102 protein-coding genes are annotated in these 110,870 nt (G+C 67.2%); 45 read left to right on the forward strand and 57 right to left on the reverse strand.

Annotated features, from left to right (window positions below; genetic code table 11):
- From GM1_RS11925 to GM1_RS11935, 3 genes are all read left to right on the forward strand, one after another.
- Nucleotides 1-2,017 (forward strand): DUF1156 domain-containing protein (locus tag GM1_RS11925; RefSeq protein ID WP_008379158.1); only part of this gene is annotated, 2,017 nt, incomplete at its 5' end.
- Between the two features lie 365 nt (nucleotides 2,018-2,382).
- Nucleotides 2,383-5,760: a DUF499 family protein gene (locus tag GM1_RS11930; RefSeq protein ID WP_008379160.1), complete on the forward strand. Its 3,378-nt coding sequence runs from the start codon at nucleotides 2,383-2,385 to the stop codon at nucleotides 5,758-5,760.
- A 39-nt stretch (nucleotides 5,761-5,799) separates the two neighbouring features.
- On the forward strand, nucleotides 5,800-6,378 hold the full coding sequence (locus GM1_RS11935) for a GNAT family N-acetyltransferase (protein ID WP_008379162.1): 579 nt from the start codon (nucleotides 5,800-5,802) through the stop codon (nucleotides 6,376-6,378).
- A 108-nt stretch (nucleotides 6,379-6,486) separates the two neighbouring features.
- Here GM1_RS11935 and zapE (GM1_RS11940) read toward each other — a convergent pair whose 3' ends face one another.
- The gene (gene zapE / locus GM1_RS11940) at nucleotides 6,487-7,506 is read right to left on the reverse strand and encodes a cell division protein ZapE (protein ID WP_008379163.1); all 1,020 of its coding nucleotides are present in this window, start codon (nucleotides 7,504-7,506) and stop codon (nucleotides 6,487-6,489) included.
- Nucleotides 7,507-7,541: 35 nt separating this feature from the next.
- On the opposite strand from zapE (GM1_RS11940), the gene GM1_RS11945 reads away from it, so the two are divergent.
- The 4 genes from GM1_RS11945 to msrB are packed head-to-tail and all read left to right on the forward strand — an operon-like array spanning nucleotide 7,542 to nucleotide 11,567.
- The gene (locus tag GM1_RS11945; RefSeq protein ID WP_008379165.1) at nucleotides 7,542-8,279 is read left to right on the forward strand and encodes a dihydrofolate reductase family protein; all 738 of its coding nucleotides are present in this window, start codon (nucleotides 7,542-7,544) and stop codon (nucleotides 8,277-8,279) included.
- A 10-nt stretch (nucleotides 8,280-8,289) separates the two neighbouring features.
- Nucleotides 8,290-9,861: an alpha/beta fold hydrolase gene (locus tag GM1_RS11950; RefSeq protein ID WP_008379167.1), complete on the forward strand. Its 1,572-nt coding sequence runs from the start codon at nucleotides 8,290-8,292 to the stop codon at nucleotides 9,859-9,861.
- Between the two features lie 26 nt (nucleotides 9,862-9,887).
- Complete coding sequence (locus GM1_RS11955; RefSeq protein ID WP_008379168.1) at nucleotides 9,888-11,114, forward strand: glycosyltransferase family 87 protein; 1,227 nt, start codon at nucleotides 9,888-9,890, stop codon at nucleotides 11,112-11,114.
- 36 nt (nucleotides 11,115-11,150) lie between these two features.
- A complete protein-coding gene (msrB, locus tag GM1_RS11960; protein ID WP_040520010.1) occupies nucleotides 11,151-11,567 on the forward strand; it encodes a peptide-methionine (R)-S-oxide reductase MsrB in 417 nt (138 codons plus the stop codon).
- Between the two features lie 104 nt (nucleotides 11,568-11,671).
- Here msrB and hemQ read toward each other — a convergent pair whose 3' ends face one another.
- From hemQ to hemE, 3 genes are read right to left on the reverse strand one after another with little or no spacing between them, the layout of a single operon-like run.
- Nucleotides 11,672-12,367, reverse strand: a complete 696-nt coding sequence (gene hemQ, locus GM1_RS11965) for a hydrogen peroxide-dependent heme synthase (protein ID WP_008379172.1) — start codon at nucleotides 12,365-12,367, stop codon at nucleotides 11,672-11,674.
- Nucleotides 12,368-12,390: 23 nt separating this feature from the next.
- Nucleotides 12,391-13,767, reverse strand: coding sequence for a protoporphyrinogen oxidase (gene hemG / locus GM1_RS11970; RefSeq protein WP_008379174.1), 1,377 nt, complete (start codon nucleotides 13,765-13,767; stop codon nucleotides 12,391-12,393).
- 5 nt (nucleotides 13,768-13,772) lie between these two features.
- Nucleotides 13,773-14,798, reverse strand: coding sequence for a uroporphyrinogen decarboxylase (gene hemE / locus GM1_RS11975; protein ID WP_008379176.1), 1,026 nt, complete (start codon nucleotides 14,796-14,798; stop codon nucleotides 13,773-13,775).
- Between the two features lie 136 nt (nucleotides 14,799-14,934).
- Between hemE and GM1_RS11980 the strand changes: the two genes are divergently transcribed.
- Together GM1_RS11980 and GM1_RS11985 are read left to right on the forward strand one after the other, a co-directional pair.
- Nucleotides 14,935-15,567, forward strand: a complete 633-nt coding sequence (locus GM1_RS11980; RefSeq protein WP_008379177.1) for a DUF3000 domain-containing protein — start codon at nucleotides 14,935-14,937, stop codon at nucleotides 15,565-15,567.
- Nucleotides 15,567-16,781, forward strand: a complete 1,215-nt coding sequence (locus GM1_RS11985; protein WP_008379179.1) for an HRDC domain-containing protein — start codon at nucleotides 15,567-15,569, stop codon at nucleotides 16,779-16,781. Before GM1_RS11980 ends, GM1_RS11985 begins: the two co-directional genes overlap by 1 nt.
- Nucleotides 16,782-17,536: 755 nt before the next feature.
- Here the strand turns inward: GM1_RS11985 and dxs are convergent.
- From dxs to GM1_RS12005, 3 genes are all read right to left on the reverse strand, one after another.
- Nucleotides 17,537-19,420 carry a 1-deoxy-D-xylulose-5-phosphate synthase gene (dxs, locus tag GM1_RS11995; RefSeq protein ID WP_008379182.1) on the reverse strand — a complete coding sequence of 628 codons (1,884 nt, stop codon included), beginning with the start codon at nucleotides 19,418-19,420 and terminating at the stop codon, nucleotides 17,537-17,539.
- Nucleotides 19,421-19,495: 75 nt separating this feature from the next.
- The gene (locus tag GM1_RS12000; RefSeq protein ID WP_008379184.1) at nucleotides 19,496-20,761 is read right to left on the reverse strand and encodes a class I SAM-dependent RNA methyltransferase; all 1,266 of its coding nucleotides are present in this window, start codon (nucleotides 20,759-20,761) and stop codon (nucleotides 19,496-19,498) included.
- Nucleotides 20,758-22,779 (reverse strand): APC family permease, encoded by a 2,022-nt coding sequence (locus GM1_RS12005; protein WP_008379186.1) that lies wholly within the window; start codon nucleotides 22,777-22,779, stop codon nucleotides 20,758-20,760. Before GM1_RS12005 ends, GM1_RS12000 begins: the two co-directional genes overlap by 4 nt.
- 77 nt (nucleotides 22,780-22,856) lie before the next feature.
- Here GM1_RS12005 and GM1_RS12010 point away from each other — a divergent pair, with 77 nt between their 5' ends.
- The 4 genes from GM1_RS12010 (at nucleotide 22,857) to GM1_RS12025 (ending at nucleotide 25,973) form a co-directional block, all read left to right on the forward strand.
- On the forward strand, nucleotides 22,857-23,516 hold the full coding sequence (locus GM1_RS12010) for a potassium channel family protein (RefSeq protein ID WP_008379187.1): 660 nt from the start codon (nucleotides 22,857-22,859) through the stop codon (nucleotides 23,514-23,516).
- Nucleotides 23,517-23,521: 5 nt separating this feature from the next.
- The gene (locus tag GM1_RS12015; RefSeq protein ID WP_008379189.1) at nucleotides 23,522-24,184 is read left to right on the forward strand and encodes a potassium channel family protein; all 663 of its coding nucleotides are present in this window, start codon (nucleotides 23,522-23,524) and stop codon (nucleotides 24,182-24,184) included.
- A gap of 194 nt (nucleotides 24,185-24,378) precedes the next feature.
- Nucleotides 24,379-25,539: a globin domain-containing protein gene (locus GM1_RS12020; protein WP_008379191.1), complete on the forward strand. Its 1,161-nt coding sequence runs from the start codon at nucleotides 24,379-24,381 to the stop codon at nucleotides 25,537-25,539.
- Complete coding sequence (locus GM1_RS12025; protein ID WP_008379194.1) at nucleotides 25,536-25,973, forward strand: hypothetical protein; 438 nt, start codon at nucleotides 25,536-25,538, stop codon at nucleotides 25,971-25,973. Before GM1_RS12020 ends, GM1_RS12025 begins: the two co-directional genes overlap by 4 nt.
- A 45-nt stretch (nucleotides 25,974-26,018) precedes the next feature.
- Here the strand turns inward: GM1_RS12025 and GM1_RS12030 are convergent, their stop codons facing one another.
- The gene (locus GM1_RS12030) at nucleotides 26,019-26,411 is read right to left on the reverse strand and encodes an OB-fold nucleic acid binding domain-containing protein (protein WP_008379196.1); all 393 of its coding nucleotides are present in this window, start codon (nucleotides 26,409-26,411) and stop codon (nucleotides 26,019-26,021) included.
- 70 nt (nucleotides 26,412-26,481) lie between these two features.
- Between GM1_RS12030 and GM1_RS12035 the strand changes: the two genes are divergently transcribed.
- Complete coding sequence (locus GM1_RS12035; protein WP_008379198.1) at nucleotides 26,482-27,192, forward strand: alpha/beta fold hydrolase; 711 nt, start codon at nucleotides 26,482-26,484, stop codon at nucleotides 27,190-27,192.
- A gap of 4 nt (nucleotides 27,193-27,196) precedes the next feature.
- Here GM1_RS12035 and GM1_RS12040 read toward each other — a convergent pair whose 3' ends face one another.
- Both GM1_RS12040 and dut read right to left on the reverse strand, forming a co-directional pair.
- On the reverse strand, nucleotides 27,197-28,039 hold the full coding sequence (locus GM1_RS12040; RefSeq protein ID WP_008379200.1) for a DUF3710 domain-containing protein: 843 nt from the start codon (nucleotides 28,037-28,039) through the stop codon (nucleotides 27,197-27,199).
- Entirely contained in the window at nucleotides 28,036-28,560 is a 525-nt protein-coding gene (gene dut / locus GM1_RS12045) for a dUTP diphosphatase (protein ID WP_008379202.1), read from the reverse strand. The genes GM1_RS12040 and dut overlap by 4 nt, the downstream gene beginning before the upstream one ends.
- A 42-nt stretch (nucleotides 28,561-28,602) precedes the next feature.
- Between dut and GM1_RS12050 the strand changes: the two genes are divergently transcribed.
- Nucleotides 28,603-29,097, forward strand: a complete 495-nt coding sequence (locus tag GM1_RS12050; RefSeq protein WP_008379203.1) for a DUF3093 domain-containing protein — start codon at nucleotides 28,603-28,605, stop codon at nucleotides 29,095-29,097.
- Between the two features lie 37 nt (nucleotides 29,098-29,134).
- On the opposite strand, the gene GM1_RS12055 is transcribed toward GM1_RS12050, so the two are convergent.
- Entirely contained in the window at nucleotides 29,135-29,434 is a 300-nt protein-coding gene (locus GM1_RS12055; protein WP_008379205.1) for a DUF4193 domain-containing protein, read from the reverse strand.
- Between the two features lie 320 nt (nucleotides 29,435-29,754).
- Between GM1_RS12055 and cei the strand changes: the two genes are divergently transcribed.
- Entirely contained in the window at nucleotides 29,755-30,402 is a 648-nt protein-coding gene (gene cei, locus GM1_RS12060) for an envelope integrity protein Cei (RefSeq protein ID WP_040520023.1), read from the forward strand.
- A gap of 48 nt (nucleotides 30,403-30,450) precedes the next feature.
- Here cei and GM1_RS12065 read toward each other — a convergent pair whose 3' ends face one another.
- On the reverse strand, nucleotides 30,451-31,347 hold the full coding sequence (locus tag GM1_RS12065; RefSeq protein WP_052005399.1) for an inositol monophosphatase family protein: 897 nt from the start codon (nucleotides 31,345-31,347) through the stop codon (nucleotides 30,451-30,453).
- 56 nt (nucleotides 31,348-31,403) lie between these two features.
- On the opposite strand from GM1_RS12065, the gene ppgK reads away from it, so the two are divergent.
- Together ppgK and GM1_RS12075 are read left to right on the forward strand one after the other, a co-directional pair.
- Nucleotides 31,404-32,240, forward strand: coding sequence for a polyphosphate--glucose phosphotransferase (ppgK, locus tag GM1_RS12070; protein WP_008379211.1), 837 nt, complete (start codon nucleotides 31,404-31,406; stop codon nucleotides 32,238-32,240).
- Between the two features lie 132 nt (nucleotides 32,241-32,372).
- Nucleotides 32,373-33,773, forward strand: a complete 1,401-nt coding sequence (locus tag GM1_RS12075; RefSeq protein WP_008379213.1) for an RNA polymerase sigma factor — start codon at nucleotides 32,373-32,375, stop codon at nucleotides 33,771-33,773.
- Here the strand turns inward: GM1_RS12075 and GM1_RS12080 are convergent.
- The 10 genes from GM1_RS12080 to GM1_RS12125 form a co-directional block, all read right to left on the reverse strand.
- The gene (locus tag GM1_RS12080; protein WP_008379215.1) at nucleotides 33,761-36,961 is read right to left on the reverse strand and encodes an acetyl-CoA carboxylase family protein; all 3,201 of its coding nucleotides are present in this window, start codon (nucleotides 36,959-36,961) and stop codon (nucleotides 33,761-33,763) included. The genes GM1_RS12075 and GM1_RS12080 overlap by 13 nt on opposite strands.
- On the reverse strand, nucleotides 36,958-38,625 hold the full coding sequence (locus GM1_RS12085) for an AMP-binding protein (RefSeq protein ID WP_008379217.1): 1,668 nt from the start codon (nucleotides 38,623-38,625) through the stop codon (nucleotides 36,958-36,960). The genes GM1_RS12080 and GM1_RS12085 overlap by 4 nt, the downstream gene beginning before the upstream one ends.
- Nucleotides 38,626-38,658: 33 nt before the next feature.
- Nucleotides 38,659-39,276 carry a TetR/AcrR family transcriptional regulator gene (locus GM1_RS12090; RefSeq protein ID WP_223291343.1) on the reverse strand — a complete coding sequence of 206 codons (618 nt, stop codon included), beginning with the start codon at nucleotides 39,274-39,276 and terminating at the stop codon, nucleotides 38,659-38,661.
- A gap of 58 nt (nucleotides 39,277-39,334) precedes the next feature.
- A complete protein-coding gene (locus GM1_RS12095) occupies nucleotides 39,335-40,723 on the reverse strand; it encodes an MFS transporter (RefSeq protein WP_008379220.1) in 1,389 nt (462 codons plus the stop codon).
- Nucleotides 40,724-40,860: 137 nt separating this feature from the next.
- Nucleotides 40,861-42,378, reverse strand: a complete 1,518-nt coding sequence (locus tag GM1_RS12100) for a long-chain-fatty-acid--CoA ligase (protein ID WP_008379222.1) — start codon at nucleotides 42,376-42,378, stop codon at nucleotides 40,861-40,863.
- Nucleotides 42,379-42,402: 24 nt separating this feature from the next.
- Nucleotides 42,403-43,518 carry an acyl-CoA dehydrogenase family protein gene (locus tag GM1_RS12105; protein WP_008379224.1) on the reverse strand — a complete coding sequence of 372 codons (1,116 nt, stop codon included), beginning with the start codon at nucleotides 43,516-43,518 and terminating at the stop codon, nucleotides 42,403-42,405.
- The gene (locus GM1_RS12110) at nucleotides 43,515-44,690 is read right to left on the reverse strand and encodes an acyl-CoA dehydrogenase family protein (RefSeq protein WP_008379226.1); all 1,176 of its coding nucleotides are present in this window, start codon (nucleotides 44,688-44,690) and stop codon (nucleotides 43,515-43,517) included. Before GM1_RS12110 ends, GM1_RS12105 begins: the two co-directional genes overlap by 4 nt.
- Entirely contained in the window at nucleotides 44,690-45,679 is a 990-nt protein-coding gene (locus tag GM1_RS12115) for an NADPH:quinone oxidoreductase family protein (RefSeq protein ID WP_008379228.1), read from the reverse strand. The genes GM1_RS12110 and GM1_RS12115 overlap by 1 nt, the downstream gene beginning before the upstream one ends.
- On the reverse strand, nucleotides 45,676-46,491 hold the full coding sequence (locus GM1_RS12120) for an SDR family NAD(P)-dependent oxidoreductase (RefSeq protein ID WP_008379229.1): 816 nt from the start codon (nucleotides 46,489-46,491) through the stop codon (nucleotides 45,676-45,678). The genes GM1_RS12115 and GM1_RS12120 overlap by 4 nt, the downstream gene beginning before the upstream one ends.
- A complete protein-coding gene (locus tag GM1_RS12125; protein ID WP_008379231.1) occupies nucleotides 46,491-47,258 on the reverse strand; it encodes an SDR family oxidoreductase in 768 nt (255 codons plus the stop codon). The genes GM1_RS12120 and GM1_RS12125 overlap by 1 nt, the downstream gene beginning before the upstream one ends.
- Before the next feature lie 146 nt (nucleotides 47,259-47,404).
- Here GM1_RS12125 and GM1_RS12130 point away from each other — a divergent pair, with 146 nt between their 5' ends.
- A complete protein-coding gene (locus GM1_RS12130) occupies nucleotides 47,405-48,022 on the forward strand; it encodes a TetR/AcrR family transcriptional regulator (protein ID WP_008379232.1) in 618 nt (205 codons plus the stop codon).
- A 109-nt stretch (nucleotides 48,023-48,131) separates the two neighbouring features.
- Nucleotides 48,132-48,329, forward strand: a complete 198-nt coding sequence (locus tag GM1_RS12135; protein WP_008379233.1) for a DUF7455 domain-containing protein — start codon at nucleotides 48,132-48,134, stop codon at nucleotides 48,327-48,329.
- Nucleotides 48,330-48,407: 78 nt separating this feature from the next.
- Here GM1_RS12135 and GM1_RS12140 read toward each other — a convergent pair whose 3' ends face one another.
- A complete protein-coding gene (locus GM1_RS12140) occupies nucleotides 48,408-50,144 on the reverse strand; it encodes a DEAD/DEAH box helicase (protein ID WP_052005392.1) in 1,737 nt (578 codons plus the stop codon).
- Nucleotides 50,145-50,288: 144 nt separating this feature from the next.
- On the opposite strand from GM1_RS12140, the gene GM1_RS12145 reads away from it, so the two are divergent.
- Complete coding sequence (locus GM1_RS12145; RefSeq protein ID WP_157435988.1) at nucleotides 50,289-51,317, forward strand: YihY/virulence factor BrkB family protein; 1,029 nt, start codon at nucleotides 50,289-50,291, stop codon at nucleotides 51,315-51,317.
- A 23-nt stretch (nucleotides 51,318-51,340) separates the two neighbouring features.
- On the opposite strand, the gene GM1_RS12150 is transcribed toward GM1_RS12145, so the two are convergent.
- Nucleotides 51,341-51,571 (reverse strand): DUF3039 domain-containing protein, encoded by a 231-nt coding sequence (locus GM1_RS12150; RefSeq protein ID WP_008379238.1) that lies wholly within the window; start codon nucleotides 51,569-51,571, stop codon nucleotides 51,341-51,343.
- Between the two features lie 35 nt (nucleotides 51,572-51,606).
- Between GM1_RS12150 and GM1_RS12155 the strand changes: the two genes are divergently transcribed.
- The gene (locus GM1_RS12155) at nucleotides 51,607-52,047 is read left to right on the forward strand and encodes a DUF3099 domain-containing protein (RefSeq protein WP_008379240.1); all 441 of its coding nucleotides are present in this window, start codon (nucleotides 51,607-51,609) and stop codon (nucleotides 52,045-52,047) included.
- Entirely contained in the window at nucleotides 52,044-52,820 is a 777-nt protein-coding gene (map, locus tag GM1_RS12160) for a type I methionyl aminopeptidase (protein ID WP_008379241.1), read from the forward strand. Before GM1_RS12155 ends, map begins: the two co-directional genes overlap by 4 nt.
- On the opposite strand, the gene zapE (GM1_RS12165) is transcribed toward map, so the two are convergent.
- Nucleotides 52,804-53,811 (reverse strand): AFG1/ZapE family ATPase, encoded by a 1,008-nt coding sequence (gene zapE / locus GM1_RS12165; protein WP_223291342.1) that lies wholly within the window; start codon nucleotides 53,809-53,811, stop codon nucleotides 52,804-52,806. The two genes, map and zapE (GM1_RS12165), sit on opposite strands and share 17 nt — an antisense overlap.
- Nucleotides 53,812-53,844: 33 nt before the next feature.
- On the opposite strand from zapE (GM1_RS12165), the gene GM1_RS12170 reads away from it, so the two are divergent.
- Both GM1_RS12170 and GM1_RS12175 read left to right on the forward strand, forming a co-directional pair.
- Nucleotides 53,845-54,384, forward strand: a complete 540-nt coding sequence (locus GM1_RS12170) for a TetR/AcrR family transcriptional regulator (RefSeq protein ID WP_008379243.1) — start codon at nucleotides 53,845-53,847, stop codon at nucleotides 54,382-54,384.
- A 98-nt stretch (nucleotides 54,385-54,482) separates the two neighbouring features.
- Nucleotides 54,483-55,481 (forward strand): sigma-70 family RNA polymerase sigma factor, encoded by a 999-nt coding sequence (locus GM1_RS12175; protein ID WP_008379244.1) that lies wholly within the window; start codon nucleotides 54,483-54,485, stop codon nucleotides 55,479-55,481.
- A gap of 15 nt (nucleotides 55,482-55,496) precedes the next feature.
- On the opposite strand, the gene GM1_RS12180 is transcribed toward GM1_RS12175, so the two are convergent.
- A complete protein-coding gene (locus tag GM1_RS12180; protein ID WP_008379245.1) occupies nucleotides 55,497-58,259 on the reverse strand; it encodes a bifunctional acetate--CoA ligase family protein/GNAT family N-acetyltransferase in 2,763 nt (920 codons plus the stop codon).
- Nucleotides 58,252-59,496: an acetoin utilization protein AcuC gene (locus GM1_RS12185; protein ID WP_008379246.1), complete on the reverse strand. Its 1,245-nt coding sequence runs from the start codon at nucleotides 59,494-59,496 to the stop codon at nucleotides 58,252-58,254. Before GM1_RS12185 ends, GM1_RS12180 begins: the two co-directional genes overlap by 8 nt.
- A gap of 131 nt (nucleotides 59,497-59,627) precedes the next feature.
- On the opposite strand from GM1_RS12185, the gene GM1_RS12190 reads away from it, so the two are divergent.
- Complete coding sequence (locus GM1_RS12190; protein WP_040520028.1) at nucleotides 59,628-60,311, forward strand: iron-dependent transcriptional repressor DtxR; 684 nt, start codon at nucleotides 59,628-59,630, stop codon at nucleotides 60,309-60,311.
- A 21-nt stretch (nucleotides 60,312-60,332) separates the two neighbouring features.
- On the opposite strand, the gene GM1_RS12195 is transcribed toward GM1_RS12190, so the two are convergent.
- Nucleotides 60,333-61,439, reverse strand: a complete 1,107-nt coding sequence (locus tag GM1_RS12195) for a DUF4192 domain-containing protein (protein ID WP_008379248.1) — start codon at nucleotides 61,437-61,439, stop codon at nucleotides 60,333-60,335.
- 123 nt (nucleotides 61,440-61,562) lie between these two features.
- Nucleotides 61,563-62,186, reverse strand: a complete 624-nt coding sequence (locus GM1_RS12200) for a hypothetical protein (RefSeq protein WP_223291341.1) — start codon at nucleotides 62,184-62,186, stop codon at nucleotides 61,563-61,565.
- A 151-nt stretch (nucleotides 62,187-62,337) separates the two neighbouring features.
- Here GM1_RS12200 and GM1_RS12205 point away from each other — a divergent pair, with 151 nt between their 5' ends.
- Both GM1_RS12205 and GM1_RS12210 read left to right on the forward strand, forming a co-directional pair.
- Nucleotides 62,338-63,285, forward strand: coding sequence for a proteasome assembly chaperone family protein (locus tag GM1_RS12205; RefSeq protein ID WP_373278343.1), 948 nt, complete (start codon nucleotides 62,338-62,340; stop codon nucleotides 63,283-63,285).
- Between the two features lie 101 nt (nucleotides 63,286-63,386).
- Nucleotides 63,387-65,393 carry a DEAD/DEAH box helicase gene (locus tag GM1_RS12210; RefSeq protein ID WP_008379251.1) on the forward strand — a complete coding sequence of 669 codons (2,007 nt, stop codon included), beginning with the start codon at nucleotides 63,387-63,389 and terminating at the stop codon, nucleotides 65,391-65,393.
- On the opposite strand, the gene GM1_RS12215 is transcribed toward GM1_RS12210, so the two are convergent.
- Nucleotides 65,374-66,324, reverse strand: coding sequence for a hydrogen peroxide-inducible genes activator (locus GM1_RS12215; protein ID WP_008379252.1), 951 nt, complete (start codon nucleotides 66,322-66,324; stop codon nucleotides 65,374-65,376). The genes GM1_RS12210 and GM1_RS12215 overlap by 20 nt on opposite strands.
- A 147-nt stretch (nucleotides 66,325-66,471) precedes the next feature.
- Between GM1_RS12215 and GM1_RS12220 the strand changes: the two genes are divergently transcribed.
- Both GM1_RS12220 and ahpD read left to right on the forward strand, forming a co-directional pair.
- A complete protein-coding gene (locus GM1_RS12220) occupies nucleotides 66,472-67,053 on the forward strand; it encodes a peroxiredoxin (RefSeq protein WP_008379253.1) in 582 nt (193 codons plus the stop codon).
- On the forward strand, nucleotides 67,053-67,580 hold the full coding sequence (ahpD, locus tag GM1_RS12225; protein WP_008379254.1) for an alkylhydroperoxidase, AhpD family: 528 nt from the start codon (nucleotides 67,053-67,055) through the stop codon (nucleotides 67,578-67,580). Before GM1_RS12220 ends, ahpD begins: the two co-directional genes overlap by 1 nt.
- A 61-nt stretch (nucleotides 67,581-67,641) precedes the next feature.
- Here the strand turns inward: ahpD and GM1_RS12230 are convergent, their stop codons facing one another.
- Both GM1_RS12230 and GM1_RS12235 read right to left on the reverse strand, forming a co-directional pair.
- A complete protein-coding gene (locus GM1_RS12230; RefSeq protein WP_008379255.1) occupies nucleotides 67,642-68,343 on the reverse strand; it encodes a DUF899 family protein in 702 nt (233 codons plus the stop codon).
- Between the two features lie 251 nt (nucleotides 68,344-68,594).
- A complete protein-coding gene (locus GM1_RS12235) occupies nucleotides 68,595-69,827 on the reverse strand; it encodes an aminotransferase family protein (RefSeq protein WP_008379256.1) in 1,233 nt (410 codons plus the stop codon).
- A gap of 54 nt (nucleotides 69,828-69,881) precedes the next feature.
- On the opposite strand from GM1_RS12235, the gene GM1_RS12240 reads away from it, so the two are divergent.
- A complete protein-coding gene (locus GM1_RS12240; RefSeq protein WP_008379257.1) occupies nucleotides 69,882-70,493 on the forward strand; it encodes an AAA family ATPase in 612 nt (203 codons plus the stop codon).
- A gap of 9 nt (nucleotides 70,494-70,502) precedes the next feature.
- Here GM1_RS12240 and GM1_RS12245 read toward each other — a convergent pair whose 3' ends face one another.
- Nucleotides 70,503-70,964: an SRPBCC family protein gene (locus GM1_RS12245; protein WP_008379258.1), complete on the reverse strand. Its 462-nt coding sequence runs from the start codon at nucleotides 70,962-70,964 to the stop codon at nucleotides 70,503-70,505.
- A gap of 72 nt (nucleotides 70,965-71,036) precedes the next feature.
- On the opposite strand from GM1_RS12245, the gene hrpA reads away from it, so the two are divergent.
- A complete protein-coding gene (gene hrpA / locus GM1_RS12250; RefSeq protein WP_008379259.1) occupies nucleotides 71,037-74,720 on the forward strand; it encodes an ATP-dependent RNA helicase HrpA in 3,684 nt (1,227 codons plus the stop codon).
- 4 nt (nucleotides 74,721-74,724) lie between these two features.
- On the opposite strand, the gene nrdR is transcribed toward hrpA, so the two are convergent.
- Both nrdR and GM1_RS22925 read right to left on the reverse strand, forming a co-directional pair.
- On the reverse strand, nucleotides 74,725-75,171 hold the full coding sequence (nrdR, locus tag GM1_RS12255) for a transcriptional regulator NrdR (protein ID WP_008379260.1): 447 nt from the start codon (nucleotides 75,169-75,171) through the stop codon (nucleotides 74,725-74,727).
- Between the two features lie 30 nt (nucleotides 75,172-75,201).
- Nucleotides 75,202-75,801 carry a LysM peptidoglycan-binding domain-containing protein gene (locus tag GM1_RS22925; protein WP_008379261.1) on the reverse strand — a complete coding sequence of 200 codons (600 nt, stop codon included), beginning with the start codon at nucleotides 75,799-75,801 and terminating at the stop codon, nucleotides 75,202-75,204.
- Nucleotides 75,802-75,966: 165 nt separating this feature from the next.
- Between GM1_RS22925 and lexA the strand changes: the two genes are divergently transcribed.
- Nucleotides 75,967-76,638, forward strand: coding sequence for a transcriptional repressor LexA (lexA, locus tag GM1_RS12265; RefSeq protein WP_008379262.1), 672 nt, complete (start codon nucleotides 75,967-75,969; stop codon nucleotides 76,636-76,638).
- 30 nt (nucleotides 76,639-76,668) lie between these two features.
- Here the strand turns inward: lexA and GM1_RS12270 are convergent, their stop codons facing one another.
- A complete protein-coding gene (locus GM1_RS12270) occupies nucleotides 76,669-78,381 on the reverse strand; it encodes a phosphoenolpyruvate--protein phosphotransferase (protein ID WP_008379263.1) in 1,713 nt (570 codons plus the stop codon).
- A gap of 119 nt (nucleotides 78,382-78,500) precedes the next feature.
- Between GM1_RS12270 and GM1_RS12275 the strand changes: the two genes are divergently transcribed.
- The 4 genes from GM1_RS12275 to GM1_RS12290 are packed head-to-tail and all read left to right on the forward strand — an operon-like array spanning nucleotide 78,501 to nucleotide 82,581.
- Nucleotides 78,501-79,271 (forward strand): DeoR/GlpR family DNA-binding transcription regulator, encoded by a 771-nt coding sequence (locus GM1_RS12275; RefSeq protein ID WP_008379264.1) that lies wholly within the window; start codon nucleotides 78,501-78,503, stop codon nucleotides 79,269-79,271.
- Entirely contained in the window at nucleotides 79,268-80,212 is a 945-nt protein-coding gene (locus GM1_RS12280; protein ID WP_008379265.1) for a 1-phosphofructokinase family hexose kinase, read from the forward strand. The genes GM1_RS12275 and GM1_RS12280 overlap by 4 nt, the downstream gene beginning before the upstream one ends.
- Before the next feature lie 34 nt (nucleotides 80,213-80,246).
- Nucleotides 80,247-82,271, forward strand: coding sequence for a PTS fructose transporter subunit IIABC (locus GM1_RS12285; protein ID WP_008379266.1), 2,025 nt, complete (start codon nucleotides 80,247-80,249; stop codon nucleotides 82,269-82,271).
- A 49-nt stretch (nucleotides 82,272-82,320) separates the two neighbouring features.
- Nucleotides 82,321-82,581: an HPr family phosphocarrier protein gene (locus tag GM1_RS12290; RefSeq protein ID WP_008379267.1), complete on the forward strand. Its 261-nt coding sequence runs from the start codon at nucleotides 82,321-82,323 to the stop codon at nucleotides 82,579-82,581.
- Between the two features lie 61 nt (nucleotides 82,582-82,642).
- On the opposite strand, the gene hflX is transcribed toward GM1_RS12290, so the two are convergent.
- The 4 genes from hflX to GM1_RS12310 all read right to left on the reverse strand — a co-directional run bounded on the left by hflX (nucleotide 82,643) and on the right by GM1_RS12310 (nucleotide 86,613).
- Complete coding sequence (gene hflX, locus GM1_RS12295) at nucleotides 82,643-84,052, reverse strand: GTPase HflX (protein WP_008379268.1); 1,410 nt, start codon at nucleotides 84,050-84,052, stop codon at nucleotides 82,643-82,645.
- Between the two features lie 62 nt (nucleotides 84,053-84,114).
- On the reverse strand, nucleotides 84,115-85,014 hold the full coding sequence (gene dapF, locus GM1_RS12300) for a diaminopimelate epimerase (protein ID WP_008379269.1): 900 nt from the start codon (nucleotides 85,012-85,014) through the stop codon (nucleotides 84,115-84,117).
- Between the two features lie 10 nt (nucleotides 85,015-85,024).
- Nucleotides 85,025-85,939 (reverse strand): tRNA (adenosine(37)-N6)-dimethylallyltransferase MiaA, encoded by a 915-nt coding sequence (gene miaA, locus GM1_RS12305; protein WP_008379270.1) that lies wholly within the window; start codon nucleotides 85,937-85,939, stop codon nucleotides 85,025-85,027.
- Nucleotides 85,924-86,613, reverse strand: coding sequence for a class III extradiol ring-cleavage dioxygenase family protein (locus GM1_RS12310; protein WP_008379271.1), 690 nt, complete (start codon nucleotides 86,611-86,613; stop codon nucleotides 85,924-85,926). The genes miaA and GM1_RS12310 overlap by 16 nt, the downstream gene beginning before the upstream one ends.
- A gap of 139 nt (nucleotides 86,614-86,752) precedes the next feature.
- Between GM1_RS12310 and GM1_RS12315 the strand changes: the two genes are divergently transcribed.
- Nucleotides 86,753-88,084: a DUF349 domain-containing protein gene (locus GM1_RS12315; protein WP_008379272.1), complete on the forward strand. Its 1,332-nt coding sequence runs from the start codon at nucleotides 86,753-86,755 to the stop codon at nucleotides 88,082-88,084.
- Nucleotides 88,085-88,108: 24 nt separating this feature from the next.
- On the opposite strand, the gene GM1_RS12320 is transcribed toward GM1_RS12315, so the two are convergent.
- A complete protein-coding gene (locus tag GM1_RS12320) occupies nucleotides 88,109-88,702 on the reverse strand; it encodes an Rv2732c family membrane protein (RefSeq protein WP_008379273.1) in 594 nt (197 codons plus the stop codon).
- Entirely contained in the window at nucleotides 88,699-90,198 is a 1,500-nt protein-coding gene (gene miaB, locus GM1_RS12325; RefSeq protein ID WP_008379274.1) for a tRNA (N6-isopentenyl adenosine(37)-C2)-methylthiotransferase MiaB, read from the reverse strand. The genes GM1_RS12320 and miaB overlap by 4 nt, the downstream gene beginning before the upstream one ends.
- A 155-nt stretch (nucleotides 90,199-90,353) precedes the next feature.
- On the opposite strand from miaB, the gene GM1_RS12330 reads away from it, so the two are divergent.
- From GM1_RS12330 to GM1_RS12345, 4 genes are read left to right on the forward strand one after another with little or no spacing between them, the layout of a single operon-like run.
- Nucleotides 90,354-91,082, forward strand: coding sequence for an amino acid ABC transporter ATP-binding protein (locus GM1_RS12330; protein ID WP_157435990.1), 729 nt, complete (start codon nucleotides 90,354-90,356; stop codon nucleotides 91,080-91,082).
- Nucleotide 91,083: 1 nt separating this feature from the next.
- The gene (locus GM1_RS12335) at nucleotides 91,084-92,082 is read left to right on the forward strand and encodes a glutamate ABC transporter substrate-binding protein (RefSeq protein ID WP_040520019.1); all 999 of its coding nucleotides are present in this window, start codon (nucleotides 91,084-91,086) and stop codon (nucleotides 92,080-92,082) included.
- Nucleotides 92,082-92,765 carry an amino acid ABC transporter permease gene (locus GM1_RS12340; protein WP_008379277.1) on the forward strand — a complete coding sequence of 228 codons (684 nt, stop codon included), beginning with the start codon at nucleotides 92,082-92,084 and terminating at the stop codon, nucleotides 92,763-92,765. The genes GM1_RS12335 and GM1_RS12340 overlap by 1 nt, the downstream gene beginning before the upstream one ends.
- On the forward strand, nucleotides 92,762-93,640 hold the full coding sequence (locus GM1_RS12345; RefSeq protein ID WP_040520033.1) for an amino acid ABC transporter permease: 879 nt from the start codon (nucleotides 92,762-92,764) through the stop codon (nucleotides 93,638-93,640). Before GM1_RS12340 ends, GM1_RS12345 begins: the two co-directional genes overlap by 4 nt.
- Nucleotides 93,641-93,644: 4 nt before the next feature.
- Here the strand turns inward: GM1_RS12345 and GM1_RS12350 are convergent, their stop codons facing one another.
- The 7 genes from GM1_RS12350 to pgsA all read right to left on the reverse strand — a co-directional run bounded on the left by GM1_RS12350 (nucleotide 93,645) and on the right by pgsA (nucleotide 98,722).
- Nucleotides 93,645-94,157 (reverse strand): regulatory protein RecX, encoded by a 513-nt coding sequence (locus GM1_RS12350; RefSeq protein WP_008379279.1) that lies wholly within the window; start codon nucleotides 94,155-94,157, stop codon nucleotides 93,645-93,647.
- A gap of 8 nt (nucleotides 94,158-94,165) precedes the next feature.
- Nucleotides 94,166-95,212, reverse strand: a complete 1,047-nt coding sequence (recA, locus tag GM1_RS12355; RefSeq protein WP_008379280.1) for a recombinase RecA — start codon at nucleotides 95,210-95,212, stop codon at nucleotides 94,166-94,168.
- Nucleotides 95,213-95,452: 240 nt separating this feature from the next.
- Nucleotides 95,453-95,647 (reverse strand): DUF3046 domain-containing protein, encoded by a 195-nt coding sequence (locus GM1_RS12360; RefSeq protein WP_008379281.1) that lies wholly within the window; start codon nucleotides 95,645-95,647, stop codon nucleotides 95,453-95,455.
- The gene (locus GM1_RS12365) at nucleotides 95,638-96,807 is read right to left on the reverse strand and encodes a glycosyltransferase (RefSeq protein WP_157435984.1); all 1,170 of its coding nucleotides are present in this window, start codon (nucleotides 96,805-96,807) and stop codon (nucleotides 95,638-95,640) included. Before GM1_RS12365 ends, GM1_RS12360 begins: the two co-directional genes overlap by 10 nt.
- Nucleotides 96,808-96,821: 14 nt before the next feature.
- Nucleotides 96,822-97,628 carry a PspA/IM30 family protein gene (locus GM1_RS12370; protein ID WP_008379283.1) on the reverse strand — a complete coding sequence of 269 codons (807 nt, stop codon included), beginning with the start codon at nucleotides 97,626-97,628 and terminating at the stop codon, nucleotides 96,822-96,824.
- 55 nt (nucleotides 97,629-97,683) lie between these two features.
- Entirely contained in the window at nucleotides 97,684-97,995 is a 312-nt protein-coding gene (locus GM1_RS12375) for a helix-turn-helix domain-containing protein (RefSeq protein WP_008379285.1), read from the reverse strand.
- A gap of 121 nt (nucleotides 97,996-98,116) precedes the next feature.
- Complete coding sequence (gene pgsA, locus GM1_RS12380) at nucleotides 98,117-98,722, reverse strand: CDP-diacylglycerol--glycerol-3-phosphate 3-phosphatidyltransferase (protein WP_040520022.1); 606 nt, start codon at nucleotides 98,720-98,722, stop codon at nucleotides 98,117-98,119.
- 75 nt (nucleotides 98,723-98,797) lie between these two features.
- Between pgsA and GM1_RS12385 the strand changes: the two genes are divergently transcribed.
- On the forward strand, nucleotides 98,798-99,331 hold the full coding sequence (locus GM1_RS12385; protein ID WP_052005401.1) for an amino-acid N-acetyltransferase: 534 nt from the start codon (nucleotides 98,798-98,800) through the stop codon (nucleotides 99,329-99,331).
- Nucleotides 99,332-99,347: 16 nt separating this feature from the next.
- Nucleotides 99,348-99,626, forward strand: a complete 279-nt coding sequence (locus tag GM1_RS12390) for a YciI family protein (protein WP_008379289.1) — start codon at nucleotides 99,348-99,350, stop codon at nucleotides 99,624-99,626.
- A 4-nt stretch (nucleotides 99,627-99,630) separates the two neighbouring features.
- Here GM1_RS12390 and GM1_RS12395 read toward each other — a convergent pair whose 3' ends face one another.
- The 8 genes from GM1_RS12395 to GM1_RS12430 all read right to left on the reverse strand — a co-directional run bounded on the left by GM1_RS12395 (nucleotide 99,631) and on the right by GM1_RS12430 (nucleotide 109,955).
- Complete coding sequence (locus tag GM1_RS12395) at nucleotides 99,631-100,332, reverse strand: hypothetical protein (protein ID WP_008379290.1); 702 nt, start codon at nucleotides 100,330-100,332, stop codon at nucleotides 99,631-99,633.
- 83 nt (nucleotides 100,333-100,415) lie between these two features.
- Nucleotides 100,416-101,399 (reverse strand): TerC family protein, encoded by a 984-nt coding sequence (locus GM1_RS12400; protein ID WP_008379291.1) that lies wholly within the window; start codon nucleotides 101,397-101,399, stop codon nucleotides 100,416-100,418.
- 174 nt (nucleotides 101,400-101,573) lie between these two features.
- The gene (locus GM1_RS12405; protein WP_008379292.1) at nucleotides 101,574-104,393 is read right to left on the reverse strand and encodes an FtsK/SpoIIIE family DNA translocase; all 2,820 of its coding nucleotides are present in this window, start codon (nucleotides 104,391-104,393) and stop codon (nucleotides 101,574-101,576) included.
- Between the two features lie 97 nt (nucleotides 104,394-104,490).
- Nucleotides 104,491-105,123 (reverse strand): TIGR03085 family metal-binding protein, encoded by a 633-nt coding sequence (locus GM1_RS12410; RefSeq protein WP_008379293.1) that lies wholly within the window; start codon nucleotides 105,121-105,123, stop codon nucleotides 104,491-104,493.
- Nucleotides 105,124-105,125: 2 nt separating this feature from the next.
- Nucleotides 105,126-106,940, reverse strand: a complete 1,815-nt coding sequence (locus GM1_RS12415; protein WP_008379294.1) for a ribonuclease J — start codon at nucleotides 106,938-106,940, stop codon at nucleotides 105,126-105,128.
- Nucleotide 106,941: 1 nt separating this feature from the next.
- A complete protein-coding gene (gene dapA, locus GM1_RS12420; protein ID WP_008379297.1) occupies nucleotides 106,942-107,844 on the reverse strand; it encodes a 4-hydroxy-tetrahydrodipicolinate synthase in 903 nt (300 codons plus the stop codon).
- A 38-nt stretch (nucleotides 107,845-107,882) separates the two neighbouring features.
- On the reverse strand, nucleotides 107,883-108,635 hold the full coding sequence (thyX, locus tag GM1_RS12425) for an FAD-dependent thymidylate synthase (protein ID WP_008379299.1): 753 nt from the start codon (nucleotides 108,633-108,635) through the stop codon (nucleotides 107,883-107,885).
- 84 nt (nucleotides 108,636-108,719) lie between these two features.
- On the reverse strand, nucleotides 108,720-109,955 hold the full coding sequence (locus tag GM1_RS12430; protein ID WP_008379300.1) for an esterase/lipase family protein: 1,236 nt from the start codon (nucleotides 109,953-109,955) through the stop codon (nucleotides 108,720-108,722).
- 78 nt (nucleotides 109,956-110,033) lie between these two features.
- Here GM1_RS12430 and GM1_RS12435 point away from each other — a divergent pair, with 78 nt between their 5' ends.
- Nucleotides 110,034-110,861 (forward strand): tyrosine-protein phosphatase, encoded by an 828-nt coding sequence (locus GM1_RS12435; RefSeq protein WP_008379301.1) that lies wholly within the window; start codon nucleotides 110,034-110,036, stop codon nucleotides 110,859-110,861.
- The last annotated feature ends 9 nt before the right edge of the window (nucleotides 110,862-110,870 follow it).

The following is a 110,870-nucleotide window of genomic DNA, read 5'->3' on the forward strand; positions in this document are numbered from 1 at the left end:
CCGGTGGCTCGGTAAGAAGAAGGGCAAGGAGGCGTACGTCGTTCCCGTTGTGGAAGGCAGGACGGTCCGCTACGAGATCGGGCACGACCTGGCATCGGCACCCACGAAGGAGTCCGACGGCACAGTCGATCGTAACGGCGCCACATGCATTCGATGCGGAACTGCAGTGGATCTGAAGTACGTGAGAGCCGAAGCAAAGGCAGCACGGATGGGCTGCCGACTCCTGGCGACTGTCGCCGAGGGCCAACGACAGCGGATCTACGTCGGACCGGACGACCAACAACGCCAGGCATCCCACGTTCCGCGACCCAACACGGCACCTCGAGGGACAATCCCCGACAAGGCACCGAGCTTTCGGGTACAGGCGTACGGCTTCCGCGAGTACTCTGATCTGTTCACGGCGCGGCAGCTCACGGCGTTGACGACGTTCAGCGACCTCGTCGGCGAAGCACGCGAAATCATCGCGCGCGACGCCCTCGCGGCCGGACTCTCGAGCGACGCCACCCGTCTCGACGACGGCGGCCTCGGTGCCGAGGCGTACGCCGATGCTGTTGCGACATACTTGGGAATCACGGTCAGCAAGGCGACCAATCTCTCGTCCTCGATTACGACATGGATGAGCGACCGCGGCGCCTTCCGGGAGGTGTTTGCTCGGCAAGCAATCCCGATGGCTTGGGATTTCGCCGAAGCGAACCTCCTCCAGCCTGGAGGTGGCGGCATCCCGACCGTTCTCGACAAGGTGTGCCAGGCCCTCGAACACGCTCCAACCGGCAACGGCGTCGCTCTACAGTCGGACGCTGCGGCTTCACTTTCTCGGCCGGCGCTATTGTCGACCGACCCGCCGTACTACGACAATATCGGATACTCCGACCTGTCGGACTTCTTCTACGTGTGGTTACGTAGATCGCTAAGTGCCATCCATCCCTCGACCCTTTCGACAATGCTTGTCCCGAAGTCCGAGGAACTCGTCGCAAATCCATATCGCCACGGCGGAAAGGAAGGCGCTCACCAATACTTCGAAGACGGATTCCGTGAGGTGTTCAGCCGGGCTCGAGAAAACGCATACGTTGACATGCCGATCACTGTCTACTACGCGTTCAAACAGCAGGACGCCGAAAAGTCGGGGCAGGCTTCGACCGGCTGGGAGACGCTTCTCGAGGGAATGCTCCGATCCGGCTGGCGCATCACAGCGACATGGCCGATGCGGACTGAAGGTAGCGGGCGACTCCTGGCGCGAGGGACCAACGCTCTCGCATCATCGATCGTCCTTGCGCTGCGCCCGCGACCGGAAACCGCTCCGCGCATCGATCGGCGCGGGTTCTTGGCTCGACTGCGCAGCGAACTCCCGGACAAGCTCCGCGAGCTGCAGCAGGGTTCGATCGCGCCGGTCGACCTGCCTCAGGCGGCTATCGGTCCGGGTATGGCGATCTTCTCCGAATACAGTGCCGTCCTTGAGGACACTGGCTCGAAGATGACGGTCCGCACTGCACTGGAGCGGATCAACGTAATCCTCGACGAGGTTCTCGGCGAGTTGGAGAACGACTTCGACGCTCCCACCCGTTTCGCTCTCACCTGGTTCCGCCAGAACGGATTCGACACCGGCAAGTTCGGCGACGCCGAAACTCTTGCCACGGCGCGCGGGATCTCGCTCGACAGCCTCGAGCGATCCGGCATCCTCACGAAGGGCGGAGGCAAGCTCGCATTGATCGCGCCATCGGCCATGCCCGCCGATTACGATCCGGCGACGGACGCGTCGATCAGCGAATGGGAGGTCGTGATGCACCTGGTCCGCGTGATGGAGGCCGACGGCATCCCCGGCGCCGCTCAGCTCCTCGCACGCATTCCGGAGTCGATCGACGCCGACCTGTGTCGCGAACTCGCGTCGCTCCTGTTCAAGCTCGCCGAGGACCGCAAGTCGACGGCGCTGGCGAACAGCTTCAACGGCCTGGGCGCCGCGTGGCACGACATCGCGCGGCAGGCGCGCTCAGTCGGTGGCGAGCAAGGAACGCTCATGTGAGTCCCAGGCGTCGATTCGAAGGGGTCACAGCTCAATCGAATCGAGAGCGACTGCCGTAGACACCGTGCCGCGAGTGACTCGCTACCCACCGCTCGCGGCACGGTGTTCGTCGCGTCCAGAGGTCGGCGTCACCGGTATGCCCGAACGATTCTCAGGGCCGTGAACCGTTCCCACAGCTCGCCCGGCTTCGATTCTGGCCCTCAGCTGGCGTCTCGCCGTACCTGAACCATCAAGGAGGACACCTCTGTCCGTCGTTCGCGCGACTCACCACCACCGGCCCATCCCCCTCGACCCCGATTGTCGTACGCCTTCGCTAGTCTTCCCATAGTTCGCACACCGTGTTGTGCATTAGCGAGGAGTGATCGTTGGCTGTCAGTAATCGTGACCGGATCCACGCTGCATTCGAGTTGCTCGGGCCGGCGATGAACAGGTTCCTCGAGTCGACGGTCGGCGTCGAACTCGCGGCGACAGGATTCGAGGGCGGATGGATCGAAATCCTCCGCGCCGTCAAGTCGCAGAACGCCCACTCCGAGAAGAAGTACAGCGCCGACGATCCATACGACAGCCTGCGGATGGTCACCGACGGCGTCCCGTACAAGTTCAAGCGCGGGTGGGATCCGATCGGCAAGCGACTGTCCCGGTCCGACGTCGGCCGCGCGACGCAGTTGCTCGAAGTCCGCAACAAGCTGGCCCACCACGAGGGATTCTCCAACGACGACGCGAGCTACGACCTCGACACCATCTCGCGTTTCCTCCTCGCCATCGACGCGCCGAAGGAGGCAGAAGAAGTCGCTCGGATGCGCGACGACGTCAGGGCCATCGGCGCACGCCAGGCAGACGATCGTGCCGCGCGCAAGCAGCCGAGCTTGCAGGCTGGCTCGGACAATCTGCCTCCATGGCGCGAAGTGATCTCCCCGCACAAGGACATCCAGAGCGACCAGTTCAACGCCGCGGAGTTCGCCGCCGACCTGTACACGGTCGCGAACAAGAGCGGCACACACAAGAGCGAATACACCGACCCGGTCGAGTTCTTCGGTCGCACGTACCTCACCGAGGGACTCCGTGACCTCATCAACCGGAACGTCGCGCGCCTCACCAACGACCCCAATGCCTCACCGGTCGTCAACCTTCAAACCAACTTCGGCGGCGGCAAGACGCACTCGATGCTGGCGCTCTGGCACCTGGCATCGGGGGCGAAGAGCCACGAGTTCGGCGACGAGATCGCACCCCTGGCGAAGCCGCTCGACGAACTGCCGCACGGCGTCCGCCGCGTCGCACTCGTCGGCAACCAGATGGTGCCCGGCCGCGAGAACGACGAAGGCGGCCGCCCGAACATCCGCACCATGTGGGGCGAGCTCGCCTGGCAGTTGGGCGGGCAGGAGGCGTACGAGATCGTCGAGGCATCCGATCGGTCGTCGACCAACCCCGGCTCATCGCTACGAGAACTCTTTGAGGCGTACTCCCCCGCCGTCATCCTCATCGACGAATGGGTCGCATACGCCCGGCAGCTGGTGAACGCCACTGACCTCCCTGCTGGTGACTTCGACACCCAGTTCACCTTCGCCCAGACACTGACCGAGGCAGCACGTGCCACGCCCGGCATCCAGGTGGTCATCTCTATTCCCGCATCGGCGAACGCCACCGACGGTGCCGACGACGTGAACGACGAGGAAGTCGGCGGCGAGTACGGCCGGGAAGCACTTATGCGTCTCAAGAACGTGGTCGGACGCACCGCCGATCAGTGGCAGCCCGCCAATGCCCACGAGAGTTTCGAGATCGTCAGACGGCGCATCTTCACCGCGCCGGATGCCGAGGCGACGGCCAAGATCAGCAACATCGCGAAGACGACCGTCGACTTCTACCGCAAGCACCACAGCGACTTCCCGTCCGAGGTCCGCGACAGCGCGTACATCGACCGGATCAAGCAGTGCTACCCGATCCACCCCGAACTGTTCGACCGCCTGTACCAGGACTGGTCGACGCTCGACCGCTTCCAGCGCACCCGCGGCGTCCTGCAGTTGATGAACAAGGTTGTCGGAACACTTTGGCGCGCACAAGATCCCAACGCGCTGATCCTGCCCGGAACGGTGCCCCTCGGCGATGCGGACGTGGTCTCCGAGATCACCAAGTACCTGACCGACGATTTCAAGACGATCATCACCACAGACGTCGCCGGAACCGAATCGGTCCCCTATCGCACCGACACGACCAACGAACTGTTCGGCAAGCGCGGAGTGTCGCAGCGGCTGGCGCGCGCCGTGTTCATGGCCGCCACACCCGGCCTGCACTCGGCCCACCGAGGAGCTGAGAAGCCACGTGTCTTCATCGGCACGGCACTGCCCGGCGACGTCCCAGGCAACTTCCATTCGGCGCTCGACACCCTCAGCAACTCGTCGACGTACCTCTACATGGAGTCGAACCGCTACTGGTACGACACCCAGGCCAACATCACCCGCGCGGCACTCGACTACGCCGCAGGACTGAACGACGCAGACGTCTGGGCCGAGGTCGAGCGAAGGCTGACCGCGTCTCGGAAGAACTCAAGCCACGTTTTCACTGGCATTCATGTATTTCCCGAAACCGCCGACGTCCCCGATGAGACCGACACCCGGCTTGTCGTCGTGCCTATGCAGTTCACTCATACGGCTCGCAGCGGCGAACTGACCGCCAAGCCCTGGGCGGAGAAGCTGCTCAACAGCCGAGGGTCGGCGATCCGCACGTTCAAGAACTCGATCGTGTTCCTCGCCGCCGATGAGAAGCGTGCCCGCGATCTCGACAGCGCGGTCCGCCAGCACCTCGCGTGGCGGCATGTCGCCGAGAGTGCCGACGACCTCGGACTCGGCGGCCAACAGACTCGACAGGCCGTCGAACGTCGGAGCGCCAGCGACGAGATCGTCGACTCCCGAATCCTCGAGACGTTCACGTGGGCGCTGTACCCGGAGCAGTCGTACGGGGCCGAGCCCACGTTCCGGATGGAAGCCGCCCAGGTCACCGGAAGTGCGTCGGACATCTACGCCCGGACAAGCGCCAAACTCGGCACCGACATCGTGACGGTGGCCCGAGCATCCGGACTGATCTCCATGGACCTCACCGGCATGCTCGCTTCGACGTGGGAATCGGGACACATCAGCGTCGACCAGCTGCTCCGCCTGTACGCGACATACCCGTACCTGCCGCGTCTCCAGAACAAGGACGTTCTCCTCAACGGCCTGTACTCGGTGGTCGACGATCCGATCCTCTGGCGACAGAACGGGTTCGCCTTCGCCGACGCGTACGACGCGGAGACTGAGAAGTACATCGGACTTCACCTGCCGACCGACCAGGCGACTCTCCACATCTCCGACAGCACCCTGATCGTCAAGCCCGACATCGCCGAAGCGCAGCGTCAGGCCGAGATCGACGAAGCCGGCCGCCAGGACGGCCGGGGGTCTGACTCGGACGACCGCGAAGGGTCCGACGACCGCTCGGATGGCGACAACGGCGGCGCTGGAAAGACGGTCCGGACCGACGAAGCCAAACGACGGTTCTTCGGATCGATCCAGCTCGACTCGACGTTCCCGGCCAAGCACTTCAACGAGTTGCTCACCGAGGTGCTCGGACACCTGTCAGCCGACGGCACGTTGGACATCCGGCTTGAGGTGACCGCGGAGAATCCCTCCGGATTCACCGACCGGACTCGTCGCACGGTCTCGGAGAACGCGAAGACTCTCAAGTTCGATCAAGCGGAGTTCGAGACGAACTGACGCTTCGACGGGACAGGGCGACGGTGGAAGAATGGGACGGTGAACATCGAGACCGTCACCGATCCGACGGAGGCCGCGGAGGTGGCCGCGGTTGCCGCCGTCACCTTCCCGCTTGCGTGCCCTCCGCATTCGAAGCCGGAGAACATCACCGCCCACATCGCGGCGCACCTCAGCGAGGCGAAGTTCGCGGACTACATCGCAGATGACACCCATGAAGTCCTCGTCGCACGCGATGACGAAGGCGGCGTCGTAGGCTACGCACTGCTCGTCCACGCTAATCCGGCGGATCCCGACGTGATCAAGGCGATCGTGGCCGCCGAGTGTGGGCGCGACGCTCTGAAGTCGGAGAACGTCACCGAGGTGTCCAAGATGTACGTGCTCCCCGACCATCACGCATCACGCGGGCAAGCACGTCCCTCGCACGCCCTCATGGAGGCGTCGTTGGACGCTGCTCGAACACGCGGCGCTCACTACGTCTGGCTAGGCGTCAACAGCGAGAACGAACGCGCACAGAAGTACTACCGCAAGATGGGCTTCGCCCAGATCGGGACGAAGACTTTCAACATGAACGGCGTCGTCGAGCACGACCACGTCATGGGTCGCCTCATCCGGCAGTAACTGCTCACTTCGACGACAGGCGCTCACCTCCGGAGGTGAGCGCCTGTCGATGATGTGAGCAGATTGTCGTCCAGGTGAGCGGACTGTCGTCGAAGTGAGCGACCGCCGTCAGGCGTCTGCCTCCGCGAAGCGGGAGAGAGCGAGGAGGCGTGACGTCGCGCGGAGGTACTTCTTGCGATACCCGCCTGCGACCATTTCCGGGGTGAAGACCTCGTCGAGCTTGACACCGGAGACGCTGACCGGGATCTCGGCGTCGTACAGGCGGTCGGCGAAGGCGACGATTCGCAGTGCGACTGCCTGATCGGCGGCCGGACGGAGCCCCTCGATGCAGACGAGATTCACACCGTCGACCAGGGACTTGTACTTCGAAGGGTGCAGCTTCGCCAGATGGGCGACGAGGTCGTCGAATGTGTCGAGCGTCGAGCCCTCGACGGACGCGGCGTGCTCTTCGAGCTCGGCGTCCGTGGCGGGTTCCGGGGCCGGCGGCAGATCGCGGTGACGGTAGTCGGGGCCGTCGACGCGGATCGTCTCGAAGATCGCCGACAGCTTCTGGATCTCGCGCAGGAAGTCCTGCGCGGCGAACCGGCCTTCGCCGAGCTGGCCCGGCAGCGTGTTCGACGTCGCGACGATCGAGACGCCGCGCGCCACGAGCTCGGTCAGCAGGCGGGAGACGACCATCGTGTCGCCCGGATCGTCGAGTTCGAACTCGTCGATGCACAGCACGCTGTGGTCGGCGAGCCGCTCCAGAGCATCGATGTAGCCGAGTGCACCGACCACGTTGGTGACCTCACCGAACGTCGCGAACGCCTTCGGGCCGGGCATCGAGTGGTACACCGACGCGAGAAGGTGCGTCTTGCCGACGCCGAACCCGCCGTCGAGGTACAGGCCGATGCCCTGCGGCGTCGAGGCCTTGCGGAACAGGCCCTTCTTCTTCGCCCCTGCCCGGACCTTCGACGCACGCGCCACGAAATCGCGGGCGGCCGCCACCGCGGCAGCCTGGCTCGGTTCGTTCGGATCTGGGATGTACGAGTCGAAACTGACGTCGTCGAACATCCGCGGCGGAACCATTTCGCCGACGAGTTGATCGGGAGCCAAGACCGGGTTCCGGTCACTCAGTCGTGCCAACATTCGGTAAGGGTATCCAGGCAGGCCATGATGGACTCATGTTCCTCATGCAGAAAGCGACTGATCTCACAGCGTCGGAGCTCGCGGAGCTGCTTGCCTACCCCACCTCCGCGGGGCCCGTAGTGCGCGCCACCTTCGTCTCGACGATCGATGGAGCGGCGACCGTCGACGGCCGGTCCGGCGTTCTCGGCGGCGACGGCGACCGCCACGTCTTCCTGCTCATGCGGACGCTGTCGGACGCGGTGGTCGTCGGCGCACGGACAGCGCTGATCGAGAACTACAAGGCCCCGGCGAACGACCACGCCCCCATTATGGTCCTGGCGTCACGCTCGCTCGACATCCCCGTCGACTACCTCCCGGTGACGCATCCCCGCGTACTGATCGCCACGTGCACGTCGGCACCCGCCGACCGCCGCCGCAGGCTGATCGACGCCGGCGCGACGCTCATCGACTGCGGCGACGTCGACCTCGATCCCCGTCGCCTTCTCGATGAACTCGGCACGCGTGGACTCCGCCGGATCGACCTCGAGGGCGGCCCTCGACTCTTCGCCTCGTTCGTCGCCGCCGGCGCCGTCGACGAGCTGATCCTCACGACGAGCCCCACGCTCGGGCTCGGCGACGCTCCCCGCATCGCCCACGGCGCGACCCTGCCGCTCCCCGACCAGGACCTGCCGCTGCCGGACCGGCTCCCCTACCCGATGAGTCTGGTCCGCCAGTTCGGCGATGACGACGGGTACCTCTACTCCTTGTGGTCGCGACACTCACGCGCCGACTAGGCTCGCGACTATGCCGTCGACCCTCCGCGCACGACTGACCGCCGCCCTCGTCACGGCCACCGCACTCGCCACGGTCGGCGCGCTCACGGCGGGCTGTTCCGTGGGCCCGGACACCGGGCCGAACATCGTGCGCGGCGACCAGCCCGACGACGCTCAGAACGCGAAGCCTGTTCAGCCTGAACTGTCAGCGCCCAAGAATGATCTGAACTGGCGGTCATGCGACTCGTCGATCTCGAAGGCGTACGACCTCACAGTTCCGGACGGCGTGATCGTTCAGTGCGCAAAGTACGAAGTGCCGGTGAATCCGGACGACTCATCGGGCGACACGGTCTCCATCGGTGCCATGAAGGCGACGACCAAGGCCACACCGCGCGACGCACCGCCACTGGTCCTCACCAGCGGAACAGACCTGCCCAGCTCACGGACGCTGTTGGCGCTGGCTGACGGCGAAGGGAAGGTCGTGCTCGACCGCCAGCCGGTGGTCGCCGTCGACTTCCGCGGCACCGGGCTCGGCGCCACCGTCGACTGCCTGACGTCGGCGCAGCGCGACGTCCTGTCGACGTCGGCGGCAGGCCCCGGACGTGACGTCGCGGCCCGAGCCACCGCCGTCGGCACCGCAGCACGGGCGGCGGCGGACCTCTGCTCGGACACGTTGAGCCCCGACCAGCTGAACTACTCGATCACCGCGGCAGCGTCGGACATCGAAGCGCTGCGCAGCCGATGGGACGTCGACCGCATCGCTCTCGTCGGCGTCGGAGCCGGATCGTCGGTGGCGCTGAGCTACGCCGCAGCCCACCACGACCAGGTCGGCCGACTGGTCCTCGACTCGCCCACCGGGTACGCCACCCCGGCACGAGAGGCGACCGCCGCCCGTGCGCGGGGCGTGCAGAAGTCCCTGACCACATTCGCGCAGCGCTGCGCGGGCGCCGGGTGTGCACTCGGCGCCGACGGTGCCGCGATGCTGAACCGTGTCGTCGACGCGGGCGCGGCGGGTGACCTGGGCGGCGTCTCCGACTCCGAGGTGATCGACGCGGTCAGCACGGCGATCGCGATCGGCGACATGTCGCAGGCCGGACTCCGCAAGCTCGGTTCGGCGATCGCCGACGCCGACCGCGGCGACGTCGCCGCCCTGAAGGCATATGTGAAGGCGGCCGCCGCGGTACGCGGCACCGACGGGCGACTCGTCGGGGTGTGCAACGACCTGCGCGGCAGACCCGGACTGCAAGAACTGCCCGGACTGGCCAAAGACTGGTCCGCCGATGCGCCGATGACAGCGCCGACCGCAGCGCTGAGCCTCGCCTCGTGCGACGGCTGGGGCAGCACCGACGCGCCGAGCGCACCGGACCGACTTCCTGTCGATCCCCTTATCCTCGTCGGCGCCAACGACCCGTTCAACGGCTCGACCGTCGTCGACACACTGGCCCAGACCCTCGGTCCGACGAAGACCAACCCGACGGCCGTCGGATGGGACGGCCTCGGCTTCTCAGTACTGGCGCACAGCACGTGCGCCGCCGACGTCGTCCGCGACTACATGGGCGACGCCCCGCTCACCGGGCCGACAGAACGCTCCTGCCCGGCGTGACAACGGTCATCTAGTACGCTTCGCGGGTGACTGTTGTAGACCGTTACCTGTATCCGCGCGTCGATCCGTCGCGCATCGGGAACCTGATCCTGTGGCCGATCAGTCTGCTCATGGTGATCCACCGTTCGCTGATCCTCGGCGTCAACGGGCACCGCACCGACGACTTCACGCCGGTGTACAACGCCGCCCTCGCGTTCCTGAACCAGCGGCCGGTCTACAACGAGAACTACGCGACAGTCGACCCGCACTACCTGTACCCGCCGTCGGGCACCCTGTTGATGTCGCCGCTGGCGATCCTCGACCCGGACACCGCACGGTGGACGTTCATCGGTGTCAGCGCGGTCGTCCTCATCGGTTGCGCGTACCTGCTGTGCAGGCTGTTCGGCCTGGACCATCGCTCGTGGGTCTTCCCCGCCGTCGTGTTCTTCTTCTACAGCACCGAGACCGTCGCCCACACGCTGATCTTCACCAACTTCAACGGGTTCGTGCTGCTCGGCATGGTGGCGTTCCTGATTCTCATGCTCAAACGGCAGGATCTCTGGGCAGGCGTGTTCATCGGACTCACACTGTCGGTGAAGCCGATCCTGGGCGTCCTGCTGCTGCTCGTCCTGATGAATCGACAGTGGAAGATCCTCATCACGGCCGTCGGCATCCCGCTCCTGTTGAACGCCGCTGCGTGGCCGCTCTCGAATGATCCGATGGACTTCGTCAAGCGGACAGTCCCCTATCTCGGGGAATCCCGCGACTACTACAACAGTTCGATCACCGGCATGGGCCAGTACTTCGGAATGGGCGACTGGCTGACCCTCCTGCTGCGCATCGCATTCGTTGCGATGGCCGTCTTCGGCCTCTGGTTCCTGTACCGCTATTACCGTCGGAGCGACGAACTCCTCTGGCTGACGACGTCGTCGGGCATCCTGCTCGGCACGTTCTTCCTCGTCAGCTCGCTCGGCCAGGGCTACTACTCGATGCTGCTGTTCCCGATGCTCATGACCGTGCTTCGTCCGGGGTCGGCAGTGCGGAACTGGCCCGCGTGGCTCGGCGTGTACGGCTGCATGACCTTCGACGTCTGGGTGTCGAAGGAATGGGAGCCGTTCGGGCGCTACCTCGAGTACGGCAAGGTCACGTGGGGCTGGTCGCTCCTGATGATCGCGGTGTTCTGCTCACTGCTGTTCCGGTACCTGGACATGCGTCGCGCCGACGTCCTCGGCATCGACAGCGTCTCACCGTCGAAGCCGCCCGTCACCGCCTGACGACGCGCAGGGCCGGACGCCGCTACCCTGGTGGCCATGACCGACGACGCCCAGACCGACTTCACCAAGCTCACCGACGCCGACTGGCGGGAGCGGCTCAACGCCGCCGAGTTCCGGGTGCTCCGCCAAGCAGGCACCGAGGCGCCGTTCGTCGGTGAGTACACCGACACCAAAGACGTCGGCGTGTACTCGTGCCGTGCGTGCGGTGCCGAGCTGTTCCGCAGCGAGACGAAGTTCGACTCGCACTGCGGCTGGCCGTCGTTCTTCTCCCCGCTCGCGGGCGAGGCGATCATCGAACGTCACGACGACTCCCTCGGAATGCGACGGACCGAGGTGCTGTGCGCCAACTGCCACAGTCACCTCGGCCACGTCTTCGCAGGTGAGGGGTACGACACACCCACTGACCTCCGCTACTGCATCAATTCGATCAGTCTGACACTCTCCACCGACTGACAGCCGCACAGGCGTCGCCCGATCGTCGAGCGCAGTCGAGACGCTGCACAGTCCGGCCTCTCGACTGCGCTCGAGGAACCGAGAAGGCGCGCCGGGTCGCCGCGCTACGGGAGGGCGTTGACGAGCTTGGCGGGCTCCACGCGCGGGCCGGTGAAGAACGGGATCTCGACGCGGACGTGCATGCGGGCCTCGGTGGCACGCAGATCGCGCATCAGGTCGACGATGCGGTCGAGTTCGGGCGCCTCGAACGCGAGGATCCACTCGTAGTCGCCGAGAGCGAAGGCGGGGACGGTGTTGGCTCGGACGTCCTTGTAATCGCGGGCAGCCTTGCCGTGATCGGCAAGCATCGTGCGACGCTCCTGATCGGGCAGCAGGTACCACTCGAACGACCGGACGAACGGGTACACGCACACGTAGTTTCCGGGGTCCTCCCCCGCCATGAAGGCGGGGATGTGACTCTTGTTGAACTCGGCCGGTCGGTGCAGTGCGGCACCGCTCCAGAACGGGTCGCTCGCACGCCCGAGGATCGTCGTGCGACGGAACGTCGAGTAGGCGGCCTGCAACTGCTCGATGGTCTCGGCATGCCACCAGAACATGAAGTCGGAGTCGCCGCGCATTCCGGCGACGTCGTACACGCCGCGGACCACAACACCCGTCTCGGCGACCTCGGAAAGGAATCGTTCGAAGTCAGCGGCCGCTTCCGTGCGATCGGTGGGGAGTTCCCCGGCGCGGACGGTGAACACCGAGAACATCAGGTATCGGATGGTGGAGTTGATCTCTGCATAATCCAAGCGACTCATGCACCCATCGTGCCACCGCGACGTCAGCGGTCGGCGCGCAGGTGATCGACCACACGGGCCGCCGCGGCACGACCAGTGCCGATGCAGGCGGGCACTCCGACTCCTCGGTACCCAGACCCGGCAACCGCCACACCACCCGGCAGTGACGCGACGGCGTCCGCCATCGCCGAGAGGTGACCCGGGCCGTAATGGGGCAGACCCCCCGGCCAGCGCTGCACAGTTGCGTCCACCACGGTGGGCGCAGGCAGCCCGGCCGCACCGAACACCGTCTGCAGGTCTGCCGTCGCCCGTTCGACGAGGTCGGAGTCGCTTCCGGTCACCGGTTCGCCGAGCCGTCCGAACGACGCCCTCAGCACGGAGACGCCGCCCGGCTGCGGGGCCAGGTGAGGCCATTTGCGGCTGCTCAACGTGATGGCCTTGATCGACAGATCCGCATCGGACGCCACGAGCACACCGGAGTTCTCGGGCAACGGCGACCCGGCGTCGACGGCGAAGCCGACCACCGCCGAACCGGCCGCTCGGACTCCTGCGAAGGCCGCGGCAGAAACCGGTGCGACGTCAGCGAGGAGTTCTCCTGCGGTCCAGACAGGCGTGGCGACGACAACGGCGTTGTAGTCGCCGACTCCGTCGAGCCGGTAGCGTTCCCCGACGCGGACCACCCGCGGGACGGCGACATTCGTGGTCACGTCGACGCGCGCCGCGAGGATCAATGCGTCGACGAGCGTCCGGTAGCCGCCGCGAAGCGCACCGAACACCGGCCCGGTACCGGTGCCACGGGCGATGACTGCGGCGACCGCAGCCGTCAACGACGGGGCGCCGTTGTCCAGTTCTGCGGCGAGCGCCGGAATCGCTTCCCGGAGCCCGAGGTCTCGCGATCGGGCCGAGTAGACACCGCCGAGCATCGGATCGACACTCCGCGCGACAACCTGCTCACCGAACCGCTCAGCCACCAGGTGACCGACACTCACGTCCGCGCCCGGAGTCCACGCGAACGGCCTGCTCGGCTCCGACTCGACGAACCCGACGTCGTGGCTATCGAGGAGTCCTCGTACGACGTCGGCGGACGCCGGTATGCCCATCAGTGCAGGCGACGGCAGTACGTGAAGTCGGTCGCCGGACCAGATCGCCGGGCGCATCGGCCCCGGCGAGACGACGTCATCGGCAAGACCGAGTTCGGCCACCAACTCGACGGCTTCGGGCCGGCGGACGATGAACGCCTCGGCTCCGACGTCGAGCGTGGCCGGCCCGAGCGGGCGAGTCGCGAGGAGTCCCCCCGGTTCCGACTCCGCGCAGAACACATCGATACGCGCGTCGTCGCCGAGGCGGCGGCGCAGGTCGTAGGCCGCAGTCAGTCCGGACACCCCGGCACCGACGACGGCCACTCGCACGTCCGTCGACATCAGATCTACAGGGTGTGGATGAGCTCGACGGCGTGTGTCACCGCGTCGGCCTCGGTGTTCGGCAGCACGCCGTGACCGAGATTCACGATGTGACCCGGTGTCCCGGCGGCGATGGCACGCTCGCCCTCGGCGATGATCCTCACGAGCTCGCCGCGCACCACGTCGCGGCCCGCGAGGAGCGCCGTCGGATCGAGGTTGCCCTGGATCGCGACCGAGCGTCCAACGCGTTCGGCGGCGACGTCCAACGGGGTGCGCCAGTCGACACCGATCACGTCGGTGCCGATCCGGGTCATCGCACCGAGTAGTTCACCGGTGCCGACGCCGAAGTGGATGCGCGGGACGCCGTACTGTTCGATCTCGGCCATCACACGCATCGAATGCGGTGCGACGAACGCCTCGTACGCAGCCTCGGAGAGGGTGCCGGCCCAGGAGTCGAACAGTTGGACCGCATCGACGCCCGCGTTGATCTGGGCGCGCAAGAACGCGATCGTCAGATCCGTGAGACGGCCCATCAGCGCATGCCACAACTCGGGATCGCCGAGCATCATCGCCTTGGTGTGCTCGTAGGTCCTGCTCGGGCCGCCCTCGATCAGGTACGACGCCAATGTGAACGGCGCACCGGCGAAACCGATGAGCGAGACCGTCGGCGGGAGTTCGTCGATCAGGAGTCCGATCGCGGCGGTGACAGCACCGACCGCTTCCGGTTCCAGTCGGGGCAGGCCGGCCACATCGGCGGCCGTGCGAATCGGCGAGGCGATCACCGGCCCGGTCCCCGGCACGATGTCCAAGTCGACACCGGCCGCCTTCAACGGGACGACGATGTCGGAGAACAGGATCGCCGCGTCGGTGTCGTGACGGCGAACCGGCTGCATGGTGATCTCGCAGACCAGTTCGGGGTCGAAGCACGATTCGAGCATTCCGCGGTCCACCCGGATCGCCCGGTACTCCGGCAACGACCGTCCGGCCTGGCGCATGAACCACACCGGACGCCGTGACGGCGTACCGCCGGTCGCGGCCGCGATCAGCGGCATCTGAGTCGGGGATCGGCGGGCACGCAGGGAAGTCATGCCTTCACTGTGCCATCACCGGGCGGACAGAGCAGGTCACACCCCGCCTTTCCGGCGCGCCTCCGTGATCACGGGCGAGTCGCGGCCTACTGTGACGCCCGTGACCACTTCTGGAGCTCCGACGGAGCCTGCCGAGTTCCGCGACGCAGTGCAGTCGCTGCATGCCGCGAACGTGCGCCCGGAGATCGAAGTCGGATCCATCCGTCCCCCACAGCGTCTTGCACCGTACAGCTATGCGCTCGGCGTGGAAGTGCGCCAACCCGACGTCACCGACTCTGCGATGATCCCGGCCGATTCGGCGGGCAGCTCGTTCGGACGTCTTGTGCTCTTGTACGACCCGGACGGGCAGGAGGCGTGGAACGGGACATTCCGCCTCGTCGCATTCATCCAGGCCGAGGTCGAGGCGGCACTCGCAGCCGACCCTCTGCTCCCCCAGGTGACGTGGAGTTGGCTGTCGGAGGCGCTCGGCGTCAGTGACGGCGAGACCGAGTCGACTCCGGCCTTCGGAAGCGACGTCCCGCCGGTCCGTGCGCTCGGCGGCACCGTCACAGCGACCACGTCTGTCCGCTACGGCGACATCGCGGGGCCTCCGCAGTCGCACCAGCTCGAACTGCGCGCATCGTGGACCGCCACGGGTGTCGACCTGTCCGTCCACCTCGAAGCGTTCTGTGACGTGCTGGCGTCCGTTGCCGGTCTGCCACCGTCCGGCGTCTCGGCGCTCGGCTCGCTCTAGTGAGCGCCAACGGGATCGAGCCGGACGAGTCGGTCACTCCGCTGACACGACCTCGTGACGGAGTGCCCGACGTTCTGACCACTCCCGAGGAGTTCTCCGCCGCCGCTGCCCGGCTCGCGGCAGGCACCGGGCCGATCGCCGTCGACACCGAGCGCGCCAGCGGCTTCCGCTACTCACAGCGCGCGTATCTGATCCAGTTGCGCCGAACCGGGTCCGGAAGCTTCCTCCTCGACCCGATCGATCACCCCGACGCTCTCACCCCGGTGATCGATGTGCTGACCGGCCCGCAATGGATCCTGCACGCCGCCGACCAGGATCTCCCTTGTCTGCGTGAACTCGGTTTTGTGTGCGAGAGCGTCTTCGACACCGAACTCGCCGGTCGCCTTCTGAACGTCCCCAAGGTGAATCTCGCAGCGATGGTCGCGGGCTTCCTTCATCTGGGACTGGCGAAAGGTCACGGCGCAGCCGACTGGTCACAGCGGCCGCTCCCCGACGATTGGCTCAATTACGCCGCGCTCGACGTCGAAGTGCTCGTGGAACTCCGCGACGCGGTGTCGGCGGCACTGCGTGAGGCAGGCCGCGAGACGTGGGCCGCGCAGGAGTTCGCCGCCGTGCTCGCCCGCCCGGCACCCGAACCGAAGCCCGACCGGTGGCGTCGGACGTCGAATCTGAACACACTCAAGACAACTCGGGAGTACGCCGTCGTCCGTGAGTTGTGGACCGAACGCGAAGAGGTCGCGCGCCGCCGCGACGTCGCTCCCAGCCGAGTCCTACCCGACGCCGCGATCGTCAACGCCGCGAAGTCGGCGCCACGGAACACCGCCGAACTCACGTCACTCCCGGTGTTCTCCGGCCCTCGACAGCGACGCCAGGCCGACATCTGGATGCGGGCCGTACGCCGCGCCCAGGAAATGTCCGACAAGCAGCTCCCGTCCAAGCGGGCCCCGCAGACCGGCGTCCCGCCGATCAACCGCTGGGAGCCGAAACACCCGGTGGCCGCAGCCCGCGCGAAGGCCGTCCGGCCGGCTGTGAAGGAACTGTCGGAGTCGATCGGGATTCCGACCGAGAATCTGCTGTCGCCGAATGTGATCCGGGACCTGTGCTGGGAAGGAGTCCGTGCAGACAGCACCGTCGCGCAGCGGCTCGCCGAGCTCGGTGCACGCCCGTGGCAGATCGAGCTCACCGCCGAGTTGATCGCCGCCGCCCTGCCCTAGTCTCAGACGAGCGGTGAGTTATCTGCGACTGGTCCTGCGCAAGCCGATTCGCGGGATACTTCGACGTCGGAGCACCAGTCGACTGCCGACCAATCAACGAACACAGGCCAGAATGTCTATTTACACAGCCTTCTACCAGTTTTCCTAAATACGCTCAATTTGAACTTTCTGGAAACTTCGAAGGGAACCAACTGTGAGCGCTGACCGTTACCACGCTCTCGACAAGCAAACTAGGCTGTCGGAGCTTGCGTATACGCAGGAGATCGACCGGATTCAGAATCGTTTCGGCGGGGGCACCGTGGACCACTGGTGGGACCGCTGGCAACAAGACACCACAGCACGCGACGACTACCCCACTTACTTCGCACGAAATTACACATAGTTCAAGGTCTCACCCAGAAGCGGCCAAATGCTCGCTATCTCGGTGTAGGTCCCGCACCGGCGCTAACGAGGGATCTGATGTCTTCGGTGAGCATGCCAGACCAACAACGGACGATTCTGTGTCGGGGCGCTGCAACGATCCCGACTCCGGAAGCGACGCTTTCCTCATTTTGTCCGGTCGACCAGATCAAGACTCGGACTGGGTTGGGGTGGTGTGCGGGCCACCCCAACTCACAAGAACAGGAAGCATGCGCCCCAATTGGCGGCCCGGTCGCAAAAGGAGCCTAAAAGCGCTGATCATCGTTGGCTGCGATAGCAGGTACTACTAGGGCGAAACACAGCAAACGCGGTCAGCTGGCCGACTCTCCTGAGCCTCAGGACAGCTGTGCGCCGGTGAGCGCCTTCGCGATCGACTCGACGAGGTCGGCTGCGGTCAGGCCGATGTCGGCGAGGATCTGTTCCCGCGTGGAGTGCAGGATGAACTCCTGCGGGACTCCACGCTGGATCACCGGTGTGCCGACACCGGCCTCTGCCACCGCACGGGTGACTGCAGAACCGACCCCGCCCTGAACGCCGCTGTCCTCCAACGTCACCACCAGTCGGTGACTCCGCGCCAGATCGGTGATCGACGCGGGCACCGGAAGAACCCATCGCGGGTCGACGACCGTCGCGGTCACACCGTGTTCAGTCAGTCCGGCGGCTGTGTCGAGCGCCAGCTGCGCGAACGCTCCGACTCCGACGATCAGCACGTCGGCACCGCCGTCACGGTCGCCGGCGAGGACGTCGACACCGTCGTCGAGACGTGCGAGGGCGGGAATGTCGGCGGGGACGGCGCCCTTCGAGTAGCGGACCGCCGTCGGACCGTCAGCCGTGTCGAGAGCCTCCGAGAGCTCCTCGCGGACCCTGATCGCGTCGCGGGGCGCGGCCACCTTGAGGCCTGGGACCAACGACATCAGCGACAGATCCCACATGCCGTGGTGACTCGGACCGTCCGGACCGGTGATGCCCGCGCGGTCGAGCACCAGAGTCATGGGGAGCTTGAGCAGCGCGACATCCATCAACAACTGATCGAAGGCTCGGTTGAGGAAGGTGGCGTAGATCGCCAACACCGGATGCATGCCGCCCAGGGCCAGGCCTGCGGCCGACGCCATGCCGTGCTGCTCGGCGATGCCGACGTCGAACATGCGCTCGGGAAACTTCTCGCCGAAGGCCGCGAGACCGGTGGGCCCGGGCATCGCGGCCGTGATCGCGACGATCTCGGGGCGACGCGCGCCCTCCTTCACGAGCGCCGACGAGAACACCGAAGTCCAGTCCTGCGGCGGCACCGACGTGGCTTTGCCGGTCGCGGGGTCCATCTTGGCGGTCGCGTGCATCTGCTCGGCCTCGTCGTTCTCGGCGGGCGCGTAGCCGTTCCCCTTGCGGGTCACGGCATGCACGATCACCGGTCCGCCGAACGCCTTCGCACGACGCAGCGCGCCCTCCATCTCCTGGAGGTCGTGACCGTCGACGGGGCCGACGTACTTGAGGCCGAGGTCGGCGAACATGGCCTGAGGCGACACGAGGTCTTTGACGCCGCTCTTCATCCCGTGCAGGACCGCGTAGGTCGCGTCCCCGACCACGGGAAGACCGCGAAGCGCACGGCGGCCGCCGGTGAGAAAGCGTTCGTAGCCCGGCTGCAGGCGCAGTGCGGACAGGTTCTTGGCGAGGCCGCCGATCGTCGGGGCGTACGAGCGTCCGTTGTCGTTGACGACGATCACGACGGGACGGTGGCCGTCGGCGATGTTGTTGAGCGCCTCCCAGCACATGCCGCCGGTGAGGGCCCCGTCGCCGACGACGGCGACGACAGTCCGGTCCTGGTCGGTGAGCTCAAACGCCTTCGACAGCCCGTCCGCGTTCGACAGTGCGGCAGAGGCGTGTGACGACTCGATCCAGTCGTGCGGGCTCTCGGCACGGTCCTGGTACCCGGTCAGACCGTCACGCTGGCGAAGGGTGTCGAACTTCCCCTTGCGGCCGGTCACGATCTTGTGGACGTAACACTGGTGGCCGGTGTCGAACAGGATCGGATCTGTCGGCGACTCGAACACACGGTGGATCGCGAGCGTCAATTCGACGACGCCGAGATTGGGTCCCAGGTGACCGCCCGTCGCGGCGACCTTCTCGATGAGGAACGCACGGATCTCCGTCGCCAGCTTCTCGAGGTCGGCAGGCGACAGCGCCCGCACGTCCGCAGGCGAATCGACTCGATCCAGCACACCCATCGAGCGTCTCCTCACCTTCGTCATGCACTGTCCGCGGTCACGGACGGTGCGTTCGAACCAGTCTACGGAACGCCGTCAGCGCGTGAGAACGGCGATGCCCTCCACATGGTGCGTCATCGGGAACGCGTCGAACGCACGCCATTCGCGCACGCTGTATCCGTGTGTGGCGAACCTTCCGAGATCGCGGGCGAACGCCGCCGCATCGCATCCGACGTGCACCACGACGCCGGGTTCGGCGGCGACGACGGCGTCGACGACGTCCGCACCGGCGCCTGACCGGGGCGGATCGGAGATCACCAGGTCTGGTGCACGCAAGCTCGAGACCACGTCGGCGACCGCACCGCGATGGATCTCGACGGGATCGGTCGCCAGCGTTCGTTCGGCGGCCGCGAGCGCGCCCGGATCGGTGTCGACCAGGTCGACGCCGCGCACGCTGAAGTCGGACGCTCCGTCGAGCAGTGACGCACTGAACACTCCGACACCGCCGTAGAGGTCCCACACGTGAACGTCCCCGGACAGCCCGATTCCCTTGACCAGTTCCAACGCGGCACGGGTGTACGCGGCGGGCGCGTTGTGATGCGCCTGCCAGAAGCCGGTGACCGGAACAGTCCACGAGCGCTCACCGATGGTCTGCACCGCATGCGTGTCGCCCTGAACAGTACGGACGGACCGCGGTGCGCTGTGCGCCGAACGACTCCGCTGGGCACGACCACGCCGGTCCCCGCCTCGCCCGCTCCGGCCGCGTCGGTCGGCGGGCGCGGACAGCTCGGCGATGTGACGGACACCGTCGCTGTCGGACGCGAGGACCAGTTCGGTGCCGACCGCGCCGCCCAATCCGTCGAGACCGTCCAGAAGGCCGGCGACCGGTCCCGCGCACGGCGTCGTCACCAGATCGGACGATCGCCGACCACGAAGGCCGACAACACCGTCCGCCCCGACTGCCAGCCGCGTGCGGACCCGCCAGCCCGTCGGAACGTCGCCGAGCGGCTCAACAGTCGGTGGCTCTGTCGCATCGATTCCGAATCCGCCGATCCGGCGCAGCACGTCGCCCAGCGCGTCTGCGCCGAGTTCCCGCGCGTACGTGGGGTCGACGAACGACAGGTCACAGCAGCCGGCTCCGGCCGCGGCGGCCGGGCATAGCGGCGCCACGCGGTGCGGACTCGCATCGAGGACGTCCACAACCGAAGCCTTGGCGTACGAGGCGCGCGAATCGTCGGTGACGTTTACCCGTACCCGCTCCCCCGGCAGCGCACCGGCCACGAACACCACGCGGCCGTTGTGGCGCGCGATTCCGGAGCCGCCGTTCGCGTAGCCGGTGACGTCCAGTTCAAGCTCGGTCACCGAGTCTTCTCCTCCGAGGTGAAGCCGCGACGCACGTCGCCCGGCGCGATGTAGCGGGTCTGCATGCGTTTGCCGCGCTCCTCCGAGGACGACAGCTGCCACGGGACCGACGTCACCATGACACCCGGCTCGAACAGCAGGCGAGTCTTGATGCGCAGCGCGGACTGGTTGTGCAGGATCTGCTCCCACCAGTGGCCGACGACGTACTCGGGGATGAACACGGTGATGACGTCGCGCGGAGACTCTCGGCGGATGCGTCGGACGTAGCTGATGATCGGCCGCGTCACCTCGCGGTACGGCGACGCGACCACCTTGAGCGGAATCGTGACGTCGCTGTCCTCCCACTCCGATACGAGTTTGCGGGTCTCGCGGTCGTCGACGTTCACGGTCAACGCCTCGAGGACGTCGGGGCGCGTCGCACGGGCGTAGCGAAGTGCACGCCGCGTCGGCAGGTGCAGCGTCGAGACGAGCACGATCGAGTGCGTTCGGCTCGGCAGCACTTCGTCGTCGCCTTCGACGGCCTCGTCGAGCTCACGCTGCACCGACGAGTAGTGGCGGTGGATGAGTTTCATCACGATGAACAGCAGGACCATCGCGAGAATCGCCATCCAGGCGCCCGCGGTGAACTTGGTGATCAGCACGACCACGAGCACGGTTCCGGTCATGAGCATGCCGATCGCGTTGATGATCCTGGACCGGATCATGCGACGACGGGCGTCGGGGTCGGTCTCGGTCTTCAGGTGCCGTGTCCAGTGCCGGACCATGCCCGTCTGGCTGAGCGTGAACGACACGAAGACACCGACGATGTAGAGCTGAATCAACGACGTCACTTCGGCGCCGAAAGCCACGACGAACCCGACCGCGGCGATGGCGAGGAACACGATGCCGTTCGAGAACGCGAGTCGGTCGCCGCGAGTGTGCAGTTGACGGGGCAGGAACCGGTCCTGAGCCAGCACCGAACCGAGGACCGGGAAGCCGTTGAAGGCGGTGTTCGCGGCCAGCATCAAGATGAGTGCGGTGACGACGGCGATCGCGTAGAAGCCGGGCGGGAAGCCCGAGAACACCGCTTCGGCGATCTGCGCGATGATCGACTTCTGCTGATATCCCTCCGGGACCCCGGCCAGGTCTTTGACCGGGTCGAGCACGTACTTCGCACCGATCTCCTGGGCGAGCATGACGATGCCGAGCAACAACAGGATCGAGAAGGCTCCGAGCATCAGGAGCGTGGTGGCGGCATTGCGCGACTTCGGCTTCTGGAATGCGGGAACACCATTGCTGATGGCCTCCACACCGGTCAGCGCGGCACAGCCGGATGAGAAGGCTCGGGCGACGAGGAACACCATCGCCAGCCCCATCAAGTGATCTTGTTCCGGCACGATGTCGTATTTGCTGGTCTCGGCGTTGACGGTGTCGCCCAGCACGAAGATCCTGACGAATCCCCAGATGAGCATCGCGGCGACACCGAAGATGAACGCGTACGTCGGGATCGCCAGAACAGCGCCCGACTCCTTGATGCCGCGCAGGTTCACAGCGGCGATCAGTGCGATCGCCATGACACAGAACAGAACCTTGTGTTCGTGGACGAACGGGATCGCCGAGCCGATGTTCTCCGCCGCCGAGGTGATCGAGACGGCGACGGTCAGGACGTAGTCGACGAGCAATGCCGCAGCAACCGTCAGGCCCGCGTTCGGTCCCAGATTGACTGTCGCGACCTCGTAGTCGCCGCCGCCGGACGGGTACGCGTGCACATTCTGGCGGTAGCTGGCCACCACGACGACCATGACCACCGCGACCGCGACGCCCACCCAGGGGGCGAGTGCGATTGCGCTCAGACCTGCGACGGAGAGGACCAGGAAGATCTCCTGCGGCGCGTACGCGACCGACGACATGGCGTCGGACGCGAACACCGGAAGTGCGATTCGCTTGGGCAGCAGAGTGTGCCCCAGGCGGTCGCTCCGAAACGGGCGACCCAGGAGCAGGCGCTTGGCGCCGACAGACACCTTCGACATCGTGGACACTCAGCAACACTAAGCCGTCCCCTCCGCGCGTACCACCGGGGTGCGAATTCGCGCTGCGAGAAGTAACGTCTCCCATCGTGCGTGTGATCATCATGGGCTGCGGCCGAGTCGGATCTGCCCTGGCAGTCGCCATGTCGGGGCGTGGACACGAGGTTGTCGTCATCGACCGGAATGCATCGGCGTTCCGTCGCCTGGGCGACGACTTCCGCGGACGTACAGTGCTCGGTGTCGGTTTCGACCGCGATGTGCTCGCCGAAGCGGGCATCGCCGAGGCGGACGCGTTCGCCGCCGTCTCGTCCGGCGACAACTCCAACATCATCTCCGCCCGGGTGGCGCGCGAGACGTTCGGCGTGAACCGCGTCGTCGCCCGCATCTACGACGCGAAACGCGCTGCCGTCTACGAACGTCTCGGGATCCCGACCGTCGCCACGGTGCCGTGGACGACGGAACGCTTCGTCTCCGCGCTCGGCGAGACCGCGGAGACATCCGTGTGGAACGATCCGTCCGGATCGCTCGCGATGATCGTCCTGCCGTTCCACGAGTCGTGGGTGGGCGTAGACTGCCAGAAGTTCCAAGAGCAGACGGGCGCCCGGATCGCGTTCCTGCATCGTCTGGGACGCCCGGTGCTTCCGGAACCGCGGACCGTCATTCAGCAGGACGACGAGCTGTACGTGGCGACACCCGCCGCGAACGTCGACAACGCGCGGGCCGTCGCGGCCTCCGAGTTCGGGGAGTAGAAACTGTGAAGGTCGCCATCGCCGGAGCCGGCGCAGTCGGTCGAGCCATCGCCCGGGAACTGCTGCTCAACGAGCACGATGTGACGCTGTTCGAGAAGGATCCGTCGCATATCGACAGGGAGGCCGTCGCGGGCGCCGTCTGGGTGCACGCCGACGCGTGCGAGCTCGACGACCTCGAGCGCACTCAGCTGCAGACGTTCGACGTCATGGTCGCGGCGACAGGCGACGACAAGGCCAATCTCGTCGTGAGTCTGCTGGCCACCACCGAGTTCGCAGTGAACCGTGTGGTCGCCCGCGTGAACGATCCGCGGAACGAGTGGCTGTTCAACGACGACTGGGGCGTCGACGTCGCCGTGTCGACCCCACGAATGCTCGCCTCGCTCGTCGAAGAGGCCGTGTCTGTCGGCGACCTCGTCCGACTGATGACCTTCCGTCAGGGACAGGCGAACCTCGTCGAGTTGACGCTGCCCGACGACACTCCCCTCGCGGGTAAAGCGGTCCGGCGTCTGCATCTTCCTCACGACGTCGCGCTCGTCGCGATCATTCGCGGCAAGCGCGTGATCGTCCCGCAGCCCGACGACTCACTCGAGGGCGGTGACGAACTCGTCTTCGTCGCTCCGGAGGAGTCCGAGGCGGAGTTGCATCGCGTGATGCAGCTCCCGGTGTGACCGCGAACTACTACCTTCCGTAGTAGGGACCTTCGTCCCACTGGCATAGGACCGATTGTCACGACATCGCCACAGGTCATGCGACCTGCACCACGATCCATAGTGCCCTTGCGCATCCTCGTGCTCAGATCGATTCAGGCGGCCCCGAGTCGCCTCCGCCTCGGCGGATCGACAAGCGAGGAGTACTGAGAGACATGATCTCCGATGACAGCCGCACCATGCTCGAGGCGACACTGCCTGCAGTGGAGGGCGCCCTCGGCGCAATCACCGAGAACTTCTACCGACGCATGTTCGACGCCCATCCCGAGCTGCTGTCGGACCTGTTCAATCGAACAAATCAGAAGAACGGTTCCCAGCCGATGGTCCTGGCCGGGTCGATCGCGGCGTTCGCCCGACTGCAATGCGAGCCGGATCTGGAGCTCCAGCGCACGATCATCGAGCGGATCGCGCACAAGCACGCATCACTGGGCGTCGTCGCCGACCAGTATCCGATCGTCCACGAGCACCTGTTCGCGGCGATCGTCGAGATCCTCGGCGAGGCGGTCACCCCTGAGGTCGCCGCGGCGTGGGACGAACTGTACTGGGAGATGGCCCACGTCCTGATCGGTCGCGAGAGCGAGCTGTACTCCGCGGCAGGCGTCGTCCCCGGTCAGGTGTGGCGCACCGTGCGCGTCACCGAGCGCGACCAGGTGTCCCCGGACGCCGTCTCGTTCACCGTGGCCGCGAGTGACGGCACAGCGCTCCCCGGCTTCGTGCCGGGACAGTACGTGTCGGTTCAAGTTCCGCTGGCCGACGGCGCGCACCAGATCCGCCAGTACAGCCTGACGGGAGCGGCCGGGGAGCCGACGTGGCGATTCAGCGTGAAACTCGACGGCGAAGTGTCGTCGTGGCTGCACGAACACAGCTTCGCCGGCGACGACCTGTCCGTCAGCACTCCGTTCGGTGATCTGACCCTCCCCGACGACGACGGCCCGCTGCTCCTCGCGTCGGCAGGCATCGGGTGCACACCGATGATCGGCATCCTGCATCATCTGGTCAGGACCGGGGACACCCGGCCAGTGCAGGTGATGCACGCCGACCGCTCGCGCGCTCGTCAGCCGCATCGCGGCGAACTCGGCGAACTCGTGGCCCAGCTGCCGGGCGGGACCCTGTACCAGTGGTACGAGCACGGGGTCAGTGCAGAACCGACGACGCGCATCGGTCTCATCGACCTGGCCGACATCCCGGTCGACCCCGCGGCGACCGCGCTCGTGTGCGGGCCGACGGGCTTCATGAGTGCGGTCCGCGACGCTCTCGTCGATCGCGACGTGCCCGCCGACCGGATCCACTTCGAGACATTCGGCGGCGTCCGGTGACAGTCGGTCACGCACTCGCGACCGCGGCGACGTTCCTATGGCTGGGCATGGTGCTCGCGATCTCGTTCATCGAGGCGCCGTTGAAGTTTCGCGCGCCCGGGATCACGATTCCGCTCGGACTCGGCATCGGCCGACTCGTGTTCCGCGCACTGAACGCCGTCGAGGTCGTGTGGTCGATCGTGCTGGTTGTCGTCGTGCTGCTCGGTGACGGGTGGACGCGCGGCGCGGTCATCGCGGGCGGCGTGGCGATCGCCGCGCTCGCGTGTCAACTGATCGCGGTACGTCCAGCGTTAACCCGGCGGTCGGATGCGGCGCTCGCGGCGCCCGACGAGATCTCGGAGACCCGGAGTCGCGCGCACCTGTGGTACGTGGGCCTCGAAGCGATCAAAGTGGTCGCACTGGTCGTCGCCGGAGCGAGCCTGCTGTCCGCGTGAAGCGCGGGTAGCGACATAGGGCGCGTCTGCCGAGCAGACGCGCTCTTACTCGTCTGTCGAGTGAAGTTCGTACTCGGGGTTGTAGACGACCTTCATGCCGTCGGCGTTCGCCACCCGACCTCGGACGGTGATGCGCCGCCCCGGCTCGATGCCCGGGATGCGATTGCGGCCCATCCACTTGAGGATCACGGTGTCGGTGCCGTCGAAGAACTCGGCGCGCACTCCCGTGTGGGAGTTGCGCGAACACGTCTCGACCGAGCGGAGCTCGCCGATCATGACCGCGTGGGCGCCGCGGGTGCATTCGCGGGCGGGCTGAACGCCGGTGGCGTGCTGTGCACTGGCCTCCCGACACTCACGTTGTACTCGCTCGTCCTCGATGTCCTCGAGATCCTCGGTGAGCATCTTGCTCAGCCGCTTGAGCAGACCGGTGTTCGTCATTCCCATCCTCCGGGCGTACCCCGTCGAAGTCGTTTGCGCCCTCACCCTACTCCCCGTGCAAGATCGTTGTATGCGCACTGTCATCGTGATGCCGGGCACAGGGTCGGACGCCGACTTCGTCCGCCGCGTCTTCGCTCCGCACGCCGCCTCCATCGAAGCCGAACTGCACTGCCTCGAGCCCGAGGCGAACCTCGTCGACAGCTATCTGACCAGGATTGATGCGATCGCCGCCCGCTCGGACCGGGTGATCGTCGGCGGCGTCTCGATCGGTGCGGCGATCGCGGTGGCATGGGCGAGCGATCCGGCACACGTTGACCGTTGCGACGGCGTGCTCGCCGCGCTCCCGCCGTGGTCGGGTGCGCCGGGCGACTCACTGGCGTCTCTGTCGGCGCGCATCACCGCCGACGCCATCGAGGACAACGGTCTCGAACACAGCGTGGCCGCGATGGTCGACGGCAGTCCGGACTGGCTCGGCGCCGAGCTGGCCCGCTCGTGGCGGTCGCTGCACCCACGGGGCCTCGTCGCTCAGCTCCGGGCGGCTTCCGTGTTCACCTGTCCGACGCTGGACGACATCGCAGGGCTGCGCGTCCCGCTCGGTGTCGCCGTCGCTCCCGACGATCCGCTTCATCCCGCCGACGTCGGACGCGCCTGGGCGTCGGCAGCACCTCGCGGCGCCGTCGTCGAGACGCCGCTCACTGAGTTCGGACCGGACGAGGCGCTCCTCGGCGCCGCATGCGTCCGCGCGTGGCGGACCGCATCGGCGACCAGCGCGAACCTCTGACAGATCAGCGCCTGCGGCGACCGCGGAGGCGAGAGAGGGCCGAACCGCGGGACCCGGGCTGCGGATCGGCGGCTTCGGGCGCCTGCGGCTCCACCTCATCGACGACGGCCTCCGCCTGCGGGGCGGCAACCGGAGCGTCTTCGGTGAACACCGTCGCCTTGGCGCTCTGAGCGACTGCGCCTCCGGGGACGACGTCGCCCTCGGCGGGCGAACTCGTGGGCGCGGGTGCTGCGGACAACGGCTCGGATCGCGGTCCGCCGCCCTGTTTGTCGGCCATCTGCTGCTGCGCCGCGGCCACCTGTTCGGCGAGCACGGGCGGCAGGACGATCGGCAGCACGTCGCGCGGAGGGAAGGGCTGATTGCCGCGGCGGACGACTGTCTCGGCCAGCACCGCTCGCGCGAGCTGGGCGAGCTGTTCGTCGCCCTCATCGGGGCCGCTGGCGACGAGGCGGACCATCCAGCGCGAACCGTCGACGCCGATGAAGCGGTGGTGACCGCCGGGCACCCGCGCGACGACCTCTCGGCCCCAATGCCCGTCTTCGATCGACGTGGAGGCGCCCTCGGCACGCAACGACTCGGCGAGCTCGCGGACCACTTCGCGCCAGAGCCCGCCGCTGCGCGGAGCGGCGAACGCGTGAATGCCGATCCGTCCGACAGGCGTGACCAGGTACACGGCTTCCGGCTGATTGTCGCCGGACATCTCGACGGTCACCTGACCGCCTTCGACCACGGGCATCAGGACCGACCCCAGGTCGAGGTGCGAGTTGGTGAGTTCGTCGGGTGAGCTCGCGAGGTCGTCGATGTCGTACGGGCCGCCCGCCTCGCCGATCCGCTTGGTGCCACTCATGACTGTGTCTCCTCGTCGCTCGGTGTGCTGGTGGTGAGGGCGGCGTGCCCGCCGCTTGAGCCGTATCCGCCGTCGCCGCGCACGGTGTCGTCGAGCTCGTCGACCTCGACGAGTTCTGGAAGTTCCACGCGCTGAACGAGCAGCTGGGCGATCCGGTCGCCGCGACGGATGGTGATGGTGTCGTCCAGATCGTGGTTGATCAGGCACACCTTGATCTCACCGCGGTACCCGGCGTCGATGGTGCCCGGCGTGTTGACGATCGACAGACCCGCGCGAGCGGCCAGACCCGACCGGGGGTGGATCAGCCCGACAGTGCCGATGGGGAGCGCGATGGCTATCCCGGTCCCGACCAGGGCTCGGCGTCCCGGTTCGAGCTCGAGATCCGACGCGGCGAAGAGGTCGACGCCCGCGTCGTCGGGATGGGCTCGCACCGGCAGTGGGAGTCCACTGTCCAAGCGGCGGATGCGCAACGGCGGGTACGTCTGCGTTCGGCCCTGCGTGGTTCGGCTCTGCGTGGTCACCCCCGCAGAGTACTAGCCGACAGCCCGACTAATCTGGGAGGCGTGACGGAATCCTCCAAGACCGCCCCTTCGCGTGCCGACCGGTACTCCGAACGGCTCACCGCACCCTGGTGGTGGTGGCTCGCCGGCGCGGCGTTGACCCTTGTCCTCGGCTACGAGATCCAGCTCGCCGCCTACCGGCAGTCGTGGAGCGTGGTCGCTTATCCCCTGCTGGGCGCCCTGATCGCATGGGGCATCTGGTCGATGGGACGCACCCACATCCGGATCGACGCGGACGGCGCCGTCCATGCGCACAAGGCGGTCCTGCCCGCCGAGGTGATCTCACGGGGTGCGGCCATCGGACCGTCGCAACGCAGCGCGGCGATGGGCCGCCAGCTCGACCCGGCCGCATTCCTGATCCACCGGTCCTGGATCAAGTCGATGGTGCTGCTCGTGTTGGACGACCCGGACGATCCGACGCCGTACTGGCTCGTGTCGACGCGCCACCCGGAGAAGATCCTCGAGGCCCTGGAGATGACAGACGCCGCACGGGACTAGGTCCCGTACGGCGTCGGTTGGACGATGCTGTCGACGCTCAGGCGCAGTCGACGCAGATCAGCTCGGTGCCGTTCTGCTCAGCGCGCCGGTTGCGGTGGTACACGAGGAAGCAGCTCGTGCAGGTGAACTCGTCGTCCTGCTTAGGGACCACGCGCACCGACAGTTCTTCGCCGGAGAGGTCCGCGCCAGGCAGCTCGAACGACTCCGCGGTGTCACCTTCGTCGACGTCGACGTCGCCGGACTGTGCTTCGTTTCGGCGCGCCTTCAGTTCCTCAAGCGAGTCCTCGGCGAGATCGTCGTCGTTGGTCCGCCGGGGCGCGTCGTAGTCAGTTGCCATTGCCTGCCTGCCTGGATTGTCTGGAGTGTTTTGTCGTGTCCGGTCATTCATCGCTGGATCCGCCGAGATTATTCCCGTCGCCAGCAGATCATCACGGGATCGAAGACTTGTGGTCTTGCATCCCGCCATAAGTCTCCATGCATATGACCTTGGGCGCCCGTACTCTAGGTGAGACTTCACGGCGTGTCAAGAGTGCCACGTCATTCACCCGTTCAGAGGACAATCTTGATGATCCGCCACCGGCGCGCCGGTGAGTCACCGGCATCGCCGCGCAACTAGAGTGGTGCCGACTGACCTCACGGAAGAAGGTGCACGGCGACGTGGTCTCGAAAATCGCTACCGGTTACACAACCGACTCGAAGGGTCGCCCCTTCATGCGCCGGAATCTGCTGCCTGGCCTCATCGTGATCGCTGTCCTGGCTGTCGTGGCGGTGTCGGCGTGGGCGTTCGCGTTCAGCGGCCGCGGCGACGACACCGTGCAGACCGATTGCACCCTCGCAAGCGGCGCCGACCTGACCGTCGTCGACAGTTCGGAGATGCGGAGCGTGGCGCCTGCCGCACTGAGCACCTTCGGCGTTCGGGTCTTGAACTCCGCCGCCGCACGCGGTTCGGCCCGTTCGGTGAGCGACGACCTCGCTTCGCTCGGCTACCGCGGCGCGGATCCGGCGTACGCCGACGACACCGTGTATCCGAACCGCGACCTCAACTGCGTCGCCCAGATTCGATTCGGCTCGGCCGGTCAGGCTGCCGCGGCCGCGGTCTGGCTGGTCTCGCCGTGCGCTCAGCTCGTGAACGACGGGCGTAAAGGCACCGACGTCGATCTGGCTCTCGGCGAGTACTACACGTCCACACAACCGACGCAGGACGCACAGTCGGCAATCGAGGCACTGCGGGTCGCGTCGCCGAAGCAGAAGCAGTCCCCGGTCGACGAGTCGCTGCTCGACGCGGTGCACGGCCAATCCTGCTGAGTCACCGCGCGTCGAGGTCACCGCGCGTCGAGCGCAGTCGAGACGGTCTCAGACTTCCGGCAGCGCCTCGGTGGCGCCGATCTCGGCGAGCATCACCATGAAGTCGTCGGCGATGCCGGGTGCGATGGCGATCGTCGGGTCGCCGTCGCTCGCCCGGGAGTCGGGTGCCGGGAGCACCACGTGCGCTCCCGCCTCGGCCGCGATCAGTCCACCGGCCGCCCAGTCCCATGGACTGAGTCCGTGCTCGATGTGGGCATCGACGGCGCCGGACGCGACCATGCAGAGGTCGAGGGCGGCCGCACCCATGCGACGGAGATCCCTGACCCGCGGAAGCATGCGCGCGACGATCTCGCCCTGGGCTCGTCTGCGTCCCGCCGCGTAGGCGAAGCCCGTCGCCACGAGCGCAAATCCGATGTCGTCGATCGCATTCGCGCGCAATCGGATCGGTTCGCCTTCCGGCGCTTGCGCCGTTCCCGGGCACGAGTACGCACCGCCGTCGCGCCATGCCCAGTACGTGATGCCGCGGGCCACGTCGACGACGGCCCCCGCGACCGACTCCCCGCCGATCTGGGCGGCCACCGAGACCGCGTATGCGGGGATCCCGTAGAGGAAGTTGACGGTACCGTCGATCGGGTCGACCACCCACCGGACCCCGTCGGGGACGCTGAGTGCACCACCGGCCTCCTCGCCCAACACCGCGTCGCCGGGTCGGCGGACTCGCAGGAGGTCGCGGACGAGCGCTTCGGTCTCGGTGTCGGCGACGGTGACCGGGTCGGTCGGAGTCGACTTCGATGTCACGGCGTCGTTTCCCGGCGCCGTCCCGGTCGGTGCGAACAGTTCGGCGCGCCGCGAACGGACGTGTGCGGCGGCGGTCTCGGCTACGGAACGGGCTACGACTGCGAGGTCGGCGGCATCGACTGCCGCCGAAGATGCTGACCGGGTCACGAATCCGAGTCTACGGCGCGCGGCGACGCGCGACTCCACGCACTACTCTCGTCGATATGAACGATGCAGCGTCCGGTGGAGCACGCGTCACGTACCTCGGAGCGGACGGCAGTCACTCCCCCTCCCCTCACCTCGGCTTCGGCATCGACGTCGGCGGGTCCGGCATCAAGGGCGCGATCGTCGATCTCCGGACCGGTTCGTTCGTCGGCGAACGTCACCGCATCGCGACCCCGCAGCCGGCCACCCCGGACGCCGTCGCCCGCACTTGCGCCGAGATCACCGACCACTTCGGGTGGACGGGCCCGGTCGGGATCACCGTGCCCGGGATCGTGCGCGACGGTGTCGTGCGGTCGGCCGCCAACATCGACCCCACGTGGGAGGGTGTTGAGCTCCAACCGCTGTTCGGCTCTCATCTGGGCGGTCGCACGGTGGTCGGCCTCAACGACGCCGACGCGGCAGGTCTCGCCGAATTGCGTTTCGGAATCGGGCGGGACACGCTCGGTCCGATCGACGAGTCGGGAACTGTGATCCTGCTGACGATCGGCACCGGGATCGGATCGGCACTGTTCCACAACGGCGGACTCGTCCCGAACACCGAGTTCGGGCATCTCGAGGTCGGCGGCAAGATCGCCGAGCATCGTGCATCGGCGAAGGTCCGGGAGGACAAGGGCTGGTCGCTGTCGAAATGGGCACGGAAGTTCTCACGCGTGCTCACACACTACGAACGGATCTTCTCGCCGGACCTGTTCGTCATCGGCGGCGGCATCAGCTCGAAAGCGGACATATGGCTGCCGATGGTGACGATCGAAACGCCGATTGTGGCGGCGGAACTGCGCAACACAGCGGGCATAGTAGGCGCAGCGATGGCCGTTGACGAGGGTCTGCGCATGTGACCTTGGCGGCCGCGAGGTTACAATGGAACACATCGGTCCCGCACCGAGCCCTCTAGCCCCTTCGCCCACGGCCCCACGTCCCATTCAGCGGACGCAGCCAGCCGTGCCGTGAGTTCAGTCGAAAGGTCGTACGTGGCAACCACAGAGTCCACCGACACACCGGTCGAGGCCGCCGCCGACGCGGCGCCCGCCGCCAAAAAGGCCCCAGCCAAGAAGGCTCCGGCTAAAAAGGCTCCGGCCAAGAAGGCCGCCGCCAAAAAGGCTCCGGCCAAGAAGGCCGCCGCCAAGAAGACTGCGGCGAAGAAGACCACCACCGCCGCCAAGAAGACGGCCGCGAAGAAGACCGCAGCCAAGAAGGCCGGTCCCGTCGATGAGAATCCCGACGTAGACGGTCCCGAGAACCTCGAGGACATCGACGACGCCGACATCGACCTCGGCGACGAGGAACTGGTCGTCGACGAGCCCGCAGAGACCAAGCCGGCCGCGAAGGGCCGCAAGGCGGCAAGCGCCAAGGCGAAGGACGACGACGCCGACGCGAAGTCCGGCGACTTCGTCTGGGACGAAGAGGAGTCCGAAGCACTCCGGCAGGCCCGCAAGGACGCCGAGCTCACCGCATCGGCCGACTCCGTCCGCGCGTATCTCAAGCAGATCGGCAAGGTCGCACTGCTGAACGCCGAGGAGGAGGTGGAGCTCGCCAAGCGCATCGAGGCCGGGCTCTTCTCCACCGAGCGCATGCGCCGGATCATGGAGTCGGGTGAGAAGCTCACCGTCGCCCAGCGTCGCGACCTGTCGTGGATCGCACGCGACGGCAACCGCGCCAAGAATCACCTGCTAGAAGCGAACCTTCGCCTGGTCGTGTCGCTCGCCAAGCGCTACACGGGCCGCGGCATGGCGTTCCTGGACCTCATCCAGGAGGGCAACCTCGGCCTGATCCGCGCGGTCGAGAAGTTCGACTACACCAAGGGCTACAAGTTCTCCACGTACGCCACCTGGTGGATCCGTCAGGCCATCACCCGCGCCATGGCCGACCAGGCCCGCACCATCCGAATCCCGGTGCACATGGTCGAGGTCATCAACAAGCTCGGTCGCATCCAGCGCGAACTTCTCCAGGACCTGGGCCGCGAGCCCACACCGGAGGAGCTCGCCAAGGAGATGGACATCACGCCGGAGAAGGTGCTGGAGATCCAGCAGTACGCGCGTGAGCCGATCTCCCTCGACCAGACGATCGGTGATGAGGGCGACAGCCAGCTCGGCGACTTCATCGAGGACTCCGAAGCAGTTGTGGCCGTGGACGCCGTCAGCTTCACGCTCCTGCAGGATCAGCTCCAGGATGTGCTCGACACACTGTCCGAGCGCGAAGCCGGCGTGGTCCGCCTCCGGTTCGGCCTCACCGACGGCCAGCCGCGCACACTCGACGAGATCGGCCAGGTGTACGGCGTGACGCGCGAGCGCATCCGCCAGATCGAGTCGAAGACGATGAGCAAGCTGCGGCACCCGAGCCGCTCGCAGGTCCTCCGCGACTATCTCGACTGACCGCACGACAGCGTTGCGATCCACCGGCGGGTGTCCGCCGGGTCGATGACGTCGTCGAGTTCGAACGTCGCGGCTGCGCTGAGAGCCCTGCCCCGGCGGTACATCTCGGCGACGAGCGTGTTGTACAGGTCCGCTCGTGCTTCCTCGTCGGCGACGGCCGCGAGTTCTTTGGCGAACCCGAGACGGACCGCGCCTTCCAGGCCCATGCCGCCGATCTCGCCGGTCGGCCAGGCGACGGTGAACTGGGTGGCCCGGAAGCTGCCTGCTGTCATCGCCATCGCACCGAGGCCGTATCCCTTGCGCAGAATGAACGCGCCCATCGGCACGGTCATCCTCGCGCCGACCGAGAAGAGGCGGGAGAAGCGTCGGACGGTGGCCTTCTCCTCCGACTCCGGACCCACCATGAAGCCCGGGGTGTCGCAGAATGAGACCACCGGCAGCCCGCGCAACTGACAGAGTTCGAGGAACTCGGCGAGCTTGTCGGCGCCGTCGGCGTCGATCGCTCCGCCCAGGTGGAGGGTGCTGTTGGCGACGAACCCGAACGGTCGGCCCTCCACCCGAAGGAAACCGGTGACGATGCCCTTCGCGTAGTCGGCTCGCAGTTCCAGGACCGAGCCGAGGTCGGCGACCGAGGCGATGACGGTGTGCACGTCGTAGGCACGCAGCCGGTTCTCCCCGATCGCGTGCCGCGCAGCCCTGGCGTCGGGGGCAGTCCACCCGTCGATCGGACCCTGGAAGTACGCGAGCACCTGTCGGGTGAGGCGAACCGCGTGCGCCTCGTCGTCGGCGACGATGTCGACGACCCCGTTCCGACGTTGCACGTCGATCGGTCCGACGGCTTCGGGCGGGTACTCGCCGAGCCCGCCACCGGAGATCATCGCGGGTCCACCCATGCCGATGGTGGCGTCGGGAGTGGCGATGATGAGATCACACGCGCCCGCGAGGGCCGCGTTGCCGGCGAAGCACCGTCCGGACACGACGGCGATGGACGGCGCGAGGTCGCGGATCTTCGCCATCGACCGGAAAGTCGGCACGTCGAGTCCCGCGACGATGTCGTAGTCGGTGTCCCCCGGCCGCCCGCCGCCGCCCTCGGTGAAGAAGACGACGGGCACGCGGCGCGACAGGGCGACCTCGAGGAGCCGATCGGTCTTCGCATGGTTGCGCCAGCCCTGTGTTCCGGCGAGAACGGTGTAGTCGTACGACATCACCACGGCCGTCGAGCGATCGCGGCCGAAATGATCGATCCCGATCGTCGCGACACCGCCGACGAGGCCGTCGGCCGGAGTCTGCGCGATCAGCTCCTCTTCGGATCGCCTGGCCTTCTGGGCGGCGACCGCGAGCGCACCGTATTCGACGAACGTCTCCTCGTCGACGAGGTCGGCGATGTTCTCGCGCGCCGTCCGCCGCCCGATGCGCCGCCGCTTGGCCACCGCTTCCGGACGTGCCTCGTCGAGCGTCATGCGATGGCGCTCGTCGACCTCGTCGAGGTCGGCCCTGCGCCGATCAAGGTCGAGATCAGCGTCGCCCGCGCAATCGAAGCCGTCGCCCGCCGGCCGGTAGACGACAAGGGCCGCACCGGCCGACACCGTCCGGCCGACCGCCGACCCCACGCTCACGACCTCGACATCTGTCTCGGCGAGCACCTCGTGCTGCATCTTCATCGCTTCGAGCACAGCAAACGGAGTCCCGGCAGGCACGACCGCGCCCACCTCGGCGAGGTCGACGACAGTCCCGGTCAGCGGTGCGGCGACCGCACGCTCATCGTCGGAGAGGTCGAGAACGACATCGGCCGCGCTCGTGTCGGCCTCCGGTGCGAGCGACCCGATCCGCCGATCGAGGTATCCCGTGTCGACCGGGCCGCTGAGGAACTCGTCGTCGGTGAGGATCGCCCGCAACACGCCGATCGTCGTCGCCGGTCCGTCGATCACGAACTCGGCCAATGCCCGGTCGGCCTTGGCCATTGCCGCGGACAGGTTCGGTGCGCGCACGATCACCTTGGCCAGCAGCGAGTCGTAGCGTGTCGTCGTCTCCAGCCCGGGCACGCCGAACGTGTCGACCCGGACGCCGGGACCGACCGGCGGGCTGAACGAGGCGAGCACTCCACCGGTCGGTGCGGCGGCGCCGTCGGCCGTCAACGACTCCATGTTCACGCGTGCCTGAACCGCAGAGCCCGATGCCCGCGCAGGTGTCCCCGACACCTGGCCGCCGCGCGCTGTGACACCGTCGGGCAGCCCGCAGTCGGCGAGTGAGCCACCGTCGGAGATGATCAAGCCGGCCGCGACCAGATCCACACCGGTGACCTCCTCGGTGACCGTGTGCTCCACCTGGATGCGCGGGTTCACCTCGAGGAACACCGCACGGTCGTCGGCGACGAGGAACTCCACGGTGGCGAGTCCCACGAGGCCTGCCGCGGCGCACAGGCGGGCCGCGTCGGAATGCAGGCGGAGGCGGAACTCGTCCGACAGCGCGGGCGCCGGCGCGATCTCGATGAGCTTCTGTCTCCGGCGTTGCACACTGCAGTCGCGGTCGCCGAGTGCCGTCGCCGCGGTGCCGTCGCCGACCACCTGGACTTCGATGTGCCGTGCTCCGGTCAACAATTCCTCGGCGAACACCCTGGGGTCGCCGAAGCCGAGATCAGCCTCGGCGACGGCGGCGCGGTAGGCGCGCGTCAGGTCTCCACCTCGGGCGACCTCCCGCATACCGCGTCCACCGCCGCCCGCGAGGGCCTTCAGCATCACTCCGCCCGGCAAGGCCTCCGCGAACGCCTCGATCTCGGACAGGTCGGCGGCGCCGTTCGTCCCGGCCAGGACATCGAGTCCGCAGTCGACCGCGGCCGCCCGCGCCGCGAGCTTGTCGCCGAACCTGCGAAGCACGGCGGGACTCGGGCCGACGAATCGGATACCGGCATCGGCGCACGCCTGGGCGAAGTCCGCATTCTCGGCGAGGAAGCCGTACCCGGGGTGGATCGCATCGGTCGCCGTCGAGTCGGCGATCCGCAGGATCGCGTCGACGTCCAGATACGCGGCGGGCCCTTCGCCCGGCAGTGCACAAGCCTCGTCTGCCGCGGCGACATGTGGTGTCGCCGCGTCGTCGGCCGCATGAACGGCCACCGTGTGGACTCCCCTCTCTTGTGCGGTGCGAATGATGCGCAGGGCGATCTCGCCGCGGTTCGCGATGAGCAACTTCATTCCGCACCGCCCGACACAGTCGCCGCCGCCCGTTCGAGGAGGTCGCCCTTGCGGATCTTGCCGGTGGCCGTCATCGGGAGGGCGTCGACGATGACGATCTCCGGCACCTTGTAGGTGGCGAGGTTCTCGCGGGCCCACGCTTCCAGTTCAGTTCTGTCGTGACCGCCGTCGACGGTCACGACGAACGCCACCGGTACCTGTCCCTTGGCCGCGTCCGGGCGTGGGACGACCGACACCGCCGCTATTCCGTCGTGCAGTCTCATCAACGTCTCCACTTCGGACGGGAACACGCTCATGCCGTTGATCTTGATCATCTCCTTGGTGCGGGCGAGATAGTGCAGTGCACCCCACTCGTCGAAGCGTCCGAGGTCGCCGGTCTGCAGCCAGCCGTCGACGATGCTCGACGCGGTCGCTTCAGGATTGTCGAGGTACCGGGTCATGATCGACGGACTGCGCACGATGATCTGGCCCGTGCCGCCGACCTCGACAGGGATTCCGCAGTCGTCGACGACGAGGATCTCCGTGCCCGGCACCGGGAGACCGCAGAACACCGGGTCCGCTCGGAGGTCTCGATCGTCGTGTTGGAAGCCGAGCGTGAACGTGTCCGCGGTGTGGGTCTCGGTCATGCCGTACGACGCTTCCCGCAGGACGGTGCCGACCTCGGTCCGCCATCGGGCCCTGATGTCCGGGCTCAGACGGGTCACGAACGAGACCGCGAGTGTTGAGGTCAGCGACGCGAGCGCCGCCGGGTCCAGGTCGGCGAGCTCAAGAATCTCGAGGTAGTTGTCGACGGTCGCGACCAGGTCGGTCACCCGGTTGTCCCGGATCGCGTCGACGACGACGGCGGCGTCCCACCGGGTGAGAAGGACCACGCGCTGCCCGTTGATCAACGACTTCAGGATGCCGAAGTCCTCCCCCGCGATCCAGAAGACGGGCAGGAAGTTGAGCGGGACGCTGTCGGGCTCCCCGATCTGCTGGCCGGAGGCGAGGGTTGCGGTGGCGGCGGTGTAGGCCATGTGCCGTTGGGTGTGCTCACATCCCTTGGGCATCCCGGTGGTGCCGCCGGTGTAGTTGAGCGCGGCGAGGGCGTCGGGATCGGCAGGGCGGATCGGCGCGCGTGGCGCCGCCATGACGTCGGCCCAGTCTCGGCCTGGATCGGGACGCAGCAGGTCGTCGATCGCAGTCGTCGCCACGACCCGAAGCGACGTGTCAGCGCGAATGCCGTCGACGAGGTCCAACTGGTCGGGCGAGGTCAGGAGCACGGTCACGTCCGCGTCGACAAGCTCATGACGCAGTTCGAACGCCTTGAACATCGGGTTGACCGGCACGTGCACCGCTCCGGTCTTGAGGATTCCGAGCATCGCGATGAGAAACTGCGGGCAGTTCGCCAGGTGAACGCCCACGCGATCTCCCGGCTCGACTCCGACTGAGGAGAGCCAACCCGCGAACCGGTCGGACGCGTCGTTGTACTCCGCGTACGTGATGTCGTGACCGTAGAACGAGATCGCGACCGAGGCGGGGCGCGTCGCCGCCCAGTGGCGCAGATGGTCGACCATCGTCGCTCGACCGGCCGGGTAGACGATCTCCCTCCCCACCTCCTCCGGCCAGTTCGCGATCTGCACCGCGGTGATCTCCGCGAGTGCGGCTTCGAGGGCGTCGGACATGTGGGCTCCCTGTCGGGTGGTGGCGAGTGGGTGTCAGCCGCCTTGAACTCCGATGAGTCGTTCGGTGACGGCGATGATGTCGAGGATGAACTGCTCTTTGTGCGCGTCGTCGGCGCCCGCGGCGCGTTTTGCACCGTGGTGGATGGCAAATCCGATGATCTGCACAAGACGTTCTGGGTCGAGGGTCGGTTCGATGGCTCCGTCGGGCAGGTTGCGCAGGTAACGCGCGTAACCGGCGTTCCGACGGTCGACACCCGCATTCCAGATGGCGGCGACGGCCGGGTCGATGGTCGCGCTGACGTCGATCAGCGCGACGAGCCCGCCCATCGACGTGATCGCGTCCACGTACGCGCGTGTGGTCGCGGCGAGGATCTGACGCGTGGACGCGTCCTCGAGGCCCACGAGACTCTGTGTGCGGGACAGATCCTCGGTGACCCGCTCGACGAGGGCGAGAAAGATCTCGTCCTTCGAGCGGAAGTACGCGTAGAACGTCGGACGCGACGTGTGTGCACGACCGGCGATCATCTCGACGGTCACACCGGCGTAGCCGAATTCGTCGAAACAGTCGGCGGCGGCGTCGATCAACTGGGTGCGGCGTGCGGCTCCGGCGTCTTTGCGACTGGCCCGTGCACGCTCTTGGGCGTTGCTCACGCTGACAGTCTGCTGTGACATTGTCGGCCTTTCAAGGACGCCGGAGCGAGCTGCGCCGTCAGGCTGCAGCGGACAGACCGGGCACTGCCACCGGATCGTTGCGGACGGCTTCGGCGTTGGTCTCCGGGAGTCGCCACGCGCAGTACATGGTGACGACCGCCATCGCGGCGAGGTAGAGCGACACGCCCGCGGTCGATGCGGTCTCGGCGATGATCCACGTCATCAGCAGCGGCGCCACGCCGGACACCGCGACGGCCGCGAGCTGGTAGCCGAGCGACGCGCCCGAGTACCGCAGGCGAGGCTCGAACAGTTCTGCCATGAATGCCGCGAGAGGACCGTAGGTGAGCGACTGCCCGCAGCTGCTGATCAGCATCGCGAAGAACAGCAGCACGCCCGAGGTGGTGTTGGCGAGCCAGAAGAACGGGAACGCCCACAGCAGCAGCACTCCTCCGCCGAGGATGATCAGCGGACGTCGACCGACGCGGTCGGACACCTTGCCCGCCCACATGACCGCGAACGGCATGATCAGCGAAACGGCCATCACCGCCGTGAGGACGGTGTTGCGGTCCATGCCGAGGCCGTTCTCGTCGGGCGACTTGGTCGCGTAGGCGAGGAAGCCCGCGATCGCGACGTAGAACGCCGAGTTGGTGGCCGCGAGGAGTCCGGCTCCGAGCACGATCTTGCGCCAGTGGAAGCGAACGGCTTCCGACAGCGGAGCCTGCGCGACCTGTTCGCCGTCACCGCGCTTGGCTTCGGCTTCGGCCTGCAGCGCCCGGAACTCGGGCGAGTCCTCGACCTTGAAGTGGATGTAGAGGACGACGGGGATCAGCGCCGCGCTCGCCCAGAACGGGATGCGCCAGCCCCAGCTGAGGAACGCGGCGTCGGAGACGAGGCTGTTGACGACGATCATCGAGAGGTTGCCCAGGACCAGTCCGAGCGGCACACCCATCTGGCCGAACGTCCCGGCGAAGCCGCGGCGCTTCGGGCCTGCGGATTCGGTGAGAAGCAGAACAATTCCTCCCCACTGCCCACCGCACGCGAGACCTTGGATGAACCGGAGTGCCACCAGCAGGATCGGCGCGGCCGAACCGATCGCCGCCGCCGACGGCAGACAACCGATGAGGAACGTCGCGAGCCCCATCGAGATGAGGCAGATGAGGACCATCGGTTTGCGGCCGATCTTGTCGCCGTAGTGGCCGGCGAGGATGCCGCCGAGCGGCCTGGCGATGAAGCCGATCGCGAACGTGCTGAACGCGAGCAGGGTGCCGACGAGTGCGGATGCGTCCGGGAAGAACACCTTCGGGAAGACCAGCGCTGCGGCGGTGCCGTAGACGAAGAAGTCGTACCACTCGATGGAACTGCCGAACAGTCCTGCGGCGAGCAGTTTCCGGTGGGCGGAGCGGTCGGGTGCTCCTACTCCCGTTGTCGTCGAGACGGACTCTGTCATTGATCTCCTCCAACTGTGAATGCGTGACCTCTGTCACGATATTGCTTTACATTGACGTCAACGTCAACGGATTCGGGTGAAAAACTGCCCCGCCTCCGAGGAGCCCTCGGGACGGGGCGGTCGCGCGTGTCGTCAGTTCACGACGTGCGCAGTTCGCGTTTCAGGATCTTTCCGGTGGCGCCCTTGGGAAGTTCGGCCACGAACACCACTGATCGCGGGTACTTGTACGCCGCCAACTGCTCTTTCGCGAAGGTAATCACGTCGGCCTCGGAGAGGTCGGCTCCATCGCGCACGGCGACGTACGCGACCACCTCCTCGCCCAGCCGATCATCCGGCGTGCCGATCACGGCCGCCTCGACGACATCGGGATGCGAGTACAAGACCTCTTCGATCTCGCGGGGATAGACGTTGTATCCGCCGCGGACGATCATGTCTTTGAGCCTGTCGACGACGAAGTAGTAGCCCTCGTCGTCGCGATACCCCAGATCACCGGTGTGCAGCCATCCGTTGCGGAGAGCATCGGCCGTCGCGTCCGGCCTCTTGTAGTACCCCTTCATGATGTTGTGTCCGCGGACGAGGAGTTGTCCGACGTTGTCGGTGCCTGCGGACAGCGCGTTCCCTTCGTCGTCGATCACCTTCATCTCGACGCCCCACACGGGTTTGCCGATCGAGAGCACCTTCCGCTCGGTGGCGCTGACGTTGAACGTCGTGGTGCTCGCGGTCTCCGACAACCCATAGCCCTCCAGGACGACAAGGCCGGTGAACTTCGCCTCGACCGCTTTGATCACCTCCCCGGGGATGGACGCGCCGCCGGACACCGCCGCTCGCAGCGTCGAGAGGTCGCGACCGGTCGCATCCGCCTCGGCGAGCGCCACGTACATCGTCGGCACACCGGCGAACACGGTCGCTCGCCGACGTTCGATCTCGTCGATGACGGCGGTCGCGTCGAACCGCGGCAGGAGCGCGACCGAGGCGCCCCACCGTGTCGTGGCGTTCAGCACACTCGACAGGCCGAAGACGTGGAACAGCGGAAGAACGCCGATCGACACGTCCGACGCCGACATGCCGAACAGTTCCGGAGCCACGGTGCAGTTCATGTAGAGCTGGTAGTGAGTCAGTTCTGCGCCCTTGGGCCGACCCGTCGTGCCCGAGGTGTAGAGCAGCACCGCGGTGTCGTCCGCCGACGTCGGATGGAGATCGTCGAACGGAGGGGCGTCGAGGAGGCTGTCGAACGCGACCGAGCCGTCTGGCAGCTCCGTGCCCAGCGGCACCACGACGACGTCGGAGACGCCGGCCTCCGCCGCACCCTCGACGGCCCCCGCCAGGGAGAACACCGACGTGATCAGCAGCCGGGTGTCGCTGTCGTCCAGGTGGTACGCCATCTCGCGCGCAGTGAACAATGGATTCAACGGGACCATGGTGAGACCGGCCCGCAGAATGCCGAAGTACGCGTACACGAACTCGGGGACGTTGGGCACTTGGACGGCGACCTTGTCGCCGGGCTGCAGGCCGCGGTCGCGCAACGCGGTCGCGACACGACGCGACCGGTCGTCGACCTCGCGGTAGGTGATAGTCGCATCGCCCATGTACAGCATCGGCGCAGACGGCGCCGCCGTCACCGACTCCTGCAGCATGATCGCCAGGTTGAATGACATGTCTTCTCCTTTCGTCGGTGATCGTCAGGCCGGAAGGTCCGCGAGGTCGGCGAGCGCGGCGCGGTGCCGTCCTGGAGTTCCGAAGGCGATCTGATCGGCCTTGGCTCGCTTCAGATACAGGTGAGCGGGATGCTCCCACGTCATGCCGATGCCGCCGTGCAACTGCACCGCCTCCTCGGCGGCCCGTACCGCGTGATCACCGTTGTATGCGGCCGCGACAGCGCTCATCGGCGCCGTCTCCTCGTGACCGACACCGAGGTCGGTCGCCGCCACGGCGGCCGCTCGAGCGATCGCCGACGCCTGCTCGGTATCGGCGTACAGATCGGCGAGCCGATGCTTGATCGCCTGGAATCCTCCGACGACACGTCCGAATTGGCGACGCTGCTGCAGGTAGGCGACCGTCTCGGTCACGCACCAGCGCGCGACCCCGGCCTGTTCTGAGGCCAGCAGAGCAGCGCCGAGCCGCAGGCCGGCACGGACCGCAGAGTCCGCGTCGTCGACGATCCGGCGACCGCGCGATGCGTCGAACGTCACGTCTGCGACGGGCCGGGTCATGTCGAGTGAGGAGACCGGCGTGACCGCGGCGTCGGCCCGGTCGACGGCGTACAAGCCTCCGTCCGAGCCGGGCACGATGAACACTGTGGCGGCTTCAACCCCTGCGACCGACCGCACCGTCCCGGTGAGACCGCTCTCCCCGACCTGCACCGTCGGAGCGGTCGAGTACGGGCCGGCGGACAACGGGACCGCGAGAGCTGCAACGACCGAGCCGTCCGCCAGACCAGGCAGCAGAGCGGTGTCGCCCGCCTCCTGAAGGACCGTTGTCGCGACGACGGCGCTGGTCAGCATGGGGGTGCGGACGGGCAGTGCGCCCAGCTCCTCGAGGACGACCGCCGCCACGGCAGGGGTCGCGCCTGCTCCGCCGAACTCCTCGCCGATCAGTAGTCCGGCGAGTCCGAGTCCGGTCATCTCGGGCCACAGGTCGGGCAGTGCGGCGCCGTCATACGCCGCGATCAACTGATCGACGTCGACGCGGCGAGACAGCAGGTCACGAACCGCGGAACGCAGATCCTCTTCCACCTCGTCGGGCAGCAGGGTGGGCACATAGTCAGTGCGGTCGATGGGGCCGGCGTGTTCGGTCATTTCGCGACGTCCTTCCAGGGGATGTCCTTGTCGACGCGGTGTTCGGGCGGCAATCCGAGCACACGTTCGGCGACGATGTTCCGCAGGATCTCCGATGTCCCGCCTTCGATCGAGTTGCCTTTGGCTCGCAGGTAGCGGTATCCGGCGTCGCGCCCGAAGAAGTCGACGCGGTCGGGTCGCACCATCGTCCAGTCCGAATAGCGCAGGCCGTCGGCGCCAAGGATCTCCAACTCCAGTCCGGACAACTGCTGATTGATGCGTGCGAACGACAGCTTCATCGCCGCACCCTCCGGTCCGGGTTGACCGGACGCCAGCTTCTGCCCCAGGCGGACGCCGGTCACCCTCGCGACCTCGGAGTCGACCCACAGTCTCAGCAGGTCGTCGTGCAGATCCGGGGTCCGCAGATCCGGACGGTCGCGCCAGGTCTGCGCGACGACTCCGATCATGCCGTCCTCACGTCGCGCCGCGCGGCCGCCGATCGCGACCCGCTCATTGTTCAGCGTGGCGTTGGCGACCTCCCAGCCCTGGCCGACGGCTCCGAGCCGACGGCTGTCGGGAATCCGGACGTCGGTGAGGAACACCTCGTTGAACTCGGCTTCACCGGTGATCTGGCGGAGTGGACGGACGTCCACTCCGGGGTCGGTCATGTCGCACAGGAAGTACGTGAGCCCCCGGTGCTTGGGCACGTCACCGTCCGTGCGAGCGACGAGGATCGCCATGGCGGCGTTGTGCGCGCCGGAGGTCCACACCTTCTGCCCGTTGACGACCCAGTCGTCGCCGTCGCGGACGGCCCGCGTCGCGACGGCGGCGAGATCGGACCCGGCGCCGGGTTCGCTGAAGAGCTGGCACCAGATCTCCTCCCCCGTCCACAGCGGTCGGAGGAATCGGTCGATCTGTTCCGGCGTTCCGTACCGCAGGATGGTCGGCGCGGCCATGCCGAGACCGATCCCGTTGACTTCGCTGCGATTGCCGGGCGATCCCGCCTCGGCGAACAGCCGCTCCACCTCGGGCTGCAGGGAGCGCGACAGATCGAGACCGCCGCGTCCCACCGGGTAGTTCACCCACGCCAGACCCGCGTCGTAGCGCGCGCGGAGCCACTCCAGTGGCTCCGTCGTGGCCGGGTCGTGGTCGGCGAGGAACGATCGGACCAGGGTGGTCACGTCGACGGTCATCACACGCCTCCTTCGTAGACGACCCGTCCGACGGTCACTCCGTCGGCGAGCCGCTGGAGGCCGTCCGGGACGTCGGCGAGCGCAAGCCGCTCGCTGACCAGCGGCGCGATGAGTCCGGCGTCCGCGAGACGCGTGAGTTCGGCGTGGCATTCACCGACCAGCTCGGGAGCCATCTTGTTGTAGAGACCCCAGTGGAGGCCGACGATCGAGTAGTTCTTGATGAGGGCGTGGTTGAGAGCGGTCTCGGTGATCGCTCCGCCGGCGAAACCGATCACCAGGATTCGGCCTTCGAAGGCGATGCACTTGGTCGACCGCAGGTAGGTGTCGCCGCCCACCGGGTCGTAGATCACGTCGGCGCCACGCCCGCCGGTCTCGGCCTTGACGACCTCGACGAAGTCCTGCGTGTGTCGGTCGACGACGACGTCCGCGCCGAGTCGCCTGGCGACGTCGGCCTTCGCCTCGCCCCCGACCACGCCGATGACACGCGCACCGGCGGCTTTGCCGAGCTGGATGGCGGCGCTTCCGACACCACCGGCCGCGGCGTGGACGAGCAGGGTCTCACCCGGCTGAATGTTCGCGCGGCGATGCAGACCGAACCAGCCGGTCTGGTAGCCGATGAACAGCGAGGACGCCTGCGCGTCGTTCAACGAGGCGGGCGCGGGGAATGTCTCGGTCGCTGACATCAGCGCGTACTCGCCGAAGCCGCCGTACGGCAACACCGCACCACCGAGAACCCGGTCGCCGACTGCGAACCCGTCGACGCCGTCGCCGAGTGCAGTGATCTCACCGCACAGTTCCACACCGGGTGTGAACGGGAGCTCCGGGCGAACCTGGTACAGCCCCCGGCACATCAGGACGTCGGGGAAGTTCGCCGCCGACGCGAGGACTCGGACGGTCACCTGGCCGGGGCCCGGAGCCGGGATGTCGATCTCGACCGCTTCGAGTACCGCGGACGGTTCCCCGAGGCTTGTCACGTGCCATGCCTTCACTGCTTGCCTCCTTGTGAGGTCGCATCGTCCAGTCGCTGCTGGAGCTTGTTCATTCCGGCGAGCCACTTGTCGGTCTTGGCGGCTCGCACCTGGTAGTAGCCGGCCACTTCGGCGTGCGGAAGGATGAGGAAATCGTCACCCTCGAGAGCCTTCTCGACTGCCGCCGCGACGTCGTCGACGGTCAGCGCGACGTCGTGACTGAGCAGTTCCTCCAGTTCGCCCGACTGTGCGAGCATGCGCGTCTGCACACCTTGCGGGCAGATGGCCTGCACCACGATCCCGCGGTGGCGGTAGGTGGTCGACAGCCATTCGGCGAACGCGACGGCGCCGTGCTTGGTCACCGAGTAGGCGGGTGCGCCGAGCATGGTGAGCAGACCCGCGGCTGAGGCCGTCACGACGAAGCGCCCTCCGCCGCGTTCGATCCACTCGGGAACGAGGCGACGCGCGGCGTGCACGTGAGCGAGCACGTTGACGTTCCACGACAGATCCCAATCCGCGTCGGTCGCGTCGAGTCCCCTGCCTCGGTCGACGCCGGCGTTGGCGAACCAGGCGTCGATCGGTCCGTACGCTGCCCGCGCGGTGGTGATGAGTGCGTCCACGCCCTCCTGCGACGCGGCGTCGCCGGGCGCCGCGAGTGCGGTGCCACCTGCCGCGATGATGTCGTCGACCGTCCGTTGCGCACCGTCGGCGTCGAGGTCGGCCACCACCACACGTGCACCTCTGCGTGCCATCGACGTCGCCAGTCCGGCACCGATGCCGTTGCCCGCACCCGTCACTACAACGGTGGAGCCTGCGGGATCGAAGCCGGGCATCAGGCGCCACCGCCCAACGTGACGCCGCCGTCGATGACGAGCGTCTGGCCCGTCATCCACCCCGCATCGTTCGAGAGGAGGAAGGCCACGACCGAACCGATGTCGTCGGGCTCGCCGAGCCGCTTCAGCGGGTAGGCCTGCGAGACCTCGTCTTCGCGCCCCTCGTAGAGCGCGGTGGCGAACTTGGTCTTCACGACCGCCGGGGCCACGGCGTTGACCCGGATGTTCGGGCCGAGTTCCCACGCGAGCTCTTCGGTCAGGTGGATGACCGCGGCCTTCGACACTCCGTAGAACGCGATGCCCGGCGCCGGCCGCAGACCGGCGATCGATGCGACGTTGACGATCGCGCCCCCGTGCTCAGCTTGCCATGCGGCGTTGACCGCCTGGGTCCACCGCAGAGCGGAGATCACGTTGACATCCATGATCTTGCGGGCGGCGTCGGGGTCGATCTGCATGATCGGGCCGTACACCGGGTTGATCCCGGTGTTGTTGACAAGGAGGTCGGCACTGCCGAACGCCTCGATCGTCTTGGCGACGGTGTCGGCCTGATGATCGGGATCGTCGGCGCGGCCTGCGACGGCGAGTGCGACGTCGGGGCCTCCGAGTCGAGCGACGGCGTCGTCGAGCGCGTCCTGCTTGCGTGCGGTGATCGTGACCTTGGCGCCCTCGGCGACCAGCCGCTCCGCGATCGCCAGCCCGATGCCGCGACTGGCGCCGGTGACGATGGCCGTCTGTCCCTTGAAACGCTGGGGATCGATCTGAACCACGGAAAGCCTCCTGAAGTGAACACAGTTGATTACTAAGCGCTTGCTTAGTGTTACGATTCACAATGCCTGACACTGAGATGTTCGTCAACCGTTCTTCGGAACTAGACCCGACTCACACCGCAGGCGAGACCATCGAGAGGATTCCCGTGCCCGACGAACCGTCCGCATCCCGCGCAGAGGCCACTCGCGGCCGACTTCTCGCCGCCGCACTGGAGGCGTTCTCCGAACGCGGGTTCCACGCGACCACCACGCGCGACATCGCGTCGACCGCCGGAATGAGCTCAGCCGCGGTGTACGTCCACTACCGCTCGAAGGAAGAGCTGCTCTACGAGTTGTCGCACAGCGGGCACATCGCCACCATCACGATGATCAACGATGCCGACGACCCGGACGCCGACCCGGCAACCCGTCTCGCGGCGGTGATGCGCGCTTTCAGCGAGCACCACGCGAAGGGCCACACCAGCGCTCGGATCGTGAACTACGAGCTCACCGCCCTCGAGCCCGATCATCTGCGCGAGATCCTCACCCTCCGCCGCGAGATCACCCGCCGCGTCCGAGCCATCGTCGATGCAGGCGCCGAGTCCGGCCAGTTCGACGTCGACGATCCGCACAGCACCACGAACACCCTGCTGTCCATGGGCATCGACATCGCGCGCTGGTATCGAGAGGACGGTCACCTCTCCCCCGCCGAACTCGGCGAGTTCTACGCGCGGACGAGTCTGCGCGTCGTCGGAGCGAGTAGCGAACCGCGTCCGGACCGATGATCTGCGACACACCCGGGACCGCCGGGAACAAATAGGTGGCCCCATACGTCTGACAAGGTGTAGCAATGATGCACCGACCAGGTACGTCAATGATGAGACGGAGGAAGCCATGCCAGACATCGCAACGCCCGACACTGTCGTCTCCACCCCGCTGACCCTCGCTGATCGCTGCGATCGGTGCAGCGCGGCGGCCAAGGTGCGCGCTGAGCTCCCCACCGGGGGCGAGCTCCTGTTCTGCCGTCACCACTACAACGACCACGAAGCTCGTCTCGTCGAGCTCGGCGCCGTGGTGACGATCGACGCCTGACATCGGGCGAACGCCCACAACAGACCAGAGGCGAGCCGATCATCGGCTCGCCTCTGGTCTGTTCTGTGGCTACGTGCCCTACCAGCTGCGCAGAGCGGCGATCCGTTCGCGGAGCTGATCGCCGGTCGCCATCGCCGTCGGCGGGCCGCCGAGGCGTTCACGGAGATCGTTGTGGATCTGGCCGTGCGGTTTGCCGGTGCGCTGATTGTGCAGCGCGACAAGCGTGTTGAGCTCCTTGCGCAGCGCGAGAAGGTTCTCACCGGTCCGCTCGTTCGCGTTCGGCGCGGCCTTCGCCGCCTCGTCGTCGCGCGGACGGGACGACCGATTCGTCACCTGCTGAGCCTGTCGCTGTTGCAGGAGCGTGCGGACCTGGTCCGCGTCGAGGAGGCCCGGCAGGCCGAGGTAGTCCGATTCCTCCTCGGACCCGACGAACGTCGACGTCCCGAAGGACGAGCCGTCGTAGATCACCTGGTCGAGCTCGGCGTCGGCGTGCAACGACTGGAACGCCTTCTCCTCCTCGCCCGGCTCGTCCTTGCGCTTGTTCGCGTCGGTGAGAATCGCGTCGTCGAGCCCGTCCGACTCGCGGTGCGGCTTTCCGAGGACGTGATCACGTTCGGCTTCCAACTCGCTCGCCAGTTGCAGCAGGACCGTGACGGACGGCAGGAAGACGCTCGCCGTCTCACCTGGCCTGCGTGAGCGCACAAAACGCCCGATCGCCTGCGCGAAATACAGCGGGGTGGACGCATTGGTCGCGTACACGCCGACCGACAGGCGTGGCACGTCGACGCCTTCGGACACCATGCGGACCGCGACCATCCACTCGTCTGTCGAATTCGAGAACTCCTCGATGCGCGACGACGACTTCGGGTCGTCCGAGAGCACCACCGTCGGCTTCTTCCCCGTGATGGAGTGGAGCAGATCTGCGTAGTCGCGGGCGTTCTGCTGGTCCGTGGCGATCACCAGGCCGCCCGCATCGGGCACACCCGATTCCCGCAGTCGCATGAGTCGGCGGTGCGCAGCGGTGAACACCGCGTAGATCCAGTCGCCGTGGGGATCGAGCGCCGTACGCCACGCGCGTGCGGTCTGCTCCTGGGACAGCGGCTCACCCAGGCGTGCGGTGAACTCCTCACCTGCGCTGGTCCGCCAGCTCGCCTCACCCGAGTAGGCGAGGAACACGACCGGGCGGACGACGCCGTCGCGCAGCGCCTCGGAGTAGCCGTACGTGCTGTCGGCCTTCGAGCGCTGGCCGCCGCCCGGCTCGGGCTCGTACGTGACGAAGGGAATCGGCGAATCGTCTGATCGGAACGGCGTACCGGTCAGTGCCAGACGCCGCGTGGCGTCGCCGAACGCCTCCCGGATGCCGTCACCCCACGACTTCGCGTCGCCGCCGTGGTGGATCTCGTCGAGGATCACCAGTGTCTTGTACTGCTCGGTGCGCACTCGATGCCGATACGGGTGCGCGGCGACCTGCGCGTACGTGAGGACGACACCGTCGAAGTCCGAGCTCGTCGAGCCCGTCGAGTTCGAGAAGTTCGGGTCGAGGGCGATCCCGTTGCGGGCCGCTGAGGCCGCCCACTGGTGTTTGAGGTGTTCTGTCGGCGCCACGACGGTGATCCGCTCCACCGTGCGGTCCGCCAGCAGCTCCGACGCGACGCGCAGTCCGAATGTGGTCTTTCCCGCACCCGGCGTGGCGACGGCCAGGTAGTCCGTCGGGTTCGACGTCAGGTAGCGAGTGAGGGCCCGTCGCTGCCATGCGCGAAGCGGTGCCCCCGAGACGATTCTGCGGTCAGTGTCGACATCGGTACTGGTCACCATGCTCCTGTAGCTCGACTGTGGCTCGTCGTGCAGTCTCCCCCGCACCCGACCCGACGATTCTACCCGCCTCGCGCACCCGGTTCGCCACGCCAGGAAACCGGGTCGGTGATCGACCAGGTGACCCGCATCGGCCATGCTTGACACATCAACACCCACGGCACGTACCCCAGCGACGACGCCGCCGAGCTTCCACCGCCGGAGCCCGAGCAGGCGCGACGGCCGGTATTCCGGAGCCTTCCACGTCTGCTGTGGCGCACCATCGTGAAGTCGTGGGACGACTCCATCATCGGCTGGGCCGCGCAGGCCGCCTTCTGGCAGGCGCTGTCTCTTCCACCGCTGCTGCTCGGAGTGCTCGGCAGTATCGGCTATGTGGCCGGATGGTTCGGCCCGGACACCGTCCAGGTCGTGACCGAACGGATCCTCTCCTTCGCCGACCGCACGTTCACCCCGCAGGTCGTGAACGATCTGATTCAGCCGACGGTCGAGAACGTCCTAGGTCGAGGCCGAGTCACGATCATGTCCGTGGGTTTCATCCTGTCGCTGTGGGCGGGGTCGTCGGCGATGTCGTGCTTCGTTTCGTCGATCGTCCACGCGCACGGTCAGCACGACGTCCGGAATCCGGTGTGGCAGCGCATCTTCGCGCTGATCATCTACCTGTTCTTCCTGGTGATGGCGATTCTGGTGCTGCCCCTGGTGGCGTTGGGACCGACGTATCTGCGGAACATCGTGCCCGCGTCCTGGGGCCCGGCGATCAGCGACCTGATCGACTGGCTGTACTTCCCGTTCGTCGGTCTGCTGCTGATCGGGGCCCTGTCGGCGCTGTACCGCTTCGCACTGCCCAATCCGCTGCCGCGCAGGCGACTGGTGCCGGGCGCGATCCTCGCGGGTGTCGGATTCTGGCTGACCTCGTACGTCCTGCGGTTCTATCTGACCGCGGTCACCGACGCAGGGTACACATACGGCGCACTCGCGACACCTATCGCGTTCCTCCTGTTCACGTACTTCCTCGGCTTCGCGATCGTGGCGGGCGCCGAGCTCAATTCAGTGATTCAGGAATTCTGGCCCGCGAGGAAGGACGGCGCCGTCGTCCGGCATTGGGTCACGTCGCAGACCACCGAGTTGACCGACACCCTGCGGAACCGCGCCGTCGGTCGGCGCGGTTCCCCGGAGTGATCGGCTGACTCGCAGCGTCGCTGCTATTTCTTCATCTTCTCGTAGACCTTCTTGCACTTCTCGCACACCGGCGAACCGGGCTTGGCAGCCTTCGTCACCGGGAACGTCTCACCGCACAGTGCGACGACGTGGGTCCCCATGACGGCGCTCTCAGCCATCTTGTCCTTCTTCACGTAATGGAAGACCTTGGGAGTGTCGTCGTCCTGCTCGGTCCGTTCGTCGATATCGGGCCGTTCGATCGTCTGCGTTGCCATACAGCCATTGTGACGCACTGTGGAAGGATCGGGGTATGGCGCGCGACGAATCCGACCCCACGACATTCCTGATCACCGGCGCCGATGACGACCTCGAAGCGGTGTACCGGGCCCGCAAACGGCGTTATCTCATCATGATGTCGATCCGTGTGCCCGCGCTGATCATCGCCGCGATCGTGTACTCGATGACGCAGAACGGATGGATCGCACTGGCCATCATCGTCGCGTCGATCCCGATCCCGTGGATCGCCGTCCTCCGGGCCAACGACCGCGAGCCCCGCAAGCGCGGCGAGGTCCCGACCTACCACTACGGCGGCGGCTACACCGTCGGGCAGGCCGAGTTGGCCGCCGAACCGGCGCGCGACCGCTTCGCCGACGACGATCACCCGGTGATCGACGCCGAGATCGAGGCGCCCGATCAGCCCGGGGACACACCAAACGATAACCGAGCAGGCGGGCAGGACTCAGCACGATGATCGAACTCAAGACTCCAGCCGAAGTCGAGAAGATGGCCGTCACCGGTCGCTTCGTGGCGCAGGTCCTCGACGATCTCGCGCGTCGCGCTGAACCGGGCGTCAACCTGCTCGACCTGGAGCAGCGTGCGCGAACGATGGTCGCCGACCGCGGAGCCGTCAGCTGCTATTGGGACTACGCGCCCTCGTTCGGGAGCGGCCCGTTCGGCAACGTGATCTGCCTGTCGGTCAACGACGCCGTCCTGCACGGTCTGCCCCGCGACCACGTGCTCGCGCCGGGCGACGTGCTGACCCTCGACTTCGCCGTGTCGATCGACGGGTGGGTGGCCGACGCCGCCCGCACCGTTCGGGTGGGAGTCGAGGACGATCCCACACACCCGGACGCACAACTGATCGCATCCACCGAGCGAGCGCTCGCCGCGGCCGTCGCCGAAATGGTTCCGGGCCACCGACTCGGTGACGTGTCCTGCGCGATCGGCGAGGTCGCCGTCGCCGAGGGCTACCGAGTGAACACCCAGTTCGGCGGGCACGGTCTCGGGCGGACGATGCACGAGGATCCGCACGTCCCCAACCTCGGCCGTCGCGGTAAGGGACCACTCCTACGCCCCGGTGCGACGCTGGCGCTCGAGCCGTGGTGGGCGATCGGAACCGAACGCCTCGTCGCCGATCCGGACGGCTGGACCCTGCGGTCGGCGGACGGTTCGATGACCGCGCACTCCGAGCACACCGTCGCGGTCACCGACGACGGCCCGCGGATCCTCACGACTCTCGACTGATCCGCCAGGCGTTCATCCGGCTGACGGCCCGTCCCGCATCGGGAAGCGCACGAGTCAACGCGGATGCGAGGTCGTCCCGCTCGCAGGACGCCCACACGTCGATCCGGACGTCCGCGTCGTGTGCGACGTCGAGGACCGTCGCCCATCGAGCGAGCGGGTCGACGCCGTCCGGGACGTCGAGACCCACGATCACCCAGTGATCGAACCGTTCGGCGAGTTTCAGGTAGTCCGCAGCCGCGGTCGGCGCGTCGCAGAGCGCTGCGAATTCCATCCAGACCGTCCCGGCGTCACGTCCCAGCAGCCGAACCGCTCGACAGTGCACACCGCGCGTGCCGACGGGCGGCGGTCCGAGCGTCGCACCGACCATCCACCGGCCGCCGCGGAATCCGGTCGTGCCGCCGTCGGCCCGCAGATCGTGCGCTCCCCCGACGTCGACGATCGTGAACACGTCCTCGATGAATGCGATCGTCGGCTCGAAGCCGGCGTGAAAGAGCGGATTCGGCATCTGCTCGGCCGGAGTTCGGTTGGATGTGACGATCACTCTGATCTCGCGTGAGATCAGAGCGCGCAGAACCCGATCCAGGAACACGCCGTCCGCCGGATCGTGCACCGCGAACTCGTCGAGACAGAGCACGTCCACTCCGCGCAGCACTGCGTCCAGTCCCCCGCGCCATCCGCCGCTCCTGTCGATCGCCGCATGCAGGTCGGCGAAGAATTCGTGGACGTGGCGCCGACGGACGGCCGTCCCGGTGGCAGTGACGACGCCGACGAACCAGTCGACGACCTGGGTCTTCCCGCGACCTGGCGGTCCGCACAGATACACGGGCCCGTCACAGGCGAGCGCCTCGGCCGCCGCCGACTGACCATCGGTCAGACGCATGCCCGATTCCGACGCCACCTGTCCGATGCCGTCGACGATCCGCCGGCGGGAGCGCACCCCCGGCCGGAGGCGGCGACGCACTCGCCTCGTCACCTTCGTGGATCCACCCATGTCCATGACTCTATGTTCATAGAGTCTGGTTGGATGGCAGACGTGCCGGACCTCACTCGCCGCGACGCGATCTGCGACGCCGCCCTCGACCTCGCCGCCGACGGCGGCAATCGCGCGGTGACCCACAGCGGTGTCGACAGGCTGCTCGAACTCCCTGCCGGGTCGACGTCGTACTACTTCCGCACCCGCCGAGCACTCCTCGACGGTGCGATCGGGCGTCTCACGGAGGATTCACGGACCGCGTTCGCACGCCTCGACCCTGCTGATCCAGCCGAGACGATCGGCGCCTACCTGCACTCGCTCGTGACCGCCAGGAGTCGCGATGTGCGCGCGAGGTTCGCGTTGGCCTCCGACACGTCACATGATCACCAGCTTCGGGACGATCTCGCACGCTGTCTGTTCTCCCACGACGGCGCCGTTGCGTTGTTCGCCTCCACCGGCTCGCCCGCACCCGCCGCCGACGCCGCCGACCTGCTTGTCTTCTGCGAAGGGGTCGCGGCGTCGCACCTGTTCGGAGCGACGCCGACACCAGCCGACCTGACCGCCGCGGTTCGTCGACGATTCCGCCTGTAGAAGGTCTCAGAGACTTCTCAGGGACGTCGGGAACCTTTCGCCGACCGAACACGTTGAACCTCGTGAACGCACACGAACAGCGCACACTTGGAGGTCGTATGTCTCGCACGACGATTGCACGCCCCACTGCAGTTCCCGCCGCCCGGACCCGCCCGGCATTGACAGAGCAGGATCTCGACGCTCAGTCGCCATCCGCCGACCTGGTCCGCGTCTACCTGAACGGCATCGGCCGCACGGCACTGCTGAACGCCGAGCAGGAGGTGGAGCTCGCCAAGCAGATCGAAGCAGGCCTCTACGCGAAACACCTCCTCGCGACCAAGAAGCGCCTCACCGCCGCCAAGAAGCGCGATCTGAACATCATCGCCCGCGAGGGCGACGCCGCTCGCGCTCACCTGCTCGAAGCCAACCTTCGACTCGTCGTGTCGCTCGCCAAGCGCTACACCGGCCGCGGCATGCCGCTCCTGGACCTGATCCAGGAAGGCAACCTCGGTCTGATCCGCGCCGCCGAGAAGTTCGACTACGCGAAGGGCTTCAAGTTCTCGACGTACGCCACCTGGTGGATCCGTCAGGCGATCAGCCGCGGCATGGCCGACCAGAGCCGCACGATCCGTCTGCCCGTCCACCTCGTGGAGCAGGTGAACAAGCTCGCCCGCATTCGCCGTGAACTGCACCAGCAGCTGGGACGCGAAGCCACCGACGACGAGCTGGCCGCCGAGTCGGGCATCCCCGCGGAGAAGATCGCCGATCTCATGGACCACAGCCGGGACCCGGTGAGCCTCGACATGCCGGTGGGCTCCGATGAGGAGGCGCCCCTCGGCGACTTCATCGAAGACTCCGAGGCGACGTCGGCCGAGACCGTTGTCATCGCCAACCTGCTCCACTCGGACATCCGGTTGGTGCTCGGCACGCTCGACGAACGCGAGCAGGCCGTCATCACGATGCGTTTCGGCCTCGACGACGGTCAGCCGCGCACGCTCGACCAGATCGGACGCGCATTCGGGCTGTCGCGTGAGCGCGTCCGCCAGATCGAACGCGACGTGATGGGCAAGCTGCGTCAGGGCGACCGGGCGGACAAGCTGCGCGCCTACGCCAGCTGATCCGCCCGGGTCCTCCTACCCGAGCCGCCTAGGCCCGGTGTCCGCGAGAGTGGGCACCGGGCCGACGCGCATCCACGCCCCCAGCACCGCGATGCCGTCCGCCGACGCGAGGACGGGATCACATCGCACACTGCGGATCTCGGGCACGGCGTCGACCAACGCAGACACACGCAGCAGCAGGTCCACGAGGTGTTCGGTGTCGACGGCGTCGTCCACCGGACCGGCTTCCAAGAGCATCGCCGCCTGTGGTTCCACGACCAGTTCCCGCGCATCCGCCTCGGTCAACGGCACCGCCCGGTAACCGCGGTCGCCGAGGACGTCGAACAGGCGACCCGACAACCCGAAACTGAGGAGAGGGCCGAACGACGCGTTGTCGGTCACCGAGATCGACGTGCCGAGGCCCTTGGGCGCCATCTTCTGCACATGCAGCACCGTGTCGCCGGTCAGCGCCTGCAGTTCGGCGAACGCAGTCAGCACGCTGGTGGCGTCCGGCAGGTCCAGGCGTGCGCCTTCCCTGTCCACGCGGCCGACCCACGACTTCGACGTCGCCTTCACCGCGACCGGGAATCCGAACTCACGCGCGGCGGCCGACGCCTCCTGCATCGTGCGGACTTCGCGGAACGGCACCACGTTGATGCCGAAGTAGGCGAGCACCCTCGCCGACTCGACCCGAGTGAGCTCACGAGGACCGTCGGCCATCGCCTCGCGAACGAACGACCGGGCGTCCTCGGCTGCGGCGCCCTCGAACGTTCGGACCTGCGACGGTGGTCGCGATCGCCACGCCGAGTACTTCCACGCGTGCGCGAGGGCATTCGCCGCACGTTCGGGCGTCGAGTACGACGGGATCGAACCGCGCACGGGCATCCCGTCCGGACCCGATCGGGACAGCCCCGGCGGCACACCCTCCACCGCGAGGAACGTGGTGACCACGGGTTTCGACGGAACGTCTCCCCCGTCCGCGGGACGCACCGCCTCCATCAGACCGTGTGCGTAGTCCGCTGCATCGACCGCGACCGGAGGCACGAACACCACGATCACCGCATCAACGGACTCGTCGTTCATCGCGACCGCTACCGCCGCGGACAGATCTGGCTGCGTGACCGCCGGACCGAGGTCGACCATGGCCACGACGTCGAGCCCGGAGGCGCGCGCCGTGTTCGCGGCCAACGACGCGATGACCGACGAGTTGCCGATGATCGCCGTTCGCGGCCCCGCGGGCAACGGCTGGTATGCGAGGATCGCTCCGCAGTCGAAGAGTTCGGTCAACGTCTCCACTTGGATCACGCCCGCTTGGCCGAGCACCATGTGCGCGATCGCGTCGTCTCGCCCTGCTTCGCGGGTGCGTGCCGCCCGGCTCTGCGTCATCGCGCCGCGTCCGGACTTGATCGCGACGATCGGCTTCGACTCGGCGACACGTCGGGCGATGCGGCTGAACTTGCGTGGATTTCCGAAACTCTCCAGGTAGAGCAGCACCACGTCGGTGCTCTCGTCGGTGTCCCAGTACTGCAGCACGTCGTTGCCCGACACGTCGGCGCGGTTTCCCGCCGACACGAATGTCGACAGGCCCAGCCCCCGATGGGCGGCGGTGTCGAGAATCGCGATGCCCAGCGCGCCCGACTGGCAGAAGAACCCGACGCGGCCCGGGCCCGGCACCCGCGGTGCCAGGGTGGCGTTGAGTCCGATGTCCAGGTCCGCGTTGATGACGCCGAGAGCGTTCGGCCCCACCAGGCGCATCCCGTGCGCTCGGACCCGCTCGGCGAGCCGGCGTTCGGACTCCAGCCCCGCCTCACCGCTCTCACCGAACCCAGCCGACACCACGACCAGAGTCCGAACCCCCTTGGCGAGACAGTCGCTGAGCACATCGTCCATCCCTGCGGCGGGCACGGCGACCACAGCGAGGTCGACGGGATCGGGAATGGCGCGAACGCTCGGATACGACCGAATGCCGCGCACCGACGGCGGAGCGGGTCGCGGCTCGCGGACCGGCCTGCGCTGGGTCGGTGCTGCGAACTTCGAGACGTGTTCCTCGGGTTCGGGCTCGTCGACCGGTGCGCCGGGACCGTTCACCGGGAACACGGGTCCGGTGAATCCGCCCGCAATGATGTTCGCGAGCAGGACGTTGCCGACCTTCTTGGTGTCCGTCGACGCGCCGATCACCGCGATGGACTGCGGATGGAGGAGATTGGCGATGCTTCGCGCCTCCGACGCCCGTTCGCGGGCGTTGCGCACCGACGTCAACGCCTCGCTCGGGTCGATCAGGAACTCCACGTGCACGGTGCTGCCGTCGAATGCCCGGCTCACCTGGTAACCGGCGTCGCGGAACACCGCGACCATGTTCGGGTTCTCGGAGAGCACCTCTGCCTCGAAGCGCGTGAATCCGTGTTCTGCCGCGGCGCCCGCCAGGTGCTCGAGCAGGATCGGCCCGAGACCACGACCCTGATGGTGATCGGCGACGACGAACGCGACCTCGGCGGACTCCGGTTTGCCGTCGGCCGCCAGCCCTTCGTACACGCCCATCGCGATGATCTCGTCGCCGAGGAGCGCCAGGAAGGCGGCCCGGTTCTTGTAGTCGACGGTCGTCATGCGGACCACTTCGCGTGGCGGCAGCGTCGGGGTGGGTCCGAAGTAGCGGAGGTAGCGTGTGCGTTCGCTCAGCCCGTTGTGGAACTCGACGAGGGCGTCGGCGTCGGCAGGGACGATCGGCCGCAGGTGAACGACGCCGCCGTCCGAGGCGAGTACGTCGGCCACCCAGTGGCGAGGGTATTCGGTGTCAGTCACGGGGGTCCTCCGGATCGAGGCCGTGCAGAGGGAACACGGCGCGGCGGGTGGCGAGGATCGCCTTGTCGGTCTGGCGTTGAGCGTTCTCGGAGATGCCGTCCGGAGGCGGAGCCCCGGCGTCGCCGTCCCATGGCACATAAGCGAGGTCGCCGCCGTCGCCCATCGTCGACTCCGGCGGTCTCGAGTAGTCGGGATGCACGGCCTGCTCCGCCGCGGCGGCCTCGGCGAGCCAGTCGGCGCCGATCGGCGTCGAGGGGTCGACGTCCCTGTCGAGCGCCATGCCGATCAAGTGCGTCCAAGCGCGTGGCACGACGTTGATCACGCCGTATCCGCCGCCGCCGACGGCGAGCCATCGGCCGTCGCAGTAGGTGTCCGCGAGGTCCCGCAGGGCGCGCATCGCGGACGCCTGACCGTCGACGGTCAGCGCCAGATCGGTGAGCGGGTCGGCCACGTGGGAGTCGACACCGGCCTGCGTGACGATGATCTGCGGTTTGAACGACGCGATCATCGAGGGGACGACGGCGTGGAACGCCCGAAGCCACAACCGGTCTGTGACACCGGGCATGAGGCCGAGGTTCACCGATGCGCCCTCGGCGTGTCCGTCACCGATCTCGGTGGTCCATCCGGTGCCGGGCCAGAGCGTCGCCGGGTGCTGGTGGACTGAGATCGTCATGACCCGCGGGTCGCTGTAAAACTGGTGCTGGACGCCGTCGCCGTGGTGAGCGTCGATGTCGACGTACGCGATCCGGTCGTATCCCTGCGCGAGCAGCCATTCGATGGCGATCGAGCAGTCGTTGTAGATGCAGAAGCCCGCTGCGTGCCCCGGCATGGCGTGATGCATGCCGCCGCCGATGTTCACCGCACGCGTCACCGCGCCGGAGGTGATGGCCTGCGCTGCGGCGAGCGTGCCGCCGACGAGCATCGATCCGGCCTCGTGCATGGATTCGAACACCGGGTTGTCGTCGTTGCCCAACCCGAACAACCGTTGCAGCAGGGCGTTGTTCGACGCGGTGGCCCCCGACCCGACCGCGCGCACGGCGTCGATGTACGACCGCGTGTGGACAGTCGAGAGGATCGTGTCGTCCACCGGCAGCGGTTCGGCGGGCTCGACGTCGTCGAGCAGGCCGAGACTCCGCGACAGCGACATCGTCAACGCGAGCCGGATGGGGCTCATCGGGTGGGTGTACGCCCACTTGTAGTCGAGGAAATGATCGCTCCAGATGATCGCGGCATTCACCCCGCCAACGCTATAGGTTCTGCTCGCGCACATGTGGCCGACACTCGCCGAATCGCGTGAGCCGACCGGTAGTCACCGCCGGCCGATCACTTTGGGTAACCTGAGAGTTCAGCGAAAGGACCATGGCTGCCGTGAACGATCTTGTCGACACCACAGAGATGTACCTGCGGACGATCTACGACCTCGAAGAGGAGGGAATCGTCCCCCTCCGCGCACGCATCGCGGAACGTTTGGAGCAGAGCGGCCCCACCGTCTCGCAGACCGTTGCGCGAATGGAACGCGACGGGCTGGTGCGTGTCGCCGGTGATCGTCACCTCGAACTGACTCCGGCCGGCCGCTCCCTCGCGGTCTCCGTGATGCGCAAGCACCGTCTCGCCGAGCGACTGCTCGTCGACGTCATCGGCATGCCGTGGGAAGAGGTCCACGACGAGGCCTGCCGCTGGGAGCACGTGATGAGCGAGAACGTCGAGCGACGTCTCCTGGCGGTCCTGGACAATCCGACCACGTCGCCCTACGGCAATCCGATCCCGGGACTCGAAGAACTCGGCGTCGCGCCGACACCCGAAGCGGGCGACACAGTGGTCCGCCTCGTCGACCTGCCCGAGGGCGAGTCCGCGGTGATCGTGCGACGGATGTCCGAGCACGCGCAGGCCGATCCCGAGCTGATCGCCGACCTCCGCGAGGCGGGCGTGGTCCCCAACGCACGCGTGAGCGCCAACGTCGGACCGCGGGCGGTCATCATCAGCACTCCGGGCCACGAGGGCCTCACGTTGTCGTCGGAGATGGCGCACGCGATCTTCGTCGTCCCCGCCTGATCGTCGCCCCGCAGCCGATCGTCATCCCGCAGCGCTGTATGTCGCGGGCGGGATCTGAACGCCGAGGCGGCGTGCGAGGTCGAACGACAGGTCGGCCAGTCCGTCGAGGTCGCGCGGGCGCATGCCGTTGAGCAGTGCCGTGTCGAGAAGGTTGGCGAGTCCGTACGACGGGTCCGCAGCCAGCGCGACCTCGAACGCGACGGACGCCATGGCACCCGATCCCTCCATGTAGTGCAGGTACCCGAGGAGGGTGGCGGCGGCCGCGCGCGGCGTCCCGGCGAGCCGACGGGTGAGGTCGAGCCACACCTCTTCGGCTGCGTGCCGGTGGACGGTGAGGCACAGCCCGAGCAGTGCATCGCGGACGTGGACCGAGGTCAACGCATCCGCCAGCTCGTCGACCCGCCTGCACGCCATCGGCGTGGGCTGTCCACCGGTGCGGGCCAGGACGGTCTCGTACACCAGTGCCAGCCGATCGGCGTCGGTGCTCTCGATCGGACCACCAGCACCGATCCCTTCACCTGTGCGGCATTCGTCCCCGTCGTCACAGTGCGCCGTGGACGCCAGGAGATCGGCCATCTCCGAGCGTCTGCGGAGGATCCCGCGGCCGTGTTCGACGGCCTTCGCCAGGGCGACCGGCGAGCACTGAGGGTCGCTGAGCGTTCCCGACTCGGCGATGTCTATCGGGAACATCGAGAACGGCGCCGCCGACCGCCACACCGTCCGCCACTGCGCGCCCAGCGACATGTCTCCCACGGCGAACGCCGCCGTCACTCCCCCCGCGGGTCGGAGTGCGCGGTGCAGTTCGCGGAACAGGTGGGTGAACGCCGGATGGTCGGGCGCGAACCGATCGTCGACGGCGACCGCGATGACATTCGTCGCGCCGTAGTCTGCTCCGAGACCGCCGAGTTGTGCGAACACCTTCTTGAGGGCTGCGGGCGGTCGGCCGCCGCGAGTCCACAGCAGGTCGTGCCGCATGGTCGCGGTGACCTGCGAGCGCGCATCGAAGCACATCAGGATGATGGACCGTTCCGGCACGAATCCGAACAGTGCCGGAATGGCCGCGAGAAGCGGATCGGGATCGGCGACGGTGACTGAGCCCTCAAGACGGGTGGTGATGGTGATCTTCATGGCGCTCACTGTGCGCCGAGAATCACCTCGTCGACGGCCCTGACCACGACCCGTGGACAACCGATTCGGTTGTCCACAGATTCACCTGCGGTGATGCACGTCGTCGTGCACCCGCGCGAGTCGTCACTCGCCGAATGCGGCTGTCGAAGCGGCGTCGAACAGCGCGCGTGTGGCGGCCTCCTCGTCGGCCGACAACGTCGCGGACGGGTACCGGTTCTGGACGTACAGCCGAGTCGAGCCCTCCTGCCGGACGAGTTCGTACACGTGCGCGTACGCGGTGCCGTTCGCGACGAGATCACGACGGTTGACGATCACCTCGGTCGAGGTGTCGACGGTGGTGGTGATCGTCGTGCCGACGGTTCCGCCGAGGCGGAACGTCTGGCAGATGCCGTCGACGAAGTCGGCACGACTGTCGGATGCACGCGCGACCATGACCGTCAGAGTGCCGCCCGCCGGGCCGCCGGGACCCACCACGACGTGTGCGCTGTCGCCGTCCACCGGCGCGGGCGTGCACTCCTCCGGGTCGTTGACGGCGCGGAGCGGGCGGAACGTGATGTCGGCGATCGCACCGGGCACGCCGGCCCGTGGAACCGCGGTCGCAGGTCCGTACGGGAACGCGGAGACCTCGACGACTTTCGTCGAGAGATCGGGTTCGCGGACGGCGCCGCCGTCGACACCACACGCGGTCGTGCCGACAAGCACGGCCACCGCGACAACACCACACTTCACTCCAGTCACAACACGCACGCCCCTCACTGTGCCACGTCTGCCACCTGCGGGGAATGGTCGCATCGGAAACCGTGTTGAAGCGCATGACTCCCGTACGGGACAATGGAAACTCTTGTGGTGCACTCGACGCACCATCGTCAAGGAAGGGGCACCCGTGAACGACAACTCGATGGAGCCGCGTTCGCTGTACGAGCTCGAATTCCCCGCACCCGCCGTCTCCGGCGCCGAGGGCGACGGCCCGGTGCTGATCCACGCACTCGAGGGCTACGCCGACGCAGGCCACGCCGTCGCGCTCGCCGCATCGCACCTGCGCGACGCCCTCGACACCGAACTGGTCGCGACGTTCAACACCGACGAGCTGATCGACTACCGGTCACGTCGACCGATGATCTCCTTCTCCGGCACCCAATTCGACGGCATCACCATGCCGAAGCTGACCATGCACGCGGTCAAAGACAATGCGGGAGTGCCGTTCCTGCTGCTCGAGGGCCCCGAACCCGACCTTCGCTGGGATCGATTCACCGAGGCGCTCGCAGCGCTCGCCGAGCACTTCGGAGTCTCCCAGGTCGTCGGCCTCAACTCGATCCCGATGGCCGTCCCCCACACCCGCCCAGCCTCGGTCACCGCGCACGGCAACGACAAGGACGCGCTCGCCGACCTCAACAAATGGGGCAATCCGTTGAAGCTCCCCGCGAGCGCATCGATGCTGCTCGAACTCCGTCTCGGCGAAGCGGGCTACCGCACCGCGGGCCTGTCCGCGCATGTGCCGCACTACCTGGCGCAGACGAACTACCCGGCCGCCGCCGCCTCGCTCGTCGAGAACATCGGCGTCGTCACCGGACTCGAGCTGCCGATCGCCGCACTGACCAACGCCGCCGCGGAGGTCCGCAAGCAGATCGACGGCGAAGTCGAGGGCAACGAGGAGATCTCGTCGGTCGTGTCCGCGCTCGAGAACCAGTACGACGCCTACATGCGGTCGCAGGAGGAGCAGGCCTCGCTCCTGGCGCCGGACGAATCCATGCCAACCGGCGACGAACTCGGCGCCGAGTTCGAGAAGTTCCTCGCCGAACACGCCGCAGAGTTCGGCGACACAGATGAAGGACGTGATCAGGTCTGACCGACCAGACCCCCACCGCCCCTGAACCGCTGCAGCCCACCGAGAACGAGGACCTCGCATTCGAGAGGTTCTCCGACTGGTGGGCTGCTCGCGGCATCGACATGTACCCGCACCAAGAGGACTCGCTCCTGGAGCTCGTATCGGGGAGCAACGTCATCCTGGCGACACCGACAGGTTCGGGCAAGTCGCTTGTAGCGTCCGGCGCGATCTACTTCGCCCGCTGCCGGGGACAGCGCGCCTACTACACCGCACCCATCAAAGCGCTGGTCAGCGAGAAGTTCTTCGACCTGTGCGAGCAGTTCGGCGCGGAGAACGTCGGGTTGGCAACCGGCGACGCCTCGGTCAACTCCGATGCGCCGATCGTGTGTGCGACCGCCGAGATCGTCGCCAACATCGCCCTGCGCGAAGGTCCCGACAGCGATATCGGCGTCCTGGTGGCCGATGAGTTCCACTACTACGGCGAGTCCGACCGTGGCTGGGCCTGGCAGGTGCCGTTGATCGAACTCCCCAACACCCAGTTCCTGCTGATGTCCGCGACGCTCGGCGACACATCGTTCTTCGTCGACGACCTCTCCAAGCGCACCGGTCGGGCCACCGTGCCCGTCACCGGCGTGGAGCGACCGGTGCCGCTGGAGCACCGGTACGCGATGACACCGATCCACGAGACCATCGAAGAACTCGTGTCCGCGGGCCGCGCACCGGTGTACGTCGTCCATTTCACCCAGCAGCAGGCGGTGGAACGCGGCCAGGCGCTGCTGTCGGCCAAGCTGTGCACCAAGGAGGAGAAGGCCGCGATAGTCGAGGCGATCGGCGATTTCGCCTTCAGCACCGGATTCGGCGGAACCCTCAGCAAGCTGCTGCGATCGGGCATCGGCGTGCACCACGCGGGCATGCTCCCCCGGTACCGTCGCCTCGTCGAACGCCTCGCGCAGGCGGGCCTCCTCAAAGTGGTCGCGGGCACCGACACCCTCGGTGTCGGGATCAACGTCCCGATCCGCACAGTGCTGTTCGCGGGCCTCACCAAGTACGACGGCAATCGCATTCGGCGTCTGCGCGCGCGCGAATTCCACCAGATCGCCGGTCGCGCAGGTCGAGCGGGCTACGACACCGTCGGATACGTCGTGGCCCAGGCGCCCGATCACGACGTCGAGAACGCTCGCGCTCTAGCCAAGGCGGGCGACGACCCGAAGAAACTCAAGAAGATGGTGCGCCGCAAGGCCCCGGAAGGCTTCGTGAGCTGGGGCGAGCAGACGTTCACGACGCTGATCGACGCCCCGGACGAAGAGATGCGCTCGCATTTCCGGATGACGACGGCGATGCTCATGGAGGTCATGGAACGCCCTGGCGACTGCTTTGCCGCGCTCCGCCATCTGCTCGAGGAGAACCACGAGCCGCGCACCCGGCAGTTGCGCCACATCAAGCACACCATCGCGCTGTACCGCGACCTGTGCGAGACGGGAATCGTCACGAAGCTCGACACCCCGGCCCCCGACGGCAAGAAGGTGGAGTTGTCCGTCGACCTGCCGGAGAACTTCGCGCTCACCAATCCGCTGTCGGCCTTCGCCGTCGCAGCGTTCGAACTCCTCGACAAGGACGCACCGACCTACGCTCTCGACGTCGTCTCAGTGGTCGAGAGCATTCTGGACGATCCGCGACCCGTGCTGATCGCCCAGCGCAAAGCGGCCCGCGATGCGGCGATAGCCGAGATGAAGGCCGACGGCATCGAGTACGAGGAACGGATGGAGCGCCTCGAGGAGATCTCGTGGCCGCAGCCGCTCGCCGAGGAGATCGGTTTTGCGTACGAGGTGTACCGACGGGGCCACCCGTGGCTCGCAGGCTCGACACCGTCGTGCAAATCGGTGCTTCGTCACATGCGCGAGCGGTCGATGACCTTCGCCGAGTTGATCTCGCAGTTCGGCCTCGCCCGCAGCGAAGGCGTGGTGCTGCGGTACCTCACCGACTGTTACCGAGCGTTGTCGAACGGCCTGCCGATGTCGGCGGTCACCGACGAGATCGAGGATCTCACCGACGAACTCGGTGCGCTCATCCGCGGAGTGGACTCCAGCCTGCTCGACGAGTGGGCCGAGCTCACCGGTTCGCAGGCCTGACCGGAACGGTGACGTCACCGCTCTGCGCGACGAGCTCGGTGATGTCGGCCGCCAACGCGCGGTACGCCTCGGCGCGACCCGACGACTGCCGGTAGACCAGACCGATCCGGCGGCCGGGCCGCGGCCGCGCGAACTCCGCGACGGCAAGAGCACCGGCGGCGGTCTCCACCGCGACAGACGTCTTCGGAATCAGCGTGACACCGAGTCCGCCTTCCACACACTGCACAGCGGTGGTGAGCGATGCGGCACGCGTCTGCTGGAGATCGGGCTGGACTCCTGCGTTCTGACACACGTCGAGCGCTTGGTCCCGCATGCAGTGCCCTTCGTCGAGCAGCAGCAACGGCAGGTCGGCGAGCAGTTGCGGTGACAGCCGTTTACGCCCCGCGAGCGGATGATCAGCGGGCAGCGCCAGCAGAAAGTCCTCGTCGTACATCGTCACCTCCCCCAACGTCGCGACGCCGGTCGGCAAGGCGAGCACCGCGGCGTCGAGCGTGCCGTCCCGCAGTTGCCCAAGCAGTCGGTCGGTCTGATCCTCGATCACCATCAGATCGAGGGACGGGCGTCTTGTCGCCAGGCCGCGCAGCACTCGCGGCAGGATGTACGGCGCGATCGTCGGGATGAATCCGAGGCGCAGCCTGCCCACCAGAGGATCGAGGTCGCCTGCCGCGTCGAGCAGGAAGTCGTCGACCGCATCGCATGCGGCGATGGCCGCGGGGAGCAGCCGAGCGCCCTCCGGAGTCAGCATCACGCGTCGAGTAGTGCGTTCCACCAGCTGGAGCCCGAGGCCTGCCTCGAGGCCTGCGAGAGCCTGCGACAGTGAGGGCTGGCTCACACCGAGATCCATTGCGGCCGTTCCGAAGTGGAGTTTCTTGGCGATGGCGACGAAGGCACGGAGTCCACCGATCGACGGCTGATAGCTTTGATTGCCCATGCCTATCAGTATAGTGCGTGTCATCACGTTTACTTTCTAACCGTTTGTGGGCAGACTGGATACGAGCCCGAGCGACGGTGACCCCGGCATGCTCGCGGCCGATCAATTCTCATCGCACCCCTTTCAACGAATTCAGGAGTACGTGTCATGGCATTGCTGACCATCGGCGACCAGTTCCCGGCCTACAACTTGACCGCAGTCATCGGCGGCGACCTCTCGAAGGTCGACGCGCAGCAGCCCGACGACTACTTCACCACCGTCACCTCGGACGACTACGCCGGCAAGTGGCGCGTCGTGTTCTTCTGGCCGAAGGACTTCACCTTCGTGTGCCCCACCGAGATCGCCGCCTTCGGCAAGCTCAACGACGAGTTCGCCGACCGCGACACCCAGGTGCTCGGCGCCTCGGTCGACAACGAGTTCGTCCACTTCCAGTGGCGTGCACAGCACGAGGACCTCAAGACCCTCCCCTTCCCGATGCTCTCGGACCTCAAGCGTGAGCTCGCCGAGGCCGCAGGCGTGCTGAACGCCGACGGTGTCGCAGACCGCGCCACCTTCATCGTCGACCCGAACAACGAGGTCCAGTTCGTCTCCGTGACCGCCGGCTCGGTCGGCCGCAACGTCGACGAGGTCCTCCGCGTCCTCGACGCCCTCCAGTCGGACGAACTGTGCGCCTGCAACTGGAAGAAGGGTGACCCCACCATCAACGCCGGCGAACTGATGACCGCCTGATGAGCATCGACAATCTGAAGAGCGCACTCCCCGAGTTCGCCAAAGACCTGAAGCTCAACCTCGGCTCGATCAGCCGCACCACCGTGCTGACCGAGGAGCAGTTGTGGGGAACCCTGCTGGCCACCGCCGCAGCCACCCGCAATGCGACCGTCCTGCGGGAATTCTCCGACGAGGCCGCCGACACCCTGTCCGCAGAGGCGTACAACGCGGCACTCGGCGCGGCGTCGATCATGGGCATGAACAACGTGTTCTACCGCGGTCGTGGATTCCTCGGTGGCAAGTACGACGACCTGCGCCCCGGACTGCGGATGAACATCATCGGCAACCCCGGTGTCGACAAGGCGACGTTCGAACTGTGGTCGTTGGCCGTCTCGGCGATCAATGGCTGCGAGCACTGCGTCGGCGCGCACGAGAACGTCGTCCGCGAAGCGGGCGTCGACCGTGAAGCCGTCCTCGAAGCGCTCAAGGTCGCGTCGATCGTCGCGGGCGTCGGCCAGGCCATCGGCATCGCCGAGACCCTCGCGTAGGTCCGCACTCAGCTGTACACACCGGTGCCCCGTCGATCAGTCGACGGGGCACCGGTGTTTGTCAGTCGCTGTCCCGGGCTGCCGCGCCATACCAGTCCGCCACGTCCTCAGCGCTCGCCCAGCGGGTGAACGTCAGCGACTGCGGCCATCCGTCGGGGACGTCCTGCCACTCCTCCTGCCTCCCGTACGGCAGAAGGTCGAGCAGCCCGAACACCGATGAGATCTGTTCGACGCCGCGGCTGAACGTCTGCCATTGATGGAACACTCGATCTCCGTCGCGGACGAAGGTGTTGAGGGCGAAGCCTCCACCCGCCGGCGCCCCGACTTCTGCGCCGAAGTCCGTCCCCGCACACGAATACCAGGGCATCCGGTTGCCCGTCGCCTCTGTGTAGGCGACGAGCTCGCCGATCGGTCCGTTGCTCACGATGACGAACCGTGCGTCGTAAGCGTCCAGCCCCTCCAGGCGGACGAACTGCGACGTGAATCCGGTGCACCCGGAGCACTGCCACTGCGCGCCGTCGGTCCACATGTGGTTGTAGACGACCAATTGAGTGCGCCCGGCGAAGACGTCGGCGAGAGTCACCGACGTGCCGTCCTCGCCGGTGAGCACGTACTCGGGGAGCTCGACGACCGGCATGCGCCTGCGTTGCGCCGCGATGGCGTCGAGCTCTCTGGTGGCGGCTTTCTCTCGCTCGCGTAGGCGCTCGGCGTCGATCTGCCACGCCTGTCGATCCACAACCGGCGGAATCGGATTCTGGTACATGCTTCCTCCAAGTGTCGCGGTGGTCGGCAGAATCCACGGTAAGCCCCGGAAGCGGACGCCTGTCGTCGAATGAGCGAACCCCTCCGCTCGCGATTCTCGCGTGCGAAGGGGTTCGTCTTCGTTCAGGTGGGCGACCGCCGTCAGGCGGCGGCCACCTCCTCGGTCCTGAATGAAATCATTGTCTGGACCACCTCCTTTCCCTTGACGAGGACGACGCTACGCCCGAGCCAGGAGGGACCGCAACGGGTTTTCTACAGTTCTTTCAGTGCCGCTGCGAAGCGGTCGGCGAGCTCGCCGACCTCCTCCGTCGTCATGACGAACGCAGGCGAGACCTGCAGCGCGCCCTGGCCTGCCGCACGGCCGCTCACACCGTGCTCGCGGAGCTTGCCGATGGCGGCCATCGCCTTGGCCGGATCGGCCAGCTGAACCGCGCTGACGGCGCCGAGACCCGTTCGAACCTCGGCGACCGAATCGAGCTCGGCGAGCGGCGACAGTGCCTGGGCGAGATCGGATTCGAGGCGGTTCGCGCCGTCGAGCAGATTCTCGCGCTCGATGATGTCCAAGTTCGCCAGTGCGGCCGCGGCCGACGCGTTGTGGCCTCCGTAGGTGTAACCGTGGCGGAACCACGTTCCGCCGGCGAAGAACGGCTCGGCCACGCGCGGCGACACGATGAGGGCGCCCATCGGAACGTAACCGCTGGTCAGCCCCTTCGCGGTAGTGATCATGTCGGGCTGCAGATCGAAACGCGCCGACGCGAACCATGCGCCGCCGCCGATGCGGCCGAAGCCGGTCACGACCTCGTCGACGATGAACAGGATGTCATGCTCGCGGCAGATGTCGCGCACTTCGGCGAGGTAGCCGTCCGGCGGCAGGTAGACGCCGCCCGCGCCGATGATCGGTTCGACGAAGAACGCCGCGATCTTGTCGGCGCCGATGCGCTCGATGAGGCCGAGCAGCGCCTTCGCGTCGTCCCAGTCGACGGTCTCGGTGTCGGGGATGATCTCGCCGTAGCCCTCGGCGTTGAGCGGAATGCCGGCCAGCGAGGTGCCCGCCGCGTGCATGCCGTGGTACGCCTTGGTGCGTCCGACGGCGATGGTCTTGCCGGGCTTGCCCTGCTCCACCCAGTAGCGACGGGCGAGCTTGTAAGCGCTGTCGACGGAATCGGAGCCACCGAGGGTGAACATGACCTTCGATCCCTCGACCGGGGCGATCGCGGCGACGCGGTCGGCCAATTCGATCGTCACATCGGACGCGAAGTCGCCGAAGTTCGAGTAGTGCGCGATCGTCGAGAGCTGCTTCGCAACCGCCTCGGCCACCTCTGTACGGCCGTGGCCGATGTTGGTGAACCAGAGGCCCGCCGTGGCGTCGAGGTACTCGTTGCCCTTGTCGTCGTAGATGCGCGTGCCGTCACCTCGGGTGACGACGAACGGACCGCTCGCCGTGACCGCGCCCATGTCTGCAAAACCGTGCCAGAGTGAACCCATGCGTCAAATATCGCACGAGGCGACCGATCGCCGCCCGTCGGTACCGTGAATCCCATGATCATCTGGGTCAACGGCGCATTCGGGTCCGGGAAGACGCACACTGTCCACGAATTGCATCGCAGGCACGGACGGGGTCACGTTGCAGACCCCGAGATACTCGGCTACGCGATGCACAAGATGCTGCCTGCGTCCGCACGCACGGACTTCCAAGACCTGCCTCAGTGGCGGACAGGCGTGGCCGACACGCTCGAGCGGTCGGCCGCCGTAAGCGACGAGCCGATTCTCGTGCCGATGACAATCGTCGACCCGCAGTACTTCGATGAGACGGTGGGGGAACTCCGCCGCCGCGGGGCAGACGTGCGGCACTACGCGCTCATCGCGAGTCGAGAGACACTCGAACACCGCCTGGCCTCACGGGTGTCGACGCTCGGCGCCCGCCTTCTCGGCCGGGACGAGACATGGGCTCACGCTCAGATCGACCGATGTCGGACTGCGCTCGCCGACGATTCTTTCGGTGTGCACATCGAAACCGACGATCTCACGCTCGACGAGGTCGTCGAGGTCATCGCAGCGGACGTCGGCCTGCCACTGACACGGAACCGGCTGTCACGCCCGGCCGCCGCAGTGCGTCGAGCCGAGGTCGCCGTACGGCACATTCGCTTCTGAGCTGTCCCCTCAGGCCTTCGACGCCTGCCCCTCGGCCAGTTCCGCTAGGCGATCGACAGACGCGGCGAGCTTGTCGACTGTCGTCGCCCTCGCACGCGCCTGCCGGGTGGTGTCGTGCAGTTCCGTCCAGTCGTACGTGTGCGTGACGACGGCTCCGTCGTCGGTCGGCGTCACCTCCCACCGCCAGAGGTGCCCGGGTCGCGGTGCGTCCACCGGAGACGGCTGCCATGCGACGAGCCGCCCCTCGCTGAACTCGACGACGTGATTGCGGCGCACGTCGCCGGTCGTGAGCACGGTGTCGAAGGTGTCGCCCACGGCGTGGATTCGCTGGCCTGACGCCGCACTCCGCAGATTGTCGTTGCCGTCCCATTCCGGTTGCCGTGTCGGATCGGCGATGAGGTCGAAGATCACCTCGGGTGGAGCGGACACGGTTCGCTGGGCGGAGATCACGCGTCGTGAGTCGTTCGTCATGACCAACACCTCACCAGTCGGGCGACGCCGTGGCAACGGTTCGACTCAGCGCGCACGTAGGATTGACGGATCATGTCGTCGATCCTGACCATCACTTATCCGCCCGAGCTGCCCGTCAGCGCCTGCCGCGAGGAGATCGCCGAAGCGATCCGCGATCACCAAGTCGTCGTGATCGCGGGTGAGACGGGATCGGGCAAGACCACTCAACTCCCGAAGATCTGTCTGGAGATGGGACGCACGTCCATCGGTCACACGCAGCCGCGGCGTATCGCCGCGACATCCGTGGCCCGACGGATCGCTGACGAACTGCAGACCGAGATCGGCGACGCGGTCGGCTACCAGGTCCGCTTCTCCGACAAGAGTTCGAAGAACACGCAGATCAAGGTGATGACCGACGGCATCCTGCTGCGCGAGATCACGACCGACCCGCTCCTGCGTCGCTACGACACGCTGATCATCGACGAGGCACACGAACGGAGCCTCAACATCGACTTCCTGCTCGGATACCTGAAGCAGCTCCTGCCGCGCAGGCCCGACTTGAAGCTCGTCATCACCTCGGCGACCATCGAGCCCGATCGATTCGCGAAACACTTCGCGGGACCGGACGACGCGGTCCCGATCATCGAGGTCTCCGGCCGTACGTATCCCGTCGAGGTGCGTTATCGACCTCTCGCGACCGACGACGAGGACCACGCCGACCTCGACCAGATCGCTGCGATCGAGGCTGCCGTTCGTGAACTGTGGTCCGGCGGCGACGGCGACATCCTGGTGTTCCTCCCGACCGAGCGGGACATCCGAGAAACCGCGGACACTCTCGGCCGGCGACCCGACGTCGAGGTCGTCCCGCTCTACGCCCGACTCTCGGTCGCCGAGCAGAACAAGGTGTTCAGCCCTTCTGACGGCCGTCGCATCGTGCTGGCGACGAACGTCGCCGAGACGTCGCTGACCGTGCCGGGCATCCGCTACGTCATCGACTCGGGCACCGCGCGCATCTCCAGGTACTCGACGCGAACCAAGGTCACGCGGCTTCCCGTGGAGAAAGTGTCGCAGGCCAGCGCACGCCAGCGCGCGGGGCGCTGCGGGCGCGTCGCACCCGGCGTGTGCATCCGCCTGTACGGCGAGGACGACTTCGACGCACGCCCGGAGTACACCGACCCGGAGATCCTCCGCAGCAACCTCGCCGCCGTGATCCTGTCGATGCTGGCACTGAAACTCGGCGACATCGCCGATTTCCCGTTCGTGCAGCCGCCCGAATCCCGTGCGATCCGAGACGGCATGGCCCTGCTGTCCGAGCTCGGCGCCGTCACCGACACCGATTCCGCTTCGGCACGACTGACCAAGGTGGGACGGACGCTGGCACGACTCCCGGTCGACCCGCGACTCGGCCGCATGCTCGTGGCCGGTCACGAGAACGGCTGCCTCGACCACGTCCTGGTGATCGCCGCGGCGCTCGCGCTGCCCGACGTCCGCGAGTTCCCATCCGACAAACGCGACGCCGCCACCGCCGCGCACAAGAAGCACGCGGTCCCCGGATCGGAGTTCCTCGGCCAAGTCCAGTTGTGGTCGTACCTGCAGGAGCAGCGCTCCGCGCTCTCGAGCAATCAGTTCCGACGACAGTGCGAACGTGAGTTCATCCACTTCCTGCGCGTCCGCGAATGGATCGACCTGCATCGCCAACTGACCCGCACAGTGCGCGACCTCGACTGGCACATTCCGACGACTGAGGTCGATGCGACGGCGATCCACACGTCCCTGCTCACCGGCCTGCTCACGAACATCGGCGCCCGACAGGGCGACACACGCGAGTTCCTGGGCACCCGCGGCACCAAGTTCGCGATCTTCCCCGGATCATTCCTGTCATCGAAGCCGCCCGCATTCGTGATGGCCGCCGATCTCATGGAGACCTCCCGACTGTTCGCACACACGGTCGCGGCCATCAACCCGGAATGGGTCGAGTCGGCCGCGGGCGACCTCGTGACCCGCACATACAGCGAACCGCACTGGTCCACCCGCCGAGCCGCGGTGATGGCCTACGAGCGCGTGAGCCTGTACGGGGTGCCGCTCGTCGTGCAGCGTCGAGTGCATTACGGGCCGATCGACCCGAAGACGTCGCGCGAGATCTTCATAACCGAGGCTCTCGTCGCCGGAAAGTGGCGCAGCAGGCATGCGTTCGTCCGCCACAACGCCGAGATCATCTCCAGCGCAGAGGATCTCGAACACCGCGCTCGTCGCCGCGACCTCGGTCTCTCCGACGCCGAACTCTTCGACTTCTACGACGCCCGCGTCCCACCGAACGTCGTGTCCGCGCGGCACTTCGACTCATGGTGGAAGAAGGCGGGCCGGGCCGATCCGACACTGCTGAACCTCTCGGTCGACATGCTCGGGTCCGACGACGGTCCGTCTGCGGCCGATTTCCCGGAGGCCTGGCAGCAGGGCGAGACCCGCCTCGAGTTGCGGTACAACTTCTCACCCGGCGCACCGGACGACGGTGTCACCGTTGTGATTCCGCGTGCGCTGCTGTCCCACGTCCACGACGGCGGTTTCGACTGGTTGGTGCCGGGCATGCGCAGTGAACTCGCGACAGCGCTGATCAAGTCCCTTCCCAAGGGCTTGCGCAAGTCTATGTCACCCGCGCAGAGATATGCCGATCTCGCCCTCGACCAGCTCACGCCTCGCTCCGAGGCATTGGTTCCGGCGCTCGCGCGAGAGCTCTCGTCGATCACTCGCATGTCGCTCGGTCCGCGCGATTTCCGACCGGACACTCTGCCCGACCACCTGCGGATGCACTTCGCCGTCGTCGACGACACGAAGGGCGCCGTCATCGCTCGGGGCGACCGCCTCGGCGACCTCCGCTCGCAGTTCGGCCCGACCACCGCGAGTCCCACCGCCGACGCCGCCGTCCACACCGCCTGGGCCTCCGACGGCATCGGGACGCTGGACGACAGTCGCGTGCAGACGCTCGCAGGCCAGCAGGTGACGCGGTACCCGACCCTCGTCGTGGTCCCCGGCCGGGGCGTTCGGGTCACCACCGTCCCGAGCCCGGTGGCGCGCGACGCCGGGATCACAGCAGGCGTGCGTGAACTGCTGACACTGGCCATCGCTCCGCCGAGCCGGAAACTCGCTTCGTCGTTGCCGCCCGCACGCAGGCTTGCGCTCAGTCAGAGCCCCTACCGGGACGTCGACGCACTGCTCGCCGACTGCACGCGTCGAGCCGTCACCGACGTCCTCGCACGCGAGAACACACTCGGCGACCTCCGTGGCCCCTCCGACTTCGCGGCCGTGTCTGAGCGGATCACACCGACCGTGCGCTCACTGGCGCCCGAGTACTTCGACCTCGCGGTCGCGGCGCTCGCCGAATACTCCGAACTCAGGCGCACCATCGATTCGCGCACGGGTTCGCTCGCCGCCGACGACGTCGCCGATCAGGCGGCCAATCTTGTGTTCGACGGCTTCGTCGCCGTCACTCCTGGCGCGGCGCTGCGGTCGCTGCCGCGCTACCTGACGGCTGCGCGACTCCGCCTGGAATCGCTCCCGGGGTCGGCAGCCCGCGACAACCAGGGCATGCTCGTCGTCGACCGGGTGATCGCGGCATGGAATCAGCGGCTGGCGCAGGTCCCGGAGGCTCGACAGGACGCGTTGAACGATCTGGTCCAGTGGCAGTTGGAGGAACTCCGGGTGAGCCTGTTCGCGCAGCAGTTGGGGACTGCGGGCCCAATATCTGAGAAGCGAGTGCTCAAGGCGATCGCTCAGTTCTGAGGAGTCAAACGCGCTCGCGGAGCTCGTTGATCTCCTTCTGGAAGTCGTCCGCCGATTCGAACGACTTGTAGACGGAGGCGAACCGCAGGTAGGCGACCTCGTCGAGGTCGCGGAGCGGACGCAGGATCGCCAGTCCGACCTCATTGCTCGGTATCTCGGCCGAGCCGAGACCACGTACGGTGTCTTCCACCTGCGAGGCGAGCTTGGCGAGCGCGTCTTCGTCGACGCTGCGGCCTTGACACGCCCGACGGACGCCCTTCATGACCTTCTCGCGGCTGAACGGTTCGGTGACCCCGTTGCGCTTCACGACGGACAGCACCGCTGCCTCCACCGTGCTGAAGCGTCGACCACACTCTGCGCATGATCGACGGCGGCGGATCGCCAGGCCGTCATCGGCAACTCGGGAGTCCACCACTCGTGTGTCGTCGTTCTTGCAGAACGGGCAGCGCATCCCCCGATGATAACGTCCAGCTCGAGGCGGTCAGTACGCGGGAGCAACCAGGGACTGACTCACCCGCAGACCCGACGTGTCCAGACCGTTCATCGCACGCAACTGAGCAACCACCCCCGCCGCGGGCAGATCAGGTGCGATCCGGTGAGCGACGTCCGTCAGCGACTCTCCGGACCGGACATGGACCACCTGGGTGGCCGCCGGAACGTCGGGCGTCGCCGCATCCTGGTACGACCCTCCGATGATCGCGAGGATCCACACCACGCCGGCCAGCACCGCACCGAGAAGCAGCGAGCCGACGACTCGACGACGACGGAACACGGCCTCGGTGTTCGAACGGTTCGTCGCCGGCGAGGCCACGGTCGATCGGGACGCCCGACTGGGCCGGAGGACCGCCCGATCGCGGGCCTCCCACTGCGCCTGCGGCTCATGCTTGAGCGAGTCGACGCCTGCCGATCGTCGTCGTCCTCGCCCTGTCGGGCGGCACACATCGCCGTCCACGCGCGGACTCGAATGATCGACGCGCCGCGTGTCAACGACCGGAATATCGCAGGTCATAGCGGAGATGCGTGCACGCTCGGGTGAGCGGTCCGCGCGAGCGGCGGGGCGGGTGATCAGTGCTTGACTCATCGGAGCCTCCTGTTCGATCAACTGTTCGAAGAACCTTTGTTCGATAGTTAACACCATGGGTCCGACAAAGTCAGCAACACGTCGAACAATTGTTTGAAATCTGTGGTCCAGTCGACTAACGTCGAGGTCAGTTCACATGCGATGTTCGAATGGAAAGGACCGACGATGGCGGACAATCCCGATCCCCTGCTCTCGACCTCCACCCTGGAGGCGTCGCTGACTCAGCGTCAGCGTGAAGTGCTCGAGGTGATCCGGAAGTCGGTCCGGGAGCGCGGCTACCCGCCGAGCATCCGCGAGATCGGCGAAGCCGTCGGCCTCACGTCGACATCGTCGGTGGCGCATCAACTCCGGACACTCGAGCGCCGCGGTCTCCTCAAGCGCGATCCGCATCGTCCGCGCGCGGTGAACGTCCGAGACGACAATCGCACGCCTCCCGCCGACGACTCGTCGGAGTCGCTGCCGACGCCGACCTTCGTGCCGGTGCTCGGCCGCATCGCCGCCGGCGGCCCGATTCTCGCCGAACAGGCTGTCGAAGAAGTGTTCCCGATGCCCAAGGAACTTGTCGGCGACGGCTCGCTGTTCATGCTTCGCGTGGTCGGCGAGTCGATGATCGACGCCGCCATCTGCGACGGCGACTGGGTGGTCGTCCGTCAGCAGAACGTCGCCGAGAACGGCGACATCGTCGCGGCGATGATCGACGGCGAGGCCACGGTGAAGACGTTCAAGCGTAAGGACGGCCACGTGTGGCTGCTCCCCCACAACGAGCATTTCGAGCCGATCCCCGGCGACGACGCCGCGATTCTCGGCAAGGTCGTCACGGTGATGCGTCGTATCTGACGCATCACCGCTGGTGGTCGGCGCCGGTCCTCAGGCGCCGACCACGGCACGCGCGGCATCGCGCGCGCCGGATGCGCTGGTCGCCGCGAGCGCTGCGGTCGCGGCGTCACGGCACTGCTGCAACGTCACGCCGCCGAGCTTGAGTCCCACCGCGGGCGACGCCGCCGGGGCGGACGACAACGATCGCACGCCGAGCCCGACGAGTACGCAGGCCAGCAGGGGATCAGCCGCAGCCTCGCCGCAGACGCCGACCGACTTGGAGTGCTTCTCTCCTGCCCGTCCGATCATCTCGATGAGTGCGAGAACAGCAGGCTGCCATGGATCGGTGAGCGACGCGAGTTCAGGCGACATGCGGTCGGCGGCCATCGTGTATTGCGTCAGATCATTCGTCCCGACCGACACGAAATCGACTTCGGCAAGGATCTTGTCGGCAAGTATCGCCGCCGACGGCACCTCGATCATGACGCCGGGAACCATGCCCCGACCACGCACCTGACCGGCGAACTCGCGAGCCTCGTCGACCGTCGCGATCATCGGCGCCATCACCCACGGAACCGCCCCGGCCCCTTTCGCCGCGGCGGCGAGTGCATCGAGTTGCCCGTTGCGGATCTCCGGGTACGTCGCGACTATCCGGTTCCCACGCACACCCATCGCCGGATTCGGCTCGTCGGTGTTCGCGACGAACTTCAGCGGCTTGTCCGAGCCCGCGTCAAGGGTTCGGATCACCACCTTCTGACCGTCGAATGCATCGATGACCTCGCGGTACAGCGCCGTCTGCTCCTCGAGCGTCGGTTCGGTCGCACGGTCGAGGAATGCGAGCTCGGTCCGAAACAGGCCGACACCCTGCACGGGCGCGTCTGCCGCGGCCCGCGCCGACACGCCGTCGGCCACGTTCGCGAGAATGAGGACCGGCTCTCCGTCGGCCGTTGCACCGGGACCCCGCCACGCGGCGATTTTCTCCGCCGTGTCGCGCGCCGCGACGATCGCGGCCGAGATCAAGTCCTCATCAGGGTCGATACCGATGGTTCCGGTGCCGCCGTCGACGTAACCGTGCGCGCCGGTCGGGATGTCGTCGAGGTCGGCCGCGGCGACGATGCACGGGATGCCCAGTTGGCGGGCGATGATCGCCGTGTGACTGCTCGGTCCGCCGAGCCGCATCGCCAATCCGACAACCACCGCCGGATCGAGTCCGGCGGTGTCCGCAGGCGCCAGATCGTCGGCGCACAGGATTGACGGCACCTCGGGCGTCGGGATCCCCGGCTCCGGAAGGCCCAGGAGTTCGGCGATCACCCGGTCGCGGACATCGCGCAGGTCGGTCACTCGCTCCGCCATCAGGCCACCGAGTTTGGTGAACATCTCGACGAACTGTTCAGTGGCCGCGGCGGCGGCGGCCGGCGCCGGGCTGCCCGCGGCGATGAGCTTGGACGCCGCGCCGATCCACCCGCGATCGCGAGCGAGACCCGCTGTGGCAGTGAGGACTTCAGCGGAGACGCCGGTGCTGTGCGATGCCCGTTCGGAGAGGCGTGCGGCCACCACTGTCGCGGCATCGACAAAACGTGCGGCCTCGGACTCGCGCTCGGTGTCGGCCACGGGCGCGGCCGATGCGTCGTACGTCGGCCGCTCACCGATGCGGATGATCGGGCCGTATGCGAGCCCGCCGACCACCGGAGTCCCGGTCACGACGGAACTGGCGGCGAACGGGTTGTCGGCGGATTGCACGGGCGCGGCATCGATCTGGCTCATGTGAGAGAGATTACAAGAAGTCCTTGACGCACCCGACGATACGGGAGTAAACAAAGATGGAATCCAAGCAAACGAAGATGCATCAACACACAAGTGCTCAGCTGACCAGGAGTCGTCACATGTACGCCGAAGAACGCCAACAGGCGATCGCGAACGAAGTCCGCCAACGCGGCCGCGTGTCCGTCGCCGAGCTGGCTGAACGATTCGCAGTCACCGGCGAGACCGTCCGGCGCGACCTCGCGGTCCTGCAGCGTTCCGGCAGCCTGATGCGTGTGCACGGCGGAGCAGTGCGACTCGACGTCGCCGCCGTCGTCGACGAACCGGACCTCCCGTCGAGGGAGGCCGCGCGTCAGTCCGAGAAGGCCGCGATAGGCGTCGCGGCGCAGCGCTTCCTGCCCGCCACCGGTGGTTCGGTCCTCTTCGACGCCGGGAGCACCACATACCAGGCCGCGACTGCGGTGAGTGGTGACGCACGCCTGCAATTGGTCACCAACAGCGTGCCGATCGCGTCGTCGCTCACCGGATTGTCACGGTCGACGGTGCTGCTGATCGGAGGCAGACTCCGACCGAAGACGCAGGCTGCGGTCGGCGCCGATGCCGTCGAGGCATTCGCGCGACTTCATGTGAGCGTCGGGTTCATCGGCACAAACGGGCTCACCGCCGATCACGGCCTGTCCACTCCAGACTCCGACGAAGCCGCGACCAAACGGGCGATGATCGCCTGCTGCGACCGCGTGGTGGTGCTGGCCGACTCGTCGAAGATGAACCGCCAGGAACTCGTCGGCTTCTCCGGCCTGGAGGACGTCGACGTCCTCGTCACCGACGCCGGCATCGACCCGGCTCTCGTCACCGCACTGACCGAACACGACATCGAGGTGGTCGTCGCATGATTCTGACAGTCACAGCCAATCCGAGCATCGACCGGACGGTTCAACTGGACGGGCCGTTGACACCCGGCGGCGTCCACCGACCGGTCGGCGTTGTCGACCAGCCGGGCGGGAAGGGCGTGAACGTGGCCCGAGTCGTCGATGCCGCAGGGCTTCCGACGATGGCTGTGGCGCCTGCGCACGCGGGCGACTCGTTCGTCCATCACCTCGAACGAGCAGGCCTGCCGCACAGCGCGATCGACGTGGCCGGAGACGTCCGGGTGAACCTGACGATCGCCGACCCCGACGGCGTCACCACCAAGATCAATGCACCCGGCGCGAAGCTCGACGCCGCCGAGGCGCAATCCCTGATGACGGCCATCGTCGAGCATGCAGCCCACGCGGACTGGTTGGCGCTCTGCGGCTCACTCCCGCCCGGTCTGCCCGCAACCTGGTACGCCGACGTCATCGGCGCGCTTCGCGGCGTCGGCGTGCACATCGCGGTCGACACCTCAGGCGCTCCTCTGCGTCACGTGGCGGCTGCGGGCCCGGATCTGATGAAGCCGAACTCTGAGGAACTTGCGGAACTGACCGGCGCGGATCCCGTCGCACTCGAGTCCGCCGCGGCCGACGGCGATCCTTCGGAGGCGGCGCGCGCATCCATCGCACTCGCCGAATCCACCCGTGGAGCGGTGCTCACCACTCTCGGCGGCGCGGGCGCCGTGCTTGCGGTCGGAGGCGAAGCCTGGTTCGCCTCGGCGCCCGAGGTGCGGGTCCGGAGCACCGTCGGGGCAGGCGACGCCTCCCTCGCCGGCTATCTGATCGCCGACCACGCCGGCGCCGACCCGGCCGATCGCCTCGCGCGGGCTGTCGCATACGGCTCCGCCGCCGCGTCACTGCCCGGCACCACCCCACCGACCCCAGACCTGCTCGACCACGCACGCATCACCGTCACCCGCCTGTAGACCCCCTCCCCGCCCCACAGCAAGGTAGAAGACAATGTCCGATCCCATCATCGCTCCATCGCTGGTGCTGCTCGACGCCGACGCGGGCGCCGACACCGAGGCTGTAGTCCGCACCCTCGCGGCGCTCGTCGGTGACGCCGGCCGCTCCGCAGACCCGTCCGATCTCATCGCTGGTGCGCTCGCCCGCGAGGCGAGCTCCCCGACCGGATTGCCGGGCGGCATCGCGATCCCCCACGCTCGCGCGGAATCGGTCACCTCCGCGACTCTCGCGATGGCCCGACTGTCCCGCCCCGTCGACTTCGGAGCGAAGGACGGACCGGCGGACATCGTCTTCTTGATCGCTGCGCCCGCCGGCGCGGGCAGTGAGCACATGAAGGTGCTCAGCGCCCTCGCACGCGCTCTGGTCCGCCCGGAGTTCGTCCAGAGCCTGCGCGACGCACCCGACGACACCACGATCGTAGAGCTCGTCACCGACGCCGTCACTCCGAAACCGGCCGCTCCGGCACCTGCTCCAGAACCCGCTTCCGAGCCGACGGGCAAGACGTCGATTCTCGCGATCACAGCCTGCCCCACCGGCATCGCCCACACCTACATGGCCGCGGACGCCCTCAAACTCGCCGCCGAACGGGCCGACGTCGATTTCGCCGTCGAGACGCAGGGATCCAGCGGGACCACACCGTTCACCGCGGCCCAACTGTCCGCTGCAGACGCGGTGATCTTCGCGACCGACGTCGGTGTGAAGGGCCGCGAGCGGTTCGCCGGCAAACCGGTGATCGAGTCCGGCGTCAAGCGCGCGATCAACGAACCCGACACCATGATCGGCGAAGCGGTGGCAGCGTCCACCGACCCGCACGCACGTCGCGTCGCGGCCGGTGACGGCGCCGACGCCACGAGTGAGACGAACGACGGCGGCATCGGCGTCGGCGGACGCCTGAAGCAGGCGCTGCTGACCGGCGTCAGCTACATGATCCCCTTCGTCGCGGCAGGCGGTCTGCTCATCGCTCTCGGATTCCTGATCGCCGGATACGAGATCGGAAACTCACACGGCGACTCGGGCCTGTCGAACGGCGCGTACGTCGCGCTCAACAACACCCTCTGGGACCTGCCTTCGGGAGGGCTCGCCGAGTACATCGGCGGTGTCAGCTTCGCGGTGGGCGGTGCCGCGATGGGCCTGATGGTCGCCGTCCTCGCCGGCTACATCTCGTACGCGATCGCCGATCGGCCAGGCCTGGCGCCCGGTTTCACCGCCGGTGTCATCGCCGTCACGGTCGGCTCCGGATTCATCGGCGGCGTCGTCGGAGGTCTGATCGCGGGTGTCGTCGCGCTGTGGCTCTCGAAGCTTCCACTCCCGCAGTGGGCTCGTGGACTGCAGCCGGTGGTGATCATTCCGCTGCTCGGCACGCTGATCACCGGCGCGATCATGTACATGCTGCTCGCCGGTCCCCTGTCGTGGGTGAACACTTCGCTCGAGGACGCTCTCAACTCGATGTCGGGCAGTTCCAAGGTGATCCTCGGCATCGTCATCGGCCTGATGATGTGCTTCGACCTCGGTGGCCCGGTGAACAAGGCCGCATACGCGGTGGGCGTGGCCGGTCTCGCCGCCGCCGACGCCGGCGCAGGCCAGTGGCAGTTCATGGCGGCAGTGATGGCCGCGGGCATGGTCCCGCCGCTGGCCCTGGCGCTCGCGACCACGCTCCGACCGAGTCTGTTCACCGAACCCGAGCGGGAGAACGGCAAGGCGGCGTGGCTGCTCGGCGCGTCATTCATCTCCGAAGGCGCCATCCCGTTCGCCGCGGCCGACCCGTTGCGCGTGATTCCGTCGATGATGCTCGGCGGCGCCGTCACCGGCGGCCTGTCGATGGCGCTCGGCGCCGAACTGCGTGCTCCGCACGGCGGCGTCTTCGTGCTCTTCGCGATGAACGGAACGTGGTGGAAGTTCCTGATCGCTATCCTCGTTGGCATGGTTGTCTCCGCGTTCGCGGTGATCGCCGCCAAGCAGATCAAGCCACGCGCCACCGACGACGCAGCGGACACCGCTCCCGCCGCCGCCACCGCCTGACTCCGACTCCGCTTGACCCTGAAGTAAAACAATCCGAAAGGCGCACCACATGCCCAGCACCACCGTGACCGTCGGCTCCGCAGTCGGTCTCCACGCTCGCCCGGCGACTCTGATCGCAGAAGCCGCGGCCGCCCTCGGCTCGTCGGTCACCCTCGCCGCAGACGGTGGCGACCCGGTCGACGCTGGCAGTGCACTGATGATCATGACGCTCGGCGCCGAGAAGGGCGCGACGATCACCGTCGAGAGTGACGACCAGGCCGCCGTGGACACCATCGCGGCTCTGGTCGCGAAGGACCTCGACGCCGAATAGAGCCTCTCTTTCGACACCAACGCCGAAGGCGCCCGCATCCGTGCGGGCGCCTTCTCTGTTCCTAAACGATCAGGTCGGCGAACTCTCCGGCGAGCGCGGACGGCATGCGCACGTGCAGACGAGTGCCGTCGGCGTTGTGCTCGGTCGACAGCACATGCGCGTACTGGTGGAGCCGCGAGATCACCTCGCCCCGGGCGAACGGGACCTGGAGGTCTGCTTCGACGTCGTCACGCTGAACGAACGCGGTGATGCGGTCGAACAGGCCGGGCAGCCCTTCGCCCGTGCGCGCCGACACGAAGACCGCGTCGGGGAACTCCGCACGCAGGGTGGTCATGCGCACATCGTCGATCGCGTCGATCTTGTTGATCACCAACATCTCCGGCGGCGGAGGAAGCTTCTCCTCCTCAAGCACTTCGCGGAGCACCTGACGGACCGTGGAGATCTGCAGATCCGGGAAGGGATCGGCGCCGTCGACGACGTGGATCAGCAGATCAGCGTCGACCGCCTCTTCGAGCGTCGACCGGAACGCTTCGACGAGCTGAGTCGGCAGGTGTCGGACGAAGCCGACGGTGTCGGTGAAGACCACTTCGTGGCCGTCGGCGAGTTCCGCGCGGCGGGTCGTCGGGTCGAGAGTGGCGAACAGCGCGTCCTGCACCAGCACGCCGGCCCCGGTCATGGCGTTGACCAGGCTCGACTTGCCCGCATTCGTGTAGCCGACCACGGTGAGCGCGGGAACGGTGCCCCGACGGCGGGCCGCGCGTTTCACGGTGCGCGCGGTCTTCATGCCGCGGATCTCCTTGCGGAGCTTGGCCATTCGTTCACGAATCCGGCGGCGGTCGGTCTCGATCTTGGTCTCACCGGGCCCGCGGAGGCCGACGCCTCCGTTGCTGCCGGCACGACCGCCGGCTTGGCGGGACATCGACTCGCCCCAGCCGCGCAGACGCGGGAGCATGTACTCCATTTGGGCGAGGGACACCTGCGCCTTGCCCTCGCGCGACGTGGCGTGCTGGGCGAAGATGTCGAGGATCAGGGCCGTGCGGTCGATCACCTTGACCTTGACGACCTTTTCGAGCGCGGTCAGCTGAGCGGGAGTCAGCTCGCCGTCGCAGACGACGGTGTCGGCGCCGGTGGCGAGGACGACCTCGCGGACCTCCTGTGCCTTGCCGGACCCGAGGTACGTCGCCGGGTCGGGTTTGGACCGCCGTTGGAACAGGGCTTCGAGAACCTCGGAGCCCGCGGTCTCGGCAAGTGCAGCGAGTTCGGCGAGGCTGGCTTCGGCCTGCGCGAGTGTGCCGGACGTCCAGACGCCGACGAGCACGACGCGCTCGAGTCGGAGCTGGCGGTACTCGACCTCGGTGACGTCGTCGAGTTCGGTGGACAGTCCGACGACACGTTGCAGTGACGCGCGATCGTCGAGCGCGAGTTCACCGGTGGTGGGATGTTCGGGGGTGTCGATGTGAGTTTCAGTCATTCTGTGCACCATTGTGCCCGGTGAGGCAGGGACGATGCACGTGAGTTTCCCGGCCGGGCCGTCTAGAGGACCGCCCAGCCGGGATTGAGCTCGCCGCGGGCCACAAGCCGGGACGGTCCACGGAGGACGGCAGCGCCGTCGGCGACGGTCACCACGACGTCACCGCCGGGAATCGTGATGCCAACGACTCCGGCGTCGCGCCCGATCCCGTGGAGCGCGGCGCTCGCCGCCGCGACGAGGCCGGTGCCGCACGATCGTGTCTCCCCCACGCCCCGCTCGAACACCCGCATGTGCGCGGTGAAGTCGACGTCGGATTCTGATGGTGCGAGCGGCGTCAGGATCTCCACATTGGCGCCGTTCGGAAACACGTCGGCATCGAGCTGCGCTCCGGTCGTCAAATCCAACGCAGCGAGTGAGTCGACGGTGAGGCCCTCGACGACACACGCCAGGTGCGGATTGCCGACGTCGACTCGCTCACCGATGTAACGGCCTCGGGCGATCCCGACCGCGCTCGGTCCGTCGAGTCGCACATGGCCCATCGCGACACTCACATCGGCGTCGACAGCGTCGAAGCGGTGGACCACCACCGGCCGAGACCCGGCCCGCGAACCGACGGGGAACGTGTCCGAGTCGACGAGCCCGGCCGCCCGACAGTAATGGGCGAACACGCGGACCCCGTTGCCGCACATCTCGGCGATCGATCCGTCGGCGTTGCGGTAGTCCATGAACCAGTCGTCGGCAGCGACACCGTCCGGCAGTGCGTCGATCACGCCTGCACCGACGAGTGCACCGGCGGTGGCCACGCGCAGCACTCCGTCGGCGCCGATGCCTCGCTGCCGGTCGCACAGTGCGCTCACCAGCTCGGTCGTCAGATCGACGGAGACCGTCGGGTCCGGGATCACCACGAAGTCGTTCTGGGTTCCATGGCCTTTGACGAACGAGAGTGCGGGCGCGGCAGTCATGCAGGCGATTTTACCTGTCGAGCGCCCGGAGGGCTTCGGCGAACAGTGTCGGCGACGCCGCATCAAGCCAGATCGCGCGGTGATCGCGCCGGAACCAGGACCGCTGTCTGCGGACGTAGCGGCGAGTGCCGATGAACGTCAGCTCCTGTGCCGTGTCCAGATCGTACTCGCCGTCGAGGTGAGCGAGCATCTGTGCGTACCCGATCGCCTGCGATGCGGTCTTCCCGTCGCGCAGGCCCCGCTCACACAGTGCGACGACCTCGTCGCGGAAGCCCGACGCGAACATCTGGGCCGTCCGCTCCTCGATCCGCGCGTCGAGCACGTCCCGCTCGCGGTCGATCGCCAGGATTCTTGTGCCCCAACGCGGTTCCCCGATGGTCGGCGCGGAGGCCGCGAACGGCCGGCCGGTGATCTCGACGACTTCGAGCGCCCGCACGATCCGTCTGCCGTCCGTGTCGAGGATCGTCGACGCCGCAGCGGGGTCGACCTCGCCGAGGCGCGCGTGCAGTGCGAGTGGCCCGATGCGGTCGAGCTCCGCCTCGTACCGAGCTCTCACCTGCGCATCGGTGGCGGGAAACTCCCAGTCGTCGAGCAGTCCCTGCACGTACATCATCGATCCGCCGACGATGACCGGCGTGACGTCGTCCGCCAACAGCCGCTCGATCACCACGGTCGCCGCAACCTTGTACCCCGCGACCGTCGCCGTCTCGGTGACGTCGAGTACGTCGAACAGGTGATGAGGTATGCCGCGACGCTCGTCGACCGGCGGCTTCGCGGTCCCGATGTCCATCCCACGGTATTGAGCCATCGCGTCGACGTTGACGATCTGCCCGCCGAACCGCTCGGCGAGGTCGAGGGCCAGTGCCGACTTCCCGCTGGCCGTCGGCCCGACGATCGCGATCGGGGCGATCACCGGGGAGTCCATGTGGCGACCGTGTACCCGACACCGAGCGGCGCATCCGCGTACCGGAGCTCTGACGTCATCTCGTGTCCTCGCGCCAACGCCGCGAGGACCTGCAGAGCGACTCGCCCACCCACGCCGTCGGCCTCGCACGCCGCGGGATCAAGAGCGGCCAACGCCTCCAGATCGACCGAAGCGATCGCGTCGTCGACGGTTCGCTGCAGCGCGTGCGCAGATGGGCGGTCACCACCGCCCGGTGCCGACGGCGTCAACGCGGTGGCGCCGTCGGCGACGACCAACACGCCGACCGGGATCGGGTAGTCGCCGATACTCGCGGCGAGGTCGAACCCGGCCGACGCAGCCTCCTGCGGCGTCCACGACGGATCCACCACAAGCGGCCGGATGGACGCTGCCGGCGACGTCTGACCGCGCAGCCATGCGGCGATCAGCATCGACAGTGGAGACCGCTCGTCGTCGCCTCCGGCCCGGAGCGTCACCGGAACGTCGACGCCGTAGGACGAGAAACGCCTGTTCGGACCGTCGGCGCCGATCGCCACCCACCTCTCCGCCGCGGTGCCGAGACTCTCCGCGGCCGCCAGTGCAGCTGCGCGGACGTCGATCACCTCGGGCGCATCCGGACCGGACAATTCGGGGAGCAGAACCGGAGCACTCGGGACGATCGCAACCTGGGCAAGCACGGGACCGACCGTACCGGCATCGCCGCAGCTTTACCCAAATCTGCGGTGGGCGACCCCGCGCCTGGATCTGACCTGCTTGAATGAAGTCCGTAGTGATCGGCAGCCGTGACGCGCGGCGATAGCAGTAGGGACACCCGAGATGACCAACCCGACCCCAGCCCCCAAGCCAGGTCCGTCGACGTCCGGGCCGAAGCCCGGCCCTCGTCCGCACGGCGCCCCGACCCCCGCGGTCCCGGTGCACCACGTAGCCGTCGGCGATCCGTCCAAGCACGGCCGCATCGACGCGGACGGAACCGTGTGGCTGATCACCTCGTCGGGCGAACGCAGTATCGGGTCGTGGCAGGCGGGAACCGTCGACGAGGGCCTGGCCCACTTCGCGCGCAAGTTCGCCGACCTCGCGACCGAGGTCGAGATCCTGGAGGAACGTCTTGCGGCGCGGTCCGGTGATCCCCGCAAGACACAGACCGCCGCGGCCCACCTCCTTGAAGAGCTGCCGAACGCTCAGGTCATCGGTGACGTCGACGAACTCGCCGCACGCCTGGGCGGCATCGTCGCGAATGCCGACGGCGTCGCCGAGGAGGTGAAGGCCGAACGCGGTGAACAGCGCGCGGCGGCGATCGCCCGCAAGGAGGAACTCGCCTCGGAGGCCGAGCAGATCGGTTCCGAGGGCACGTCGTGGAAGACCGGCGGCGACCGTCTACGCGCCATCCTCGACGAGTGGAAGACGATCAAGGGCGTCGACCGCAAGACGGACGACGCGCTGTGGAAGCGGTTCTCCAAGGCGCGCGACGCGTTCAATCGTCGGCGCGGCGCGTACTTCGCCGACCTCGATCGGGAACGTGCGGGCGCCAAGTCGCGCAAGGAGGAACTGATCGCTCAGGCGGAGGCCCTCTCGTCATCCACCGACTGGGGGCCCACCGCGGGCCGCTTCCGCGATCTCCTGCAGGAGTGGAAGGCCGCAGGGCGAGCGCCCCGCGACGCCGACGAAGCCCTGTGGGTGCGCTTCAAGGCAGCACAGGACGTCTTCTTCGCGGCGCGGAACGCCGTCAACTCCGAACGCGACGCCGAGTTCGCTGAGAACGCGAAGGTCAAGCTCGAACTCCTCACCGAGGCCGAGGCGTCCATCGATCCGGAGAAGGACCTCGAAGCGGCACGTACTCAGTTCCGCGCGTTCCGCGACAAGTGGGAGGAGATCGGCAAGGTCCCCCGCGAGCAGATGCACGCTCTCGAAGGTCGCGTCCGCGCTCTCGAGAAGGCGCTGCGCGACGCGGAGGACGCCGACTGGAGCCGCACCGATCCCGAAGCGCAGGCACGTGCCGCGCAGTTCACCGAGCGCGCCGAGAAGCTCGAAGAGCAGGCGGCGAAGGCAGCCGAGGCAGGCAAGGACCGGGACGCCGCGAAGTTCCGCGAGCAGGCAGCGCAGTGGCGCGACTGGGCGGGCACCGCTCAGTCCGCACTCTCCGACCGGTAGCCGGTCGAAGTCGGGCGCCGGGCGTCAGTTGCCTCCGGTGCCCGACTTCCGCTGGAGAGCCAGACCCGCTGCTTCCTGCTCCGCCGCCTTCTCGCGGCGCTCTGCCTCCAATGCGAGGTGGTAGTTGCTGCGGGCCCACACTGTGCGCGACCAGTGGAACGTCAGCACGATCACGGCGAACCAGCCGAGGAGCAGTCCGATCCCCGCACCCGACGGCACTGTCCAGTCGGCGACGCCGACCGTGTTCCGCGTCCAGATCGCAAGCATGCCGGCAACGGATGCCACGGCGGAGCCGCACAGCGCGAGCCAGGCCAGCACCCACCGGCGGGTCAGCAGTGCGACGATCGAGAAGCCGATCCCGAAGATCACCAGCAGGTAGACGAACACGCGCGACGGAAGCGCGATCGCTTCGGCGTGCGCGGTGTCCGACATCGTCATCACGTCGAGCCCGTTGGCCGCGCCCGCATGCGGCAGAATCACCGACAGCAGTGCGACCAGCACGCAGACGGCCACGACCACGGCACGCGCGCCGGGATCGATCTCGCCCGCGACCTTCTGCTCGGCCTTCTTCAGGTCGTCTTCGTATTCGCCGAACGTCGACGTCTCGTCCGCACTCATGCGCATCCTCCAGTTCCGCAGGCCGAAGCCGTTTCGATGATCGGCGACGCACCGACCATCGGCATGCCGAGTCCCACGCCGACCGGTGCCGTCGTGGGTGTGGTTCCCGCCTGATGGGCGTCGCCCGCCCGAGTCCGCCGGACCGAGGCGACGCCGGCGTCGGCGATCAAGTGGTGTGGTGCGGCCTCGGTGATCGTGCTCGTCACGATGTCGCCCGGCCGGACAGCGGTGCGGTCGTCGACGGCGAAGTGCACCAGGCGACCATCTCGTGCGCGGCCCGTCATCCGGCCCGTCGCCGAACTCTTGCGGCCCTCGTCCGCGACGACGAGCAACTCCACGTCAGTGCCGACGAGTTCTTCGTTCGCTTCCAGACAGATCCGTTCCTGCAGCTTGATGAGACGCTGATACCGCTCGGTCACCACCTCCTGCGGAACCTGATCGGCCATGGTCGCAGCGGGCGTGCCGGGACGCGCCGAATACTGGAACGTGAACGCGCTGGAGAAACGGGCCTTCTCGACGACGTCGAGGGTCTCGGCGAAGTCCTCCTCGGTCTCGCCGGGAAACCCGACGATGATGTCGGTCGTGATCGCGGCGTGCGGCATCGCCTCGCGGACACGTTCGAGGATGCCGAGGTACTTGGCCTTGCGGTAGCTCCGTCGCATCGCCTTGAGCACCCGGTCGGAACCCGACTGCAAAGGCATGTGCAGCTGCGGGCACACGTTGGGAGTCTGCGCCATCGCCTCGATCACGTCGTCGGTGAACTCAGCGGGGTGGGGCGACGTGAAGCGGACGCGCTCGAGGCCCTCGATGTCGCCGCACGCGCGGAGCAGCTCGGCGAACGCACCGCGGTTGCGCGGTGTGTCCGGGTCGGCGAACGACATGCCGTAGGCGTTGACGTTCTGACCGAGCAACGTCACCTCGAGCACCCCCTGATCGACGAGTGCCTGCACTTCGGCCAGCACGTCGCCCGGCCGACGATCGACCTCCTTGCCGCGCAGTGACGGGACGATGCAGAACGTGCAGGTGTTGTTGCAGCCGACCGACACCGACACCCAGCCCGAGTACGCCGAGTCTCGACGTGCGGGCAGAGTCGACGGGAAGGTCTCGAGCGAATCGAGGATCTCGACCTGCGCCTCCTCGTTGTGCCTGGCGCGGTCGAGCAATGCGGGCAGCGATCCGATGTTGTGTGTGCCGAACACGACGTCCACCCAGGGCGCCTTCTTCAGGACGACGTCCTTGTCCTTCTGTGCAAGACACCCGCCGACGGCGATCTGCATGCCCGGCCGAGCGGACTTCACCGGTGCCAGGTGCGACAGGTTGCCGTACAGCTTGTTGTCGGCGTTCTCGCGGATCGCGCAGGTGTTGAAGACGACGAGGTCTGCGTCGTCACCGTCGGGAGCGGCGACGTATCCGGCGTCCTCGAGAAGTCCCGCGATGCGCTCGGAATCGTGGACGTTCATCTGACACCCGTAGGTCCGTACCGAATACGACTTCATCGCTGCACTGCTCACCCCTCCAGATTACGTGGCGGGGCAAATCGACCGGACGCCGATCTTTACACGTCTGAAACACAGTTCTTCGCCCGTCCTGCAGACCTGTGGCCGTTGCCACAACTACGTTGGTACACATGAACGACTCGAACGTCACACCGATGATCTCGATGACGCATGTTCAGAAGCACTATGGCGACCTCCATGTGCTGCAAGACATCACGATCGAGATCCCACGCGGCCAAGTGGTCGTCGTGCTCGGGCCTTCAGGCTCTGGCAAGTCGACTCTCTGCCGCACCATCAACCGACTCGAACCGATCGACAGCGGCGAGATCCGGATCGAAGGTGAATTGCTTCCCGCCGAAGGCAAGGACCTGGCCCGACTGAGATCCGACGTCGGCATGGTCTTCCAGTCCTTCAACCTCTTCGCCCACAAGACGATCCTGCAGAACGTCACGATGGGCCCGACCAAAGTCCGCAAAGTCAGTTCGGCAGACGCCGAGAAGCACGCCCTCGAACTCCTCGACCGCGTCGGTGTCACGAAGCAGAAGGACAAGTACCCGGCGCAACTGTCGGGCGGGCAGCAGCAGCGCGTCGCGATCGCCCGCTCGCTCGCGATGGACCCGAAGGTGATCCTGTTCGACGAGCCGACGTCGGCGCTCGACCCCGAGATGGTCTCCGAAGTGCTCGACGTGATGGTGTCGTTGGCCCGCGAGGGCATGACGATGGTCGTGGTGACCCACGAGATGGGCTTCGCGCGCAAGGCCGCCGACCGGATCATCTTCATGGCCGACGGCGCAATCGTCGAGGACACCGATCCGGAGAGCTTCTTCACCGCACCGAAGTCCGAACGGGCCAGGGACTTCCTGTCCAAGATCCTGGGGCACTGACATGAGCAGACCCTCTCCCCTACGACGACTGGCGGTCGTCGCGGCGGTGATCGCCGTGCTGGCGACCGCACTGGCCGCATGCGGCAGTTCCGAACCGCGCAACCTGCTCGACTCGATCCGCAACGGCAAGGTGATCCTCGGAACCAAGTTCGATCAGCCTGGCATGGGCATGCAGAAGCCCGACGCATCGGTGGTCGGATTCGACCCCGAGGTGTCGGAGTTCGTGGTGAACCACATCGCAGACGAGCTCGGCGTCGCCCACCCGGAGATCTCGTGGCGCGAGACTCCGTCCGCCCAGCGCGAGACGTTGATCAACAACGGCGAGGTCGACATGATCGCCGCCACCTACTCCATCAACGCCGCACGCTCCAAGAAGGTGGCGTTCGCGGGCCCGTACCTCATCACCTATCAGGGGCTCCTCGTTCGGCAGGACGACGACACTCTGACCTCGCTGACCGACCTCAACAACGGCAAGAAGCTCTGTTCGGTGTCCGGATCGACGCCCGCGCAGAACGTGAAGGCTCAGCTGAGCGGAGTCCAGCTGCAGGAGTACGACTCATACTCGTCCTGTGTTGAGGCGTTGCGCCGAGGCAAAGTCGACGCGCTGACCACGGACGAGACGATCCTCGCCGGATACTCCAATCGGTACCCCGGGGAGTTCAAGCTCGTCTCGATGACCTACCCGAAGGACGCGTGTGTCAAGGACGCACTCAAGAAGGCCGGAGCGCCGTTCTCGAAGGAGCGGTACGGCATCGGCATGGCGCAGGAGTACCCGGAAGCGGTCGACGCCGTGAACAGGGCGCTCACTGCGATGCTCGTTGCGCCGCCCGGCGGCCAGTCCCCGTGGGAGATCGCGCTGCGCGAGAACCTCGGCGACAAGGACGTCGACGCGTTCGCCGGCCGCGCCGACGACCCAAAGGTCGACTACGACCTCCTGCCGACAGTCGGCGATCTCGAATTCTTGACAAGCAAGTCCACACCCTGTGAAGGAGCCGCCTGATGTCCACACTCTGGGACACCATGGGCCCGGCACTGTGGCCCGCCTTCTGGATGACGATCAAACTGACGCTGATCTCCGCCGTCGGAGCTCTCATCTGGGGAACGCTGCTCGCCGCGATGGCCGTGTCGCCCGTTCCCATCATGCGCGGGTTCGCAACGACCTACGTGAACATCGTCCGCAACACCCCGCTGACTCTGATCGTTCTGTTCTGTTCCGTCGGCCTGTACCAGAACTTGGGTCTGGCGCTGGCGCCCGAGGACAGCGACTTCATCGTGAACAACAACTTCCGGCTCGCGATCCTCGCGTTCGTCCTCTATACGGCGACCTTCGTCTGCGAGACTCTCCGGTCCGGCATCAACACGGTTCCGCTCGGGCAGGCCGAGGCCGCACGGTCACTCGGAATGTCGTTCCCGCAGGTGCTCGGACTTGTCGTCCTCCCGCAGGCCATGCGAACGGTCATCGCACCGATGGGCTCGGTGCTCATCGCGCTCACCAAGAACACGACGATCGCATCGGTCATCGGTGTCGCTGAGGCGTCGCTGCTGATGAAGACCGAGCTGGAGACCAACGGCGACCAGATCATGGCGATCTTCGCGATCATCGCCGTCGGGTTCATGATCATCACCCTGTCGGAGGGCGCCGTCTTCGGATGGGCCGCCAAGCGATGGGCGGTCAAGCGATGAGCCAGCAGGCGACCGTCCTCTACGACGCACCGGGCCCACGCGCCGGCACTCGCAACATGATCAGCACCGTCGTCTTCCTGGCGTTGCTGGTGGCCGTGATCGTGTACATCGTCATGGCGTTGAACGACAACGGCCAGCTCACCTCGGAGAAGTGGGAGCCGTTCACGCAAGCCGGCACGTGGACGACGTGGATCCTCCCGGGCATCCTCGGCACGTTGAAGGCCGCTGTTCTCTCCGTCGTCTTCGCCCTGGTCCTCGGCGCGGTCCTCGGCGTCGGCCGTCTGTCCGACCACGCCTGGGTGCGGAAGGTCTCCGGCGTGCTCGTCGAAGTGTTCCGCGCGATCCCCGTGCTGATCCTGATCTACTTCGCGTACTACTTCTTCGCCGCCTACGCGGTGGTCCCGTCGTCGCAGTTGGCGTTCGCGGCCGTCGTCTTCGGTCTGACCTTCTACAACGGTTCGGTGATCGCCGAGATCCTCCGGGCGGGCATCGAATCGCTCCCGAAGGGGCAGTCCGAGGCCGCGAAGTCGATCGGCATGCGCAAGTCGCAGATGATGCGCCTGATCCTGCTCCCCCAGGCCGTGACCGCCATGCTGCCCGCACTCGTGTCGCAGATGGTCATCGCGCTGAAGGACAGCGCCCTCGGTTACGCGATCGGCTACATCGAGGTGGTCCGATCCGGGCAGAAGGCTGCGTCGTACTTCGGGAACTACCTGCCGTCGCTGATCGTGGTCGCGGTGATCATGATCGTGTTGAACTTCGCGCTCACCACGCTCGCTCGCCGCATGGAGCGGCGCCTTCGCGAGGGCAAGCGGAAGTCGGGCAAGCTGCCCGCGATCGACGCCGACGCACCGAAGGCCGACGTGGGCGGCTGATCGATCAGTCCACGGCGTCCCGCCGGGCGGCGATCACGTCCTTCACCACGGACGTGATCACGTCCGGCGGGTACCCGCGGCGTCCGAGCGCCCCGGTCAGCCGACGGTACGCTTTCGCTCGCACTGCCGGGTCGGCGAGATCGTCGGCGTCGAATGTGAGCTTCTTCTCGGCGAGAGAGTACGCGATCTCGCGTTCGGCTTCGGCGTCGATCGTCTCGAGCGCCTGCGCGGCGACGTCGTCGTCGATTCCCTTGGTCCGAAGCTCCCGTTTGAGTGCGAGCCTGCCTCGTTGCGACGTCGCGCTGCGCGACCGGACCCACTGCTGCGCGAACTCTTCGTCGTCGAGCAGTTTCCACTCGTCCAGTCGAGTCATGGTCCGTTCGATCTCGTCCGGCGGGAACTCCCGTGCGACGAGCCGATCCTGCATCTCCTGACGACTGCGGGCCCGTGCACCGAGGAGCCGCAGTGCGGCGTCCCAGGCGGACGGGCCCGAGCCGGTGGATTTACGCTCCACCATGGACGAGGTCAGAAGTCGACGGGTTCGGGTGCGACGGCGTCGGCGTCGACTGCGTCGCGGCGGCCGATGCCGAGCTTGTCCTTGATCTTGGTCTCGATCTCATTGGCGATGTCGGGATTCTCGATCAAGAAGGTACGGGCCTTCTCCTTGCCCTGGCCGAGCTGGTCGCCCTCGTAGGTGAACCACGAGCCGGACTTCCGGATGAAGCCCTCGGCGACGCCGAGATCGATCAGCGAGCCTTCGCGGCTGATGCCGTGTCCGTACAGGATGTCGAACTCGGCCTGCTTGAAGGGCGGCGCGACCTTGTTCTTGACGACCTTGACACGCGTGCGGTTGCCGACTGCGTCGGTGCCGTCCTTCAGTGTCTCGATGCGACGCACGTCCAGGCGGACCGAAGCGTAGAACTTGAGCGCCTTGCCGCCGGTTGTGGTCTCCGGCGAGCCGAACATGACACCGATCTTCTCGCGAAGCTGGTTGATGAAGATCGCAGTGGTGTTCGAGTTGTTCAGACCGGAGGTCATCTTGCGGAGGGCCTGGCTCATGAGACGGGCCTGCAGGCCGACGTGACTGTCGCCCATCTCGCCTTCGATCTCGGCCTTCGGCACCAGAGCCGCGACGGAGTCGATGACGAGGATGTCGAGAGCGCCCGAGCGGATCAGCATGTCGGCGATCTCCAGCGCCTGCTCTCCGGTGTCCGGCTGGGACACGAGAAGCGCGTCGACGTCGACACCCAGCTTGGCCGCGTAGTCGGGATCGAGAGCGTGCTCGGCGTCGATGAACGCTGCGATGCCGCCTGCTGCCTGCGCGTTCGCGACCGCGTGGAGCGCAACCGTGGTCTTACCCGACGATTCCGGGCCGTAGACCTCCACGACGCGGCCGCGGGGCAGACCTCCGATGCCCAGCGCGATGTCGAGCGCGACCGAACCGGTGGGGATCACCTCCATCGGCGGACGGGTGTCTTCGCCCAGTCGCATGACCGAGCCCTTGCCGAAGTTCTTGTCGATCTGCGCGAGTGCGAGGTCGAGCGCCTTCTGTCGATCGGTGACGGGTGCCATGTTGGTCTCCTCGTTCTGGTCTTTCTCCGGCTCATCCGGCGGTTCTGTGACCACCGTAGAGCCGACCTCCGACAATTTTGTCGAGCCGTTCCGAGTCTGCGTCGTAGTGCTGATGTCCGGGACCTTGCTGATCGTCTTCATACAAGGTTGGACGCACGGAACGGTGATTCGGTTCCACTGCAGTCTAGCGAACAGATGTTCGACTGCAAGCGACACGCCCGAACATCGTGTGATGGAACCTCACCAGCGTTCCGGTGGGACCTCGAAGTCGCGGCAGAGTGCACGCCACACGTCGCGCGGATCCACGCCGTCGGCGATGGCCTGGGCGCCCGTGCGGCCGCCCAGTTCGATGAGCACGTGGTCGACGAGCATCGCATCTGACCGCAGACGTCCGAACTCGATCCCGACCATCTCGTTGAATTCTGTCAGACGCATGTCAAGGGCGCTTTCGTGAGGATTCTGCGAACGATCGGGACGGGATCGACGGTCGCGGCCACTCCCGCCCCGATCCGCCGAGCGTTGTCGGTGTACGAGGGATCGTCGAGTACCTGCTTCACGGCGGCGGCTATCGCAGCCGGAGTCGCAGGTCTGACGATGACACCCGCTCCGGCGCGCGACACTCGATTCGCCAGTTCCCACTGATCGCCGCCACCCGGGACTGTCACGACAGGCACTCCGGCGAGCAGGGCCTTGGCGAGCATCCCGTGTCCGGCGCCGCAGACAGCGACCGCGGCATCGGCGAGGACCTCGTCCTGACGAGCCGTTCCGGCGACGAGCGAGGACGGCGCCCGAACGTCCGCCGGGGGCGGCGTGAGGGCCGAGTACACCACGCGAAGCGGACGTTCGACGGATAGATCGGAGAGGCCTTCCAACGCCGCGGCGCCCAGGTCGGCTTCGCCGGACCGTGCCGTCGACGGGGCGATGACGACAAGACGTCCGTCGCCGGGCGGACGATCGAACACCGCATCGGTGGGCTCGTGCAGAAGCGGTCCGATGAGGTGGGTCCGCTCGGGCCAGTCGGGACGGTGCACTTCCAGGCCCGGCAGGGTCGCGACGAAGCGAGCCGCGGGCCGTGGCGCCGGAGGAAGCATGATTCCGCGTCGAGCGACCGCTGTGGCGCGCTCCCCGGACGCGACCGCGCGGGCGCTCATCGACCGCAACACCGTGTCACGCAGACGCGTGGTCACAGTGGTTCCAGCCGCCATGCCGGCTCCGATCGGTGGAAGCCCGCACGACTGCTCGTACAACGGGTGCGGCGACAGTTCGATCCACGGGACGCCGAGCAGTTCGGCGGCCCATCCGCCTGCGCGGGTGATCACGTCGCTGACCACCAGATCGACACCGGACTCGGCAAGTTCAGGCGCCAGCGCGAGCGCCATGCGGGCGGCACGCGCGCTGAGTTTGGCGCCCGCATCGTCGTCGTCCTCCCCCGGCAGTGCGGCGAGGCCGGGCAGTTCCCGGACGCTCGCCCCGGAACGCGACTCCTCGGACACCCATCTACCACCTGTGTAGACGATCACCTCGTCGCCTGCGGCGACCAGCTTCGATGCGAGTCCGAGCGCAGGGAAGGCGTGGCCGGCGTCGGAGCCGGCCACCACCGCGATCCGGGTCAGTGCTTCTCCGTGTCCACAGCAGGTGCGGCGGGAGCAGGAGCAACCTGGCCTGCGGCCGGCGCAGTGCCTGCGGTGAGCGATCCGCCGTTCATGCTGGCGCGGATCTGCTCGAGACGGGCGTGGCCCGCGAGCTGGACGCCTGCGGCTTCGACTTCTGCCATGCGGCCTGCGACAGATCCCTTGGCCAGTTCCGCGGATCCGAGAGCGTTCGCGTAACGGCGTTCGATCTTGTCCCGCACCTGGTCGAGGCTGGGGGTGTTGCCCGGCGCAGCGAGCTCACTCATGCTGTTGAGCGAAGCGCTGACCTGCTCCTGCATCTTCGCCTGCTCGAGCTGGCTGAGCAGCTTGGACCGCTCGGCGAGCTTCTGCTGCAGGGCCATCGCATTGCGTTCGACGGCCTGCTTGGCCTGTGCGGCCGCGGTCAGCGACTGGTCGTGCAGCACCTTGAGGTCTTCGACGTTCTGCTCTGCGGTCACCAGCTGCGCGGCGAACGCCTCTGCGGCGTTCGTGTACTCCGCAGCCTTCGCGGCGTCGCCCGCGGTGGCGGCCTGATCGGCGAGAGTGAGCGCCTGACGGGCGTTGCCCTGCAGCTTCTCGATCTCCTCGAGCTGGCGGTTCAGTCGCATCTCCAGCTGGCGCTGATTGCCGATCACAGCGGCTGCCTGCTGCGACAGCGCCTGGTGCTGCCGCTGTGCGTCTTCGATGGCCTGCTGGATCTGGACCTTCGGGTCGGCGTGCTCGTCGATCTTGGAGTTGCCCAGAGCCATCATGTAGTTCCAGAACTTCACGAAGGGGTTCGCCATTGCCTAGTTCCTTACGAGTTTCGATGCGGAGAAGTTGCTCGGATGAATGCGTGTTTCAGGCCGCGGCAAGCGCAGCTGCAGCGTCACCCTGCGGTGCGATGACCTCGACGAGCGCGTCGGTCTGCAGGGTCGCGACCGGCGCCATGGCGCCCGCCACATCGCGCAGCACGTCGCTGATCTCGACCTCGAGTGCGACACAGATCGATGCGAGCAGTTCGCTCGACGCCTCCTTCTGCCCGCGTTCCACCTCGGACAAGTAGCCGAGGCTGACGCGCGCATCGGTCGACACGTCGCGCAGTGTTCGGCCCTGGCCGGTCCGCACACGGCGCAACTGATCGCCGATCGCCTCACGCAGCAGCACTGTCACGTGTACTCCTCCCGCACTCTCAGGTCGCGAAATCATTCTCACAAGCCGTGTCGACGACACTATCCGAATTTACCAACGCTCGTCGCCGCCGCGGTGTTCCTCGTCGGCCGTCGGACCGACCTCATGCCGACGCCGACCCCGACTTGCGGAGCCGGATCGCCTGCCACACGTAATCCAGCCCGGTGACGACAGTCGCCACGACCGCGGCGACCATCACGACCCAGCCGACGGTGTGCAGCGCTCCGACGTCCGGGAGCGTGAACAAGCCGATCGCCACCGCCTGCAGCAGTGTCTTCAGCTTGCCGCCTCGGCTCGCCGCGATGACGCCGTGCCTGATGACCCAGAACCGCAGCAGTGTCACACCGATCTCGCGGGCGAGGATGACGATCGTCACCCACCACGGAAGGACGCCGAGAATGGAGAGTCCGAGAAGAGCTGCGCCGATCAACGCCTTGTCGGCGATCGGGTCGGCCATCTTGCCGAAATCCGTCACCAGATTCCATCCACGGGCGATCCGGCCGTCCACCTGATCGGTGATGGCGGCGACCGCGAAGATGACGAACGCCGTGATGCGCCATATCGTCGATTCTCCCGAATCGATGAACAACGCCGCCACGAACACCGGCACCAGCACGATGCGGAACATCGTCAACGCGTTCGCGACATTGATCACCGGCGGCACCGCCGACGCATGATCACCGTCGACACGGCGCACTGGTTCAGTCACGGACGTAAGCCTATCGGCACGCCGTCCGGCGACCGCTGCCGGGCAGACGCATACCTGCGACTATTCTTGTTTTCCATGTCGCACCAGCAACCGCCGCCACGTCCCGACGGGTCGTCGGAGGTCGTCGTGCGTCGAGCCCGGACCTCGGACGTTCCCCGGATCAAAGAGCTGATCGACGTCTACGCGGGCAAGATCCTGCTGGAGAAGAACCTCGTCACCCTGTACGAGGCGGTCCAGGAGTTCTGGGTGGCGCAGATCGACGACACCGTCGTCGGGTGCGGGGCCCTGCACGTCCTGTGGTCCGACCTCGGCGAGGTGCGCACCGTCGCGGTCGCCAAGGAGTGCTCGGGCCGCGGCGTGGGTCACCGAGTGGTCGCCAGACTGATGGACGAGGCGCGCAGCCTCGGCCTCCAGCGTGTGTTCGTCCTGACGTTCGAGACGACCTTCTTCGGCCGACACGGCTTCGTCGAGATCGACGGGACCCCGGTCACGAAGGAGGTCTACGAGGAGATGACCCGGTCGTACGACACCGGTGTCGCCGAGTTCCTCGACCTCAGCTTCGTCAAGCCGAACACGCTCGGCAACACCCGTATGCTCGCTCACCTTTAGACCTCAGGAGACCGAAGTGCCACTGTTCCACGTCGAGTACACCTACGCCGCCGACAAGGCCGCAGTCCGGGACGAACACCGTCCCGCTCACCGCGAGTTCCTCGGAGCCCTTCACGAGACCGGTGAACTCCAGTTCGTCGGCCCGTTCGTCGACGGCACCGGCGCGGCACTCATGGTGACCGCGGATGACGAGCAGGCCGCACGCGAATTGCTCGGCCGCGACCCGTTCGCTCTCGCCGACGCTGTCGCCGCCGTCCGCGTCACGGAATGGAAGCAGGTCTTCGGACCGTTCTGACCCGTCAGCCCACCGACGATCCCCACGAGCCGTCGGAACTGCCCAGGGAACTGCCAGTCGGGGTCTTGCAGCCGCGAACCGTGATCGATCGGGGCTTCCAGAACGCCAGTGCCTGAGTCTGCGGGCCGAGGTACACGCGGTACCGGATCGTGTACGTACCGTCGCTCGTGACCGGAGGGGCCGGGGTGACGGTCCGCAGATCGAACGTGACCTTCGTGGTGTACGGCGTCGTCAGAGCCGAGGCGTTGAAGTTCGTGTAGACGCCGCCGTACCCGTACCGCTGCTCAGCTGGGAAGTCGGCAGGCACGGCGCTGCGCAGGGATCCGAGGTTCGCCGCTGCGGCCTCATCGTTCGGCGGCGTGTACCGCCCCACCGCCTCCTTCGCGCCTGCGATCAGCCGCCACGGCGCCGGCAAGGGATTCGGGTAACCGGGATTCCTGTTGTAGCCACTGATCAATTCGGCGTCGCTGGGCGCCCACGGCTGGTCCTCCTGAGCGAACCAGTAGTCCAGCGTGTACCAGTTGTGGGCATTGGTGTAGTTCTTCATCGTCAAGGTGACCGTGCACCGCCAGTCGTCGGTGGCGGCTGCCACCCGGATGCCCGATCCGGCGGCAGGCTCCGCGTGAGTGACGGCCGGTACTGCAGTCGCGGTCGCCGCAAGGGTGAACGCGACGACCGCGATGGAGCACAGACGAGTGAACTTCATGAGGAGCCTCCTGGTGGGTCGTCCACCAGGAAGCTACGCCCTCCGTGATCCGACCGTCGCGGAGTCGGAGCAGATTCGTCTGATCAGACCGACGCGTCGCGTCGCTTGGACACCACCAGACTCGCCACGGTGGTCACCAGTAGGGTGCCGCCGATCACCGCGAGCGAGAGCGGAGTCGAGATCTCCGGGACGTGCACCGACTCGCCTCCGTTGATGAAGCCGAGAGTGTTCTCGTGCAGTGCGTGCAGCACCAGCTTCACGCCGATGAACGCGAGGATCAACGAGAGTCCGTACGACAGGTAGATCAGCTTGTCGAGCAGTCCGCCGAGCAGGAAGTACAGCTGGCGCAGTCCCATCAGCGCGAACGCGTTGGCGGTGAACACCAGGTACGGCTCCTGGGTGAGGCCGTAGATCGCCGGGATCGAGTCGAGCGCGAAGAGCACGTCGGTGAAGCCGATGACCACCAAGACCAGCAGCAGCGGGGTGATCATGCGCTTGCCGTCGACCTTGGTGATCAGACGGTCGCCGTCGTAGGTGTCAGAGGTCCGGAAGAACTTCTTGACCATTCGTTCGAGGCGGCCTTCGCGCTCCTTCTCGTGCTCGACGGGCGCGTCGCTCTCGGTGAGCAGCTTAACGGCGGTGAGCAGCAGGAACAGCCCGAACAGGTAGAACACCCAACTGTAGGTGTTGATCGCGGCCGCACCGACTGCGATGAACGCGCCGCGCATCACGAGCGCCATCACGATGCCGAGCAGGAGGACCTTCTGCTGGTAGATCTTCGGGACCGCGAACTTCGCCATGATGACGACGAACACGAACAGGTTGTCGACCGACAGCGCCTTCTCCGTGACGTACCCGGCGAAGTACTCCCCGCCGTACACTCCGCCCCACTCCCACCACACGAATCCGCCGAAGGCGATGGCGATGGCGATGTAGACAGCCGACCAGAATCCCGACTCACGGAGTGTCGGTTCGTGCGGCGTGCGGACGTGGGCGAAGAAGTCGAAGACGAAGAGCCCCAGAATCACCAACCCGGTGACGATCCAGGTGGTCAGAGAAACATGCATGAAAAAACCTCCAGCGTTCAGCTCGATTGAGCGATGCTGGAGGTCTCTCCCACCGTCATCGGAGTGACGGCGGCGCTCCGGGAGCGAGCCCGACATCCGATCGGCGGATGTCCGCGGCACGTCCGTATTGACGGAGACGCCATAGGTAAGGGGATACTCCCCTCCTGATCACCGTCAGTCTAGCGAACCGTCGTCGGACCCGCCACCGGTGATGGATGCGATCACCCCGGCCAGGTCCTCCGGCTTCACCAGAACGTCGCGCGCCTTGGATCCCTCGCTCGGCCCGACGACCCCGCGTGTCTCCATCAAGTCCATGAGTCGTCCGGCCTTCGCGAAGCCGACGCGCAGCTTGCGCTGCAGCATCGACGTCGACCCGAACTGGCTGGACACGACGAGTTCGATCGCCTGCAGCAGGTCGTCGAGATCGTTGCCGATGTCGGAGTCGATCTCCTTCTTGTCCGACGCCTTGGCGGAGGTCACGCCCTCGGTGTACTCGGGCTCCGACTGCTCCTTGGTGAACTCGACGACCGCCGAGATCTCCTCGTCGGTGATGAACGCACCCTGCATGCGGATGGGCTTGTTGGCGCCCATCGGCAGGAACAGTCCGTCGCCCATGCCGATGAGCTTCTCTGCGCCCGGCTGGTCGAGGATCACGCGGGAGTCCGTGAGCGAACTCGTCGCGAAGGCCAGTCGTGACGGCACGTTCGTCTTGATCAGACCGGTCACGACGTCGACCGACGGGCGCTGGGTGGCCAAGACCAGGTGGATGCCGGCTGCACGCGCCTTCTGCGTGATGCGGACGATCGCGTCCTCCACATCGCGCGGCGCGGTCATCATCAGATCGGCGAGCTCGTCGACGATCGCCACGATGTAGGGGTACGGCTTGTACACGCGCTCGGAGCCCAGCGGTGTGCTGATCTCACCCGACCGCACCTTCTCGTTGAAGTCGTTGATGTGACGCACCCGGGACATCTTCATGTCCATGTAGCGCTGTTCCATCTCCTCGACGAGCCATGCGAGCGCCGCGGCAGCCTTCTTCGGCTCGGTGATGATCGGCGTGATGAGGTGCGGAACACCCTCGTACGGCGTCAATTCGACCATCTTCGGGTCGATCAGGATCATCCGAACGTCTTCGGGCGTCGCGCGGGTCAGCAGCGACACGAGCATCGAGTTGACGAAGCTCGACTTGCCCGAGCCGGTGGAACCGGCGACCAACAGGTGCGGCATCTTCGCCAGATTGGCACTGACGAAATCACCTTCGATGTCCTTGCCGAGGCCGATGATCAACGGGTGATCGTCACGCCTGGTGCTCGGCGCGTCGAGGACGTCGGCCAGGCGCACCATTTCGCGGTCGGAGTTGGGCACCTCGATGCCGACGGCCGACTTGCCGGGGATCGGCGCCAGCAGGCGCACGTTGTCGGTCGCGACCGCGTATGCGATGTTGCGCTGCAGCTGCGTGATCTTCTCGACCTTCACCGCGGGTCCGAGCTCGACCTCGTAGCGCGTGACAGTCGGGCCCCTGGTGTAGCCGGTCACGGCCGCGTCGACCTTGAACTGTTCGAGGACGGAGTTGATCCGGTCGATCATGTCTTCGTTGGCCGAGCTCCCCGTCTTCGGCGGGTCTCCCGCGATCAGCAGATCGGCGGGCGGTAGTTCGTAACCGCTGTCGTTCGCACGCGGCGCTGCGGGAGCGCGAGGTGCGGGCGGCGGAGTCGGCGCCGGCTCACGACGCGCGGGACGTCGACGCGGCGCGGGTTCGGCAACCGGAGCGGGTACGGGATCCAGGTCCGCGAGCGGCCCGATCGGCTCGGTGATCTGTGTGTCGGGCAGGATCGGCTCGGTCACCAGATCCGGCATGTGCGCGTCACGGTCCTCCCCCGCGGTGCGCCGACCCGACACCGACGGCGACGTCCGAGACGCGCGGTCGTGGTCCGCACGACTGCTCGTCCGAGTGGGCCGCTCCCGCGTCGGCCGGTCGCCGCGTGCGCGTCGCTCCTGTGGCTGACGACGCTCGTCGGGCGGGTAGTTGTCGTACGGATCGCCGTAACCGTCGTCGGCGTCGTCGAACGAGTCGCCGATGTCGAACGGAGCCGGGTCCGGCGAGGCGTCGACATCGTCGTCTGCGATGTCGTCCTCGTACTCGTCGTAGTCGTCGTACTCGTCGTCGTAGTAATCGTCGTCGCCGTAGCGGTAGTCGCGGCCGAGTCCGAGGTACTCCTGTGCGCCGTGGATCACGTCGCGCAGCGTGCGGCCGCTGAATGCGAGCACGCCGAACGCAGCGGCCACCAGGTACACCGGAACCGACAGCCACACGGTGACCGCATCGGTGAGTGGACCGCCTACCGCGTAGCCCGCGAAGCCCGCCGCGTCGGCTCGGCCGTCGTAGTCGCGGGGTGCGCCCTGAATCAGATGCGTCATCCCGAGTACAGCGATGGAGAGCAGCACAGTGCCGCCGACATTGCGCAGACGGCGGTCCGGGTTCGGCGCGAAACGCATCAGGCACACCGCGAGCGCCAGGTGGGCCACGGGCACCGCGTACGCGAGCGATCCGACGCAGGCCCTGATCAGGGTGTCGATGAACGCACCGACCGGTCCGAGCGCATGGAACCAGACTCCGACGGCGGCGACGACTCCGAGCAACAGAATCGCCAGCGCCACCCCGTCGCGCCGGGCCGACGGTTCGTCATCGCGGTGCGACCCGACTCGCGCGAGGTTCCCGATCCCCTTGGCGAGCATGGTCCACGCGGATGCGGCGCCGTGGCCGACAGTCACAACGACAGACGGACGATGCAGGTCCTGAGACTTGGCAGGAGTGCGCGGCGCCTGCCGACCCGCGGGCGCCTTGCGTGCGCGCGACTGCGGCTGCCCGCCGCGACCCTTCTGTGCACGATCCTTCTGCGGTTGCCGATTGCTTGCGGGCTTCCGGCTCGCAGCCGCCCGAGGCGTGGAGGTGCCGGCAGCCGCACGTCGACGCGTGGTTGCTTGAGAAGCCATGGGTCCAGACTAGTGCCCCTGCGTCACAACAGTCACACCCGCAACACCGGAACGGCACAGGTCGTGTTCTTTTCGTGACGTTGAGGCCTCGCCGGCGTCAGACGGACCGTTCGCTCTTCCGGACGGCGTCGACCGCAGCCTGCGGTCCGGTCACCGTCACGTCGACGGGCGCGCGACCGAATGCGAAGAGCAGCAATTCGCCGACCGAGCCGGTCACGGCGACCGATTCCCCACGACCGACGGTCAACAGTTCCCGCCCGTCCGGCGACCCGAGGGTCACTCTCGCAGGCGCCTTCGCCAGCGTGAGACGTCCCACCAGCGACAGCGGAGTCTCCAGCGCCCGGTTCATCGCCGACGACAGTTTCCGCGGCAGGAACGGGCCCGTGGGGTCCGCTCCCCCGCGCAGCAGATCCTCGTGATGGACGAACATCTCAGCGAGGTTGAGCACCGAGTCGAGCGGCCGGAACGGCGAGTACCAGGGCGGACCGTCGAGCACCGTCCGCATCAGCACCGGCCACGGCTTCGCCGCATACGACGCCTCGACCGACCGAGCGTGCCCGGACAGCGGAGGAAGGATCATCGCGGCCGCCGCGTCGAGGCGTCGCTCCCGGATGGCGAGGTGGACGGCCAGGTCACGGGCCGTCCAACCCTCACACATCGTCGGAGCGTCGGGACCGACGTTCCGGAGCGTCGCGACGAGAGCCGCGCGTTCGTCTCGGGCGAGGGACACCGCTAGTCGTCTCCGACGGCGATCACGGTCGGCACGATCATCGGTCGGCGGCGGTACTTGCCCGCCACCCAGCGGCCGACCACTCGGCGGACGGCCTGTGCGATCCGGTGCGTGTCGGTGACGCCTTCGTTGGCGAGTTCGGTGAGCGTCTTCTCCACCAGCACGACGGCCTCGGCGAGCGCTGTCGGGTCGTCGGAGAAGCCTCGGCCGTCCACCTTCGGGGCGCTGACCGCGACACCGGTCGTGGTGTCGACGGCGACGGAGATCGAGATGAATCCCCCCTCACCGAGAACGAGGCGATCGGACAGAGTGGAGTCGCCGACGTCGCCGACGGACAGCCCGTCGACGTAGACGTGACCCACCGGCACCCGGCCGGTGATCTGCGCGCGACCGTCGACGAGGTCGACCACCACGCCGTCCTCTGCCAACACGATGCGGTCGGAGGGCACGCCCGTGGCCTCGGCGAGTGCCGCGTTGGCGCGCAGGTGCCGCCATTCCCCGTGAACCGGCATCGCGTTGGACGGCCGGACCGCGTTGTACAGGTACAGCAGTTCGCCCGCGGACGCGTGGCCCGACACGTGAACCTTGGCGCTGGCCTGCGTGATGACGGTTGCGCCGCGCTTCGCAAGCCCGTTGACCACGGCGAACACCGAGTTCTCGTTGCCGGGGATCAACGACGACGCGAGGACGACGAGGTCATCGGCGCGCACGTTGATCTGCCGGTGCTCACCACGAGCCATCCGGGACAGCGCAGACAGCGGCTCTCCCTGCGAGCCGGTCGAGATCAGGACGAGGCGGTGGTCGGGCAGGGTGGCGGCCGTGTCCATGTCGACGACGACACCCTCGGGCACCGACAGGTAGCCGAGATCCTGCGCGATCTGCATGTTGCGGACCATCGAACGACCCACGAACGTGACGCGGCGGCCGTGGCGGTGCGCGACGTCGACGATCTGCTGGATGCGGTGGACGTGGCTCGCGAACGACGCGACGATGACCCGCTGTTTGGCCTTGCCGATCACGTTGTCGAGGACGCCGCCGATGTCGCGCTCGGGCGTCACGAAGCCGGGGACCTCGGCGTTTGTGGAATCGACGAGGAAGAGATCGACGCCCTCGTCACCGAGTCGCGAGAAGCCCGCGAGGTCGGTGAGGCGGCCGTCGAGCGGCAGCTGATCGAGCTTGATGTCGCCGGTGTGCAGCACGAGGCCTGCGGGAGTGCGGATCGCAACGGCCACGGCGTCCGGGATCGAGTGGTTGACTGCGAAGAACTCGCAGTCGAAGGCGCCGAAGTCCTGGCGGTCGCCCTCGGCGACCTGGATGAGCTTCGGCCGCAGACGGTGCTCGCGGCATTTCGCGGCGACCAGTGCCAGGGTGAATCGCGAACCGACGACGGGGATGTCGGAGCGGAGCTTCAGCAGGAACGGGACGGCGCCGATGTGATCCTCGTGGCCGTGTGTCAGGACGACGGCCTCAATGTCGTCGGTGCGTCCCTCGAGGTAACTGAAGTCGGGAAGGATCAAGTCGACGCCCGGCTGCTGGTCTTCGGGGAAGAGCACACCGCAGTCGACGATGAGCAGCTTGCCGTCGTACTCGAAGACCGTCATGTTGCGGCCGATCTCGCCGATGCCGCCGAGTGCGACAACGCGGAGGCCGCCCTTGACCAGTGGCTTCGGCGCGGTCAGGCGGTCGATGATGTCGCCGGTGACCCCGATGCCCGTCGCCTCGGGAACGGCGGGGCCGGCCTTCTTCGTGGGCTTCTGGGTCTCGCTCGGAGGTCCTGCCGGACGTCCGGCGCGACGACGACGCTGTGAGCCTGCCATGTCAGATCACCTCCGCGGTGCGCAGATCGTTGATGAGCGCCTCGATCTGCGGGCCGTCCGCAGCCACCTGAGGCAGTCGCGGGTCGCCGACGTCGAGGCCGGTGATCCGTAGTGCGGCCTTGACCATCGTCACTCCGCCGAGCCGACCCATCGCGTCGACCAGCGGCGCCATCGAGCGGGTGAGCGAACGCGCTCGGTCGAGGTCGCCTGCCGCCGCCGCGTCACGCAAGGCAGCGAGCCGGTCCGGGACCAGGTGGCCGATCACACTGACGAATCCGGAGGCGCCGACCGACAGCCACGGCAGGTTGATGCCGTCGTCGCCGGACAGGAACTCGAGGTCGGTCTGCGCCATGATCGTCGCGCCGGCGTGCAAGTCGCCCTTGGCGTCCTTCACGGCCTTGATATTGGGGTGCTCGGCCAGACGCAGGATCGTCTCGGTCTCAATCGGGACCACCGATCGCGGCGGGATGTCGTAGAGCATCACCGGCAGGTCGGTGGCGTCCGCGACGGCGGTGAAGTGCGCGTACACGCCTGCCTGCGGCGGCTTGCTGTAGTACGGGGTCACGATGAGCAGTCCGTGCGCACCGATCTCTGCGGCGTCGCGACAGCGGCGGATCGTCTCGGCGGTGTCGTAGCTGCCTGCGCCCTGGACGACGCGGGCGCGGTCGCCGACGGCGTCGAGGACGACCTTGAGGAGTTCGGTCTTCTCGGGAACGGTGGTCGTCGGAGACTCTCCTGTGGTGCCGGAGACGACGAGGCCGTCACAGCCTCGCGAGACGAGTTGGTCGGCCAGTTCAGCCGCCTTGTCGAAGTCGACCTCACCCTTCGACGTGAAGGGGGTCACCATTGCCACCGAGACCGTTCCAAACGGGTGTTTCACGCGCCCTGCGTCTGCGGTTTCCATGCCGCTCAGGCTACCGCCTGGGCGGGTGCGATCGACCGTCAGCCCTCGAAAACGAAGGGTGATGTCGCGACGTGGGTTCCGTCCGCGAGTTCACCGATTTCGAAGTCTCCGAAAGCGGTCGGCGCGATGCCGGTGAGCTGCCGAAGGCATTCGACGGCGAGCTGGCGGATCTCGACGTCGGCGTGCTCGGTGGCGCGCATGCCGATGAAGTGGCGCCACGCCCGATAGTTGCCGGTCACGACGATCCGGGTCTCCGTCGCGTTCGGCAGCACCGCGCGGGCCGCCTGACGGGCCTGTTTACGTCGCAGAATCGCGTTCGGGACGTCGTCGAACTTGGCTTCGAGCTCGGTCAGGAGTTCGGTGTACGCGGCCCGCGACGCGTCGGTGGCCTTGACGAACAACTCTTCAAGACGCTGGTCTCCCCTGATCGCGGGCGGAGCGACCACGTTGGAGTCGTGTTCGGGCACAAAGCGCTGGGAGAGCTGCGAATACGAGAAGTGTCGATGACGAATGAGTTCGTGTGTGCACGACCGGGAGATGCCCGTGATGTAGAAGGTGACGTTCGAGTGCTCGAACAGGGAGGTGTGCCCCACTTCGAGGACGTGTCGCAGGTATCCGGCGTTCGTTGCCGTACGCGGGTTCGGCTTGTCCCAGCTCTCGTAGCACGCGCGTCCGGCGAACTCGATGAGCGCTTCCCCGCCGTCGGTGTCCGTGCTCCAGTCGATGTCGGCGGGCGGCGTGAACTGCGTCGAGGCCACCAATTGCACCTTGAGCGGCACGAGTTCGGACACCGTTGGACTCCTGACAAGCGGATCTGCGGTCCGGCGAGTGCCGGACCCTGTCGCGCCATTGTCCCGCAGCGTCGGACGCAGGCGTCAGCCGACCCAGTCGATCAGCGCGATCGCGACGTCTTCGTTCGCCAGCAGCGAGAAATGATGGGCGCGGTCGAGGTGCACTCCGTTTGCGGGGTCGAATCCGATCCGGCGGGCGCGGTTCTCCCCACTCGCACTCGGCCGCAGGACGAGCCCGTCGCCGATGAGACGGCCGATCGGGTTGCGCGGCGAGCGAGTGATCGTCGCCGACGCGAAGTAGTGATCAACGCCGGGGAGCAGCGGAATCTCCTGGGCGATCGCCGCGCCGAGTTCGTCGGGGTCGCGGTTCTCCCAGTCTGCGTCGACGAGGCTGCCTCCGCGCAGATCCCGGATGCCGGCACTCCGCCGCCGCAGGAGCGTGCCGAACGACGCTGTCTCACGGAACGCCAGCAGCGCGGCGCTGCCGTAGTGGGCGAGGCTCTCCAGCGGCGCGCCCAGGTGTGGAGTTCCGAGGCTCGCCGTGGCGGTGACGTGGCGGACCCAGCCATGGCCGACCTGATCGGCGTGATGAACGGCACTGCGCACCACCAGTCCGCCCATCGAGTGTCCAACGAGAATGATCTGCTCGACGTCGACGGGCCAGTCCTGCACGAGTCGGTCGAGACGCTGCGCGAGTCCGCGGCCGTTCACCGAGATGTGGCGGCCGGAGTTGTATCGGACGTGGACGGGAGTGTGGCCTAGTTCGGCGAACAGCGGCCCGTAGTGCGGCCCCTCCCCGATCTCGAATGCGTGCTCGGTCTCCATCAGTCCATGCACGAAGACGATGATCTTGCCCGTCGCCCCCGGATACGCCGCGGCGACCGCATCGTTTCCGAACTCCACCGGGGCGCCGTCCACTCGGAGCGTCACCCCACCGTCGGCGAGAACGGACCGACGGTCTGCGAGGTCGTCGCCGATGAGTCCGGTGACCGCCGCGATGACCGTGGCACCGGTTCGGGTGTGCGACGGCGGGACCGCGAGCGGCAGGTCGGCGACCGCCCCTCCGACAGTCGCCGCCGTGCCGGTGCTTGCTCGAATCGCCGAGTAGACACCGTCGGTGATCGCGTCGTGCACCGTCTTGACCGGATCGGACGCTCGGCCCGCGACCAGTCCGACGCAGCGGAACACACGGTCGGAGATGCCGCGATGTGTGCGGTGCACTCCTCCGAATGCGACCCCGATCTCGGTGAATGCGAGGTCGGTGAGCGCACGCACTTCGTCGGTGCGAACGTCGGAGAGCGTATCGTGAACTGCGGTCATGAGAATTGAGTGTACATGCGTGCACTCATATTGTCTGCGGGAACAGTTGCCCTGCGCGGGTCGCGGATCAGGTGCATCATGATCGTCGTGAACACTTTCTCCCTCCGTCGTCGTACCGCGGCGATCGCGTTGTCCACCTCGCTTCTCGCCGCACCTGTTGCCGCGACCGTTGTCGTCTCGCCCGCGGCGGCGACTCCGGGCGCGAACCCGGCATTGTCGTCGGCGGTCTTCACACCCGGCCGTGAGATCGGACTGACCGGAACACAGAACACTCGTACTCTCGACGGCTACCGAGGGCTCGGCGGCAAGCACGTCAACGATCGCGTCCTGCGCAGCGACAATCTCTCGAAGATCACCGCAGCCGACACGCGCAAGCTCACCAAGCGTCACGTCACGACCATCGTCGATCTGCGCACTGGACTCGAGAAGCGTTTCCAGGCGAACCGATCCGTTCCCGGCGCCCGCACGGTGAACGCCGACGTCCTCGGCGGACTGCCGCCGATCGCTCTCGTCGACCTGAAGAAGGCCTACTCCGCTTTTGTCACCGACAAGCAGGCCCGCACCGAGATCCGCCGTGCACTCCTCGCGATCAAATCGACGGCCGCACGTGGACAGACGACGCTGTTCCACTGCTCAGCGGGCAAGGACCGCACCGGCTGGGTGTCCGCAACACTGCTGACGATCCTCGGCGTCGACCGCGGAACGATCAAGGCAGACTTCCTCGCCTCGAACCGATTCCGTCACGCATCGCCGAACGACGTCCTCAACGGAGTCAACATCGGCCTGCTGAACACGTCTTTCGCGGCGGCGAACCGCAAGTACGGCTCGATGGACGGCTACATCCGCAAGGGTCTGCGCCTGACCGACGCCGACATCAACTCTCTCCGCGCCAGCCTCCTGCGCTGACCGGACCGT

The organism is Gordonia malaquae NBRC 108250 (assembly GCF_000344135.1).
GTDB lineage: Bacteria > Actinomycetota > Actinomycetes > Mycobacteriales > Mycobacteriaceae > Gordonia > Gordonia malaquae.

Coding starts and splice junctions, on each gene's coding strand:
- zapE (WP_008379163.1), bottom strand. CDS start 7,506: ATGTTGGCACGACTGAGTGACCGGAACCCGGTCTTGGCTCCCGATCAA.
- GM1_RS11945 (WP_008379165.1), top strand. CDS start 7,542: ATGTTCCTCATGCAGAAAGCGACTGATCTCACAGCGTCGGAGCTCGCG.
- GM1_RS11950 (WP_008379167.1), top strand. CDS start 8,290: ATGCCGTCGACCCTCCGCGCACGACTGACCGCCGCCCTCGTCACGGCC.
- msrB (WP_040520010.1), top strand. CDS start 11,151: ATGACCGACGACGCCCAGACCGACTTCACCAAGCTCACCGACGCCGAC.
- hemQ (WP_008379172.1), bottom strand. CDS start 12,367: ATGAGTCGCTTGGATTATGCAGAGATCAACTCCACCATCCGATACCTG.
- hemG (WP_008379174.1), bottom strand. CDS start 13,767: ATGTCGACGGACGTGCGAGTGGCCGTCGTCGGTGCCGGGGTGTCCGGA.
- hemE (WP_008379176.1), bottom strand. CDS start 14,798: ATGCCGCTGATCGCGGCCGCGACCGGCGGTACGCCGTCACGGCGTCCG.
- dxs (WP_008379182.1), bottom strand. CDS start 19,420: ATGGGTGTGCTGGATCGAGTCGATTCGCCTGCGGACGTGCGGGCGCTG.
- GM1_RS12020 (WP_008379191.1), top strand. CDS start 24,379: ATGATCTCCGATGACAGCCGCACCATGCTCGAGGCGACACTGCCTGCA.
- GM1_RS12030 (WP_008379196.1), bottom strand. CDS start 26,411: ATGACGAACACCGGTCTGCTCAAGCGGCTGAGCAAGATGCTCACCGAG.
- GM1_RS12035 (WP_008379198.1), top strand. CDS start 26,482: ATGCGCACTGTCATCGTGATGCCGGGCACAGGGTCGGACGCCGACTTC.
- GM1_RS12040 (WP_008379200.1), bottom strand. CDS start 28,039: ATGAGTGGCACCAAGCGGATCGGCGAGGCGGGCGGCCCGTACGACATC.
- GM1_RS12055 (WP_008379205.1), bottom strand. CDS start 29,434: ATGGCAACTGACTACGACGCGCCCCGGCGGACCAACGACGACGATCTC.
- ppgK (WP_008379211.1), top strand. CDS start 31,404: ATGAACGATGCAGCGTCCGGTGGAGCACGCGTCACGTACCTCGGAGCG.
- GM1_RS12080 (WP_008379215.1), bottom strand. CDS start 36,961: ATGAAGTTGCTCATCGCGAACCGCGGCGAGATCGCCCTGCGCATCATT.
- GM1_RS12085 (WP_008379217.1), bottom strand. CDS start 38,625: ATGTCCGACGCCCTCGAAGCCGCACTCGCGGAGATCACCGCGGTGCAG.
- GM1_RS12095 (WP_008379220.1), bottom strand. CDS start 40,723: ATGACAGAGTCCGTCTCGACGACAACGGGAGTAGGAGCACCCGACCGC.
- GM1_RS12100 (WP_008379222.1), bottom strand. CDS start 42,378: ATGTCATTCAACCTGGCGATCATGCTGCAGGAGTCGGTGACGGCGGCG.
- GM1_RS12105 (WP_008379224.1), bottom strand. CDS start 43,518: ATGACCGAACACGCCGGCCCCATCGACCGCACTGACTATGTGCCCACC.
- GM1_RS12110 (WP_008379226.1), bottom strand. CDS start 44,690: ATGACCGTCGACGTGACCACCCTGGTCCGATCGTTCCTCGCCGACCAC.
- GM1_RS12120 (WP_008379229.1), bottom strand. CDS start 46,491: ATGCCCGGCTTCGATCCCGCAGGCTCCACCGTTGTAGTGACGGGTGCG.
- GM1_RS12135 (WP_008379233.1), top strand. CDS start 48,132: ATGCCAGACATCGCAACGCCCGACACTGTCGTCTCCACCCCGCTGACC.
- GM1_RS12140 (WP_052005392.1), bottom strand. CDS start 50,144: ATGGTGACCAGTACCGATGTCGACACTGACCGCAGAATCGTCTCGGGG.
- GM1_RS12150 (WP_008379238.1), bottom strand. CDS start 51,571: ATGGCAACGCAGACGATCGAACGGCCCGATATCGACGAACGGACCGAG.
- GM1_RS12155 (WP_008379240.1), top strand. CDS start 51,607: ATGGCGCGCGACGAATCCGACCCCACGACATTCCTGATCACCGGCGCC.
- map (WP_008379241.1), top strand. CDS start 52,044: ATGATCGAACTCAAGACTCCAGCCGAAGTCGAGAAGATGGCCGTCACC.
- zapE (WP_223291342.1), bottom strand. CDS start 53,811: ATGGGTGGATCCACGAAGGTGACGAGGCGAGTGCGTCGCCGCCTCCGG.
- GM1_RS12170 (WP_008379243.1), top strand. CDS start 53,845: ATGGCAGACGTGCCGGACCTCACTCGCCGCGACGCGATCTGCGACGCC.
- GM1_RS12175 (WP_008379244.1), top strand. CDS start 54,483: ATGTCTCGCACGACGATTGCACGCCCCACTGCAGTTCCCGCCGCCCGG.
- GM1_RS12195 (WP_008379248.1), bottom strand. CDS start 61,439: ATGAAGATCACCATCACCACCCGTCTTGAGGGCTCAGTCACCGTCGCC.
- GM1_RS12205 (WP_373278343.1), top strand. CDS start 62,338: ATGGAGCCGCGTTCGCTGTACGAGCTCGAATTCCCCGCACCCGCCGTC.
- GM1_RS12210 (WP_008379251.1), top strand. CDS start 63,387: ATGTACCCGCACCAAGAGGACTCGCTCCTGGAGCTCGTATCGGGGAGC.
- GM1_RS12215 (WP_008379252.1), bottom strand. CDS start 66,324: ATGGGCAATCAAAGCTATCAGCCGTCGATCGGTGGACTCCGTGCCTTC.
- GM1_RS12220 (WP_008379253.1), top strand. CDS start 66,472: ATGGCATTGCTGACCATCGGCGACCAGTTCCCGGCCTACAACTTGACC.
- ahpD (WP_008379254.1), top strand. CDS start 67,053: ATGAGCATCGACAATCTGAAGAGCGCACTCCCCGAGTTCGCCAAAGAC.
- GM1_RS12230 (WP_008379255.1), bottom strand. CDS start 68,343: ATGTACCAGAATCCGATTCCGCCGGTTGTGGATCGACAGGCGTGGCAG.
- GM1_RS12235 (WP_008379256.1), bottom strand. CDS start 69,827: ATGGGTTCACTCTGGCACGGTTTTGCAGACATGGGCGCGGTCACGGCG.
- GM1_RS12240 (WP_008379257.1), top strand. CDS start 69,882: ATGATCATCTGGGTCAACGGCGCATTCGGGTCCGGGAAGACGCACACT.
- GM1_RS12245 (WP_008379258.1), bottom strand. CDS start 70,964: ATGACGAACGACTCACGACGCGTGATCTCCGCCCAGCGAACCGTGTCC.
- hrpA (WP_008379259.1), top strand. CDS start 71,037: ATGTCGTCGATCCTGACCATCACTTATCCGCCCGAGCTGCCCGTCAGC.
- nrdR (WP_008379260.1), bottom strand. CDS start 75,171: ATGCGCTGCCCGTTCTGCAAGAACGACGACACACGAGTGGTGGACTCC.
- GM1_RS22925 (WP_008379261.1), bottom strand. CDS start 75,801: ATGAGTCAAGCACTGATCACCCGCCCCGCCGCTCGCGCGGACCGCTCA.
- lexA (WP_008379262.1), top strand. CDS start 75,967: ATGGCGGACAATCCCGATCCCCTGCTCTCGACCTCCACCCTGGAGGCG.
- GM1_RS12270 (WP_008379263.1), bottom strand. CDS start 78,381: ATGAGCCAGATCGATGCCGCGCCCGTGCAATCCGCCGACAACCCGTTC.
- GM1_RS12275 (WP_008379264.1), top strand. CDS start 78,501: ATGTACGCCGAAGAACGCCAACAGGCGATCGCGAACGAAGTCCGCCAA.
- GM1_RS12280 (WP_008379265.1), top strand. CDS start 79,268: ATGATTCTGACAGTCACAGCCAATCCGAGCATCGACCGGACGGTTCAA.
- GM1_RS12285 (WP_008379266.1), top strand. CDS start 80,247: ATGTCCGATCCCATCATCGCTCCATCGCTGGTGCTGCTCGACGCCGAC.
- GM1_RS12290 (WP_008379267.1), top strand. CDS start 82,321: ATGCCCAGCACCACCGTGACCGTCGGCTCCGCAGTCGGTCTCCACGCT.
- hflX (WP_008379268.1), bottom strand. CDS start 84,052: ATGACTGAAACTCACATCGACACCCCCGAACATCCCACCACCGGTGAA.
- dapF (WP_008379269.1), bottom strand. CDS start 85,014: ATGACTGCCGCGCCCGCACTCTCGTTCGTCAAAGGCCATGGAACCCAG.
- miaA (WP_008379270.1), bottom strand. CDS start 85,939: ATGGACTCCCCGGTGATCGCCCCGATCGCGATCGTCGGGCCGACGGCC.
- GM1_RS12315 (WP_008379272.1), top strand. CDS start 86,753: ATGACCAACCCGACCCCAGCCCCCAAGCCAGGTCCGTCGACGTCCGGG.
- GM1_RS12320 (WP_008379273.1), bottom strand. CDS start 88,702: ATGAGTGCGGACGAGACGTCGACGTTCGGCGAATACGAAGACGACCTG.
- miaB (WP_008379274.1), bottom strand. CDS start 90,198: ATGAAGTCGTATTCGGTACGGACCTACGGGTGTCAGATGAACGTCCAC.
- GM1_RS12330 (WP_157435990.1), top strand. CDS start 90,354: ATGATCTCGATGACGCATGTTCAGAAGCACTATGGCGACCTCCATGTG.
- GM1_RS12335 (WP_040520019.1), top strand. CDS start 91,084: ATGAGCAGACCCTCTCCCCTACGACGACTGGCGGTCGTCGCGGCGGTG.
- GM1_RS12340 (WP_008379277.1), top strand. CDS start 92,082: ATGTCCACACTCTGGGACACCATGGGCCCGGCACTGTGGCCCGCCTTC.
- GM1_RS12345 (WP_040520033.1), top strand. CDS start 92,762: ATGAGCCAGCAGGCGACCGTCCTCTACGACGCACCGGGCCCACGCGCC.
- GM1_RS12350 (WP_008379279.1), bottom strand. CDS start 94,157: ATGGTGGAGCGTAAATCCACCGGCTCGGGCCCGTCCGCCTGGGACGCC.
- recA (WP_008379280.1), bottom strand. CDS start 95,212: ATGGCACCCGTCACCGATCGACAGAAGGCGCTCGACCTCGCACTCGCG.
- GM1_RS12360 (WP_008379281.1), bottom strand. CDS start 95,647: ATGCGTCTGACAGAATTCAACGAGATGGTCGGGATCGAGTTCGGACGT.
- GM1_RS12370 (WP_008379283.1), bottom strand. CDS start 97,628: ATGGCGAACCCCTTCGTGAAGTTCTGGAACTACATGATGGCTCTGGGC.
- GM1_RS12385 (WP_052005401.1), top strand. CDS start 98,798: ATGTCGCACCAGCAACCGCCGCCACGTCCCGACGGGTCGTCGGAGGTC.
- GM1_RS12395 (WP_008379290.1), bottom strand. CDS start 100,332: ATGAAGTTCACTCGTCTGTGCTCCATCGCGGTCGTCGCGTTCACCCTT.
- GM1_RS12400 (WP_008379291.1), bottom strand. CDS start 101,399: ATGCATGTTTCTCTGACCACCTGGATCGTCACCGGGTTGGTGATTCTG.
- GM1_RS12405 (WP_008379292.1), bottom strand. CDS start 104,393: ATGGCTTCTCAAGCAACCACGCGTCGACGTGCGGCTGCCGGCACCTCC.
- GM1_RS12415 (WP_008379294.1), bottom strand. CDS start 106,940: ATGGCAGGCTCACAGCGTCGTCGTCGCGCCGGACGTCCGGCAGGACCT.
- dapA (WP_008379297.1), bottom strand. CDS start 107,844: ATGGAAACCGCAGACGCAGGGCGCGTGAAACACCCGTTTGGAACGGTC.
- GM1_RS12430 (WP_008379300.1), bottom strand. CDS start 109,955: ATGACCGCAGTTCACGATACGCTCTCCGACGTTCGCACCGACGAAGTG.
- GM1_RS12435 (WP_008379301.1), top strand. CDS start 110,034: ATGATCGTCGTGAACACTTTCTCCCTCCGTCGTCGTACCGCGGCGATC.